The 115092-nt window shown below is 62.1% G+C and carries 107 protein-coding genes and 1 tRNA gene (2 of these 108 cut by a window edge); 46 read left to right on the top strand and 62 right to left on the bottom strand.

The window, feature by feature from the left end:
- Together IZV00_RS13975 and IZV00_RS13970 are read left to right on the top strand one after the other, a co-directional pair.
- Positions 1–750 carry the 3' portion of a glycosyltransferase family 4 protein gene (locus tag IZV00_RS13975; protein WP_196225179.1) on the top strand. The gene continues 558 nt to the left of window position 1, outside the view, so 750 of the gene's 1308 nt are visible here — the last part of the coding sequence; its start codon lies off the left edge, out of view; the stop codon is at positions 748–750.
- Entirely contained in the window at positions 744–2153 is a 1410-nt protein-coding gene (locus IZV00_RS13970) for a pectate lyase (protein WP_196225178.1), read from the top strand. Before IZV00_RS13975 ends, IZV00_RS13970 begins: the two co-directional genes overlap by 7 nt.
- Positions 2154–2165: 12 nt before the next feature.
- On the opposite strand, the gene IZV00_RS13965 is transcribed toward IZV00_RS13970, so the two are convergent.
- From IZV00_RS13965 to IZV00_RS13950, 4 genes are all read right to left on the bottom strand, one after another.
- Positions 2166–3398, bottom strand: coding sequence for an outer membrane beta-barrel protein (locus IZV00_RS13965; protein WP_196225177.1), 1233 nt, complete (start codon positions 3396–3398; stop codon positions 2166–2168).
- Entirely contained in the window at positions 3389–3955 is a 567-nt protein-coding gene (locus IZV00_RS13960; RefSeq protein WP_196225176.1) for a polysaccharide biosynthesis/export family protein, read from the bottom strand. Before IZV00_RS13960 ends, IZV00_RS13965 begins: the two co-directional genes overlap by 10 nt.
- A gap of 87 nt (positions 3956–4042) precedes the next feature.
- A complete protein-coding gene (locus tag IZV00_RS13955) occupies positions 4043–5290 on the bottom strand; it encodes a DegT/DnrJ/EryC1/StrS family aminotransferase (RefSeq protein ID WP_196225175.1) in 1248 nt (415 codons plus the stop codon).
- 52 nt (positions 5291–5342) lie between these two features.
- The gene (locus IZV00_RS13950; protein ID WP_230463232.1) at positions 5343–7445 is read right to left on the bottom strand and encodes a polysaccharide biosynthesis protein; all 2103 of its coding nucleotides are present in this window, start codon (positions 7443–7445) and stop codon (positions 5343–5345) included.
- A gap of 620 nt (positions 7446–8065) precedes the next feature.
- On the opposite strand from IZV00_RS13950, the gene IZV00_RS13945 reads away from it, so the two are divergent.
- Together IZV00_RS13945 and IZV00_RS13940 are read left to right on the top strand one after the other, a co-directional pair.
- Complete coding sequence (locus tag IZV00_RS13945; protein WP_196225174.1) at positions 8066–8821, top strand: LuxR C-terminal-related transcriptional regulator; 756 nt, start codon at positions 8066–8068, stop codon at positions 8819–8821.
- 196 nt (positions 8822–9017) lie between these two features.
- Complete coding sequence (locus IZV00_RS13940; protein ID WP_196225173.1) at positions 9018–10358, top strand: O-antigen ligase family protein; 1341 nt, start codon at positions 9018–9020, stop codon at positions 10356–10358.
- A gap of 450 nt (positions 10359–10808) precedes the next feature.
- On the opposite strand, the gene IZV00_RS13935 is transcribed toward IZV00_RS13940, so the two are convergent.
- Positions 10809–13109 (bottom strand): GumC family protein, encoded by a 2301-nt coding sequence (locus IZV00_RS13935; protein ID WP_196225172.1) that lies wholly within the window; start codon positions 13107–13109, stop codon positions 10809–10811.
- A gap of 323 nt (positions 13110–13432) precedes the next feature.
- Between IZV00_RS13935 and IZV00_RS13930 the strand changes: the two genes are divergently transcribed.
- The 6 genes from IZV00_RS13930 to IZV00_RS13905 are packed head-to-tail and all read left to right on the top strand — an operon-like array spanning position 13433 to position 18361.
- Entirely contained in the window at positions 13433–14302 is an 870-nt protein-coding gene (locus IZV00_RS13930; protein WP_196225171.1) for a cytochrome c oxidase subunit II, read from the top strand.
- The gene (locus tag IZV00_RS13925; RefSeq protein ID WP_196225170.1) at positions 14302–16020 is read left to right on the top strand and encodes a cytochrome c oxidase subunit I; all 1719 of its coding nucleotides are present in this window, start codon (positions 14302–14304) and stop codon (positions 16018–16020) included. The genes IZV00_RS13930 and IZV00_RS13925 overlap by 1 nt, the downstream gene beginning before the upstream one ends.
- On the top strand, positions 16017–16616 hold the full coding sequence (locus IZV00_RS13920) for a cytochrome c oxidase subunit 3 (RefSeq protein ID WP_196225169.1): 600 nt from the start codon (positions 16017–16019) through the stop codon (positions 16614–16616). Before IZV00_RS13925 ends, IZV00_RS13920 begins: the two co-directional genes overlap by 4 nt.
- Before the next feature lie 11 nt (positions 16617–16627).
- Entirely contained in the window at positions 16628–17323 is a 696-nt protein-coding gene (locus IZV00_RS13915; RefSeq protein ID WP_196225168.1) for a heme-copper oxidase subunit III family protein, read from the top strand.
- 5 nt (positions 17324–17328) lie between these two features.
- Entirely contained in the window at positions 17329–17682 is a 354-nt protein-coding gene (locus IZV00_RS13910) for a cytochrome C oxidase subunit IV family protein (protein ID WP_196225167.1), read from the top strand.
- A gap of 4 nt (positions 17683–17686) precedes the next feature.
- Positions 17687–18361 (top strand): c-type cytochrome, encoded by a 675-nt coding sequence (locus tag IZV00_RS13905; RefSeq protein ID WP_196225166.1) that lies wholly within the window; start codon positions 17687–17689, stop codon positions 18359–18361.
- A gap of 51 nt (positions 18362–18412) precedes the next feature.
- Here IZV00_RS13905 and IZV00_RS13900 read toward each other — a convergent pair whose 3' ends face one another.
- Entirely contained in the window at positions 18413–19213 is an 801-nt protein-coding gene (locus tag IZV00_RS13900) for a DUF2189 domain-containing protein (RefSeq protein ID WP_196225165.1), read from the bottom strand.
- 313 nt (positions 19214–19526) lie between these two features.
- On the opposite strand from IZV00_RS13900, the gene katG reads away from it, so the two are divergent.
- Positions 19527–21776 carry a catalase/peroxidase HPI gene (gene katG, locus IZV00_RS13895; RefSeq protein ID WP_196225164.1) on the top strand — a complete coding sequence of 750 codons (2250 nt, stop codon included), beginning with the start codon at positions 19527–19529 and terminating at the stop codon, positions 21774–21776.
- A 57-nt stretch (positions 21777–21833) separates the two neighbouring features.
- Here katG and IZV00_RS13890 read toward each other — a convergent pair whose 3' ends face one another.
- Complete coding sequence (locus tag IZV00_RS13890; RefSeq protein ID WP_196225163.1) at positions 21834–22451, bottom strand: hypothetical protein; 618 nt, start codon at positions 22449–22451, stop codon at positions 21834–21836.
- Positions 22452–22620: 169 nt separating this feature from the next.
- Between IZV00_RS13890 and IZV00_RS13885 the strand changes: the two genes are divergently transcribed.
- The 8 genes from IZV00_RS13885 to IZV00_RS13850 all read left to right on the top strand — a co-directional run bounded on the left by IZV00_RS13885 (position 22621) and on the right by IZV00_RS13850 (position 29052).
- Positions 22621–23439 (top strand): alpha/beta fold hydrolase, encoded by an 819-nt coding sequence (locus IZV00_RS13885; RefSeq protein ID WP_196225162.1) that lies wholly within the window; start codon positions 22621–22623, stop codon positions 23437–23439.
- 15 nt (positions 23440–23454) lie between these two features.
- On the top strand, positions 23455–23745 hold the full coding sequence (locus IZV00_RS13880; protein WP_196225161.1) for a hypothetical protein: 291 nt from the start codon (positions 23455–23457) through the stop codon (positions 23743–23745).
- Positions 23742–24326 (top strand): alpha-ketoglutarate-dependent dioxygenase AlkB, encoded by a 585-nt coding sequence (locus IZV00_RS13875; RefSeq protein WP_196225160.1) that lies wholly within the window; start codon positions 23742–23744, stop codon positions 24324–24326. The genes IZV00_RS13880 and IZV00_RS13875 overlap by 4 nt, the downstream gene beginning before the upstream one ends.
- A 260-nt stretch (positions 24327–24586) precedes the next feature.
- On the top strand, positions 24587–25375 hold the full coding sequence (gene xth, locus IZV00_RS13870; RefSeq protein ID WP_196225159.1) for an exodeoxyribonuclease III: 789 nt from the start codon (positions 24587–24589) through the stop codon (positions 25373–25375).
- The gene (locus IZV00_RS13865) at positions 25372–26409 is read left to right on the top strand and encodes an ATP-dependent DNA ligase (RefSeq protein WP_196225158.1); all 1038 of its coding nucleotides are present in this window, start codon (positions 25372–25374) and stop codon (positions 26407–26409) included. Before xth ends, IZV00_RS13865 begins: the two co-directional genes overlap by 4 nt.
- 135 nt (positions 26410–26544) lie before the next feature.
- Positions 26545–27441 carry an iron-containing redox enzyme family protein gene (locus IZV00_RS13860; protein WP_196225157.1) on the top strand — a complete coding sequence of 299 codons (897 nt, stop codon included), beginning with the start codon at positions 26545–26547 and terminating at the stop codon, positions 27439–27441.
- Positions 27441–27752: a hypothetical protein gene (locus IZV00_RS13855; RefSeq protein ID WP_196225156.1), complete on the top strand. Its 312-nt coding sequence runs from the start codon at positions 27441–27443 to the stop codon at positions 27750–27752. The genes IZV00_RS13860 and IZV00_RS13855 overlap by 1 nt, the downstream gene beginning before the upstream one ends.
- Before the next feature lie 79 nt (positions 27753–27831).
- Positions 27832–29052 (top strand): MBL fold metallo-hydrolase, encoded by a 1221-nt coding sequence (locus IZV00_RS13850; protein ID WP_196225155.1) that lies wholly within the window; start codon positions 27832–27834, stop codon positions 29050–29052.
- Between the two features lies 1 nt (position 29053).
- On the opposite strand, the gene IZV00_RS13845 is transcribed toward IZV00_RS13850, so the two are convergent.
- The 5 genes from IZV00_RS13845 to IZV00_RS13825 form a co-directional block, all read right to left on the bottom strand.
- Entirely contained in the window at positions 29054–29527 is a 474-nt protein-coding gene (locus IZV00_RS13845; RefSeq protein ID WP_196225154.1) for a hypothetical protein, read from the bottom strand.
- 130 nt (positions 29528–29657) lie between these two features.
- Positions 29658–30158 carry a DUF3617 domain-containing protein gene (locus tag IZV00_RS13840; protein WP_196225153.1) on the bottom strand — a complete coding sequence of 167 codons (501 nt, stop codon included), beginning with the start codon at positions 30156–30158 and terminating at the stop codon, positions 29658–29660.
- A gap of 78 nt (positions 30159–30236) precedes the next feature.
- Entirely contained in the window at positions 30237–30515 is a 279-nt protein-coding gene (locus tag IZV00_RS13835; RefSeq protein ID WP_196226678.1) for an HNH endonuclease, read from the bottom strand.
- A 4-nt stretch (positions 30516–30519) separates the two neighbouring features.
- On the bottom strand, positions 30520–31056 hold the full coding sequence (locus IZV00_RS13830) for a DUF3617 domain-containing protein (protein WP_196225152.1): 537 nt from the start codon (positions 31054–31056) through the stop codon (positions 30520–30522).
- 88 nt (positions 31057–31144) lie between these two features.
- Positions 31145–31966, bottom strand: coding sequence for an acid phosphatase (locus tag IZV00_RS13825; RefSeq protein WP_230463231.1), 822 nt, complete (start codon positions 31964–31966; stop codon positions 31145–31147).
- A gap of 76 nt (positions 31967–32042) precedes the next feature.
- Between IZV00_RS13825 and uvrB the strand changes: the two genes are divergently transcribed.
- The 5 genes from uvrB (at position 32043) to IZV00_RS13800 (ending at position 36389) form a co-directional block, all read left to right on the top strand.
- Entirely contained in the window at positions 32043–34226 is a 2184-nt protein-coding gene (gene uvrB, locus IZV00_RS13820; protein WP_196225151.1) for an excinuclease ABC subunit UvrB, read from the top strand.
- 47 nt (positions 34227–34273) lie between these two features.
- On the top strand, positions 34274–34759 hold the full coding sequence (locus IZV00_RS13815) for a disulfide bond formation protein B (RefSeq protein ID WP_196225150.1): 486 nt from the start codon (positions 34274–34276) through the stop codon (positions 34757–34759).
- The gene (locus IZV00_RS13810; RefSeq protein ID WP_196225149.1) at positions 34756–35310 is read left to right on the top strand and encodes a demethoxyubiquinone hydroxylase family protein; all 555 of its coding nucleotides are present in this window, start codon (positions 34756–34758) and stop codon (positions 35308–35310) included. Before IZV00_RS13815 ends, IZV00_RS13810 begins: the two co-directional genes overlap by 4 nt.
- Positions 35311–35323: 13 nt before the next feature.
- Positions 35324–35905, top strand: coding sequence for a hypothetical protein (locus tag IZV00_RS13805; RefSeq protein ID WP_196225148.1), 582 nt, complete (start codon positions 35324–35326; stop codon positions 35903–35905).
- Positions 35906–36023: 118 nt separating this feature from the next.
- Positions 36024–36389, top strand: coding sequence for a hypothetical protein (locus tag IZV00_RS13800; RefSeq protein ID WP_196226676.1), 366 nt, complete (start codon positions 36024–36026; stop codon positions 36387–36389).
- A gap of 46 nt (positions 36390–36435) precedes the next feature.
- On the opposite strand, the gene pip is transcribed toward IZV00_RS13800, so the two are convergent.
- Complete coding sequence (gene pip / locus IZV00_RS13795) at positions 36436–37377, bottom strand: prolyl aminopeptidase (protein WP_196225147.1); 942 nt, start codon at positions 37375–37377, stop codon at positions 36436–36438.
- Positions 37378–37573: 196 nt separating this feature from the next.
- Between pip and IZV00_RS13790 the strand changes: the two genes are divergently transcribed.
- Together IZV00_RS13790 and IZV00_RS13785 are read left to right on the top strand one after the other, a co-directional pair.
- The gene (locus tag IZV00_RS13790; RefSeq protein ID WP_443020051.1) at positions 37574–40072 is read left to right on the top strand and encodes a TonB-dependent receptor; all 2499 of its coding nucleotides are present in this window, start codon (positions 37574–37576) and stop codon (positions 40070–40072) included.
- Positions 40073–40137: 65 nt separating this feature from the next.
- Entirely contained in the window at positions 40138–40557 is a 420-nt protein-coding gene (locus IZV00_RS13785; RefSeq protein ID WP_196225145.1) for a response regulator, read from the top strand.
- Between the two features lie 92 nt (positions 40558–40649).
- Here IZV00_RS13785 and IZV00_RS13780 read toward each other — a convergent pair whose 3' ends face one another.
- The 3 genes from IZV00_RS13780 to IZV00_RS13770 form a co-directional block, all read right to left on the bottom strand.
- Positions 40650–43259, bottom strand: coding sequence for an EAL domain-containing protein (locus IZV00_RS13780; RefSeq protein ID WP_196226675.1), 2610 nt, complete (start codon positions 43257–43259; stop codon positions 40650–40652).
- A gap of 181 nt (positions 43260–43440) precedes the next feature.
- A complete protein-coding gene (dnaN, locus tag IZV00_RS13775; RefSeq protein WP_196225144.1) occupies positions 43441–44553 on the bottom strand; it encodes a DNA polymerase III subunit beta in 1113 nt (370 codons plus the stop codon).
- Positions 44550–44723, bottom strand: a complete 174-nt coding sequence (locus IZV00_RS13770) for a hypothetical protein (RefSeq protein WP_196225143.1) — start codon at positions 44721–44723, stop codon at positions 44550–44552. Before IZV00_RS13770 ends, dnaN begins: the two co-directional genes overlap by 4 nt.
- Between IZV00_RS13770 and IZV00_RS13765 the strand changes: the two genes are divergently transcribed.
- The gene (locus IZV00_RS13765; RefSeq protein WP_196225142.1) at positions 44722–45192 is read left to right on the top strand and encodes a hypothetical protein; all 471 of its coding nucleotides are present in this window, start codon (positions 44722–44724) and stop codon (positions 45190–45192) included. The genes IZV00_RS13770 and IZV00_RS13765 overlap by 2 nt on opposite strands.
- Before the next feature lie 47 nt (positions 45193–45239).
- Positions 45240–46499 carry a 23S rRNA (adenine(2503)-C(2))-methyltransferase RlmN gene (rlmN, locus tag IZV00_RS13760; protein ID WP_196225141.1) on the top strand — a complete coding sequence of 420 codons (1260 nt, stop codon included), beginning with the start codon at positions 45240–45242 and terminating at the stop codon, positions 46497–46499.
- A gap of 9 nt (positions 46500–46508) precedes the next feature.
- On the opposite strand, the gene IZV00_RS13755 is transcribed toward rlmN, so the two are convergent.
- The 3 genes from IZV00_RS13755 to IZV00_RS13745 are packed head-to-tail and all read right to left on the bottom strand — an operon-like array spanning position 46509 to position 48676.
- Entirely contained in the window at positions 46509–46976 is a 468-nt protein-coding gene (locus tag IZV00_RS13755) for an MgtC/SapB family protein (protein ID WP_230463230.1), read from the bottom strand.
- Between the two features lie 45 nt (positions 46977–47021).
- Entirely contained in the window at positions 47022–47912 is an 891-nt protein-coding gene (locus IZV00_RS13750; protein WP_196225139.1) for an NAD(P)H-hydrate dehydratase, read from the bottom strand.
- The gene (locus tag IZV00_RS13745; protein ID WP_196225138.1) at positions 47909–48676 is read right to left on the bottom strand and encodes a histidine phosphatase family protein; all 768 of its coding nucleotides are present in this window, start codon (positions 48674–48676) and stop codon (positions 47909–47911) included. The genes IZV00_RS13750 and IZV00_RS13745 overlap by 4 nt, the downstream gene beginning before the upstream one ends.
- A 709-nt stretch (positions 48677–49385) precedes the next feature.
- Between IZV00_RS13745 and IZV00_RS13740 the strand changes: the two genes are divergently transcribed.
- The 7 genes from IZV00_RS13740 to IZV00_RS13710 all read left to right on the top strand — a co-directional run bounded on the left by IZV00_RS13740 (position 49386) and on the right by IZV00_RS13710 (position 55958).
- Positions 49386–50045, top strand: a complete 660-nt coding sequence (locus IZV00_RS13740; RefSeq protein ID WP_196225137.1) for an isochorismatase family protein — start codon at positions 49386–49388, stop codon at positions 50043–50045.
- Between the two features lie 79 nt (positions 50046–50124).
- Positions 50125–50979, top strand: a complete 855-nt coding sequence (locus tag IZV00_RS13735) for an alpha/beta fold hydrolase (RefSeq protein ID WP_196225136.1) — start codon at positions 50125–50127, stop codon at positions 50977–50979.
- 23 nt (positions 50980–51002) lie between these two features.
- A complete protein-coding gene (locus IZV00_RS13730) occupies positions 51003–51251 on the top strand; it encodes a XapX domain-containing protein (RefSeq protein ID WP_196225135.1) in 249 nt (82 codons plus the stop codon).
- Entirely contained in the window at positions 51248–53176 is a 1929-nt protein-coding gene (locus tag IZV00_RS13725; protein WP_196225134.1) for an amidohydrolase, read from the top strand. The genes IZV00_RS13730 and IZV00_RS13725 overlap by 4 nt, the downstream gene beginning before the upstream one ends.
- A 138-nt stretch (positions 53177–53314) precedes the next feature.
- On the top strand, positions 53315–53806 hold the full coding sequence (locus IZV00_RS13720) for a DoxX family protein (RefSeq protein ID WP_230463229.1): 492 nt from the start codon (positions 53315–53317) through the stop codon (positions 53804–53806).
- The gene (locus IZV00_RS13715) at positions 53799–55160 is read left to right on the top strand and encodes an alginate export family protein (protein ID WP_196225133.1); all 1362 of its coding nucleotides are present in this window, start codon (positions 53799–53801) and stop codon (positions 55158–55160) included. The genes IZV00_RS13720 and IZV00_RS13715 overlap by 8 nt, the downstream gene beginning before the upstream one ends.
- Positions 55161–55262: 102 nt before the next feature.
- On the top strand, positions 55263–55958 hold the full coding sequence (locus tag IZV00_RS13710; protein WP_196225132.1) for a YoaK family protein: 696 nt from the start codon (positions 55263–55265) through the stop codon (positions 55956–55958).
- Here the strand turns inward: IZV00_RS13710 and IZV00_RS13705 are convergent.
- The gene (locus IZV00_RS13705; RefSeq protein ID WP_230463228.1) at positions 55955–56566 is read right to left on the bottom strand and encodes a TMEM175 family protein; all 612 of its coding nucleotides are present in this window, start codon (positions 56564–56566) and stop codon (positions 55955–55957) included. The two genes, IZV00_RS13710 and IZV00_RS13705, sit on opposite strands and share 4 nt — an antisense overlap.
- Entirely contained in the window at positions 56559–57488 is a 930-nt protein-coding gene (locus IZV00_RS13700; RefSeq protein ID WP_196225131.1) for a LysR family transcriptional regulator, read from the bottom strand. The genes IZV00_RS13705 and IZV00_RS13700 overlap by 8 nt, the downstream gene beginning before the upstream one ends.
- A 111-nt stretch (positions 57489–57599) precedes the next feature.
- Here IZV00_RS13700 and IZV00_RS13695 point away from each other — a divergent pair, with 111 nt between their 5' ends.
- The gene (locus IZV00_RS13695; protein WP_196225130.1) at positions 57600–58298 is read left to right on the top strand and encodes a pirin family protein; all 699 of its coding nucleotides are present in this window, start codon (positions 57600–57602) and stop codon (positions 58296–58298) included.
- Between the two features lie 490 nt (positions 58299–58788).
- Here IZV00_RS13695 and IZV00_RS13690 read toward each other — a convergent pair whose 3' ends face one another.
- The 3 genes from IZV00_RS13690 to IZV00_RS13680 are packed head-to-tail and all read right to left on the bottom strand — an operon-like array spanning position 58789 to position 64568.
- Positions 58789–60192: an efflux transporter outer membrane subunit gene (locus IZV00_RS13690; protein ID WP_196225129.1), complete on the bottom strand. Its 1404-nt coding sequence runs from the start codon at positions 60190–60192 to the stop codon at positions 58789–58791.
- Positions 60185–63391 (bottom strand): multidrug efflux RND transporter permease subunit, encoded by a 3207-nt coding sequence (locus IZV00_RS13685; RefSeq protein ID WP_196225128.1) that lies wholly within the window; start codon positions 63389–63391, stop codon positions 60185–60187. Before IZV00_RS13685 ends, IZV00_RS13690 begins: the two co-directional genes overlap by 8 nt.
- 16 nt (positions 63392–63407) lie before the next feature.
- On the bottom strand, positions 63408–64568 hold the full coding sequence (locus tag IZV00_RS13680; RefSeq protein ID WP_196225127.1) for an efflux RND transporter periplasmic adaptor subunit: 1161 nt from the start codon (positions 64566–64568) through the stop codon (positions 63408–63410).
- A gap of 158 nt (positions 64569–64726) precedes the next feature.
- Between IZV00_RS13680 and IZV00_RS13675 the strand changes: the two genes are divergently transcribed.
- Positions 64727–65284 carry a TetR/AcrR family transcriptional regulator gene (locus IZV00_RS13675; protein ID WP_196225126.1) on the top strand — a complete coding sequence of 186 codons (558 nt, stop codon included), beginning with the start codon at positions 64727–64729 and terminating at the stop codon, positions 65282–65284.
- Between the two features lie 194 nt (positions 65285–65478).
- Entirely contained in the window at positions 65479–65811 is a 333-nt protein-coding gene (locus tag IZV00_RS13670; protein ID WP_196225125.1) for a hypothetical protein, read from the top strand.
- Between the two features lie 52 nt (positions 65812–65863).
- Here IZV00_RS13670 and IZV00_RS13665 read toward each other — a convergent pair whose 3' ends face one another.
- The 5 genes from IZV00_RS13665 to recJ form a co-directional block, all read right to left on the bottom strand.
- Positions 65864–66313: a hypothetical protein gene (locus IZV00_RS13665; protein ID WP_230463227.1), complete on the bottom strand. Its 450-nt coding sequence runs from the start codon at positions 66311–66313 to the stop codon at positions 65864–65866.
- Positions 66314–66451: 138 nt separating this feature from the next.
- Positions 66452–67003, bottom strand: a complete 552-nt coding sequence (locus tag IZV00_RS13660; protein WP_196225123.1) for a hypothetical protein — start codon at positions 67001–67003, stop codon at positions 66452–66454.
- A gap of 2 nt (positions 67004–67005) precedes the next feature.
- A complete protein-coding gene (locus IZV00_RS13655) occupies positions 67006–67839 on the bottom strand; it encodes a hypothetical protein (RefSeq protein WP_196225122.1) in 834 nt (277 codons plus the stop codon).
- Positions 67840–68032: 193 nt separating this feature from the next.
- Positions 68033–68107, bottom strand: a tRNA-Glu gene (locus tag IZV00_RS13650).
- A 101-nt stretch (positions 68108–68208) separates the two neighbouring features.
- The gene (recJ, locus tag IZV00_RS13645) at positions 68209–69975 is read right to left on the bottom strand and encodes a single-stranded-DNA-specific exonuclease RecJ (protein ID WP_196225121.1); all 1767 of its coding nucleotides are present in this window, start codon (positions 69973–69975) and stop codon (positions 68209–68211) included.
- Positions 69976–70104: 129 nt separating this feature from the next.
- Here recJ and IZV00_RS13640 point away from each other — a divergent pair, with 129 nt between their 5' ends.
- Positions 70105–72207, top strand: coding sequence for an autotransporter assembly complex protein TamA (locus IZV00_RS13640; protein WP_196225120.1), 2103 nt, complete (start codon positions 70105–70107; stop codon positions 72205–72207).
- The gene (locus IZV00_RS13635; protein ID WP_196225119.1) at positions 72207–76421 is read left to right on the top strand and encodes a translocation/assembly module TamB domain-containing protein; all 4215 of its coding nucleotides are present in this window, start codon (positions 72207–72209) and stop codon (positions 76419–76421) included. Before IZV00_RS13640 ends, IZV00_RS13635 begins: the two co-directional genes overlap by 1 nt.
- Here the strand turns inward: IZV00_RS13635 and IZV00_RS13630 are convergent.
- The 4 genes from IZV00_RS13630 to IZV00_RS13615 all read right to left on the bottom strand — a co-directional run bounded on the left by IZV00_RS13630 (position 76415) and on the right by IZV00_RS13615 (position 82958).
- Positions 76415–76876, bottom strand: a complete 462-nt coding sequence (locus IZV00_RS13630; RefSeq protein WP_196225118.1) for a GFA family protein — start codon at positions 76874–76876, stop codon at positions 76415–76417. The two genes, IZV00_RS13635 and IZV00_RS13630, sit on opposite strands and share 7 nt — an antisense overlap.
- Before the next feature lie 181 nt (positions 76877–77057).
- Positions 77058–80654 (bottom strand): error-prone DNA polymerase, encoded by a 3597-nt coding sequence (locus tag IZV00_RS13625; protein ID WP_196225117.1) that lies wholly within the window; start codon positions 80652–80654, stop codon positions 77058–77060.
- Positions 80651–82246, bottom strand: coding sequence for a Y-family DNA polymerase (locus IZV00_RS13620; protein ID WP_196226672.1), 1596 nt, complete (start codon positions 82244–82246; stop codon positions 80651–80653). Before IZV00_RS13620 ends, IZV00_RS13625 begins: the two co-directional genes overlap by 4 nt.
- Entirely contained in the window at positions 82143–82958 is an 816-nt protein-coding gene (locus tag IZV00_RS13615) for an ImuA family protein (protein ID WP_196225116.1), read from the bottom strand. Before IZV00_RS13615 ends, IZV00_RS13620 begins: the two co-directional genes overlap by 104 nt.
- A 159-nt stretch (positions 82959–83117) precedes the next feature.
- Between IZV00_RS13615 and IZV00_RS13610 the strand changes: the two genes are divergently transcribed.
- A complete protein-coding gene (locus IZV00_RS13610) occupies positions 83118–84488 on the top strand; it encodes a sulfotransferase domain-containing protein (protein ID WP_196225115.1) in 1371 nt (456 codons plus the stop codon).
- A 318-nt stretch (positions 84489–84806) separates the two neighbouring features.
- On the opposite strand, the gene recA is transcribed toward IZV00_RS13610, so the two are convergent.
- The 6 genes from recA to dapA all read right to left on the bottom strand — a co-directional run bounded on the left by recA (position 84807) and on the right by dapA (position 90902).
- A complete protein-coding gene (gene recA, locus IZV00_RS13605) occupies positions 84807–85880 on the bottom strand; it encodes a recombinase RecA (protein WP_196225114.1) in 1074 nt (357 codons plus the stop codon).
- A 102-nt stretch (positions 85881–85982) separates the two neighbouring features.
- Positions 85983–86339, bottom strand: coding sequence for a response regulator (locus IZV00_RS13600; protein WP_196225113.1), 357 nt, complete (start codon positions 86337–86339; stop codon positions 85983–85985).
- 80 nt (positions 86340–86419) lie between these two features.
- The gene (locus IZV00_RS13595) at positions 86420–88843 is read right to left on the bottom strand and encodes a hybrid sensor histidine kinase/response regulator (protein WP_196225112.1); all 2424 of its coding nucleotides are present in this window, start codon (positions 88841–88843) and stop codon (positions 86420–86422) included.
- 44 nt (positions 88844–88887) lie between these two features.
- A complete protein-coding gene (locus IZV00_RS13590) occupies positions 88888–89496 on the bottom strand; it encodes a DUF2062 domain-containing protein (protein WP_230463224.1) in 609 nt (202 codons plus the stop codon).
- On the bottom strand, positions 89496–89978 hold the full coding sequence (smpB, locus tag IZV00_RS13585; protein WP_196225111.1) for an SsrA-binding protein SmpB: 483 nt from the start codon (positions 89976–89978) through the stop codon (positions 89496–89498). Before smpB ends, IZV00_RS13590 begins: the two co-directional genes overlap by 1 nt.
- Before the next feature lie 45 nt (positions 89979–90023).
- Positions 90024–90902, bottom strand: a complete 879-nt coding sequence (gene dapA, locus IZV00_RS13580; protein WP_196225110.1) for a 4-hydroxy-tetrahydrodipicolinate synthase — start codon at positions 90900–90902, stop codon at positions 90024–90026.
- A 154-nt stretch (positions 90903–91056) separates the two neighbouring features.
- Here dapA and IZV00_RS13575 point away from each other — a divergent pair, with 154 nt between their 5' ends.
- The gene (locus tag IZV00_RS13575; protein ID WP_196225109.1) at positions 91057–93096 is read left to right on the top strand and encodes a lytic transglycosylase domain-containing protein; all 2040 of its coding nucleotides are present in this window, start codon (positions 91057–91059) and stop codon (positions 93094–93096) included.
- Between the two features lie 283 nt (positions 93097–93379).
- Complete coding sequence (greB, locus tag IZV00_RS13570) at positions 93380–93865, top strand: transcription elongation factor GreB (protein WP_196225108.1); 486 nt, start codon at positions 93380–93382, stop codon at positions 93863–93865.
- A gap of 183 nt (positions 93866–94048) precedes the next feature.
- Here greB and IZV00_RS13565 read toward each other — a convergent pair whose 3' ends face one another.
- From IZV00_RS13565 to aspS, 5 genes are all read right to left on the bottom strand, one after another.
- Complete coding sequence (locus IZV00_RS13565; RefSeq protein WP_196225107.1) at positions 94049–95398, bottom strand: S41 family peptidase; 1350 nt, start codon at positions 95396–95398, stop codon at positions 94049–94051.
- 92 nt (positions 95399–95490) lie between these two features.
- Entirely contained in the window at positions 95491–95676 is a 186-nt protein-coding gene (locus IZV00_RS13560; RefSeq protein ID WP_196225106.1) for a hypothetical protein, read from the bottom strand.
- A 79-nt stretch (positions 95677–95755) separates the two neighbouring features.
- Entirely contained in the window at positions 95756–97060 is a 1305-nt protein-coding gene (locus IZV00_RS13555) for a methyl-accepting chemotaxis protein (protein WP_230463223.1), read from the bottom strand.
- A 100-nt stretch (positions 97061–97160) separates the two neighbouring features.
- Positions 97161–97943 carry a polyphosphate kinase 2 family protein gene (locus IZV00_RS13550; protein WP_196225104.1) on the bottom strand — a complete coding sequence of 261 codons (783 nt, stop codon included), beginning with the start codon at positions 97941–97943 and terminating at the stop codon, positions 97161–97163.
- Positions 97944–98177: 234 nt separating this feature from the next.
- The gene (aspS, locus tag IZV00_RS13545; protein WP_196225103.1) at positions 98178–99962 is read right to left on the bottom strand and encodes an aspartate--tRNA ligase; all 1785 of its coding nucleotides are present in this window, start codon (positions 99960–99962) and stop codon (positions 98178–98180) included.
- Between the two features lie 127 nt (positions 99963–100089).
- On the opposite strand from aspS, the gene rnd reads away from it, so the two are divergent.
- Together rnd and IZV00_RS13535 are read left to right on the top strand one after the other, a co-directional pair.
- On the top strand, positions 100090–101256 hold the full coding sequence (gene rnd / locus IZV00_RS13540) for a ribonuclease D (RefSeq protein WP_196226670.1): 1167 nt from the start codon (positions 100090–100092) through the stop codon (positions 101254–101256).
- An 11-nt stretch (positions 101257–101267) separates the two neighbouring features.
- Positions 101268–101564 (top strand): I78 family peptidase inhibitor, encoded by a 297-nt coding sequence (locus IZV00_RS13535; RefSeq protein ID WP_196226669.1) that lies wholly within the window; start codon positions 101268–101270, stop codon positions 101562–101564.
- A gap of 389 nt (positions 101565–101953) precedes the next feature.
- Here IZV00_RS13535 and IZV00_RS13530 read toward each other — a convergent pair whose 3' ends face one another.
- The 3 genes from IZV00_RS13530 to lepA form a co-directional block, all read right to left on the bottom strand.
- Positions 101954–102637, bottom strand: coding sequence for a hypothetical protein (locus IZV00_RS13530; RefSeq protein WP_196226668.1), 684 nt, complete (start codon positions 102635–102637; stop codon positions 101954–101956).
- A gap of 166 nt (positions 102638–102803) precedes the next feature.
- Positions 102804–103193 (bottom strand): PH domain-containing protein, encoded by a 390-nt coding sequence (locus IZV00_RS13525; protein WP_230463222.1) that lies wholly within the window; start codon positions 103191–103193, stop codon positions 102804–102806.
- 134 nt (positions 103194–103327) lie between these two features.
- Positions 103328–105133: a translation elongation factor 4 gene (lepA, locus tag IZV00_RS13520; RefSeq protein ID WP_196225102.1), complete on the bottom strand. Its 1806-nt coding sequence runs from the start codon at positions 105131–105133 to the stop codon at positions 103328–103330.
- Positions 105134–105297: 164 nt separating this feature from the next.
- Here lepA and IZV00_RS13515 point away from each other — a divergent pair, with 164 nt between their 5' ends.
- On the top strand, positions 105298–106110 hold the full coding sequence (locus tag IZV00_RS13515; RefSeq protein WP_196225101.1) for a CsgG/HfaB family protein: 813 nt from the start codon (positions 105298–105300) through the stop codon (positions 106108–106110).
- A gap of 91 nt (positions 106111–106201) precedes the next feature.
- Here IZV00_RS13515 and IZV00_RS13510 read toward each other — a convergent pair whose 3' ends face one another.
- The 15 genes from IZV00_RS13510 to rpsQ form a co-directional block, all read right to left on the bottom strand.
- Complete coding sequence (locus tag IZV00_RS13510; protein WP_196226666.1) at positions 106202–107206, bottom strand: acyltransferase family protein; 1005 nt, start codon at positions 107204–107206, stop codon at positions 106202–106204.
- 538 nt (positions 107207–107744) lie between these two features.
- The gene (locus IZV00_RS21360) at positions 107745–107876 is read right to left on the bottom strand and encodes a hypothetical protein (protein ID WP_268934767.1); all 132 of its coding nucleotides are present in this window, start codon (positions 107874–107876) and stop codon (positions 107745–107747) included.
- Positions 107877–107913: 37 nt separating this feature from the next.
- Positions 107914–108570: an adenylate kinase gene (locus IZV00_RS13500; protein WP_196225100.1), complete on the bottom strand. Its 657-nt coding sequence runs from the start codon at positions 108568–108570 to the stop codon at positions 107914–107916.
- A 44-nt stretch (positions 108571–108614) separates the two neighbouring features.
- Positions 108615–109979, bottom strand: coding sequence for a preprotein translocase subunit SecY (secY, locus tag IZV00_RS13495; protein ID WP_196225099.1), 1365 nt, complete (start codon positions 109977–109979; stop codon positions 108615–108617).
- A gap of 312 nt (positions 109980–110291) precedes the next feature.
- Entirely contained in the window at positions 110292–110828 is a 537-nt protein-coding gene (gene rplO / locus IZV00_RS13490) for a 50S ribosomal protein L15 (RefSeq protein ID WP_196225098.1), read from the bottom strand.
- A 150-nt stretch (positions 110829–110978) separates the two neighbouring features.
- Positions 110979–111158: a 50S ribosomal protein L30 gene (rpmD, locus tag IZV00_RS13485; protein ID WP_196225097.1), complete on the bottom strand. Its 180-nt coding sequence runs from the start codon at positions 111156–111158 to the stop codon at positions 110979–110981.
- Between the two features lie 5 nt (positions 111159–111163).
- Positions 111164–111886 (bottom strand): 30S ribosomal protein S5, encoded by a 723-nt coding sequence (gene rpsE, locus IZV00_RS13480; RefSeq protein WP_196225096.1) that lies wholly within the window; start codon positions 111884–111886, stop codon positions 111164–111166.
- Positions 111887–111888: 2 nt separating this feature from the next.
- Positions 111889–112254, bottom strand: coding sequence for a 50S ribosomal protein L18 (gene rplR / locus IZV00_RS13475; RefSeq protein WP_196225095.1), 366 nt, complete (start codon positions 112252–112254; stop codon positions 111889–111891).
- A 1-nt stretch (position 112255) separates the two neighbouring features.
- A complete protein-coding gene (gene rplF / locus IZV00_RS13470; protein ID WP_196225094.1) occupies positions 112256–112789 on the bottom strand; it encodes a 50S ribosomal protein L6 in 534 nt (177 codons plus the stop codon).
- Positions 112789–113184 (bottom strand): 30S ribosomal protein S8, encoded by a 396-nt coding sequence (gene rpsH, locus IZV00_RS13465; RefSeq protein ID WP_021239751.1) that lies wholly within the window; start codon positions 113182–113184, stop codon positions 112789–112791. Before rpsH ends, rplF begins: the two co-directional genes overlap by 1 nt.
- Before the next feature lie 12 nt (positions 113185–113196).
- On the bottom strand, positions 113197–113502 hold the full coding sequence (gene rpsN, locus IZV00_RS13460) for a 30S ribosomal protein S14 (RefSeq protein ID WP_007707881.1): 306 nt from the start codon (positions 113500–113502) through the stop codon (positions 113197–113199).
- A gap of 50 nt (positions 113503–113552) precedes the next feature.
- On the bottom strand, positions 113553–114125 hold the full coding sequence (gene rplE / locus IZV00_RS13455) for a 50S ribosomal protein L5 (RefSeq protein ID WP_196225093.1): 573 nt from the start codon (positions 114123–114125) through the stop codon (positions 113553–113555).
- Positions 114125–114436, bottom strand: a complete 312-nt coding sequence (rplX, locus tag IZV00_RS13450) for a 50S ribosomal protein L24 (protein ID WP_196225092.1) — start codon at positions 114434–114436, stop codon at positions 114125–114127. Before rplX ends, rplE begins: the two co-directional genes overlap by 1 nt.
- Entirely contained in the window at positions 114436–114804 is a 369-nt protein-coding gene (gene rplN, locus IZV00_RS13445) for a 50S ribosomal protein L14 (RefSeq protein ID WP_007686569.1), read from the bottom strand. The genes rplX and rplN overlap by 1 nt, the downstream gene beginning before the upstream one ends.
- Positions 114805–114968: 164 nt before the next feature.
- Positions 114969–115092: the end of a 30S ribosomal protein S17 gene (rpsQ, locus tag IZV00_RS13440; protein WP_006960320.1), read on the bottom strand. The gene runs 140 nt beyond the window's last position; 124 of the gene's 264 nt are visible here — the last part of the coding sequence; its start codon lies off the right edge, out of view — the gene reads right to left on this strand; its stop codon occupies positions 114969–114971.

The raw sequence follows: 115092 nt of genomic DNA, 5'->3' as shown, positions 1-115092 counted from the left end.
GATCGCATCGTCGGCGTATCAGCCTATGCCTTGTCCGAGGTGCGCCGTCGGAAGCGCGCGGCGCGCAAGACTTCCGTCATCTACAGCCCCTTCGACGCGGACGCCGAGCCGATCGACCGGGCGCAGGCGCATCTGGCGCTGACATCGGAGCTGGGCGTCGATCCCGACACCCGCCTTCTTGGCTTTTTCGGCCATTTCATCGACCGCAAAAGGCCGCTGATGTTTGTAGAAATGCTGGCACATATTGCCCGGGCGCGGCCCGATCTTCCGGTGATGGGATTGATGTTCGGATTGCCGCTGACGGACGGGATAGAGGAACAGATCAACGAAAAAGCCAAGGCGCTGGGCGTTAGCGATCGCCTGCGCCTCATGGGCTTTCGCTATCCCTCCGCCGCGTTGATGGCGGGCTGTGACATTCATGTGGTGACGGCCGTCAACGAGCCTTTTGGCCGATCGCTGATCGAAGCCATGCTGCTCGGCACGCCCGTGATTGCTGCCGCATCGGGCGGTAATATCGAAGCGATCGACCATGGCGTGACGGGCATGTTGGTCGAACCCGATGATCCCGCCGCCATGGGGCGAGCCATCGTCGAGTTGCTCGATTGTCCCGATCGACTGACGGCGATCGCCGCGCAGGCGCAGATCCTGGCGAACCGCCGCTACGGCGTGGAACAGCATGCGTCGCAAGTGTCCGCAATCTATCAGTCGCTCCTCGGGACGGGGCCGCGCCGGAACCGGAGGCGATGGTGAGTTCGAATGCGGTGGCCGCCCTGGGTGTCGGGATCGCCGCGCTACTGGTGGCTCCGTTTGTCACGCCTTCCGATATCGTGCGGCAATTGACGGGCACCGGCAATTCCGACGGAACGTCAGTATTGCCCGAAGTACCCGGTGCCGAAGCATTTCCCGGAGCCGAAGGCTTTGGCCGACGGACCCGTGGCGGACGTGGCGGCGTGATCATGCCTGTCACCACGCTGGCGGACCACGGCCCCGGTTCCCTGCGCGCATGCATAGACGCCAAAAAGCCGCGCGTGTGCATCTTCCGCGTCGCTGGCGTCATCCGTTTCACAACGGATCGGCCAGTGATACGCCACCCCTATATCACCATCGCCGGTCAAACCGCGCCCGGCGGCGGAATATTGATCACTCATGCGGGAGGTGAAGGCGGCAACACTCCGATCGTTGCCAAGAATACGCATGACGTGATCGTTCGCCATATCCGCGTACGAACCGATCTCAACGGCAATGCCGCCGCCAGCAACGGGTCATTTCTCTTTGAGAACAGCCACGACGTTATTTTCGATCATGTCAGCGGTGCCTGGGCATTGGGTCAGATCATCAGCGGCTTTGGCGTGAACGACAATATCACAATGTCCAACTCCATCTTTACAGAGGGCATTTCCCGACGGAGCAAATGCGCGATGCTGGCTTTCGACCCGCGGGAGCCGCAGAAGGTCAGCTTCATCCGTAATCTGTGCGCTCATAATGGAAGCAGAAGTCCGGACGTGAATTTCACGCCCAAGTCATGCGTAGAGATCGTCAACAATGTTCTTTATAATGCCAGGTCCCAATTCACCCGCGTGCAGGAAATCTATGGCGGAACGCCCGTCAACATCGTCGGCAATTATTACAAAAACGGCCCAGACGGCACGGACAAGATTGCGGCAATAGATCGTGATGCGGGCGCCAGCACAGGCCAATCGGAAATTTTCATGTCCGCCAACAGGCTGGATCAGGTCAAGGTCATCACGAACCGTGCCGGAGCTGCTGCGCGTGTGGGGCGGCCCGTCTGCCCCCTCAGCATGAAGGTCGCCTCACCCGAAAAGGCCTATATCCAGGTACTGAGCGGCGCTGGAGCATTTCCGCGAGATGCGCTTGACCTGCGCACTGTCAGCGACGTGCGCAACAGAACAGGGAATATCCTGCGTGATGCAAGAATGCGAGCCGGACCACGCCCCCTGCCCCGGATCGCGCCCGGAACGCCCTATGTCGATCTGGATGAGGACGGGATGGCCGACAGCTGGGAGCGGGCCAATGGCATGAACGTCCGGCGCAACGACGCCTGGCAGGACCGCGACCATGACAATTGGCTAAATCTCGACGAATTTCTGGATTTCGCCCATCGCGAAGTCATGGCCGGGCGGCAGATACGCTGATCCTCTATCCGATCAATATTGCAGGCGGATTTCCGCGCCGACGATCGTGCGATCGAAATCGTCGAACGCTCTGGTGCTGTCGCGATTGGCGATGCGTCCTGTGAGCGCGAAGGAAATATTGCGGTTCACCAGATATTCGACTTCGGCCACACCGGCGATCGTCCGTTCGTGCTGGCCCGAACCGATGAAACTGCTGCGGCGGTACAGCACGGACGCCTGCCAGCGCAGATTGTGGTAAATCTCGTTCTGCACGCCCAGACGGAACCTCGTGTCGGTGCGCGACTGCGCGCCGGTGCGGACGGTAGCGACATCGCCCCGGAATCCATCGAGCGTGACCGCCCATCTGGGCGAAGGCGTGTAGGTCAGCCCGGCCGAAACCGACAGGCCGGTCCTGCTGTTAAATCGTGCGTCGTCGGGGTTGAAGCGGAACACGCCGACTGACGCTTCGCCACGGATCAGGCCGCCGGGTTCAAATGCCACCCCCGCCCGCGCGCCATAGGTTCTGGAATCGCGGTCGACGCCCGACGCGTCCACCGGCAACCGGAACTTGCGCCTCGTGACAAAGCCTTCTCCAAAGACATCCATTATGCCGCTGACCCGGTATCCCAGCCGGGCGGAGCCGGAATATTGGTCGAAATCGCGTTCGGCATCGACGGCGGCCAGGGCGTTGTTCTTGAGCCAGGTGCCCTTCACGCCGACATTGAAGCGGGCGCCCTGATGCGTGTAGCCAAGGTCACTCTGCCACTGGTCATATCTGCGCGGCGGCGTGCCGACGCCCGTGCGGGATTCAGGTTCGCCGCGATCCTCGACCAGCCGCATCCAGCCCGCGCTAGCGGTGATATTATCGGCGCCCGACAGGTGATATACGCCGCCGATACTGGTATTCATGCCCTCGGAATTTTCAGTGTCATTCTTGAAATAGCGCCGGATTACCCCCCGCGCCTGCGCCGCCAGTTCGAATTTGTTATCGCTCATCCGCAGGTTGAGCCACGGCGAGATGGTCAGGCGCTCATCGTCGATTTCATTCGAGGACAGGGCGTAGATGTTGGAATCATATTCAAGCCGGGCATCCGCGCCAAGATAGGCCGATATCCTGCCCAACTGCACCGCTCTCGCCTCATATTCCTCCGGCGTTTCCAGCAGCGGCGTGGCTCGATCCAGCTGCTGTGCGGCAGCTGGAAAGGCCATGCCCGTCAACATGACGCATGAGCAGAAGGGGATGAGGCGCTTTGCTGTCAAAACCATTTCTCCACGACTTTGATGGTGTCACCCGGCTGGATCGGCGTATTTTCGGAAGCCTTGGCGGTGGACGCCTGACCATTCACCTGACGGATGATGGCAACCGTGTTGCGATTGGCGCGGAATGTGTACCCGCCTGCCACCGATACAGCGGTGACGACGGTCATGCCGGGGCGATAGGGATATTCGCCGGGGCTACGCACTTCGCCAAGGATGTAGATGGGCCGCAGCTTCACCGGCTGAACACTGACGGCAGGCGATACCATCAGCCGTTTTTCCACCAGCAGGGCGGCGATGCGCTGTTCCAGTTCGGGGATGGTCGATCCTCTGACCGGAATCCCGCCCATCAGCGGCAACGTCAGTTCGCCGCGATCATTGACGACGAAGGCCGTGCCATTGTCGATTTCGGTAAAGCCGGGAACGATGATGCGGAGTTCATCACCCGGGCCGAGCCGATATTGATCGGCGTTGGCGGTGGAAACGGCAGGCAGACCGGACACAGAGCCGGTACAGGCCGAAAGCGCGAGCATCAGGGAAATGCCGATAGAGTGAACTAGCCGCATGACCACCTCCCATTTCCTGGCCACTTCTGGCCATTTTTGTTACAGTTTCAGAACAGAAATAAATCAATGTCAATTGCTGCTGGATAGTTATTTGTTCGCAAAGGATAAACTCTGGTCGCCTTCACGAGCATCTTCGAGCGCCTCCAGCAGCGCATCGATGATGATTTGCATATCTTTATCGCCCAGCAGATGATCGACCGGCAGCATCAGGCTGCGTTCGCCTATTTCGGCGGCGACAGGCAGGGGATGGAGATTGGGGTGAGCACTGTTCCGGACGGCCAGTTCCCGGGACATGTCCGGGCATGATCCTGTCCCGGCTGGTATGTCATTACGGGCAAGCGCGGCGATGACGGCAGGCCGTTCGACCGCCGCATCCAGCATGAGGTAGAATTTGTAGAAGGCGTGATCCACCCCCTGCGGCACCTGTGGCACATGGATCAGCGGATGGCCCCTTAATCCTTCGCGCAGAATGGCGGCATTGGCGCGCCGCCGCGCCAGCCAGGACGGCAGCTTGCGTAGCTGCGCCCGCCCGATCGCGGCCTGCATTTCCGTCAGCCGCCAGTTGGTGCCGAAACTTTCATGCAGGTAGCGGAAGGCGTTGCCTGCCGAAGGCGCCGAGAGCATCGCGGGGTTCTTGCCATGGTCCTTATAGGCCCAGGCGCGTTCCCAATGCGCTTCGTCCCTCAGCAGCAACATGCCCCCTTCCCCGCCCGTCGACATGATCTTGTCAGTGCAGAAGGAGAAGGCGGCGGCGTGGCCGAAGGACCCGACCTTCTTTCCATCGATGGCAGCACCATGCGCTTGCGCGCAGTCCTCCACCAGCCATAGGCCATGCCGATCCGCGATGGTGGACAGCGCGTCCATGTCACAGGGCCAGCCAGCCAGATGGACGCACAGGATCGCCCGCGTCCCTCCGTTGATCAGCGGAATGACGGCGGCGGGATCGATCGTGTGGCTGTTGGCGTCGATGTCCGCGAATATCGGCATCGCACCGACTGCGGCGACGGCAGAGGCGCTGGCGAAGAAGCTGCGTGCCGGAACGATCACCTCATCGCCCGGCCCGACGCCCAGCGCACGAAACGCCAGTTCCAGCGCCAGCGTGCCGTTGGCGAGCGAGATCGCATGGGGCATGCCGCAATACAGCGCGAACTCGCGTTCGAAGGCGCGGCACTCGTCACCATGCACCAGCGAGTTGACGCGGCCGCTCTCCAGTACCCGGACCACGGCATCGATCTCGTCCGGCTCATATTGGGGCCAGCGCCGGTCTGGCGGCGGGAAAGACGGGATGGCGACGGCCGCAGCACCTAGTTCGCGCGTCTGGGCTATGCGATTCATATCCTCATCCCCAGGGTCATGGGCATCGGCCGCCGCAAACGATGGCACCCGGTCATTCATTCGCAGCCTTGCCGACAAGGTCGATCTCCCGGGTCAATTCTCGCAGCGTTTTTGCCCAGTTCGATTGGGCGGGCGCGCGCAGCAATTCCTTCATCAGGTCGCGCACCCCATCCTCGTCATGGGTATGGATGAGGTTTGCCAGTTCGGTGAAGGCGTTCACCAGCTTTTCGAGCGGGACAGGGCAAGGGCTTGCTTCGATCACGCCGGGGATGGTGGAGCGAAGCTGTTCCTCGGTGGTGTCGAACAATTCCTCGTAAAGCTTCTCGCCGGGACGAAGGCCGACGAACTTGATCGGCACGTCGATGTCCGGGCGCAGGCCCGCGAGACGGATCATTCGCCGGGCGATGTCGACGATCTTGACCGGCTCGCCCATGTCGAGGACGAAGATGGTGCCCCGATCAATGTTGGTTTCCATCGCGCGGGCGCTGCTTTGCAGGATGAGCTGCACCGCTTCGCCCACGGTCATGAAATAGCGTTTGATGTCCGGGTGCGTGATGGTGAGCGGCTTTCCGGCGGCCATCTGCTGCTGGAGCAGGGGCACGAGCGATCCGCTAGAACCCAGCACATTGCCGAACCGCACGGTCATGAAGCGCGGGCTGTCGGGGTCGCACTGGCCGATCAGGTCAAGCGCCTGGCAGTAGAGTTCGCCAAGGCGCTTGGTGGCGCCCATGACGCCCACCGGGTTGACCGCCTTGTCGGTCGAAACCTGGATCATCGCGAGCGAGCCATAAGCACAGACGGCATCCGCGACATTTCGCGTGCCAAGCACATTGGTATGCGCGCCCTCGCACGGATTGGCCTCGACAATGGGCACATGCTTGAGCGCGGCGGCATGGAAAACGACCTCAGGCTGATGCCGCTGGAAGACGTCATTGAGCGCGGCGCGGTCGCGGATCGAACAGAGTTCGGGTCGGCAGATGACATCCGGGAACTTGTCCCGCGCCTGCATCTCGATGGTGTAGAGATTGAACTCGCAATGATCGAGGAGGACGATCTCCGCCGGGCGGAAGGTGGCGATCTGGCGCACCAGTTCGCCGCCGATCGTGCCGCCCGCGCCCGTCACCAATATCCGGCGGCCGCGGATCAGCCGATCGACTATGCTTCGCTGGAGGGAGACTTCGGGTCGGCCGAGCAGGTCGGCCAGCTCGAATTGCTTGATTTCCAGGCGCGCCGTTCCGTCCTTCGCCTTTTGCAGATCATTGGCGTGCGCTACCGTCAGGTCGCACTGATCGGCCAGCTTCACCAGATGGGAGAAGGACCGGCGCGGCATCGTCCTGTCACCGCGTATGACGAGACTTTCGGGCTTCAGCCCCCGCGTCGCCAACATCTCCACGATCTGCGGCAGTTTGTCGGGCGAACCCAGCACGGGTACACCGGCGACCTGCAACCGCGTCTCACGTCCGTCAAAGGTCAGCGCGCCGACGACATTGAACCGATTGGTCCGTTCGGCGCGGAGCATGTCCATGAGGGACCGTATCCAGTCCAGCTCACCCAGCAGCAATATATTGTGACCGCCGCCGGGAGGGACGATATGCGCCAAGGCGAATTCGCGCAGGCCCCGGCGCACCGTTCGCACGCCGATCATCGCCACCAGCAGCAATGCCGAATGCAGCAGCGCGAAACCGACCGCCTCGACCGGCACCGCCCGTATCTTTGCCGATATGATCAGGCACATACTCCATGCCGCCGTCGCTCCGCCCGCGACACCCGTAGAAAGCGCGATGCAGTCGCCGAAGGAGAGGAAGCGCCAGCTTCGCCAGTAAAGCCCCGTCAGGCAGAGAGCGAACACTGCCACCAGGGTGAAGAAGATCATGAGGCTGGGACGGTCATAGAAGGCCGCCGAAACGCTCCCCGGTATGGCCATCACGACCAGAAGCAGGGTGGTCAGGATCAACGACGCGTCGATCAGCATCAGCGCCGCGAAACGGGCCGGGCCGGGAAAGCCGGTCGGCCGCGTCAGCAGATCGTGCAGCAGTATCGCCCAGCCAGGCCCACCAGCGGAAACCTCCGCCCGCGGGTCTGCGAGATCGTCGAGAAGCGGGTCAGATCCAGCGGGCGGTGCGCTCGCATCCATAGCAAAACCCTTGCGGTTCAAGAAAAGGACCTTCGACGAGCAAACCCCGCATGCTGTCAAAGAGGGCCTGTCGCAGCATGCGGAGCGCGATCGTCAAGACCACGAGTAAAACGGTAACAACTTGGCCCCCGGCCGCAATGAACCAGACAGCTATCATCCCTTGTGGCAGGAATCGGTGCGGGCGTTGGCCGAACGAGCAGAATATCCGCAAGCCTTCGCCCCGAATGATTTGCGGGAGGAAGCTGGATTAAGTCTTTTGGCTAATTGACATGTGCGGCGGGCCGTCCCTGCCCCCGGCATCGACTGATCGGCTGAATCCAAGCCGCTGCCAGAAGATCATTTCCACAATAGGTTACGCGCGAATCGCACATGCTGTTCAGCACATGTCATCAGGCCACCCTAAAGGAGAGCGCTTCCTTGCTATTTGGGATGGTTCAGACAAATTCATGAATAGACAAGCGGTTAGCAAAATCGCGTCAACGCCCGATCTTCACGTAAGTTAAGTTTTCCCAAAATGTTGCACCTATTGTTCAACGCTGCATTTATGATACTCTCCGGCTCGATAAGACAGGGGTCGCCTTCAGCAAGTGCTTTGCATTCAATCCATCACGGTCTGTCTGTGATGTTGAGGGAGGCGGACGATGACTATGGATTCAGATGTTGTGCTTGTGGGCGGAAGCTCCATCGTCAGAGAGGGGCTCCGGCGGCTTCTTTCGTCACAACAGCGTCAGATACTCTATACCGGGGCCAGACTGGACGAGCCTTGCCCCGCCAACGTCGCCGATTCCGACTGCCTTTTGCTGCTGATTGAAGATCAGGACATGGAATGGAACGGCGCGGCGCTTGCCCAAGTGCGCGAATATTATCCCAGCGCGCGGATCGCGATACTCGCCAACAAGTTCGATTTCGACGCAATGCTGGATGCTTTTCGATCGGGCGCCGAAGGTTATCTGATCAATGACCTGTCATGCGAACGATTAGGCGGGTATCTCGACCTGATCGCGTTGGGGGAAAAAATCTTTCCTTCTCAACTGGCCCAGAAGCTGATCGATCAATCCGCCGTCTGCGAGGAAACGCCCAACGCTGTGTCGATCGACTGCGCCAATCTGTCGGCACGGGAAATGGAGATATTACGGCGCCTGATCGCAGGGTTGCCTAACAAGGTCATCTCTCGTGAGCTTTCGATCAGCGAAGCCACCGTCAAGGTTCATGTGAAAGCGGTCCTGCGCAAGCTGCGGGTGTCCAATCGCACCCAGGCGGCAATTTGGGCAGCAGGACAGGGACTGCATGGTCAGGCAGCTGACAGCGCAACGCCCTCATCGCCCAAGGCAAGCCCCGCCGCTTTCCCGCCGAGGGGCGCCACGCGCGGCACCGCCGATTGTTCGGCAAGCGTGTGACGACCGCCGGAGGACAAAGGCAGCATTTTCACGGGCGGCGATAACCATCCGTTTTCATTGCCCGACCCCCTACCCAATCGGATATCGTGCCCTGCCCTTTTGAACGCCGGGCAGGCATTATGTGCAATGGACTAAGTCAGGCCAGATTTGCATCCTAGTTGCGGAACAAGGCAGAAAAATAGCCGGAGCGCGAGGCGTGCAAACCAGTCAGTATCAGGCAAGCCATTATCCATTGCCCGGCGGCCGTCGTGCCAGCCCCGCCCAGGAACGAACGCAATTCTGGACGGACGAACTCCACAGATGGGAATTCGTCCTGCTGCAAGGCGCGGTGTTTTTCGCGCCTTATAATGCCTTCCGCCATCCAAGCCTTTATATAACCATAAGCGACGTGATGTTCGCAGGCGCCTTCTTCCTGCGTGTGGCGACAGGTAGGGTGGCGTCGCCCTTCGCCAGTCTGACCTGGCTCTGGGTGCTGGGGCTGCTGATGCTCAGTGGCGGCCTTTTCATAGGGAGCGTTTTCAAAGGCGATATGACCCGATGCCTGGTGTTGGTCACGCAATATTCCTTCGCCTATCTGCTCGTGCCGCTCGTCTTGCTGCGTCGGCCGGAGGAAGAAGTGGTCCGCCTCATAAAATGCGGGATCTGGGGCATGGTGGTCATGTGCGCGCTGGGGGCGATGGTCTACTCGGCCGGCTATTACAGCACCGACAGGGAACAGATGGCCCTCGTCACGGGCAACAAGCGGCTACAGGGTTTTGCGGGCAACCCCAATGGCATGGGCGTGCTGACGGTCATGGCGATGACGCTCGTCTGGCTGATGCTCCTGTCCAAACAGATGCGGCCGATGACTGCGCTGCCCTGCCTCGCCATTCTCATCACGGGCGTGATCCTGACCAGTTCCAACACCGGGCTTTACAGCATGATCGCCGCCGCGCTGATTTTCTTCGGCGGCAGACGGAATTTCAAAACCCTGATCATCGTCGCATCGCTGGGCGCTGCCGTACTCGCGTTCGGGCAGAGTTATCTTCCCGCGACATTCCAGACCAGGGTCCTTTCCGCCCTGAACTCGGGCGATCTTTCGACCGCGGGCACGTTCGAGTCCCGGCAGGAACTGAACAGGGAAGCGCTGGAGATGGCCGACAAGAATCTCATCATCGGCCTTGGCGCGGATCAGTATCGGCAGGAAAGCCGCTATGGCCTTCCTGTCCATAACCTTTATCTGCTGCTGTTGAATGAAGGTGGCGGCCTGTCTTTGCTCGGCTATCTGGTGCTGATGACCGTTCCGATATTGGCGGGCATCGTGGGATATCGAGCCCGATATGGGAAGCTGGTGCTGCTGACGATCGTCACGACGCTCGTAACCTTCGCCAACGCGGTGATGGGCATGCCGCACGTCTATGGGCGATGCTGGTTCCTGTTCGTCTTCCTGGCCGTCAGTCCCGCACTGATCGGGCCGGGCGTGATCAGCCCTCGCTTCTTGCCTTCGCCCTCACAACGCAGAGGCATGCGCGGCCATCTTCCCCCGCTGGAAAGCTGAAGCCTTGTTGTAGGCGGCATCTGGTTGATCGCCCGCGTCCATAGGCATGATCTTCGATAACCAAGAGCTTGCTCACGCCGACGGGATCGAACAGCCGGTGATGCAGCGCGGGCTTCCTTCGAGTGGTGCTGAGGACAGTTTCAGTGCGAACTGAGATGGGATGCGTTGCCAACTGGCGCATGACATTCTGGTTCAGCGGCGCTGTGCGAAAGCGGTGGGAAGAATGCCTTTTCCGTCCCTTGCTCGCGGTCGCTCTCGGACCTTCATCCCGCACGCGCGAGGTTCACGTAGAGAGCCGCATCCGGCCAATCGTGGATGCCGCGACAGAGACACTGGGGAGGTAATGTATTCTGCTTGGATGAACACTAGTCCTGCCTTGTCTACCGCACCGCAGGCCGCCAAGCCAATCCGCGAAAGGCTGCACGAAGGGATCACGCAGCCGTCAGGCCGTCAAGCCATATGGTCCGCGCGATCGCGCCAGCGCGACGGGGCCATCCGTTCATACCAGCGGCGGCGGGTCGGCATCTCGCCACTGAAATATTCCGCTGAATTCATGTAGAACTGGACCGGATCGCCATAACCGCGACGAGCGTGTTCCGCATAATCCACTCGATTGATGACCACCCCGTCCACCGGCTTTTGGAGCACCTGCAACGCCGCGCGCACCTGTTCGATCGTGGTGCGGCCCCAGCGCACGACCAGCAGCGTATGATCGGCCGCGTCCATCAGCATGCGCGAATCCCGCGTGGCGAGCGTTGGAGGCGCATTGATGATCAGCAGATCATAATGCTCCCGCAGATGGTCCAGCAGGTCGTTGACCTTCCCCAGCCGCATGATCGCGGCCGGATTGCGCGCGGGTTCACGCGCGCTGAGGACAACGGGTTCATAGGTGGTGATTCCGGACGGCTGCTCCGCGCCTGGCCTTTGCGTCAGGGCGAGCGTTGGAAGCATATGTCGCGCATCGACCGCTCCGCTGAGATAATCAATGAGGTCCGGCTTCCCCCCCGCATCATCGGAAGGACGCAGCACGTCACTGGGACGACGCAGATCGAGGTCGATCACGATCGCACGGCGGCCCATGGCGACGGCTGCAGCCAACAGGGTAAGGGTGACGGTCGATTTGCCGTCTCCGGTGATGGGTGAGGTGATCAGAAGAGTCTGCGCCCTTCCCGGCTGGGCCAGTTCGGCGACCTCGCTTCCCAGCCCACGCGCCACCTCGGCAAAGAGCGACTGCGGGTCCTGAAGCACCGGATTCGCCTTTGCCGACTTCAGGGCGTCGCCATCCAGTTCAGGCAGCAGGGCAAAGGTGCGCAGGCCGAATTGATGATATATCTGCTCGGCATTCCAGAGGCGATTGTCCGTCAGCTCGATGCCGAACACCACCAGCAGTCCCAGGATCAGCGATCCGACGAACGCGGCGAAGGTTGCGGACTTGGGCCGGGGCGAAATCGGGTCCTGCGGGACGGCGGCGGGCGACATCAGGCGCGAATGGATGCCGGATGCCGCGAGGCTGGCCTTCACCTGCTGCGCACGCGTGCTCATGGCGGTGAAAGCACTGCGCGCGGCTTCCGCATTGCGTTCGAGCGAGTTCAGCTCGACCGTCGCGGCGGTGTTCGCGAATGCCTTGCCAGTGATCGAACGGAGCGTTCCTTCCAGCTGGCCTGCGCGCGATGCGGCAGAGGCCGCCTCGCTCCTCGCGATGCCTGCTTCACGGGCGGCGGAGTTCTGCGCCTGCGTGGTTGCTGCGGCGATGACCCTGGCCTGTTCCTGCTGCATGTTGCCGGTGGTTTCCGCGATCTGCGCTTCTACTCCGCGCATCTTGGGATGTTCGGGCCCATACATCATGGCCAGTTCGCTGCGCGTGCGGTTCAGGTCGTCCAGTTGCCGCCTTTGCTGGTCAAGCAGAGGGGACGTCGCGCCAGCCGTCGTGATGTTGCTCACCGCGCTCGCGATGCCAGCTGCTCGCGCGCTTTGCGCGGCGCGCATGGCGGCGGCGGAGGCGGCTTCGGTAGCGATCCGGTTGATCTGTTGATAATCCTCCGACCCGCCAGCGCCGGTAAGCATCTGATGCTGGCGGCGAAAATCGGCGACCGCCTGTTCCGCCTGATGCGCCTCGGTCGCAAGCCGCGTCCGCTCGTCGTCCAGCTGGCTGACGATTTTGCTCTGCCGGTCGTCCCACATGACGGATCGGTAGGCGGCAAGGCTGGCGGGATATTGATTGGCGATTTCCGACGCCAGGTCAGCCGACTCGGATCGCACGGTGATGTCGATGAAGTCGGAATCCTTGGAGCTTGAAATCGATGTGCTGGATATCAGCCTGCTAGCAAGGCGGGACAGGCGGCCGTTATCGACGACGGCGTTGGCGGGAAGCGGCGTTTCGACGAAGCGCGGATCGGACGCGAGCTTCAAATCCTGCACCACGCGTTCGGCAAGGGAACGGGACCGGTAGATGCCCGCTTCGTTGGCGACGCGCTGCTGGTTACGCGCGGCCATGTCGGGCGATCCGCTGTCGTCATTCAGTTCGACCTGCACCGTCGCCGTCGCCTGATAGATGGGCGTCGAGGTCAACTGAACCACCAGCACGATAAGGACCGCGAAGAACACGATCGCGCCGAGCAACAGTTCGTGCCGCCGGATGATCTTGATGACCTGGCGGGCCGACAGGCTGGAGGGCCGGGAGCCCCCATCCATCGGCCGGTCAGACATTGCCTCGAGCAGGGGCGCGTTCAGCGTTCCCGATTGCGATAGCATGAATAGATCCTCCACAGCGGCATTCTGACCTCATTGGCCGCCGACCCTCCCGCTTTTGCCAGGTCCGATCAAACAATCTTCGGTCGCAGAGCGCAGGAATAATGATTAACCCCTTCGGGCATCGCGTGACGCAAGAGGCGCAGCCCTGCCCCCTTCCGCGCACCGCGCGCGGCAGTCTTCAGTCCGGAAAAGCGGCATCACGGCTAACCACTTTCACCCGGTGCGATTTTTCTATAGATTACCAATACGGTTATTTCCGGGGCGACTCGATAAAAGCCGGGTCAATGGCTGTGAGGCGCGCCTGCATTGATGGGAGAGAGCCTGTGCCGATTGCGATCGCCATCGCCATGCTGGTGTTTGGTTCGGTCGCATTTCACCTGTTCAGCCCATGGTGGCGAACGCCGATCGCTTCAAATTGGGGCTCCATCGATTCCGCGCTGGACGTAACGCTCTGGATTTGCGCGGCCGCCTTCATCATCCTCAATCTGTTCCTGGCCTGGGTGCTGGTCCGCTACCGGCACCGCACCGGGCACAAGGCGCATTATGAACCGGAAAACGCCTCATTGGAGAAAGGGCTGACGCTCTGGACGGCGATCGGCATCGCCGGGATGCTGGCTCCGGGTCTGGCCGCATGGGGCCGCTATGTTTCCGTGCCGCAGGACGCCACGGTCATCGAGGCGGTGGGGCAGCAGTGGCAATGGTCCTTCCGCTATCCCGGCCCCGATGGGGTGCTGGGTGCCGCAGCAGTCAAATATGTGACGCCTGACAACGCGCTCGGCCTCGATCCGCTGGACCCGTTCGGACGCGACGATCTGTTGGTCGAGGCGGGCGACCTGCATCTGCCTTTGGGCAAGCCGGTCAAGATGGTGCTGCGTTCCAAGGATGTGCTGCACGACTTTTATGTGCCGGAGTTCCGGGCAAAGATGGATCTGGTGCCCGGCATCGTCACCTATTTCTGGATGACCCCGACCAAGGTCGGCACGTTCGACATCCTCTGTGCCGAACTGTGCGGCACGGGCCATCATGAGATGCGCGGGCGCGTCGTGGTGGAGTCGCCCAAGGCGTTCACCGCCTGGCAAGCGCAGCAGACGAGCTTTGGGCAAATCCTGGCCGAAACGCCGCCCGCCGCCATGTCCATCCTGCTGATCAAGGCGAATGCCTGCAGCGTCCCCGCGTCCTGGAGCAAGAGTTGATGGCTACCACCCTGGCTGACGACCTGCGGCCGCTGCATCATCCCCACAGTTGGGTCACCAGATATGTCTGGAGCCAGGATCACAAGGTCATTGCCATCCAATATAGCCTGACCGCCATCTCGATCGGACTGGTTGCGCTGGTGCTGTCCGCGCTCATGCGGCTGCAACTCGGCTTTCCCGGCGCCTTCCCCGCGATCCAGCCGGACAATTACCTCCAGTTCGTGTCGATGCACGGCATGATAATGGTTGTCTATCTGCTGACGGCGCTTCTGCTGGGGGGCTTTGGCAATTATCTCATCCCGCTGATGATCGGCGCGCGGGACATGGTGTTCCCGTTCGTCAATATGCTGAGCTACTGGCTCTACCTGCTGTCGGTCATCGTGTTGGTTGCGGGCTTTTTCGTTCCGGGCGGCCCCACGGGCGCGGGATGGACGCTCTATCCCCCGCAGGCGATCAGCGCGGGAACACCCGGGCACCAATGGGGCATCGCCACCATGCTGGTGAGCCTCGCCATCTTCGTCGCCGCTTTCACCATGGGCGGGCTCAACTATGTGACGACAGTGCTGCAAGCGCGCACGAAGGGCATGACGTTGATGCGGATGCCGCTATCGGTCTGGGGCATCTTCACCGCGTCGATCATGGGTCTGCTCGCTTTCCCAGCGCTGTTCGTCGCGGCGATCATGATGTTGTTCGATCATTTCGCGGGCACCAGCTTCTTCATGCCGACCATGCAGTCGATGGGAGCGATCACCCCGACCGAGGGAGGAAGCCCCCTCCTCTTCCAGCATCTCTTCTGGTTCTTCGGCCATCCCGAAGTCTATATCGTCGCCCTGCCCGCCTTTGGCATCGTATCGGACCTGATCAGCGTCCACGCCCGGCGCAACATCTTCGGCTATCGCATGATGGTGTGGGCGATCGTCATCATCGGCGCCTTGAGCTTTCTCGTTTGGGCGCACCATATGTATGTAAGCGGGATGAACCCGTATTTCGGGTTCTTCTTTGCAACATCGACGCTGATCATCGCGATCCCTACCGCGATCAAAGTCTATAACTGGCTGCTGACCCTGTGGCGCGGCGACATTCATCTGCGGGTGCCGATGCTGTTCGCCATCGCCTTCATCTTCACCTTCATTCATGGCGGATTGTCGGGACTGTTCCTGGGCAATGTCAGCGTCGACGTGCCGTTGTCCGATACCTTCTTCGTCGTCGCGCACTTCCACATGGTCATGGGCGTGTCGCCGGTACTGGTGATCTTCGGCGCGATCTATCACTGGTATCCCAAGATCTTTGGGCGAATGTGGAACGAGACCTTGGGCAAGCTCCACTTCTGGATCACTTTCCTGGGTGTCTACGCGATTTTCCTGCCGATGCATTATCTGGGCATATTGGGCGTGCCGCGTCGTTATTATGCTCTGGGCGAAACCGGGTTCATCCCGCCGTCGGTGCACCTAGCCAATGAATGGATCAGCATTGCGGCGCTGATCGTCTTTGCGGCGCAGGGACTGTTCTTCTTCAACATGATCTGGAGCCGGTTTTGGGGACCGCGCGCGGACCCGAACCCGTGGGGCGCGGCGAGCCTGGAATGGCAGACGCCGCAGACGCCGCCAGCGCATGGCAATTGGGGACCGACGCTGCCCACCGTGTATCGCTGGCCCTATGACTATAGTGTGCCCGGCGCACCGCGCGACTTCATTCCCCAGACGGAACCGCGCTCATGACGATCCTTTCGCGCCTTGCGGAAAGAAGCTGGGAACCGGCGAGCGATCGTGACCCGGCGTCTCCATCCGGGAGCCGCCCGTCCGCCGGGAGCGTGGGGCTCCGCGTCTATTTCGCCGTCGCAATGGTCATGTTCTCACTGCTCGGCGCGGCCTATTTCATGCGTATGGGGCTGCACGCCGCCATGGGGCATGCGGACGACTGGGTCGCCATGCCCGATCCGCCGCTGCTCTGGATCAACAGCGGGATATTGGTGGCAAGCAGTATCGCGTGGGAGTTGGCGCGCCGATCCGACGCGGCTGGACGGGCGGCAAGCGCTTCCCTCGTGGGTGCTGCGCTCGGCCTGGCATTCCTCTTCGGTCAATGGCTGCTGTGGCGGCACTATCTTGCGCAAGGCTATTATCTGTCATCCAATCCGGCCAACGCCTTCTTCTATCTGCTGACGGCGCTTCACGGTCTTCACATCGTCGGAGGCCTGGTAGCCGCCGCCTGGGTGCTGGCGGAGCGAAACCCCGGCCATATCCGCCTTTGCGCAGTCTACTGGCATTTCCTGCTCTTCATCTGGATTTTGATTGCCGCCCTGCTCGTATCGACATGAGGTCCATCACCATGGCTCACACGGTGCCCGACGGAAGAGACAAGGAGATTATCACTCCCGCCCTGCGGGAGATTGTCGCCGACTGGTCGGGCGATCAGGAAGTCTTTCGCCACACCCATTGGGGCAAGGCGATGATGTGGATTTTCCTGCTGTCGGACACATTCATATTTTCCTGTTTCCTGACAGGTTACATGACGATGCGGGCCTCGGCCGTGGAGCCATGGCCCAATACAGCGGAAGTCTTCGCGCTCAATATAGGCGGGCAAGACATTCCGCTGGTCCTGATCGCGATCATGACCTTTGCGCTTATCAGTTCCAGCGGCACCATGGCGATGGCGGTCAATTTCGGCTACCGGCGCGACCGGCGAAAGACAGCTATCCTTATGCTGGTGACGGCGCTGTTCGGCCTGACTTTCCTGTCCATGCAGGCGTTCGAATGGAGCAAGCTGATCTTCGAGGAAGGCGTGCGCCCCTGGAGCAATCCGATGGGCGCACCGCAATTTGGCGCAAGCTTCTTCATGATCACCGGCTTTCACGGTCTGCATGTGACCTGCGGCGTCATCCTGCTGCTGATCATCGCCTCCAAGGTGGCGCGCGGGCATTATGACAGAACGGGCGACTATAGCCCGGTGGAGATCGCCGGACTTTATTGGCATTTCGTCGACCTCGTCTGGGTCTTTATCTTCGCCTTCTTCTACCTGTGGTGATGTCCATGAAGCATGAGATAGCCAGCAGCGACAGCTCCATCGTCCATGACGGGCAGCATCATCCGATCAGCCTCTACCTGAAGGTCTGGGGCTATCTCTTCGTGCTAAGCGCCATGTCCTACATGGTCGATTATATGCATGTGCAGGGGATCGTGCGCTGGATGCTCATCATTCTGTTCATGCTGCTCAAGGCCGGGCTGATCCTGTCCATCTTCATGCATCTCGCCTGGGAAAGGCTGTCGCTGATCTACGCGATCCTCGTGCCGCCGCTGCTGCTGCTGGTGCTGGTACGGATCATGACGATCGAGGCGGATTATGCGTACTGGACGCGCGCGATCTTCATGGGTGGGGGAGGATGAAGCCATGAACCGGATGCGCTGGCTGGTGACGGGGCTGTGCGTCGTGGGGGCCACGGGCGCGCTGTGGAGCTTCAACTGGTTTGCCGGGCGGCTTTATCCAGATGCCGATGCAGGCTCGCTTGCCTACAAGCCCGCCGACGACATGCCGCCGCGCGTGGACATGGCGTCGGTGCAGCGGGACTGGCCGTCCAGCCTTGGCGACCCAGGCGAAGGCAACCGGCTGATCGCCTATCATCGGGATATGCGGGGCAAAGCACCTGCGCCATCGTCCGGCGCTGGCGCGGCTCCTGCGGCGGCGCCAGTCGATCTTGGCACATTGCTCGCCAGCGCGGACGCGAATGCTGGCAAGGCGAAGACGCAGCTCTGCGCCAGTTGCCACGACTTTGGCCAGGGAGGACCGAACCGCATCGGGCCTAATCTGTGGGGCGTGGTAGGGCGACCGGTCGGTAGCCATGCAGGTTTTGCCTATTCCCCTGCGATGAAAGCGCATGGGGGCAGTTGGACCTACGACCAGCTATTCGCGTTCCTCGCCTCGCCGATGCGGAATGTGCCGGGAACGAAGATGAGCTTTGCAGGGCTTCGCCGTCCGGAAGATCGGGCGGCTGTCATCAAATATCTGGCGACGTTGGGAGGCGGAGCGCCACCCCTGCCGAAACCGGCCGCGCAAGCCGGTCAATGACCTGCCCGACACCCGCTCCCGAAAAATGGAGCAGGTGTCGTCAGCGCAACCTCAGCGCACGACCGCGCGCGTGTAAAGATGCCAGGTCGAATATCCCAGCAGCGGCAGCACGACGGCAAGCCCGACGAGCCCCGGCAACGCGCCAAGGATCAACAGCCCGACCACGATCAGCCCCCAGGCCGCTACGGTCACGGGACTGGTGCGGGCCACCCGAACCGATGTCCGCAGCGCGTTGCCCCAACTGACCTTTTTATCGATGATCATCGGGAAGGACACCACGCTGACCGCCAGCGTGATGATGGCGAAACACAGGCCGACAAGATTGCCGACGATGATCATCTGCCAACCTTCGGCGGTTCCGAACACCGCGTTCACAAAGGCCCCAAAGGATGAAACGACTTCAGGTCCAAACCGGCCCACGGTCGCATTATAGATAAACCAGGCGGCGGCCAGCCATCCTAGGAACAGCAAGGCCGTAATGCTGGTCAGATCGAACAGCGACGGCGCCGACGGCCCCCGGACCACGTCCAGGAAATGGCGCCAGCGGGAATCCAGTCCATGTTCCCGGCGCCGTGCGAGTTCATAAAAGCCGCTGGCCAAGGCAGGACTGAACAGGACGGAACCCGCGAGCAGCGGAAACAGCAGCGGCAGGATCGACACGCGGCTGGCGACCAAAATGGCGAACAGCACGACCACAGGATAGATCAGCCCAATGAACACCAGATCGCCGCGCTTGGCCTGAAAATCTTCCCAGCCCTGCCGCAACGAGATACGCAGATCATCAAAGCCGATCTTGCGGATTTCATAATCGTCCCGATTGGAAGCCAGATCAGCTGGATGCGTAATCGCCATGGTCGCTCTCCCTTCACGAAGTCACCATGACGGACGCTCAACCTTCATCCTCAGTCGGGACAGGTGACGGGGGCGGCTTGTTAGCCTGCGCAGCGCATCGTCTCGGCATGAGGGACGCCTCATGGCCAACAGCGGCAGATTACACCAAAGCGTAATGGAGCGGAACCAAAAAGCAGCTTATCCTTGCCGTGGGAGCCGTGCTGACGACCCTTCAATAATCGCTTTTATCGATCATCATGACCGATCTTAATCGCTTCCTTAGCTGGCAGGCCAAGTTTAGCCTGCCCCTCTGAATTCAAAAGGAGCCAAAATCATGGACGCGAAAACTGGTGAAAGCCCGCTGGGCTGCCCAATGAAGGAACCAGCTGCGCTGCGGTCACTGCTGGGGCGCACCAACCGCGACTGGTGGCCGAATCAATTATCCCTCGAAATCCTTCATCAAGATGGCGCGCACGCCAATCCGATGGGTGAGTCCTTCGACTATGCGAAGGAGTTCGCGTCGCTCGACCTGGAAGCGGTCAAGAAGGACCTCCACGCGCTGATGACCGACAGCCAGCCATGGTGGCCCGCTGATTATGGGCATTACGGCCCCTTCTTCATCCGCATGGCCTGGCATAGCGCTGGCACCTATCGCACCGGCGACGGACGCGGCGGTGCTTCGTCGGGCGGACAGCGTTTCGCGCCGCTCAACAGCTGGCCGGACAATGCCAATCTCGACAAGGCGCGCCGCCTGCTGTGGCCGATCAAGCAGAAATATGGCCGCAAGCTGTCTTGGGCCGACCTGATGATCCTGACCGGCAACGTCGCCATTGAATCGATGGGCGGTCCCGTCTTCGGCTTCGGCGGCGGACGTGAAGATGTGTGGGAACCGGAGAAGGATATCTACTGGGGCACGGAAGAACAGTGGGTCGGTCATCCCGACAACCAGACCCGCATCCAGCCCGACAAGGAAATGGCGCTGGAAAACCCTCTCGCGGCGATCCAGATGGGCCTGATCTACGTTAATCCGGAAGGACCGGGCGGCAATCCCGATCCGTTGCTGTCCGCGCGGGACATTCGCGAAACCTTTGCGCGCATGGGCATGAATGACGAAGAGACGCTGGCGCTGACCGCTGGCGGCCACACCTTCGGCAAGGCGCATGGCGCAGGCGATGCTTCGAAGATCGGCGCGGAGCCCGAAGGCGCGGACATCGCGCAGCAGGGCCTTGGCTGGCAGAGCGGTCATGAAAGCGGCGTCGGCGATCACACGATCACCAGCGGCATCGAGGGGGCGTGGACGCCAACCCCGATCCAGTGGGACATGAGCTTCTTCCACATGCTGCTCGATTATGACTATGAGCTGGTGAAGAGTCCGGCGGGCGCGCATCAGTGGCAGCCCATCAACCAGAAGCCGGAGGACATGGCGCCGGGCGCGCATAGCCCCGACAGGCGGCTGCCGACGATGATGACCACGGCGGACATGGCGTTCAAGATGGACCCCGAATATCGCAAGATCGCCGATCGCTTCCGCAATGACCCGGACGCGTTCGCCGACGCCTTCGCACGCGCCTGGTTCAAGCTGTGCCATCGCGATATGGGACCCAAGAGCCGCTACCTCGGGAGCGATGTTCCTGCGGAGGATTTGATCTGGCAGGACCCGATCCCAGCGGCGGACTATGCCCTGATCGAGCAGGCAGACGTGGCCGCGCTCAAGCAGGAGATCGCGTCGTCCGGGCTGACCGTATCGGAACTGGTGCAGACCGCATGGGCTTCGGCATCCACTTTCCGGGGATCGGACAAGCGTGGCGGCGCCAATGGCGGACGCATCCGCCTTGCCCCGCAAAAGGATTGGGAGGTCAACCAGCCTGATCAGCTGGCCCGCGTGCTGGGTGTGATGGAGGGTGTCAAGGCCAAGTTCGAGGGCGCAGCTTCCGGCGGCAAGAAGGTCAGCATCGCCGACCTCATCATTCTGGGCGGCTCTGTCGGCATCGAAAAGGCGGCGAAGGATGCGGGGTATGATGTGACCGTGCCCTTCACGCCGGGCCGCACCGACGCGTCGCAGGAGCAGACCGATGTCGAAGGCTTTGCCGTGCTGGAGCCGAAGGTGGACGGGTTCCGCAATTATCTGCCGGTCAGCTATCGCGTACCCGTGGAGGAACTACTGATCGACCGCGCCAACCTGCTGCGGCTCAGCGCGCCTCAGATGACGGTGCTGGTGGGCGGCCTGCGGGTGCTGGGCGTCAATCATGGCGGATCGAAGCATGGCGTATTCACTGATCGACCGGGCCAGCTGACCAACGACTTCTTCGTTAACCTGCTCGACATGGGTACGGCGTGGAAGGCGGAAAGCGATAAGGGCGATGTGTTCGTCGGCAGCTGCCGCGATTCCGGCGAGCAGAAGTGGACGGGCACGCGCGTCGATCTGATCTTTGGATCGAACTCGCAGCTTCGCGCTTTGTCGGAAGTCTATGCGTCGGCCGATGCAGGGCGCAAGTTCGTCGATGACTTCATCGCCGCATGGGTCAAGGTGATGGACGCTGACAGGTTCGACCTTCAACGATCGGCACTGACCGCCACCGCCTGAACACAAAGGCCGCCGCAGCTTTCATGAGGAAGCTGCGGCGGCCAATTTCGTCTAACCTCAATGAAGGTCCCGGCGGCCATAATCCGTGTCGCCAAAGCGGCTGGGCCGCGTCATGTGGGACATGCCGTCAGGTTCGCCAGGTTCGTGCACCAGTTCTTCAAAAAGCGCGCGATAATGGATCATCGCCTGACGCAGATCCTCGGTATCGGCCTCTCCGCGTGCGTGACGTATGGCGATGTCATGGGCCGAGCGATAATTCTGCACGACTTCCGGGTGATAAACGGACAAGTCGGCTGAACGCCTGTCGAAATCGACGATGGGATAGCCGCGCGCCTCCATCACCTCGGTAAGCAGCACGTCAGCGCGTGACACCGCACCTTGAGGATCATCAACGAACTGGTTCTGGACCTTCATCCAGCCATCGGTGAACATGTCGGTTTGCTGCGGGGAAAGGCGGCGCAGCGAAAAGCTGGCCACGCGCTTTTCCCGTTCCTGCAATTCTGCTTCCGCCTTACGGGAGCTGCCCGCCTCCTCGACAGTGCGGTCATATTCAGACCCGAATTTCGATCGCAGATTGGCATGCTGCCGGTTGCGCATGATCAGCACGGCTAACCCGGCCAGCAGAACAAGGACCACCAGCCCAAGGCCGATTTCCAGCGGAGTGAGCGTCACCATGACATCTCCTTGGCCTGTTTTTAAGGCCGCTTATGACGCCCGCCGCCAGATGTTGTTAACCGGAGTGAATGGGCTTTGTTCCCGCAAGACGAAGACGAGGAAATGGAAGGGAAGGGAACGATGCGCCGCGCCACCGGTTGCCCTCACTCCCCTATCAGGAGTGGCTCCCATGCATATCGAAACCCGCGAAGGTCATGTCATCCATGTGAAGGACATGGGGTCGGGCCACCCGGTAATCCTGATCCACGGCTGGCCCCTGACCGGCGACATGTGGGAATATCAGACGCTTGCACTGCTGGAGTCGGGCTATCGCGTAATCACCTATGATCGTCGCGGTTTCGGGCAATCGGGTCATCCCGCCGATGGCTATAATTATGACGTTTTCGCGGACGATCTCGCCGCCGTCATTGATAGGGTGGGCGCGCCCAAAGTCTCCCTCGTCGGATTTTCCATGGGAGGCGGCGAAATCGCGCGATACCTGTCGCGCCATGGTTCGGCAAAGGTGGACAGGGTAACGCTTATCAGCTCTGTCGTGCCGTATCTTCTGAAGGATGATAGTAATCCCGACGGTGTCGATGAATCGGCACTGGACCAGATGCAGGCGCAGGTGCGCGAAGACCGTTTCGCTTTCCTGCAAACCTTCGCCAAAACCTTCTACGGCATCGGCCTTGTTTCCAAACCTGTCAGCAGCGCCTTGCTCGACTGGACGTTCATGCTGGCAATCATGGCCAGCCCCAAGGCTACGATCGATTGCATCCACGCCTTTGGCCGAACCGATTTCCGGCCCGACCTGGGCGCGTTCACCGTCCCGACGCTCATCATCCATGGGACGAGCGACAAGACGGTGCCGATCGATCCGACCGGGCGAGCAGCGGCCGCCGCGATCCCGGGGGCGCAGCTAATCGAATATGATGGCGAACCGCATGGCCTGTTCGCTACCGCGCCGGATCGGTTGAACGCCGATCTGCTGAGCTTCCTCGCGCAATAACTACAGCGTCCCGTCATGCAGAAAACGAATCCGTTCAGCCTTTTCATGGACAGCTGGCGATTGGGGCTGGAAGCCTGGACGGTGATCGGCCTCCGGATACCCAGGCTGCTGGCAGGCAGCCCGGCCGCAGCGCGGGAAGCGCATCTCATGATCGCGGAAAAGATCGAAGCGATAGGCGTGCTGCAATGGAGGGCGATGACCGGCGATCTGGGCACCAGCCCCGATGCCGCGATGCGCGGTTCGGTCGCCCATTATCGCAAAGCCGTTGGCCGCAATCGGCGACGTCTCGCACGGCAGAGAAAATGACGCAGCCGGGCCTGTTCGACGCGCCGCTGATCCCCGGACTGGATTATCGCGAGGATATGCTGACCCGCGATGAGGAAGCGATGCTCATCATGAAGATGGACGCGCTGCCCCTGTCGCCATTTCGTTTTCAAGGATGGATCGGAAAGCGGCTGACACTATCGCTCGGGTGGACTTATGATTTTGACAATGGCCGCTTTGGCCCAAGCGACCCTATTCCGTCATGGCTTCAACCAATCAAGGCGCGCGCCGCCGGGTTTGCCGACGTGGCAGATGCCGACCTGGTGCAGGCATTGTTGATCCGATACGATCCCGGCGCTGGCATAGGCTGGCACAGGGACCGGCCGGTCTTCGAACATGTTATCGGGATTTCATTGGGCAGTCCCACGACATTGCGCTTTCGCAGACGCACGGCGAAGGGATTCGACCGCCTGTCCGTTCCTGTTACCGCTCGATCCATCTATCATCTGTCCGGCGAAGCACGGCATGAATGGGAGCATAGCATCGCGGGCATGGACGTACCCCGCTGGTCGATCACCTTTCGCTCGCTGACCGCCAAGGGCGCTGAAATGGCACGCGCCTAACCCTTGTTCTCCCCAAACACACACCCATATCCCGATCATCGTCAACAACGGAAAGGAGGTGGTCTGATGTCTCATTGTCATATGCCGATCACGGCAAATACGAAGAGCCTGACCTCCGCCGCGGGGGTCCGCCTCTTCTGAGCGCGTCCAATCGGCTGACAATGGAAAGGCCGTCCGGAACCAGCCGGGCGGCCTTTTGATTTGTGCGGGCTTCTGCAATCCCTCGAACCAATCGGGACGCGAAACGTCTTGTGAAAGACATGAGGATCGCGACCTATAATGTGAATGGCGTGAACGGGCGCCTCCCGGTGCTGCTGCGGTGGCTGGAGCAAGCTGAGCCCGACATTATATGCTTGCAGGAGTTGAAAGCACCGCAGGAGAATTTTCCTGAGCACGCCATCCGGGACGCGGGATATGATGCAGTCTGGCACGGGCAGAGCCGGTGGAATGGCGTCGCGATCCTGAGCCGGGTTGGCGCCATCCATGAAACCCGGCGCGGATTGCCCGGCGATCCTAATGATGTGCAGAGCCGCTATATCGAAGCGGCGGTGAACGGGGTCCTCATAGCCTGCCTGTACCTTCCCAATGGCAACCCCCGTCCCGGCCCCAAGTTCGACTTCAAGCTCCGCTGGTTCGAACGGCTGCACGCGCATATGGCCTCGCTCATCGACGTGGACGCGCCGGTGATCGTCGCGGGCGACTATAATGTGATGCCGACCGACCTTGACGTGTATGCGCCCGACCGGTGGCGCGACGATGCCCTGTTCGCGCCGGAGGTTCGCGCCGCCTACCAGCGCCTCCTCGATCAGGGATGGAGAGACGCAATACGGCAGCTACACCCCGATGAGGTGATCTATAGCTTCTGGAAATATTGGCGTGGCGCCTTTGAGCGCAATGCCGGTCTGCGGATCGATCATGCGCTGCTGAACCCGGTTGCCGCCGCAAGGCTGGTCAGCGCGGAGGTCGATACCCGGCCTCGCGCCTGGGAAAAGACCAGCGATCATGCGCCGGTCGTCATCACGCTCGACTTGGGTGGAGCCGAGCCATGACGCAGGCCGACCCCAAGGGATTGGCCTTGCCGCTGCCGATGGAGGCGCGGCTCGTGTCCGAACTGCCCACCCCGCCGGGATGGCTATATGAGCCCAAATGGGATGGCTTTCGTGCGGTCGTGGGCCGCGATGGAGCGCGAGCCGACATCCGATCCAAATCCGGCAAGTCATTGGCGCGTTTCTTTCCGGAGATCATCGATGCACTGCTCGCGACGACCGAGCGCCGCTATGTGCTGGACGGCGAGTTGATCCTGCCGCTGAACGGCGTGCCGTCCTTCGATGCGTTGCAGCAGCGGCTGCACCCGGCGGAGAGCAGGATAGCGCGCCTGTCCCGCGAAACCCCGGCGCAGCTTATGCTGTTCGACTGTCTCGCCCTGGGCAAGAGCGACCTCATGGACGCGCCGTTGCGGGAACGGCGAAAGGCGCTGAAGCGCTTTCACGCGAAGAATGGGACCGAGATGCTGCTTCTGTCCCCTGCCAGTGAGCGGATCGAGGATGCCGACGGCTGGCTGGAAGGCAGCGGCGGCGCGCTCGACGGGATCATCGCCAAGCAACTGGACCTTCCCTATCGATCCGGCGAACGCGCGATGATGAAGATGAAAAATTATCGCAGCGCGGACTGTGTGGTTGGTGGTTTCCGCCGCACGGCTGATGGGCGCGGCGCCGCATCCTTGCTGCTGGGCCTCTATGATGAGGGGGGCAAGCTAAACCATGTGGGCTTCACCTCCGGGTTTAAAGCGGATGAGCGTCCCCTCCTGCTACAACGCCTTGAGCCGATAGCGGGAGGCTCGGGCTTCACCGGCAAGGCACCGGGTGGGCCAAGCCGCTGGAACAAGGGCGAGGAAAGCGTCTGGGAGCCTCTAGCTCCGGAACTGGTTGTGGAAGTGATCTACGATCAGGTGACCGGCGGGCGCTTTCGCCATGGCACAAGGTTTCTGCGCTGGCGGCCGGACAAGGCGCCGCGCCAATGCACATGTGATCAGTTGCAGATGGAACTGCGCCCGGCCGAGATCGATCAATTGCTTGGCGGTTGAGGGAACTGCCAAAATCCCGGTCGACCCGCATTTATCGACGTAAACACCCTCATACTGATCCCTGTTAGGCATTTTGAAGGGAACGCCACGCTCTCCCCCGAATTGAACAGGGGTACAATCAGGAGAGTATTTTCCGTGGCTACCCGTTTCGTCGCACCCGAGTGCGCATCGCAATTTCTTCAACAAAGTTTTCAGGAACGCCTCAGTCATTGGAACCGGCAACGTCTCGCGCCATCCTATCCGGAGGATTGGGAAAGCCGGTTCCGTCAGGATGAAGCCATGCTGCGGCTAGAGCACGGTTTCATGGAGGAGTTACGCGCCCTAGTCCGCGACCGCGCGGCGCAGGCTCCAACCGATCCCAAAGGCTTCATCCAATGGTTCGAGGCGTTGGAGCAGACTGGCCCCGGCCAGCATGACGCGCTGTTTCCCTGGCTCGCTGACCATGCGTCGCGGGACGAAATCCGCTGGTTCCTGACGCAGGAAGCCGCCGGTGAAGCTGGCTTTGACGATCTCGTCGCCCTGACGCAGGTAAAGCTGCCCGATTCCGCCAAGCTGGAACTTGCGCGCAACTATTGGGACGAAATGGGGCGCGGTCAGGAAAAGGGCATGCATGGCCCCATGCTGGCGCAGTTGGTCACAACGTTGGAACTGAAGCCGACGATCGAGACCACTGTCTGGGAAAGCCTGGCGCTGGCTAACGCGATGACTGCGATGGCGACGCAGCGCTGCTATGCCTGGCACAGCGTCGGCGCGTTGGGCGCGATCGAACTGACCGCGCCGGGCCGATCGGCGCACACCGCGCGCGCCTTGCGACGAATTGGGCTAAGCCAGTCGGAGCGACGATATTTTGATCTGCATGCGGTGCTGGACGTCAAGCATAGTCGCGACTGGAACGAGCTGGCGATCAAGCCGCTGGTGGCGGAGGACCCTCGCCGCGCCGTCGCAATCGCGGAAGGCGCGTTGATGCGCCTTAGCTGTGGCGAGCGCTGCTTCAACCGCTACCGTAGCCATTTCGGGCTGGAGCAAGGGTGATGGCACGATCCAACGGCCGCATCCTGATTGTTGAGGATGACCCGCTGCTGGCTGGCATGATGGTCGATTTTCTGCTGGCGGAGGATTATGAAGTGGACGGCCCCTACGCCAGCGTCCGCGACGGCATGGCCGCGCTAGCCACGCACATGCCCGATGGCGCAGTGGTTGATCTGCATCATCCCAGCCGGAGCGTAAGCCTGTTGAAGGACGATCTTGAGACCTATGCCATCCCTTTGCTGGAAGGAGAGGATAGCGAGGTGCAGGATCTTCAAAGACGCTTGCTGCCTTGGCTTCGGCATATGCGGCATTGAGAGGGCGAGGGATAAGCAACTCTTGTCCCGCGCTATATCGCGGCTATGACCCTGCATCGTGATCGAAGCAGGAGACGGCATGGGCCGCATCATCGGAAAAGTCTTTCGCGGAGCGGGCATCGGGCTGCTGTTTCTCGTAATTGCCTTGTGCCTTGCGATCACGATCATCCCGCCCTTTCTCGACCGCATCTATTATGACGGGCCGGTCAGCGGCCATTATGACGGCGAGCACTTCTTCAATCCCGATGGCGAGATCGAGTTTTCCGGTCCTCCGGGGACGAACCGCCGGGGCTTTCTCCTCCGCTGGCTGACGGGTCAGGACGAACGTCCCGAATGGCCGCTGACGGTCACAGTAAAGCCGACGCGCCCGCCAGCCTTCGCCGCGCCGCGCGGCATGGTGGCGACATGGGTCGGCCATGCCACGGTGCTGGTGCAGGCGGCGGGGATCAATATCCTTACCGACCCCACCTGGTCCGACTATGCGAGCCCCTTCCCACCGCTAGGACCAAAGCGGGTCGCGCAGCCGGGCATCCGGATGGATGATCTGCCCAAGATCGACCTCATCATCGTCAGCCACAATCATTACGACCATATGGACATCCCCACGCTCAAGAAGCTGTGGGAACGAGATCGGCCCAAGATCATCGTCAGTCTGGGCAATGATCGCATCCTGAAGGACAATGGCATTCCGGCGATCGCGCTGGATTGGGGCCAGTCCGTGACGGGGGCTGCCCTCAAAAATTTGGGGACGCAAACAGTCATCCAGTGCGAAAATTACGAACATTGCCCCGACTATCGCGTCCATGTGCTGCGCAATCATCATTGGAGCAGTCGGTGGGGCACTGACCGCAACCGCGCATTATGGTCGAGTTTCCTCATCGAAACGCGCGCGGGCAACATCTTCTTCGCGGGCGACACGGGGGCTGGCGACATGGCATGGCCCACCGAAGCGGCGCGGTTCGGCCCGATCCGCCTCGCGATGATCCCGATCGGTGCTTTCCGCTTCTGGCCGGGGCAGATGGAGGCGGACTCGCATATCGGGCCGCAGCGCGCTGTCGAGGTGTTCGAAAAGCTCAAGGCATCGACCGCCATTCCCATCCACTGGGGCACATTCCGGCTGTCTTATGAAAAATGGGACACACCGCCCCGCATGCTGGAGCTTTTCCTGAAATGCGAAGGCATAAAGCGGCAGCGCTTTGCGCCGTTGCGGATCGGCCAGTCCATCCAGGTGCCTGCCTATTCCGCCGTGCCGCATAGTCCAAAACGATGCGACCAACGCGCCATCCGGGCATTGCAATAGGTCAGGCGGGAGGCCCTGCTTCCAGCATCGCGCGCCAATTGTCCGTCGTCATCGCCGTCAGATATTCGGCCTGCATCTCGGCCGTCAGCATCTCCATCATCTGCCGCCCTTCGATCCACAATTCGATCACGCCGAACACGCCGCCACGCTTGCGATATTTGGCGGGCCAGCCTTCCCGCTGCGCGATTGCCATGATCTCTTCGCGGGACAGGGGCGTGGCCAGCGCGGCATGTGTCGCGGTGTAACGCGTTTCGCCAGTCCGCTCCCCGAAGCTATCGGCATCACCTTCCTCCTCGCGCAAGACGGTGTCGATCGGATAGACCTCTATGGCGGTGCCCCGGTCATCGCCAGCCATGGCGATCCAGCTGCCCGGCGTCACGGGCGGGAAATACAGCGCCTCGCCGCGCCACATTTCAGCGATAACCTCCGCAACATGCTTTGGATCATGCGCGGCAATCGAAAGATGAAAGAGCATGTCTCGACTCTCCGACATTCTGATGGATGCCGGGCGCGACAATGGCACAGAATCCCGCCGCCAGCACTGGAGATTCCGGACAGGAGTCCCTCCGCTGACAGGCAGCAGAGGGTTTCTTAAAACACGCTGCTCAAGCCTTGCTGCACTCTCCGGTGCGTTTACCAGTCACGTCATGGGTGGTGCGCAATACCGGGCTGCCCCCGGCCGTCTTCGTCATGGTGCTGCCCAGCGTCAGCGTGTCGGCGGTGTAATTGCCCTCCAGCACGATTTCCGATGTCGCTCCGCCGGACTTGCAGGACAAAGTCGCGATCAACCGCCCCTTGCGCAGCAGCTTGTCCTTATAAGTGCAGTCCTTGCCCTCATCCCCTGCCAGAGCATCGGCATCGGGTGTCCCCTTGGCATCGACGGCGATGCACAGCTTTTCCTCATCAACCTGCTTCAGCGCGACCTGATATTGTTCGGGCGTGACAGTCGGCGTGTTGTAGCCCGTGGTCTTGCGGGTGATCGTCCATTCGCCCCCCTTCATCACGATCGGCGCTTCGACCGCTTCGGGTGCAGGCGCCTCATTGCCGCATCCGGCCAAGCCAAGCGTCATCGTCAGCGGCAACGCCGCCAATATCGTCTTTCGCATATCCTCTTCCCCTGTTCTCTTACGGAACAGGCGGAGGCTCGCTTGGCGCGCGGAGAAGCGCAAGAGAAAAAAGCGACGCTAGCGTTTCCTGTAGGTCGGCGCGTGGAAGTCGGGCGGCTTGGCCGCGACCCAGCCGAGAAAGCGGGCGATACCGGGATGCGTGCGAAGGGCGGCGGGATCGCCCCGCGTTCGGGCAAGCTCCACATTGCTGAGCTGCGCGTGGATGGCGCGATGGCAGATTGGATGGACGGGCACCCTTTCGCGCCCGCCCCGGCTTTTCGGCACCGGATGATGCCATTCAACCCGTTTGCTTAAAGGACGCGCGCAGAGCCAGCAAAAGCCCTCCGCGCCCTCCATCATATCAGGATGCGACGCATTCCGCGGCGATCCATTTGCCCGTGGTCTTCGCCTTCATGCTCATGTTCATGCCATTGGGCGCACCGCTCATCTTCATGTCCATGTGCATTTCATAGCTTTCCGGCGCGTAGTCGCCGGACATGACGGCATTCATCGTGCCATTTTCCGACTTGCAGGCGATCTCACCCTTCACCGACCCGCCGCTGACGTCGAAGCCCTTGTACGTGCAATCCTTGTTTTCCTGACCCGAGAACATCTTGCCGCTGGGGTTCGCCGCTTCTTCGGGAGAGACGCAATATTTGATCGAGGTGCGGCTCATCATGTTCTTCATTTGCTCTTTCATCTGATCGCCACCGCCGGGCATGTTCGGCATGTCGATATCCTCGAGCGTATAGGCGCCTTCCCACTGGCCGGGCTTCAGCTGCACCTTTTCGACTTGCGCTTTCACTTCCTCGCGCGTTTGCGGTTCGCCGGAAAGCTTGTCGCCGCAGCTGGCGAGCAACAGCGTGGCAGGAATAAAGACGGCCAAGGCTTTAAGCATGATCTTCCCCCGTTAATGCCGGAATGACCCGGCCTGTCTAACCATCAGCATATCAGGACAGGCATAGAATGAAAAATGATCCTGCGGGCTATTGGGCCAGTGCCGCAGCTTCCTGCGCGCAATCGAGGGCGGTTTCCGAAGGTTTGCCGCGCAACGCGGCGACTTCCTTGCGCGCGGCGGCAAGATCGGCGGCAAATGCGGGGTCGGCATTGAGGCGCATCACGCTCGCTGAGGCGATGACGCGCCCTTCCTCGATATCGCTCAGCCAATGCACATTGCAGATGCGGCGGCTGTCCCCCATTGCCCGCCCGCGCGCCACCAGCTTCGCGGCCCTGTCAGGCATGACTTCGGCGAGGATGAGGCCGAAGCCATAGCCGATCGCGCTATGGCCGGACGGATAGGAGCCATCGCGGCGCAAAACCTTGTCCCAATCCGGCGTGCACATCGGCTGACCATTCTCCATGAACGGACGGGGCCGCATGTACCGCTTCTTCACCTCGCCGGTAGAGCCGCCAAGATCGCCCATCGCCCGGGACAAAAGGCGGACAAGCGCAGGCGTATGCGCCTGATCAATCGTCAACCCAGCCGAGCAGGAAAAAGCGGCAGCGGCGTGGGCCGGGCGCAGGTCCGCGTCCGCCTTGGCAAGATCCCATCGCGCGCTGCCGCGCAAGGCCAGCGCGGCTGCCGCCCCTTCCTTGTCGCGCGCTTCGGCCGCCGATCCTGCCGCGGGAGGCGGCGGCGAAAGCAGAAGCCCGTCAGGCAGCGCGCCGCCGCCCAGATAGCTGGCGGTGCGCGCTTTTGGTCCCTGCATGACCGATGGCGGCGTCTGCGCCGATCCAGCCCCGCCGGTCGTCGTCGCGCATGCCTGCAACATGGCCAGCGTGGTGAACAGGAAAATGGCCTTGCGCATCGGGTCCTCCGCTATCGTCATGTGGGATGCCTGCCCCACATTGCTGTGGTGCGGGACCATGCCCATATTGGCCCACATGTCCATTCAGATTCGCACCACGCTGGACGAGCCCGAGACCGGCGAAGGCTTCGTTCCCCACCGACCCGCCCGCCCGGAAAAGAGCGAGGGCGGCAGGCCGTTCAAGCTGGTTTCCGATTATGAACCCTCGGGCGACCAGCCCACCGCCATCGCCGAACTGGTGGAACAGGCAAAGGCAGGTGAGAAGGATCAGGTGCTGCTGGGCGTCACCGGCTCTGGCAAGACCTTCACCATGGCCAAGGTGATCGAGGCGATGCAGCGGCCCGCGCTCATCCTTGCTCCCAACAAGATTCTCGCCGCGCAGCTTTACGGGGAGTTCAAGAGCTTCTTCCCGGAGAACGCGGTCGAATATTTCGTCAGCTATTATGACTATTATCAGCCCGAAGCCTATGTGGCGCGATCCGACACCTATATCGAAAAGGAGTCGAGCGTTAACGAGGCGATCGACCGGATGCGCCACTCCGCCACCCGCGCGCTGCTGGAGCGCGACGATGTGATCATCGTCGCGTCCGTGTCCTGCCTCTATGGCATCGGATCGGTCGAAACTTATTCGGCCATGACCTTCTCGATGAAGAAGGGCGGGATCGAGGATCAGCGGGAGATCATACGCAAGCTGGTCGCGCTCCAGTACAAGCGCAACGATGCCGCCTTCGCGCGCGGCAATTTCCGGGTGAAAGGGGATAATCTGGAGATTTTCCCGTCCCACTATGAGGACACCGCCTGGCGCGTCAGCTTCTTTGGCAATGAGATCGAGGAGATTGTCGAATTCGATCCGCTGACGGGCAAGAAGATCGCGAACCTCGACTATGTGAAGGTCTTCCCCAACAGCCACCATGTCACGCCGGGACCGACGCTCAAGCAGGCAATGGAGGCGATCCGTTTCGAGCTGACCGAGCGGCTGAAAGAGCTACAGGCAGAGGGCAAGCTGCTGGAAGCGCAGCGGCTGGAGCAGCGCACGAACTTCGATCTGGAGATGATTGCGGCGACGGGTTCATGCGCCGGAATCGAGAATTACTCCCGCTTCCTGACCGGCCGCCTGCCCGGCGAGCCGCCGCCCACCCTGTTCGAATATCTCCCCGAAAACGCCCTGCTGTTCGTGGACGAAAGCCACCAGACCGTGCCGCAAATTGGCGCGATGGCGCGGGGCGACCATCGGCGCAAGATCACGCTCGCCGAATATGGCTTCCGCCTGCCGAGCTGCATCGACAACCGGCCGCTGCGCTTCAACGAGTGGGACGCGATGCGGCCGCAGACGGTCAGCGTGTCCGCGACGCCGGGGCCGTGGGAAATGGAGCAGACCGGCGGCGTTTTTTCCGAACAGGTCATCCGCCCCACCGGCCTCATCGACCCGCCGGTCGAGATCAAGCCGGTGGAGGATCAGGTGGACGACCTGATCAACGAATGCCGCAAGGTCGCGGCGCAGGGCTATCGCACCCTCGTCACCACGCTCACCAAGCGCATGGCGGAGGATTTGACCGAGTTCATGCATGAGGCGGGGATCAAGGTCCGCTACATGCACAGCGACGTGGAGACGCTGGAGCGCATCGAGCTTATCCGCGACCTGCGGCTGGGCGTCTACGACGTGCTGATCGGCATCAACCTGCTACGCGAAGGGCTGGATATTCCGGAATGTGGCCTGGTCGCGATCCTCGACGCGGACAAGGAAGGCTTCCTGCGATCGGAAACATCGCTGATCCAGACCATCGGCCGCGCCGCGCGCAACGTGGAAGGACGGGTCATCCTCTATGCCGATCGCATCACCGGCAGCATGGAGCGCGCGCTCAACGAGACCAGCCGCCGCCGCGAGAAACAGCAGGCCTATAATCTGGAACATGGCATCACGCCGACCACGATCAAGCGTAACATCGGCGACATCATCGCCCATGTCGCGAGCAAGGATCAGGTCACGGTCGATACTGGGCTGGACGACCGCCCGCACCTCGTCGGCCATAACCTCCGCGCCTATATCGAGGATCTGGAAAAGAAGATGCGCGCAGCCGCAGCCGACCTCGAATTCGAGGAGGCAGGCCGCATCCGCGACGAAATCCGCAAGCTGGAAGCGGAGGAGCTGGGCCTGCCCGCCAACGAACAGGTCGCGGCGCCGCGTGGGCGGGCGACCGAAGGCAAGCCGGGCACGCGCAAGCTGCGGTACGGCAAGACCCAGCGTAAGTTCGGCCGCTGACGCAAGTTCAGCATGACGAAAGGTTCGGGGCCGTTTAAGCGGGCATCATGAAGAACTTGCCTCTCGCCCGCGCTATCGCCCTCGTCACGCCGCTTTTGCTGCTGGGCGGCGCCTACGCTTCGCAATATATAGGCGGTCTGCATCCGTGCGAGATGTGCTGGTGGCAACGCTATCCGCATATGGCGGCGATCCCGCTCGCGCTGATCGCCTATGCCGTGAAAAAACGGCCTTGCGTCAGTGCGCTGTTCGCGGGGCTAGCCGGACTGGCGATCGGGATCAGCGGCGGAATAGGACTGTTCCACGCGGGCGTCGAATATGGCTGGTGGCAGGGGCTGACCGCCTGCTCCACCTCTCCTACGGCGGGCAACCCGGCCGACATATTGAACCAGATCATGGCGACCCCGATCACCCGCTGCGACGTCGCGCCCTGGACACTCTTAGGCATTTCGCTCGCGGGCTTCAACGGGCTCTTGTCCGGAGCCAGCGCGCTCGCCATCTTGGCCTTGCTGATCAAGTCGAGGAAAGAGGCATGAACGCGCCCAGGGACTTCCCCCGCCCCGGTCGGAAAGTGACGGCCGATGATCGCGCGGCGATGCTGCGCGTGGATCAGGCGGGCGAGTTCGGCGCGACGCGCATCTATGCCGGGCAGCTTGCCGTCCTTGGCGATCGCCACCCCGACGCGCGCGTCATCGCGGGCATGGCGGCGCAGGAAGAACGGCATCGCAAGATATTCGACGCGATGATCACGCGGCGCGGCGTGCGGCCGACGGCATTGCAGCCGATCTGGAACGTCGCGGGCTTTGCGCTGGGAGCGGTGACCGCCGCGATCGGCCCACGCGCCGCCATGGCCTGCACCGCCGCTATCGAGACGGAGATCGACCGCCATTATGGCGAGCAGTTGGCGGAACTGGCGAATGATGATCCGGAACTTGCCGCCACCATCGCGGATTTTCAGGCGGAAGAAGTCGAACATCGCGAAACCGCGATCGCCCGTGGAGCGGAGCAGGCGCCTGCCTATCCACTGCTTTCGGGCGTCATTCGTTTAGGATGCCGGGCTGCAATCGCGCTGTCGAAGCGGATCTGAGGAGATAAGGACGATGATGAAGACCGCGACAGCCGCCATGCTGCTGATGGCTGCGAGCACCCCGCCCGCCATGGCGCAGCAGCAGAGCGGACCCGTGCAGGAGCAGGCCCCCACCGCCGCTGCCGGTACGACGGGATCTGAGCGCGTCAATCTGGTCATCGTCTATGGCGATGACGCCTGCCCGCAAAGCGCTGGCACCGACATCGTCGTATGCGCGCGCAAGGGTGAGGAAGAACGCTTCCGCATCCCTGAACCGCTGCGTGGCGATCCCAACAAGCCGAGCAATCAGGCATGGGGCGAGCGCGTGCGGTCGATGGAATATGTCGGCCGTACCGGCACGGAAAGCTGTTCGGCCACTGGCCCCGGCGGCTTCACTGGTTGCTTCAACCAACTCGCCCGGCTTGCCAAGGCGGAACGGCAGGCGGCGGACAATGCCAGCTGGAAGGATTTGGTAGCCGCAGAGCGGGCGCGGCGGCTTTCCACAATCGACGCGGATAGCAAGGCAATCGAAGCGCGAGCCGTAGCGGAGGAAAAGGCGCAGGCCAGCCAGCCGCAGCAGGCCGCTCCGCAGCCGACTGCACCGACGCAGCCGTGACGGTTGCTCCGGACGCTTGGCGTCTGGGTAAGGCTGGCGGAATTGGGCACTCCGCCGGTGGGACAGGGGCGAAAAGAGGATATCACCTGTGCGCTTCCCGGTTCATACCTTCCTCGCCATGGCGGCGCTTGTTCCCATAGCCTTACTCGCCCCAGCCAAGGCCGAGCCGCCACAGCGCGTGTTCAACCTGGTCGTCTATGGGAACGACCCCTGTCCCAAGGGCGTCGGCGACGAGATCGTCGTTTGCGCGCGCAAGCCTGAGTCCGAACGCTACCGCATCCCGAAGAAATTGCGCGAAAAGCCCGCCCCGTCCGGTGGGCCGGGTTGGGGTAGCCAAGTGGCGACGATGGAAGAAGTACAGCGCCAGAATCTACCCGGCAGCTGCTCTGCGATCGGGAGCAACGGCTTTACCGGCTGCACCGCCAAGATGCTGGAACAATGGTTTGCCGAACGGCGGATGCAGGAGTCCAAGGGAGAGCCTTGAGCTTTTGATGCTCGACGGTCGTCCATCCCCCTTCACCATCTGAATTTCAGATTACGAAACGATCCGTGGCGCGGATCAGGGCGTCGAGGATGCCGGGTTCATTATAGGCGTGCCCAGCGCCCTCGATCATCTCAAACCGCGCTTCAGGCCATGCCTTGTGCAGCGCCCAGGCGGTCTCGGCGGGACAGGCCATGTCGTAGCGACCCTGAACGATCACGCCGGGAATGTCGCGGAGCTGGCCCGCATCACGGATGAGCTGGCCTTCCTCCAGCCAGCCGCGATGCACGAAATAATGATTTTCGATCCGCGCGAAGGCGAGCGCAAACGCATCATCCTCATGCGTGGCTGACAGGGCAGCGTCGGGCAGCAGACGGATGGTTTCGCCTTCCCAAACGCTCCACGCCTTGGCCGCCGCGACCTGCGCCAAGCGATCTTCGCCCGTCAGGATGCGGTGATAGGCATGAAGCAAGTCGCCTCGATCCTTCTCCGCTATGGGAGCAAGGAAACGTTCCCACTTATCTGGATAGATGCGGCTGGCACCTTCCTGATAATACCAGTCGACCTCCTGCTGGCGCAGCGTGAAGATGCCGCGCAGAATCAATTCGCTGACATGGGCGGGATGGCTCTGTGCATAAGCAAGCGCCAGCGCCGATCCCCAGCTGCCACCGAAGACAAGCCATTGGTCAACGCCCATCAATTCCCGCAACCGCTCGATGTCCGCTACAAGATGCCAGGTCGTATTCGCTTCCAGCGAGGCATGCGGCGTCGAACGGCCGCAACCGCGCTGGTCGAACAGTAAAATGTCGTAGCGATCCGGATCGAACAGGCGGCGGTGATCAGGCGAGATGCCGCCGCCCGGCCCGCCGTGGAGAAAGACCACTGGCTTTGCCCCCGGCGTGCCGACGCGCTCCCAATAGACGGAATGGCCGTCACCCACATCGAGATGGCCGACAGCATAGGGATCGATTGCAGGGTATAGGGTGCGCATGAAGGAAGCCTAAGCGAGCCAATGGGCAAAGGGAACAAGCGACAAGATCAGCCTATCCACGGATTGGGTGACGGTATCCGCAGTGCGTGAGGGCGTCTGCTACAATTTGCGACAAATTCGCCTTGGCCTTGCCAAGATTTTGAGACAGTTCGCCCCTAGTGACGGACCATCAAAGGTTCGCTTTTCCAAAAGGGGTATGTTCGTGCGCCGACCGGCTTCGCTGATGCTGTTTTTCATGATGGGCGCATCGCCCGCTGCGCTGATGGCGCAGACTTCAGCTCAGGAACCGCCTGCGCAAATGGAGGAAGGCGACGAGATCATCGTCACCGGCCAGCCGCAGCGGGGCGCGGTGCTGGGCAATATCAAGCCTGAGCAGCAGCTTTCCTCCGCCGACATCCGCGCTCTGGGCGTCACCTCCATTTCGGAAATGATCACCGAATTGTCGGTACAGACGAACGGGACCCCGGTCGTGCTGCTGAACGGCAAGCGCATATCCAGCTTTTCCGAAATCCAGGACATCCCGTCCGAGGCTGTGGCGCGCGTCGACATCCTGCCGGAACAGGTCGCCCTATCCTATGGCTATGCACCAACGCAAAAGGCGGCGAACATCGTCCTGCGCCAGCGTTTCCGGGCGGAGCTGGCCGATCTACGGGCAGCCACGACGACCGATGGCGGACGGGAAAGCGGGTCGGCCGAAGCGGGCCTGCTGCGCATCCGGGGCGACAATCGCTTTACGCTGAACATCAAATATAATGCCGCTGCTTCACTGCTGGAAAGCGAACGCGGGATCGATCGGACGGCGAGCAGTCCGGCGTTGATCGACATCACCCGTTTCCGCACGTTGAGTCCGGCGACCGAGAGCGTGTCCGCGAACGCCACCTATGCGCGTGCGCTCGGCGGCGTGTCGATGACCGTCAACGGCCGGGTCGAGCTGTCGGACAATAACTCGCTTCAGGGGTTGTCTGCCGCCGCACTTGCCGCGCCGATCGGCAACGGGCCGCTCTATGCCGAATTTCTGCGAGACAACCGGCTCGATCAGCAGATTCGCGGAACGACCGGCCATCTCGGCCTGACCTTCAACGGGCTGCTCGGCAAGGGGTGGCAATGGTCCTTCACTGGCAATGGCGACCTGTCGGACACCCGCACGCGAACGGACCGATCGGCGTCGATCGACCGGGCGAACGCGCGGTCGCAGGCGGTGACGGGCGACCTGCTGCTGTCAGGCCCTGTGTTCGAGTTGCCTGCGGGCGCCGTCACAAGCTCCGTCCGGGTGGGGGCGTCGGCCAATGACTTTGAGGGCTGGTCGATCCGCAACGGGTTCGAGCAGGACATCGACTATGACCGGCAGATCGCCAGCGGGCAGGTCACTCTCGACTTGCCAATCACCAGCAAGGCGAGAGGCGTCCTTGGCGCCGTTGGCGATATCGGCATCAATGTTAATTCGGCAGCGCAGGAGCTTTCGGACTTCGGCACGCTCTCCACGCTTGGTTATGGCCTGCGGTGGCGGCCGATCCCTGCGGTGCAACTGCTGGTGTCCGCGAACCAGGACCGGGCCGCGCCGACCGGCAATCAACTCAGCGATCCCGAAGTCAGGACGGAGAATGTACCCGTCTTTGATTATCAAAGCGGCCAGACCGTCTTCGTCACGCGGGTGACGGGGGGCAACGCCCAATTGAAGGAAAGCGTGCGCGACCAGTTCCGGCTGAGCGCAACGGTGAAGCCTTTCGACAAGCCCAACCTGACCCTGACCGCGACCTACCTCAACAGCCGGACAAGCAATCCGATCGCGGCATTCCCCGAGCCGACCCCCGCAATCGAGGACGCTTTTGATGGCCGCTTCACCCGCGTCTATGGCTTGCTGACCGAAATTGATGCACGTCCGATCAATTATCTGCGCTCGCAAAGCGAACAGCTGCGTTGGGGCTTCGACCTCTCCTTCCCGCTAAAGTCGCGCATCCAGAAGTTGGCAGAGGCTTGGCGCGCCGCCGGTGCAAAGCCGGAAGATCGCCCCAAGGAGTTGCAGGACATGCGCGCACTGTTCGGCAATCGCGGCGGACGGGGCGGAGAGCGGGGCGCGCAGGCAAGTCAGGATGGCACGCCGCCTCACGGACAGGAAGGCGGCGATCGAGCGCACGGCGAGGGCAGCTTTGGTGGCCCTGCCGGTGGCGGTCGGCCGGGGGGAGGCTTTGGCGGCAGACGTGGAGGCGGCGGCGGGCGCCTCAGCTTCAGCCTCTATCACACATGGCATTTTACCGAGAGCATCCTGATCGCGCCGGGCGTGCCGGAACTCGATCTGTTGAATGGCGACGCGACAGGATCATCGGGCGGCCAGCCGCGGCATGAGGTGGAGGCGCGCGTCGGCTATACCAACAATGGCCTCGGCGCGCGGCTCAGCGTCGATTGGGAAAGCGGCACCCATGTCGATGGTGCTCTTGGCGGGACGTCGCGGCTCGATTTCGGCAGTCTGGCAACGGCGAACCTGCGGCTGTTCGCCAATCTGGGGCAGATGCCTTCACTTGTGAAGAACCATCCCTTCTTGCGCGGATCGCGGGTGTCGATAGGGATCGACAATATCTTCAACACGCGCCGCGACGTGACGGACGCGACCGGGGGAACGCCGCTGCGCTACCAGCAGGGCTATCTCGATCCGCTGGGCCGCACGATCAGCATTTCCTTCCGCAAGCTGTTCTTCTGACTCTTGCCTAAATGACTCCGATTTTCGTCCGTTATGACCTTTGAAAACAAGGGTCGGAGGAATGCATGGCAAAGCCGATACGGATCGTGGTGGTCGATGACTCGCTGACCATTCGCGCCATGATCGAAACGCTGCTGGAACGCGATTGCCGGTTCGATGTCGTGGGCATCGCCCGCAATGGCGAAGAAGCGATCGACCTCATCCGCATGGAAAAGCCCGACGTGGTGACAATGGACGTCGCCATGCCGGGCCGGGATGGGCTCAGCATCCTTGACGAGATCATGGACATGGATCCCTGCCCCGTCATCATGCTGTCCAGCCTGATGCGCGACGGAGCGCCGATCATGGCCGAAGCGCTGGACCGGGGTGCCGCAGCCTGCTTCAACAAGGCGATGATCGCTCGGGAAGCCGGACGTTTCATCGCACTGGTCAAGGACGTGGCACGTGGCCTTGTTAAGGCCGAACAGGTAGCGATCGCCGCCTGAAACTTCCGCCACGTACAACAAAAGGAGCTGTCACCCGACAGCTCCTTTTTTATGTGCTTGCGGGCGTCGCCGCCCGAACCGGATCAGTCAGGTCAGGATGCCAATGAGCGAGGCAAGGCGCAGGCAGCGGCGATATCGATGGCGCTGGTAAATTCAACGCCCATCCGATCCTCGCGCGACCAGCGAACCACAGCGCTCACATTCTGGCTGTCACTGAACTCGATCGACAACTGGGTGCCTTGGGGCACATGCCACAGCCCCTCGATCATTGCGCCAGTCGAGGAGATGTTGCGGATGCGCCCGGTATAGGCGTGACCATCGGCCTGCACCGCGATCGTCCGCAGCATCGTCTTGCGCTCCGGGCGGCTGGACTGGAAACCCTCCACCAGCGCCACCGTGCCATGTGCGCGATGCCGGGCCAGCACATCGCTGGCAACAAGCGGGCGGCCATAGACATAACCCTGTATATGGCTGCATCCCAGATCGCGGATCAGCGCCAGTTCGTCCTGCGTCTCCGCGCCTTCCGCCGTGGTGTCCATGCCAAGCGCCTCGGCCAGGCTGACGATCGCCTTGATGATCGCGCTGTTGCGGCTGCCCGTCATCACCGCGCCGCGCACAAAGCTCTGGTCGATCTTGATCTTGTCGAAGGGCGCTTTTTTCAAATAGCCAAGCGAGGAGTAGCCTGTGCCGAAATCGTCGAGCGCCAGACGAACGCCAATCCCTTTAAGCCGGGCGAACATCGAATCCGTTCCGTCATTGTCATTCAGGAACACGCTTTCGGTGATCTCCAACTCCAACCGCTGGGGCGCGAGTTGGGAAGCAGCGAGCGCACTCATAACCGTGGCGGGCAATCCGGGATTGGCGAACTGGATCGGCGAGACATTGACGGCGACGCGAATATCTTCGTCCCACTCCGAAGCGTCGCGGCAGGCGGTGCGAAGAACCCAGTCACCCATCGAGCCGATAAGCCCTGTCTCCTCGGCGATGGGCACGAAAATGGATGGCGAAATCTCGCCACGTACGGGATGGGTCCAGCGAAGCAGTGCTTCATAGCCAGTGACCCGCTCCGTCCTTGAAGACACGACCGGCTGATAGACAAGGTGCAGCCCGTCCGAAGCCAGCGCGTGGCGAAGATCCTCCTCCAACTGCCGACGCCCCTCTGCATCGGCGTGCATTTCGGACGAATAGAAGCGATGAACGCCGCGCCCGTCGCCCTTTGCAGCATAGAGCGCCAGATCGGCGTTGCGGATCAGCGCATCGGCCGTGTCTCCGTCATGCGGGCAACAGGAAATCCCGATGGACACGCCGATGACGACCGCCTTCCCCTCAATCATATAGGGTTGCGACAGCGTATTGATGATCATCGTCGAGAGTTGGGACAGCAGCGCACGATCATGCCTGCCGGGCAGCAGAACCTTGAATTCGTCACCGCCCTGCCGCCCCACAAGGCCGCGATCGCCCGCGACACGTTGAAGACGCTGGCTCACCTGCCGCAGCAGCGCGTCCCCGGCGGGGTGGCCGAGCGTATCGTTGACGGTCTTGAAGCGATCCAGGTCCAGCATCAGCAGCGCGCAATCGCCCGACTTTCCAGGCGCACCGGCCACGGCATCTTCCAGCGACCGCAGCATCTGCACGCGATTGGCAAGCCCGGTAAGCGAATCGAACTGGGCGAGGCGCTTTACCTCCGCCTGGCTCCGGCGCATTTCGGTAAGATCGGTGCCACTCCCGCGAAAGCCGTGAAATTGGCCGAATTCGTTGAACACCGGCTGGCCGGATATCGACCACCAGCGCTCGTCGCGGGTCGCCGCAGCTCGAACATGAATGTCCGAAAAGCCCGTGCGCGTCGATAAATGGAAGCCGAGCGTGCGCTCGCCCCCGCCATTTTGATGATCGCCTGGGGAAACAATGTCGGTGATCAACTGGCCGACAAGTTCATCCTCCGCAATATCCAGTGTCCGGGTGAGCGTTTCGGAAAGATAGGTAAGGCAGCCCTGGCGGTCGGTTTCCCAGAACCAGCCCTGCCCCGACTGCTCATATTCCTGCAACAGGCGGTCGGATCGTTGGGCGCGAAGGTCCTGTTGATGTTGGGCGATTGCCCGTTCGAAATCAGACCTTGCCTGGCGCACTGCGGCAATCATCATGACCGCGATGCAACTCACCAACAAACCCAGTTGCGCAAAGCCCGCTTCCTGAAACGCCGAAACGATCAATGTGCCCAGAAAATAACTGACGCCCAGCAACCGCCGGTCGCCAAATATCGATACGGCGATCAACGCCATCGCGACTTCCGCCGCTAGAGATATCGACAATGGCCCCGCAAATTGCGCCGGACCCAGCAGCATGCTGAAACTCATGCTCGACAGCAGCGCCATCGGCAACATCAACCATTTCTGCACATGCGGCCGTAGACTCTGGAATCGTTCGGCACGTGGAGCGGCGATCAGCATGCCATCTATCAGCAACATCGCCAGGAATGTGATGAAGTGGAGAATATTGCCAAAGGTGAACAGCGGCACATGGAGCAGCGTGATGGTGCACAGCTTGCCCAGCAGCACCAGCGGCCAGAGGCGGGCGATATGGGCGAACGCTCCGGATATCCAGAAGGCTGACGCCTGCATCCCACCCTCGGCCAGACCCAGCGCGACCGCCAGATCGGCAGGTCGATATGATGTATCGCTTAGCTTGGTGCGCGACGGGGCCATATGCCGTGCGTAACGCACAGATGTTGAAAGAAACTTACCCGACCGGCTGGCAAGGTATGACGGGAGAGGGAACGCCCCTCTCGCGACGCGAATAGTGCCTCAGCGTCCGCTCAACAGAGTCCAAAACCAACGGAGCAGGATGAGGCAAGCGGTCCCGCACGACCGCTTACCCCGTTCCCGACTAAACGCGCATCGGCATCAGGACATAGAGCGCAGGGCTGCGATCATTTTCCCGAATGAGCGTCGGCGCTGCCGCGTCGGCGAGGTGTAGTTCGACCGTCTCGCTGTCGATCTGGCCCAGAATGTCGAGCAGATAACGGGCGTTGAAGCCAATATCGAAACCCTCGCCCTGAAACGCACCCGGCACTTCTTCGGCCGCCGTGCCGTTTTCGGGGCTGGTCACTGACAAGGTGATCTTGTCGCGATCGAGCGTCATCTTGACCGCGCGGGTCTTTTCCGTCGCGATCGTAGCGACGCGGTCCACGCCTTCCTCGAAGCTGCGCGGGTCGATCTTGAGCAGCTTGTCGTTCGCGGTGGGGATCACGCGGCTGTAATCGGGGAAAGTGCCGTCGATCAGCTTGCTTGTCAGGATCGCGCTGCCAAGCCCAAAGCGGATCTTGCTCGCCGAGAGGGTGATCTGCACCGAACCTTCGACCTCGTCGAGCAGCTTGCGCAGTTCACCGATGCACTTGCGGGGTATGATGATGCCCGGCATGCCATCGGCGCCATCGGGACGCGGCACGGTGACGCGAGCGAGGCGGTGGCCATCGGTGGCCGCTGCTTTCAGAACCGGCTGGCCATCATCCGACACATGGAAATAAATGCCGTTCAGATAATAGCGCGTCTCTTCGGTCGAGATGGCGAAGCGCGTCTTGTCGATGATCTGCTTCAGCGTCTCTGCGGGCAGTTCGAAGCTGGTCGGCAGGTCGCCTTCCGCGATCACCGGGAAGTCATCGCGCGGCAGGGTCGACAGATTGAAGCGAGCGCGGCCCGCTTGGATCAGCATCTTGCCTTCCGCCGCTTGCAGCGACACCTGCGACCCTTCGGGCAGCTTGCGGGCGATGTCGAACAGCGTGTGGGCCGAAATGGTCGTCGCGCCGGGCTGTTCCACATGCGCGGACACGCTTTCGACAATCTGGAGGTCGAGGTCGGTCGCCATCAGCTTGATCGCGCCATCGGCAGACGCTTCGATCAGCACGTTGGACAGGATCGGAATCGTATTGCGCCGCTCGACCACCGACTGGACGTGGCTGAGGCTCTTGAGGAGCGTGGCGCGTTCGATGGTGGCCTTCATGTCCCTGTTTGTCCGTTTCTTTTCTGCGCAAAGCCCGGATGCGGTCGAATCCGGGCGACAATGATGGATGATCCTTCATAACCACTGTTGCGGCGGCGGCAAGCACCTGCTGATCGTTTCGTGACGGCAAGGGTTGCAAAAGAGGACATGATGGGCTTTGCCAGCGTCATGAAGCGCGCCTGGTTCCTGCTCCTGCTGATCGCAACGCCAGCATTCGCACGTGATTCTCTGGGGATGTTCGAGGCTTGGGGGGCGTTCCGTGACCCGGCGGCACCGCGCTGCTATGCCATCTCCAAACCCGTGAGCCGCGCTGGCAATGGTTTCGCCGCGGTGGGGAATTGGCCTCGCCAGCGCGTGCGCGGACAGGTGCATTTCCGATTGAGCCGGGTGCGGGCGGATGGTTCTCCCGTTATCCTGAATGTTGGGGAGAGACGCTTCACGCTGGTCGCGGGGCAGGCTGATGCGTGGGCGCCCGACCCGCGCGCGGACGCGGCCATCATTGCGGCCATGCGATCAGCAGGCAGCATGAGCGTGCAGACGCAGGGCGCAAACGGGCGCGGTTTCGCGGACACCTACACGTTGCGCGGCGCGGCGACAGCGATCGACGCGGCGGCTTTGGGCTGCGCGCGGCTGCGCTGACAGAGGCTCCCTTTATAAATCCGCAAAAATCCGCTATGGGCGCTGCCATGCTTTCATCCGCCAGCCCCTTGATGCCGATTCCCGGCGCTATTGACCCTGTGCCCGTGCCGCGCGCTGTCACCCCTCGCGAAGATGGGCGCACCGACCTGATGGGTCTGTCGCGCCCGCAGATCAAAAGCGCGCTGGAGGAAGCAGGCCTCGACGCCAAGCAGGCCAAGCTGCGGTCGAAGCAGCTGTTCCACTGGCTCTATCATCGCGGTGAAACCGATTTCGGCGCCATGACCGACCTTGCCAAGCCGATGCGCGGCTGGATGGCGGAGCGCTTCATCGTGGGGCGTCCCGAGGTCGTCGAAGCGCAGGTGTCGAACGATGGCACCCGCAAATGGCTGCTCCGGTCGGACGATGGGCAGGACTATGAGATGGTGTTCATCCCGGACGCCGATCGCGGAACGCTCTGCGTATCGAGCCAGGTGGGCTGCACGCTCAACTGCCGTTTCTGCCACACGGGCACGATGCGCCTCGTGCGCAACCTGACGCCGGGCGAAATTGTCGGGCAGGTCATGCTGGCCCGCGATGCGCTGGGCGAATGGCCCAAGGGCAGCATGGCGTCCGCCAATGATGACGAAGCGGACGATAGCTCTCAATATAGCCCCGACGGCCGCATGCTGACCAACATCGTGATGATGGGCATGGGCGAGCCGCTTTATAATTTCGATAATGTGCGCGACGCGCTGAAGGTCGTCATGGACGGCGACGGCCTCGCTCTGTCAAAGCGGCGTATCACCCTCTCCACCTCCGGCGTGGTGCCGATGATGGCTCGCGCCGGGGAAGAGATTGGCGTCAACCTCGCCGTGTCGCTCCATGGCGTGACCAAGGATGTGCGTGACGAACTGGTGCCGCTTAACAAGAAATTCGGGATAGAACAGCTGCTGCAAGCCTGCGCCGACTATCCAAACGCGAATAATGCGCGCCGCATCACGTTCGAATATGTGATGATCAAGGACAAGAATGACAGCGACGAGGACGCGCGCGAACTGGTTCGCCTGCTGCGTCACTACAAGCTGCCTGCCAAGGTCAACCTGATCCCCTTCAACCCCTGGCCGGGCACCGACTATGAATGTTCGACGCCCGAACGGATCAAGCGCTTTTCGGAGATCGTGTTCGAAGGCGGCATCTCCGCCCCGGTGCGAACGCCGCGCGGACGGGACATCATGGCCGCCTGCGGGCAGCTCAAGTCCGCGAGCGAGAAGAAGAGCCGGGCGGAACTGGACCGGCTGGCGGCGGAAAAGCAGGCTGCGCTGGGGTAACCCACCCTCTCAACGCGGCGCGCCGGGCTCGCTGATCTTTTCTTCCACGTCCCGTTCATTCTCCTCGGGCTTGAGCGGCGCCATGACCCAGAAAGTCAGCAGCGTGAAGCCGGTGAGAACCACCGCTACATCATAGGTGCCAAGCCCCGCTGCAACGCCAATCGCCCCCGTGATCCACAGGCTCGCGGCGGTCGCGGTGCCCTTGACGGCATGTCTCTGCTGCAGGATCGCGCCGCCACCCAGAAATCCGATGCCCGCGATCACGCCTTCCAGCACACGGGCAAGCGCCGCCGGGTCCTGCGCCATCATCCCTTCCACCGTCTGCACAAAGCCACAGCTGGCGACAGCGACCAGCGGAAAGGTGCGCAAACCAGCGCTGCGTTCCGCCCGCTCCCGGTTCCAGCCGATAGGCAAAGCCAGGCAATAGGCGATGACGATAGGGACCAGATGCGGCAGCACTGAAAAATTGTCGCTCATCCATCCGAAACGCATGAAGATGAATTCGGATGCGCAACGATGCAGTTAGCTGTTGCCAGGCTCTTCCAGTAGGCCGGGAATCAGCGGCAGCAATTCGCGCGCCAGAAATCCGACAGGCCCCATGGTGCGGGCGAGTTCGCGCCCTGCCCGGCCGTGCAGCCAGCTGCCCCAGGCGGCCGCCCGCAACGGGTCCGCACCGCGCGCCGCCAAACCGCCGACGATCCCGGCCAGCACATCGCCCGAACCGCCGGTAGCCAGGCCGACGCAACCGCCCTCATGCAACAGGCAGGCGCCATCCGGAGCCGCGACTACGCTGCGGTCGCCCTTCAGGATGACCACCGCCTGAAATTCCGCCGCCACTTGTAGCGCGATCTTCGCGGGAGCCGCCGACACGGCCTCGACGTTTTGCCCGGTCAGGATAGCCATCTCGCCATGATGAGGCGTCAGGATGATATGCCCCTCATGCCCGGCGACGGTCGATCGCAACTCGCGCGCAGAGGTCAGCGCCGCCGCGTCGAGGACGATGGTGACCGGCGGATCGGTGACGGCCAATATGGCAGCGACCAGTTCACCCGTCTGGGAACTCACGCTCATCCCCGGCCCCAGAACCAGCGCGTCACAGCGGGCGAGCTGCGGCGCCAGACGCTCAGCCGCTCCGGCGGCGATCTCACCATTCTCCTCCGCAGGCAGCGCCGTCATCGCGGCTTCGGGAACCAGCACGCCCAGCGACATGGCGGCAGAGCGCACCGTCGCCATCTGCAATTTTCCAGCACCCGCGCGCAATGCCGCCTCGCCCGTCAACCGCAGCGCGCCCGGCACGAATTCCGCGCCGCCAACAACCAACACACGACCCCGCCCATTCTTGTCGGTGTCATGGTCGGGGATCGGCAGGGGGTGCGCGCGCAACCATTCACTATCGAGAGCCTTTGGCGTCATCCCCGTGCTCCGGCGATGGCATCGGGTTCGCGTGTAACGGGGGTCTCCTCTTCCTCCATCGGCGCGGTCACATTGTAACGGCGCAGCACCAGCCCGCCATTGCGCCCATGGGAAGGGTCATAAACATAATCGCTGATCGCGCAGTTCGCCACATCGCCAGCCCGGTCGATCGCCAGTATCTCCGCTTCATTCAACCCTTCGATGATATAGCGAAGGCACAGCACCACGACCTGATGCGTGAAGATCATCACGCGTCGTCCGGCATAATGCAGCGATATGGTGTCCATCACCGACCGGAGCCGCAGGATGACATCGCACCAGCTCTCTCCGCCCGGCGGCCGGTGATAGAATTTTCCGAGCATCTGGCGGAATTCATACTGGTCGGTCTCCAGATTGCGGATGCCCGTCGTCGTCAGCCCGTCCAAAATGCCGAATTCCTTTTCCCGCAGCCGTTCATCGAAGCAGATCGGTTCCTCGGCGGCGGCTCCGCCAACCTCGCGGAAAATCTGCGCAGTCTGAAATGCGCGCAGATAGGGGGACGACAACAGAACCTCCGGCCTTTGATCTTCGGCCTCGCTGCCGAACCAATGGCCTAGTGCCTGCGCCTGTTCACGGCCCAATCCACTTAACGGAACGTCCGCATCCCGCACGGACAAGGCTATGCGATCGGACTGTGCTTCAGTTGCGGCGTCGCGCGCCACATTTCCGGCGCTCTGGCCATGACGTACGATGATGAGCTGGCTAGGCCAATGAAGTGACGCCACGAGTCCCGCTGCCTTCCATGCCGGTTGCTAAGGCATGAAGAACGACCGCGCTGCCGCTTTGATCCCGGCGGAACGCGGCTCATGATGAAGGCTGCGCTTGGAAAATGGTGACCCCTACGGGAGAGGGGATTTGAAGATATTCTTTATTTCATCGCATGTTACGGGGGTCGTCAATGAGCCCTTTGAAGATCTTACGGACGAGCTAAATGGACCACAATGTTTCCCATGCAAGCGGCCGTTGCTCTACCGGGCGGGCCAGGCATAGTAAGCCGTCCTCTGCTTCCACATGAACAGATGGCGGTTTTCAGCGCGCGAGGATCCTCTCTGAACGTCGCCTTTGTTGGCGGACCCGGCGCTGGTCCGACTGGCATCCGAGCAGGCAGGTATCGACCAGCTCACGCCTTTCAGCAGCTGCGAGTTGGAACGTCCGCTAACGCCGCAGCCAGCCGTTTAGGTCGGGAAGAGGCCCGAGCCTTTGTGAGCTTACTCACCTCGCGCTGCCGACCTCATGACAAATTAAGCGCCAGCGCGGCAACCTACAGAGTCACCGATTAGAACTCAGTCCCGAAGATGACTGCACCGGATCATCGTTCGATTTAATCGAACGAAGGGCCAAATTTTATCTGACTGCGCGGGAGAAAAATATCCCGCTAGGGCTCCAATCACACCGGAACTAACCGAGTGTCCGAATTTCAGACTGGAGACCGATATGACCATTAAAGCCACCCCGACCCCCGGCAAATCCCTCATCGCGGCCAACGATCATACCCTGGTCATGATCGACTTCCAGTCGCAGATGGCCTTCGCCACCAAGTCGATCTCCACCGAACTGCTACGCAACAATGCCGCGTTGGTCGCCAATGCCGCCGCCGGTTTCAAGGTATCGACCATTCTGACCACCGTCGCCGCCGACAGCTTCTCCGGCCCGATGTTCAGCGAGATCACCGACGCCTTCCCCGGCCAGCCCCTGCTCGACCGCACGTCGATGAATACCTGGGAAGATGCCGCCGTTATCGACGAGGTGAACCGCATCGGCAAGGAGCGCCTTGTTTTCGCCGGCCTGTGGACGAGCGTCTGCATCGTCGGGCCAGTCGCCTCGGCCATCGATCAAGGCTTCGACGTCTATGTCATCACCGATGCCTGCGGCGACATTTCGGAAGAAGCCCATGAACGCGCTGTTGAGCGCATGACCCAGCTGGGCGCCAAGCCGATGACCTCGCTCCAGTATCTTCTCGAACTGCAGCGCGACTGGGCCCGGACCGAGACCTACGACATGACGACCGGCTTCGCGAAGAAGTGGGGCGGCGCCTATGGCCTGGGAATCACCTACGCCAAGACCATGTTCAATGCATCCGAAGGCGCGCACTAAGCTCTAGCATATCCGGCGGCCGGGCCTCCTTCCCCCACCGGTCGCCGACCCTTCCCCTTCTCAGTTCGAGGAACCCGCCATGACCAGCCCCGCCATTTCCAGCTCCGTCACTACCGCCGACGGCACACAGATCTTCTACAAGGACTGGGGCAGCAAGGACGCCCAGCCCATCATGTTCCATCACGGCTGGCCGCTTTCGTCCGACGACTGGGACGCGCAGATGCTGTTCTTCCTGTCGAAGGGCTATCGCGTCGTAGCCCATGATCGCCGTGGACACGGTCGCTCGGCTCAGGTCGATTTCGGGCATGACATGGATCATTATGCCGCCGATGCGGCCGCAGTCGCCAAGCATCTGGATCTGCGTAACGCTATCCACATCGGCCATTCCACCGGCGGCGGCGAAGTGGCGGCCTATGTCGCTCGCTTCGGCATCCCGCAAGGGCGTGTCGCCAAGGCCGTGCTGGTGAGCGCGGTGCCGCCGATCATGCTGAAGACGGATCGCTATCCCGGCGGCCTTCCCATGGATGTATTTGACGGCCTGCGCGCCAGCCTCGCCGCCAACCGCTCGCAATTCTTCCAGGATGTCGCCGCCGGGCCTTTCTATGGCTTCAACCGTGAGGGCGCGGAAGTGAAGCCCGCCGTCATCGACACTTGGTGGCGGCAGGGCATGATGGGCAGCGCGCTCGCCCATTATGAAGGCATAAAGGCCTTTTCCGAAACCGACCAGACCGACGACCTCAAAGCAATCACCGTGCCAACGCTGGTGCTGCACGGCGATGACGACCAGGTCGTGCCGTACAAGAATGCGGGCGTGCTACAGGCCGAACTGCTGCCGGACGCTGCGCTGAAGATTTATGAGAATTTCTCGCATGGCATGCTGACGGTCAACGCCGACGTCTTGAACGCCGACATTCTGGCCTTCATTCAGGCTTGATAACCAGGAGCGGGAAAACGGAGATGAAAGCCTATATTCTTTCCCTCGGCGCCGGCCTCATCGTCGGTATCATTTACAGCCTGATGGGCGTTCGCTCTCCCGCACCGCCGGTGATCGCTCTGGTCGGACTGGCGGGGATCCTGCTCGGTGAGCAGATCATCCCGGTCGCGCAACGCCTGAGCAGCCTGCCGGAACTGTCGCGTTTTGTGCGCCAGGATTGCATGAACCACGTTCTTGGCAAGCTGCCGACCAACGAAAAGCGCGACGGATGATGAACCGCCGCCAGCTGCTTGGCAGCGTTGCCGCCACTACCACCCTTCTCGCCACCTCCGAAAGTTTCGCCATGACCCACACCGACCTGATCCTGACCAACGCAAAGATAACCACCCTCGACCGCGAAAATCCGCAGGCGCAGGCGGTGGCGATCCGCGACGGCAAGTTTCTCGCCGTCGGCTCCGAGCAGGAAGTGCGCGCAGTCGCAGCGCCCGATGCCCGCGTCATCGACGCCGGTGGCCGCCGCCTGATCCCGGGCCTCATCGACAGCCATATTCACGTCATTCGCGGCGGCCTGAACTATAATATGGAACTGCGCTGGGAAGGCGTGCCGACGCTCGCCGACGCCATGGCGATGCTGAAGAAGCAGGCCGAAAACACGCCGCCGCCGCAATGGGTCCGCGTGGTCGGCGGTTTCACCGAGCATCAGTTTACCGAGAAGCGCCTGCCGACACTGGCGGAGATAAATGCCGCCGCGCCAGATACGCCTGTCTTCATCCTCCACCTTTATGACCGTGCGCTCCTCAACGCCGCTGCGCTGCGCGCCGTCGGATACACAAAGGATACGCCCAATCCGCCGGGAGGCGAGATCGTTCGCGATGCGGCGGGCAACCCCACAGGCCTGCTGCTGGCCCAGCCCAACGCGACCATCCTCTATGCGACGCTGGCAAAGGGTCCGAAGCTGCCGCAGGATTATCAGCTCAACTCCACCAAACATTTCATGCGGGAGCTGAATTCGCTGGGCGTTACCAGTGTGATCGACGCAGGCGGCGGGTCGCAGAATTACCCCGACGACTATGAAGTCATCGACAAGCTGCACAAGGACGGCGAGCTGACACTGCGCATCGCCTACAATCTGTTTACGCAGAAGCCGAAAGAAGAGCTGAAGGATTTCGCCAGCTGGTCAACGCAGATCAAGCCGGGCGATGGCGACGACAGCTATCGCCACAATGGCGCCGGGGAGATGCTGGTCTATTCGGCAGCGGACTTCGAAGATTTTCGTGTCGCCCGCCCCGATATGCCGCCGGAGATGGAAGGCGATCTCGAACCCGTCATCCGCTTGCTCGCCGAGCGCCGCTGGCCCTGGCGTCTCCATGCAACTTATGATCAGACCATCTCCCGCGCGCTGGACGTTTTCGAGAAGGTGAACCGCGATATCCCGCTCAAGGGGCTCAACTGGTTCTTCGACCATGCCGAAACGATCAGCGAACGCAATATCGACCGGATCGCCGCACTGGGCGGCGGGATCGCGGTTCAGCATCGCATGGCCTTTCAGGGCGAATATTTCGTCGAGCGTTATGGCGCAAAGGCCGCGGAGACAACGCCGCCGATCAAACGTATGATGGATGCAGGCGTACCTGTGGGCGCGGGCACCGATGCCACCCGCGTCGCCAGCTACAATCCCTGGGTGTCGCTCAGCTGGCTCGTGACGTCAAAGACGGTGGGCGGGCTGACGCTTTATCCCACCCGTAACCGGCTCGATCGTGAGACTGCGCTCCGGCTGTGGACCGAGAAGAACAGCTGGTTCTCCAACGAGGTCGGCAAAAAGGGACAGATCAAGGTTGGACAACTGGCCGATCTAGCGCTGCTTTCGGACGATTATTTCAGCGTGCCGGAGAGCGAGATTGCGCATCTGCACTCGGTCCTGACCGTGCTGGGCGGGAAGATCGTCTACGGTGAAGGCAGTTTCGGCCCGCTCGCCCCCGAAGCGCCAAAAGCGATGCCAGACTGGTCCCCGGTCGCGACCTTCGGCGGCCACTGGCGGCGAGATGAAGCGGCAAAGAAGCTGGCTTCGGCCTGCGGATGCGCCTCCGCCTGTAACGTTCATGGCCACGATCATGCCGCAGCGCTCGGCGGCAGTATGCCGACCGCCGACGTCCAGAGCTTCTGGGGCGTCATGGGATGTGGCTGCTGGGCCGTCTGATAGGGGCAGCGCTCCTTTCCCACGAGGACCGCTGTTTCCACATTCCATAATATCGAACAACACCTCCTATTTTATTCGGATCGTTCGGATGTGCTTGGCTGAGTAGATAGGGCTCACCAAGCTACCGGAGAAATAGAAATGAACCGCACCGTTCAAAGGAGGGCGACCGCTCCGGTCGCCACCAATCCCATCGCTGCGCCCGCTCGAACCACCAACGCACCCCGCTTCGTCACCGTGATCCTCGACTGGCGTCCCACATGGTTCCTGGCCCGCCTCGCACTGGTAGGTGCTTACCTGCTGGGCGGCATCGTCAAGCTCACCGACTGGCCCTCAGCCGTCGCGGAGCAGGCGCATTTTGGCATGACGCCGCGCGCCTTCTGGGCGGCACTCACCATCGGCATAGAACTTGTCGGACCGATGCTGATCCTCAGCGGCCGACTGGTCTGGCTGGGCGCGGGCATGCTGGGGGTGTTCACCCTGCTCGCCGCGTTTACCGCGAACGCCTTCTGGGCGATGCCGACGGGGCAGGAGCGCTTCATGGCGACCAATGCCTTTTTCGAACATATCGGCCTGATCGGCGGCTTCGTGCTCGTTGCACTCGTCGCCCGGGGGTGGCGGCCCCATGCTTAGGATCCTCATCGCGGCCGGGTTGCTGGCCGGGGGTCTCGCGGCACCGGCCAGCGCCCAGCACAAGGAAGCGTGGGAGGCACCCACGCTCAGCATCACGCGCTATGACGAGGACTGGTCCGACCTTGCCGATGCGAAGAAACGCGCAGAGCACTGGACCGGTCCACTCAAGTACATCCCGCTCGGCGACGACAACTGGCTGTCGACCGGCATCGAACTGCGCGCGCGGAGCGAGAGTTATCGAAACAATCTGTGGGGCGGAGCGGACGCACCCGGTGACAGCTATCTGTGGCTGCGCGCGCTCCCCTATGCCGATCTCCACGTTGGCAAGGCACGGGCGTTCGTACAGCCGATCCTGGCCTATGCGGTCGGCGTCTCACCCTCCGCCAGTCCCATCGACCAGACGCGGGCCGATCTGCTTCAGGGATTTGGCGAGGTCGATCTCGGCCCTGTCACCGTGCGCTTCGGCCGCCAGATGCTCTCGCTCGGCACGGAGCGGCTGATCGGCACGCGCTACGGTCCCAATGTCCCGCTGGCCTTCGATGGCGCGAGGGTCGATGTTGCGATTGGAACACCCAAGCTCAGCCTGATCGCGGCACGGCCCGTTCAGCCCGGGCCAGACAGCTTCGATGACGCAAGGTCGGGCGACAAGGCGCTGTGGGGCGCCTATGTTGCGCTGCCGGAACTGGACATCTATTATCTCGGCTATCGCAACCGGCTCGCCCGTTTCGATGAAGTGAAGGGGCGCGAGGTTCGACACAGCCTTGGGCTGCGATCGCACGGCGTCCGTGGCGACTGGCACTGGAATGTCGAGGGTGTGGCGCAATTCGGTCATTTCGAGGGGCAGAGGATCGCCGCCTGGACACTCGGCACGGAAGTCGGCCGAAGCTTTCCCGCTCTCCCCCTTGCTCCGGACGCGACGCTGCGCGTCAACATCGTCAGCGGTGACGGTAAAGCGGGTGACGGCAAGATCGGCACTTTCAACGCCCTTTTCCCCAAGGGCAAATATTTCGGCGAACTCTCGCCGGTCGGTCCGACCAACATCATCAGCGTCAATCCCCGCGTCAGCGGTTCACTCGGCGATGGCGTCTCCTTCGGTCTCGCAGCCATGGCCTATTGGCGCTACAGCATCGCAGACGGTGTCTACAACATACCCGGCACCCTGATACGCGGAGCGGGCGACAGCCATGCGCGCTTCATCGGCAAGGAAGCCGAAGCGACCATCGACTGGCAAGCGACGCCTGAGTGGGAATTGTCTGCATCGTTGTCCGCTTTCGCCCCGGGCGCCTTCATTCATGAGACTGGTCCAGCAAAGACGGTCGCCATGCTGGGAGTGGAAAGCAACTTTCGCTTCTGACACAGTGTTCCGGTTAATCGAATGAAACTATCGATATTATTCGGCTGCATCGATGGAATGGTGGCGATTAAAGAAATGGCCATCGCACCCACGGAGACCGTCATGACCACCGACAAACCCGCCGCATCGCCGCTTGCCTGGCTCCTACTGCTCCTCTCCGTGACGACAGGCCTTGTTGACGCCACCTCGGTGCTCGGTCTCGGAAAAGTCTTCACGGCGAACATGACCGGTAATGTCGTCTTTCTCGGCTTCGCCGCCAGCGGCGCGCCGGGCTTCAAGATCGCACCCTATATCGTCGCCATCGCATCGTTCATGGTCGGCGCGTTGATTGCCGGACAGGTTGGCAAGCGGCATGCAGGCTCACCTCTTGGGCGCTGGCTGATCATCGCCGCGTCGGTCGAGGCAGTCCTCCTCTGGATCGCGGCTGGCGTGGCCGTGGGGTTCGACATCGCGACGCAGACGCCGGGTTTCAGCGTCTATATGATTATTGCGCTTACAGGCCTCGCCATGGGCTTTCGCAACGCGACCATCCGACAGCTCAAGGTGACCGACCTCACTACGACCGTCCTGACGCTCACCATCGCCGGACTTGCCGCCGATTCCAGCCTCGCCGGCGGCGCAAACCCCAATTGGGCGCGGCGCATCGGCAGCGTTGCCGCCATTTTCCTTGGTGCAGCCATCGGCGCATATCTCGTCACCCATGGCGGGCTGGTCGTGCCCCTCATCCTGGCCGGCGGGCTGATCTTCGCAGGCACCCTGGCCTGCACCCTTCACCCCGTCGCATCCAAGCCGCTTTAGTCTTTCAGCGCGCGCTCGATCCTGCGATCGGGCGCGAGCCAGAACAGCAAAACGACGATGTACAGAATGATCGCCACCGGCCGCGCGAAGAAGGCAGCCGGTACGGCGACGGCATAGATGGCAAGGCTGATCTTGCCCTTCCAGTCACGACCAATCGCCTTGGCCACGGCCGACTGACGGCCGTTGCAGGCGATGATGAACCGCTCCGTCAGTTCATAGCCGATCGCCGCCATGCCCAGCACGACGCCATAGGACGCCGTGGCCATCGGCGAGAAGCCGCTCGCATCCAGCCATCGGATGACGAAGGGGACGAGCGACAGCCAGAACAGCAAGAACAGGTTCGCCCACAACACACGTCCGTCGATCCGCCCGGTCGCCTGCATCAGATGGTGGTGATTGTTCCAGTACAGTCCGACATTGATGAAGGACAGGACATAGGCGAGCAGGATCGGCAGGCTGTCCGACAGCGCTTCGAACGTCCCTTCCTCCGGCACCTTCAATTCGAGCACCATGATCGTGATGATGATCGCGACAACCCCATCGGTGAAGGCCTCCAGCCGCCCCGACCGCATGCCCCGGCCCGGTCGATCTTTGGCAGGATCAGACATCGCCCATGCCCTCCAGCTCCTTGTCGTCCGAGCCAAGCGCGACGAACTGGTCGAGCAGCCATGAGGCGGCGGGTCCGGGCGGCGAATCGCGGCGCCAGACGCCGGCGAACCGATAGGTTCCGCCAAGGTGATCCGGCATGACTAGCCGCACCAGAGTGCCATCGACCAGGTCAGGCTCGATCATCGGCAGCGGCATATTGCCCCACCCGATCCCTTCCCGCAGCAGGGCATGCTTCGCGCCCAGATCCGCCAGGCGCCAGGTCTTGGGACTCATCACTGAATAATCCTGCCCCTCGGTGAAGCGAGAGCGGTCCGTCAGCACCAGCTGGGTATGCTCGCGCCCGGCACCGGGCGGAATGCGCTCCATGCGGCCGAGCGGATGATCGGGCGCCGCCACGGGCACCATCGGCACCGAACCTGCGGCGATGCACTCGACCCCTTCCACGCCGGCCGCCAGCGGTCCTGAAATTCCGATCGCGGCCGTGCGGTCGAGCACCATGGCCGTGATCGCCCCAAGAGCCTCGACATGCAGGCGAAGCTGGACGGTGGGGAACTCCGCCGCGAAGCCGCGCAGGATCTTGCCCAGCCGTTCGGACGGCACCATGACATCGACAGCCAGGTCCACCTCCGCTTCCAGCCCGTCGAGCAGGCCCTTTACCTTCGCGCGCAGCCCGTCGAAACCGTGCGATATGCTGCGCACCTCCGCGAGCAATGCGCGCCCTTCGACCGTGAGCTGGGGTTTGCGCGTACTCTCCCGGTCGAACAGCGTCAGCCCGAGCTGCGCCTCCAGATTGGCGATGCCATAGCTGATCACCGAAACCGCACGATTGAGCTTGCGCGCAGCGGCGGCGAAACTGCCTACGTCGACGATGGTGAGGAAGATGCGGAGCTGGTCGAACGTCGGGGTGCCGGGCGTATTCATCGTTCCACTTTCTCGAATAAATCGGCCGGTTTTATCTATCTGCATAGAAGTTATCGCAAGCTGTAAAAGGTCTCCAACGACAGCCTGATGCTGTCCCCAAGGAGACATCACATGATCGAGATTCGCCCCTTCGCAGCGCTCGGCGGCGCCAACCATGGCTGGCTGGACGCCAAGCATCACTTCTCGTTCGGCGGGTATCACGATCCGGCCCGCATGAACTGGGGCAATGTGCGCGTCTGGAACGACGACACGATCGCACCGCACACCGGCTTCCCACCCCATCCGCACCGCGACATGGAGATCATCACCTATGTCCGCGAAGGCGCCATCACGCATGAGGACAGCCTCGGCAACAAAGGCCGGACGGAAGCTGGTGACGTTCAGGTCATGAGCGCCGGATCGGGCGTCCGCCATTCCGAATATAATCTGGAGGATGTCACGACGAAAATCTTCCAGATCTGGCTCGTACCTACCCGCAACGGCGATGCACCGAGCTGGGGCGCTCGTCCCTTCCCGAAGGCTGATCGCGCCGGCCATTTCATCACGCTGGCTTCCGGGTACGAGAATGACAATGACGCGCTGCCAATCCGAACCGATGCCCGCATCGTCGCCGCGACACTGAAGGCTGGCGAAAGCGCCGAATATCCCATCGGCAAGGACCGGAAGGCCTATCTCGTTCCCGCTACCGGCGCGATCACAATCGACGACGTGCGAGTTAATGCTCGCGACGGCGCCGCGATCCAGGACGTCGATGTGATCCGCGTCCTCGCGGTCGAGGATAGCGAGATCGTCATGGTCGATGCTGCCTGATTACCTGGCCGGGGGGCAAAGGGGTGCCCCGGCATGGCCGACGTCCCACGCGCTCTGGATGGATCCACGAATGGCCGATATCGGCGCAACCGGACGTTCCCCGTCGCGACGCCCAGCGACAGCTTCGTCCCAAAAAGCCCGGTGAAGTGGCCCCTCACCGGAAGCGAGGAACCAGCAGTTCAAATTTCGGTACTTTCGGCAAGCGCAATACATAGAATTCCGCAAACGCTGGTTTTCTGACAAGCCAATGACGGGTTTCGGACGAACCGTCCGGCGCCTCTCGACCAGATCAGGACATTTCGTAGCCCAACCTTGAACGGCTGCTCTCGTCCAAACCAGTCACTCGTGACTGCAGATAGCGTAAAGGATCGCCTCTAGAATCGGTGCCTGAGCAGCGGGCGCGCACGGGCTTCCATGAGATGCATCTTAGGAGGACGAGCCACCCTCGACGCAATCTCCGTCCGATCATCGGAGGCTGGACCATGAATCCTCAGCCATCGCCGCCGCCGAGCGCAGTGTAGAGCGACACGCCATTTTGTAGCTCTGTAGCGCGCAGCCTGATGAGTTGTTGCTCGGCGGAGAACAGGTTGCGCTCGGCGTCGAGCACTTCGAGATAGATGGCGATGCCGTTGTCGTAGCGCAATATCGCCGTCTCGGCGAGGCGCCGCTGGGCGGCGACCGCTCGCTCCTGTGCTGTGATCTGCTCGCGATAGCGCTGTCGCCCCACCAGAGCGTCGGACACTTCGCGAAACGCATTCTGGACGGTGCGCTGGTAGGTCGCCACCAGCTCATCTCGCCGGGCCTTCGCCGCGTCGAGTTGTCTCTCGCGCCTGCCCCAGTCGAAGATGGGGAGCGCGGCCGATCCGCCGAATGACCAATTCTGGTTGCTGCTATCGAAGAGACCTTCAAGCTTGGGCGAAACGAACCCGAATGCTCCGGTCAGCGATATAGTCGGGAAAAAGGCTGCACGGGCGGCTCCGATATCGGCATTCGCGGCTAGCAACTGATGTTCCGCTTGCAAGATGTCCGGACGGCTCCGCAACAAGGTAGAGGGCAGACCCGCATCAAGCGCCGTGAACTGTCCCGCGTCGGCAATCGGGCGGCCATCGGGAGTCGGCGCGTTTGTCGGCCCGCCGATCAGGACAAGCAGTTGGTTGCGCTGCTGCTCGGTTGTCCGGCGGAGATCGGCGAGTTCCGTCTGCGCCTGCGTCAGCAAAGCGGTAGACTGGTCGTAATCGACCGAGGAGGTGACGCCTGCATCCATCCGCAGCTTGGCTATGGCAAGGCCCTGGCGCCGGCTCGCGACCGTGCGCTCGGCCAGCGCGATCCCCTCCTCGCCCGCGCGGATGCTGTAATAGATCGCCGCGACATCGCCGATCAGCGACAGGCGGAAAGCACGCCGCGCTTCGACTGTCGCAAGATAGCTGCTACGGGCGGACTCGCTAAGATTGCGGACCCGACCCCAGAAATCCAGTTCGAACGCGCTAGCCGCGACGCGCACGGAATATTGGTTGTAGGTGATCGCGCCGTTGCCCATGCTTTCGCCCAAGCCAAGGGACCCCAACGGTGCCTGCGTCCGGGTGGCGCCCGCGCTACTGTCGATCTGCGGCAGGCGTCCGGCCTGCTGGATCCTGAACTGCGCTCTGGCTTGCTCGATGCGGGCGGTTGCGGCCGCCAGATCCCGGTTATTCGAAAGCGCGGCGGCGATATAGACCTTGAGCTGTGGATCGCCGAAGAAGCGCTGCCAGCCGACCGCCGTTGCGGCTTCTCCTCCGCTCGAAGTGGCTGCGGGGAAGGTCGCCGGAACGGGCGGAACTGGCTGAACGTACTTCGGCGCCATGTTGCAGCCACCGAGCAAGGCAACAGCGAAGAGGATGTGGGCGGGATTACGCATGGGCGGTCTCCCCGTCGTGACCGGCTCTTTCTCGCGCCTCCTCCTGCGCATCGGCTGCCTCATGGTCGCGCTTGCGTACAAGCCATAGTCGCATCGCGATGTAGAAGACCGGCGTGAAGAAGATGCCGAACAGCGTCGCGGTGATCATGCCGCCGGCGACGCCGGTGCCGACCGCCTGACGGCTTGCCGCCCCGGCACCGCTGGCGATGACGAGGGGCACCATGCCCAGGATGAAGGCGAGGCTGGTCATCAGGATCGGTCGCAGACGCAGGCGCGCCGCGTTGATCGTTGCCTCGAGCGGGGCGACGCCTTCGGTCTCCTGTTCGACAGCAAACTCGACGATCAGGATCGCGTTCTTGGCGGCCAGGCCGATGATGGTAATCAGGCCTACGTTGAAGTAGACGTCAGCCGAAAGCCCACGCAGCATCGTGAAGATGACTGCACCCAGCACGCCGAAGGGCACCACCAGCAGCACCGCCACCGGGATCGGCCAGCTTTCGTAAAGCGCCGCGAGCAGCAGGAACACGACGACCACGGAAAGACCGAGCAAAAGACCGATCTGGCCGCCTGCCTGCTTCTCTTCATAGGCAGTCCCGGTCCATTCGTAGGACAGGTTGCCGTTCAGCACCTTGTCGGCGATGCGCTCCATCTCCACAAGGGCCGCGCCGCTGGATTGCCCCGGCGCCGCCTGGCCCGACAGAGTGATCGACGGATAGCCATTATAGCGTTCGAGCTGCTGCGGACCTGCCGTCCATTTGACCCGTGTGAAGGCAGAAAAGGGCACCATCAGACCCTGATCATTGCGAACCCGCAAGGCCGACACATCCTCCGCGCGCATCCGCTGCCCGGCATCGGCCTGGAGATAGACGCGCAAGACATTGCCGTCATGAACGAAGTCGTTTGCATAAGCCGAGCCGAAGGCAACGCCGAGCGTCTGGTTAACGTCGGCTATGCGAAGCCCGAGGCTGCGCGCCTTGATGCGGTCGATGTCGACATGGAGCTGCGGCGATGGCGGCAGCCCTTCCTGCCGGACCATCGCGAAGACCTTGCTCTTGCCGGCTTGTGCGAGGATCTGCTGCGCGGCTTGCTGAAGCGCCATGCCGCCTTCGCCGCTGCGATCCTCCAGCTTCATGGTGAAGCCTGTCGCATTGCCCAGCGCCTGGATTGGCGGTGGGTCGAGGGCGAAAACCATGGCGCCGGTTATGGTCGAAAAGGCGGCATTGGCCCGCTGCACGAGCGTGCTCGCACTTTCATCGGCGCCCTTGCGTTCATCCCACGGCTTGAGATCGACGAAAGAGAGCGCAGCCGACTGGCCCTGGCCAAAGAAGCTGAACCCGACGATCGAGACCACGTTGCGCACCTGCGGCTGCTTTCTGAGGAACGCTTCCGCCCGCTCCACCGCCTCCTGTGTGCGCTGAATCGTCGCGCCCGGCGGAGCGGTGTAGCTGGCAAAGATATAGCCCTGATCCTCCGTCGGCAAAAAGCCGCCCGGCAGGCGCGTGAACGCCACGACCGTAACGGCGCACATCACGGCGAAGACCGCCAGCCAGCGCCCCGGTGCGCGTATCATCGTGCCGACGCCTGCAGTGTAGCGATCAGTGATCCGGCCAAACCGATCATTGAACCATGCGAAGAAGCGGTGCGCCCACCCCGCAAGGCCCGCTTGGGGAGTGTGCGACCGGCTGCTGTCATCGCCATGCTCTGCCTTGAGCAGGGTAGCGCAAAGCGCCGGTGTCAAGGTCAGGGCCAGCAGGGCCGAGAAGAGAATTGAAATCGCGAGTGTCACTGAGAACTGGCGATAGATGCCGCCGGTGGAGCCGGGAAAGAAGGCCATGGGGATGAACACCGCAACCAGCACCAGCGTGATGCCGACGATCGCGCCGGTGATCTGGCCCATCGCCTTTACCGTGGCGCGCCGGGGATTGAGCCCTTCTTCGCGCATGATGCGCTCGACATTCTCGACCACCACGATGGCGTCGTCGACAAGGATGCCGATCGCCACAACCATGGCGAACAGCGAAAGCACATTGATCGAATAGCCGAACAGGTAGAGGCCAAGGCAAGACCCAGCAAGCGCGACCGGCACCACCAACGCCGGGATCAGCGTGGCGCGCCAGTTCTGCAAAAACAGGAACATCACGAGGAAAACCAGCACCATCGCTTCTACCAGAGTGTGAATGACGCTGTCGACTGAGGCGGTGATGAAGGGCGTGGTGTCGTAAGGAACAGTCCAGCTCAAACCCGGCGGGAAAATCTTCTCCAACTCGGTCAAGCGGGCCTTTATGGCCTCTGCCGTGCCCAACGCGTTTGCGCCACTAGCCAGCTGAATTGCCATGCCCGCCGTTTCCCTGCCGTTAAGCGTCAGGCGGAAGCCGTAATTGTCCTTGCCTAACTCGACGCGCGCGACATCCCCGAGCCGGATCGTCGAACCGTCCGGATTGGACCTGACGATGATCTGGCGAAATTGTTCGGGGGTCGAAAAGCGGTTCTGAGTGATGATCTTGGCGTTGATTTCGGCCCCCCCTGCAAGAGGCTGTTCACCAAGCCCTCCCCCGGCGGTCTGGCTATTCTGCTCTTGAACGGCTGCAAGGGCGTCGGCCGCCGAAATACCGTAGCCAGCAAGCTTCTCTTCGTCGAGCCAGACGCGCATCGCATAGGGGGAACCGAACAACTGCACATCGCCAACGCCAGGTACACGGCGCAATTCATCCATGATCTTGCTCGAGGCGAAGTTGCCCATATCGAGCGCGCTCATCGCGCCATCCTCGGCTTGGAAGGCGACGAGCATCAGGAAGCCGGAACTGGACTTGGTCACGCTGATGCCGAGCTGCCTGACCTCGGTCGGCAGGCGTGGTTCGACGCGGCTCAGACGATCCTGCACCTGCGTCCGGGCGACGTCCAGATCGGTCCCGGGCTTGAACGTAACGGTAACCTGCGCCGTGCCGTTCGACCGGCTCGTTGAGGACATGTAGAGGAAGTTTTCAACGCCGTTCATCTCCTTCTCGATGATCGATGTCACCGTCCGGTCGAGCGTGGCTGCGTCGGCGCCGTTGTAGGTGATCTGGAGATTGAGCGCGGGCGGCGCGACCTGAGGATATTGCTCGACCGGCAGAAGCCGCAGGCCGATAATGCCGAAAAGGGCGACGAAGATTGCGACAACCCAGGCAAAGACCGGATGATAGACGAAGAAGCGTTTCATGGGGGTCTCCTGTCGGTCAGCGCTTGCCGAGAGCGGCGCGGGTCGCGCCCGCTTTGCGCGGCGTGACCTTTTGGCCAGGCTGCACCTTCATCCAGCCGTCGACGATGATCATGTCGCCGCTTCTGAGACCCGACAGAACCACCCACTTGCCGCCGCTCCGCCCACCCAGTTCGATCGTACGCTTGGCAACGAGATTGTCGCGTCCGACGATCAGAACCGATGCTTCCTCATTACTGATCTGAACGGCTCGCTCGGGGATTGCGATGCCGTCGCGGCGCGATCCGGCGATGATGCGCGCACGCACGAATTGACCGGGCAACAGCAGCCGATCCGGATTGGGAAAGCGGGCGCGCAGCGTCTGGCTGCCCGTGGAGGGATCGACGGTCTGATCCGCGAAATCGAGATGTCCAGGCAGGCCATATTGCGTGCCGTTCTCCAGTACGAGGCGTACCTCAATAGCGCCCAGGTCAGGGAGGCGAAGCGCGCCAGCCTTGGCAAGCTGCTGCACATCGAGCAATTTGGAACTGGACTGGGTGAAGGTCGCGTATATCGGCGACAGCTGGTTCACCTGCGTCAGCAAGGTCGCGGATGAAGCGCTTACCAGAGCGCCTTCGGTCACCTGCGCCTTGCCCACCCGGCCTGCGATCGGCGCTCGCACCCTGGTGTATCCCAGCTCGAGGCGCGCCCGGTCCAGCGCGGCGCGCGCATCGCTGACGCTGGCGTCGGCTTGCCGCGCATCTGAAAGCGCTGCATCATATTCCTGCGCGCTGACCGCCTTGCGGCTCACGAGCGGTTCGTAGCGAGCGACGATAGCGCGGGCATTGGCGCGTGCGGCCGTCGCCCGATTAAGCGCGGCCTGCGCTTGCGCGAGCTGCGCCTCCTTGTCGCGCGGATCGATCTGAAACAGCGGCGCTCCTGCGGGTACGTCCGATCCTTCCTGATAAAGTCGGCGCTCCACGATGCCGTCGACCCGGGCGCGCACCTCGGCCGTTCGCACCGCCTCAATCCGACCGGGCAGTTCGGTGATGTTGGGAACATCGCCCGTCGTGACCGCCACCACGTCAACCACAGGAGCGGGTGCCGCCTGCTCCTCCTGATGCCCGCAGGACGCGAGAAGGAACAGCGTGGCCACGCCGCCGCATGCTCGGCGGCGCAGGAGGATCGGGAAGGTCGGCATGGGGAAACTCCTCGGCAGGTTAGGCCATGGTTGCTCTGGACCTGGCGGGCATTCCTCTCCAGAGATCCCGTGCGAAGCCATTCTTCCGTGGCGGCGCAAAAGGGTGTAACCGGACATTGATGTCCGGTTATTATGGGAAAGCATGAGGCCCGTCAAGCATGAGGAAAGACGCACAGGAGAGACGAGCCAAGCTGATTGCCGTCGCCGCCGACATGTTCGAGCAGCAGGGCTATGATGTGCCCTTGGAGGCAATCGCGGAAAACGCCGGTATAGGGCGCGGTACGCTTTATCGTAACTTCCGGGACCGCTCTATGCTGGTGCTTGAGGTCGTACGCAGTCGGCTCGACGCGTTGATCGCTCAGGCCGCACTCATCACTGACGATCACGACGCCTTCCGTTTCTTCTTGGTCCGCATCGGGCTGCTGTCGGCCATACATGCCTCCGGACTGCGAGGTCTGGAGAGAGATCCGTCGCTAAAGCAGGAATGGCAAGAGTTCGAAATCCGCGCTCGGCAACTCATGGCCCTGCCTCTCGAGCGGGCGCAGGATGCAGGCATCGTTCGCGACGATCTTTCGGTCGACGATATCGGTCGGATTGCCCAGATGCTTCAGGCGGTCGCGGTGGATCTGCCTGCCGAAGAGAGAGATAGCGTCTTGTCCCGCGCAGTCCAGTTGCTGATGGAGGGAATCTCTGAGGGCGGAAGTTCGGCAAGATAGTGAGCGACGTGCATTCCAGCGCGCTTACCCCTCAGATTGTCGTGTCCCAAAGCCTGGCGATCATCAGGCTAGATCGGAACTCGTGGACTTGTAACAGTTTTGTGGCGGTCACTTGAGAGTTTGGAGCTCGATCAAGGAGACCGACGAGATGATGAAGCATAGCGAAGAGTTCAAGCAGGAAGACCGATGTCGACGTGGCGGTGCCCGTCCATCCCTGGTGGCGCGAGGAAATCGGCAAGGTCGAGAAGAAGGCCGTCGCCCTGCTCTACGATCGGTCAGGCCGCCCCTTCTCCGGCGAGGATCGGATTCAGGAGCGCATTCGTCGCCTGATGCATGACCTCGGCCATGTCGATGACGAGAACCAGCTGCTCTACACCTTCCACGGCCTGCGCAAGAACGCCTGCTGCTACCTGCTGGAAACGGGCCTCAGCGACACAGACGTTGGCGCCATCCTGGGCATGACGCCAGAGACCGTCCGCCACTACGGCAAGCGCGCGCGCGTACATGATCGCCGTCGGCGCATCTGAAAAGATGAGCAGCGTCACGCCGTTGAAGATGGGACGTTAATCACAACCGTTGCTAGGGTTTGAGGCCCGGCCGATAGTTGGGCATTGCTTTCGCAGTTCCAAATGCATTTAGAAGCGCGCGGCGTATCGCCCGCTGATCGCTCTTGTTCGTCCTAGCGCGGGTGGGTGTAAACACCGACGCATGAGCAGGCTTATCCGCCTCTCCGGTATCATAGATCCTGCACATCGGCCCGGAAGGATTATCGAGGCGCAGTGCCCTTATGGACTCTGCTGACGCGTGCATCACCGCGACGATGGACCGCGACTGCGGCGACTCCTTACCCCAGCCCGTATTCTTGATCTGATCGATGGCAAGCTGGATCTCTTTATCGGTCGCAAGCTCTTCGCGAAACAAGGACAAATCCAAACTGTACGCATCCGTAAAAGCCGCCGGACTGACCACGCCTTTGTCGATGTGGATGGGGTCGACGATCAGTTTCGTAAGGATCTCGTCATCCGCCACAGGACCATGGGAGTGTTCGCTAATGGAACACTCCTCGCACTCACCTTCCGGGAATGAGGCATGAATTGCATCTTGAAGGTCCTTACCTGTGGCCCCCGAGCCAAAGACCGCACGGCAAGCGTCCTGCATATGAACGTACTACCGGTTTTTGAAAGGATTGGCCGCGATCAGGGCGCCAAAGATGCTCGGCGGAATACCCCGCTCGGGCATATCGACTTCATTGTCCTCCGGATCTCGGTCCCCGACCTGCAAAAGATAGCCGATCCTCCCGTCCTCATACAGCTCGACGTCGGCGTAGACCTTGTCGTTCTTCCAATAGAGGGTGGCGTTGCCATCACTACCCACGCTGGCCATCGGGATCGGGAACGGTAGATATTTGAGGCTCTGTAAGAAATGGATCGCCGCGCCTAGAGATTCTGGGTTCGGAGCCTCAGCTTCGCGTCCGTCCCAGCCCTTCTTACGACTTTTGAAATTGACCAGGCGCCGAATTTGGCGATCTGCCTCGTGCGGAGATTCAGCCTCAATGTGGCTCCGGTCCGCTAGCGCAAAAGAGATCCGCGCACCCTGCAACTCCGATATAGAAGAACAGGTCGAGGAAAAACTTTGCTGGAGCGCTTGACGCAAAGCGGCCGAAATGATCGCTTGTGAAGCAGGCGGTTGCTGATCGATAATCTGGTCAGTCGTTTTCATAATCAGTCCAGGGCACCAATTGCACGAAGATAGTCATCCTGGAGCACATTATTCAAGATTTTCCGCTGGCGCTCGTGCGATATCGAAAGCGAGCGACGGGCATATTCTACGCCTTCCTCAGGTGACGAGAACGTCAGCGGCTCCTGCTGAGGGATGTCATACATGTCCCCTACAAGCACAGTGATCGCTGCGGCGCGGCGCTCCACCTGCTCTGACGGGATGACCATATCCAAAACATTCACGTTTACATTAACGAGCTCGCGATTGTTTGGCCGATCGCGCGCGACAAACATTCCGAAATGCGAATGCCAAGGATCTTTCGATCCTTTGTGAGAAATATTTACCCACTGGGTATCGTCACGGAACAGAGCGTTTGTGCTCACATCATTGTCAGCGGCCCAGAACTTATCCTCGTACTGCAACAATACCGCTGCGAGCACAGGGAATGTTTGCATATAAAGCTGCAACGCCGGGAAAAGAGTCCTCTCGGCAAAGGCCATGAGGTCTGCCCACCGATCATATTCACGAACAGTGAGCGTTATTGCCTGAGCTTCGCATCGCAGCTCCGCCTGGACCTTTCCGTCTGGCGCGAAACGCTGAAATAACCAGCCCCCCGTCACCGGCGGAGGGGGCGCAGCTACCCCCTGCGGCCCGAAGAAAAACGTTGCCCCCGTCATTGCATGCTTCGAAGGAAGATCAGCAGCAGACGCGATTGCGAACAGTTCCTCGCGCAAGCGATCCATGCTTTCTGGATCGAGCGGCTGAAACAAGCGGACGACCATCGCGCACGCTTCGATGGCGTGCTGGTCGGCTATAGGCGTAAATTCGAGTGACATTTGATCTCGCAGGCTCTCCGTCGTGAGCAGGACCACATCTGCAACGAAAGCGCAATCCCGAAAGGCGGACACTCTCCATCATCGCCCTTAAGAATTCACCAAGAGCCATGGACTGATGAAGTGGGGGAACATTTCCCCCACCTGCTGGGGGAACTGATCTCGGCGGAGATGAAAAAACCCAGCAAATGCTGGGTGGTGACCCCTACGGGAATCGAACCCGTGTTTCAGCCGTGAAAGGGCCGCGTCCTAACCGCTAGACGAAGGGGCCACATGCAGAACTGCCTGGGCGGCGCTGCGAAGCGAGGGCGGCTTTAGGGGGGGAGCTTGCGGCGGTCAACCCCCTTTGGGGCAGGAAAACGACCACTTCTTTCAATCGGCCCAGGCTGCATCTTCCAGATGCAGTTCAGCAGCGGGTCGGCTGCCCCAATCGTCGATCTTTGCACGGCCCGCGACCCACAGGCGGCGGTCGCGCGGTGCGCCGAGAATGGCTTGCCCCAACTCGCTCTCCGCCTGGCGGAAGGCGATGGTCTTGATGGAGCGACCATCGTCCCCCGCCATGACGGCGCGCAGATGACCATTGCCGACGACATCGGCCTTGATGACGCGCATCGGTCCTGCCGCGATGAGCGGAGAGGGCCAGCCAGCGCCATAGGGGCCGCCTGCCTCGATCGCGGCCACGAAGTCCGGGTTGACGCCCGCCGGGGCAAGCACGGCGTCGATCAACAATGCGCGGTCATCGCGGGCACGGGCGACGGCAGGAGCGAGCCTTTCGTCCAGAAAATCAGCCAGCGCATCCAGCTTGTCAGCCGCGACGGTCAGCCCTGCCGCCATGGCGTGACCGCCACCAGCAACCAGCAAACCGCTATCCTTGGCCGCCAGCACGGCCGCGCCAAGATCAACGCCGGAGATCGAACGGCCGGAGCCCTTGCCCGTACCCGCCTCGTCAATCGCCACGACGATCGCGGGACGCCCCGCCTTCTCCTTGATGCGTCCGGCGACGATGCCGATCACGCCGGGATGCCAGCCAGCTCCAGCGATCAGCGCCACGGCCCGGTTGCCCTGCGCCGCGAGCAGTTCCTCTGCCTCGACCTGTACCGCCGCCTCGATCACGCGACGTTCCTCGTTGAACTGGTCCAACTCGGCAGCGATGCTCGCGGCCTCGATCGGATCTTCCGTCGTCAGCAGGCGCACGCCCAGATCAGCCTTGCCTACCCGCCCGCCAGCGTTGATGCGGGGACCAAGCGCAAATCCCAGATCATGGCATAATGGCGCACGGCTAAGGCGGCTCGCGTCGATCAGCGCGGAGATGCCGATGTTGCGGCGCTTTGCCATGACCTTAAGGCCCTGTGCGACAAAGGCGCGGTTAAGCCCCTTGAGTTGCGCCACGTCCGCCACGGTGCCCAGCGCCACGATGTCGAGCAATTCCATCAGGGCAGGCTCGGCCCGTTGCGCGAACCATCCCCGCTTGCGTAACACGCGGATAAGCGCGGCGCCCAAGAGAAATGCAACCCCCACCGCCGCCAGATGGCCATGAGCGGCCGCCTCCTCAACCTCGTCAAGCCGATTGGGGTTCACCAGCGCAAAAGCCTCGGGAAGCGCGGCGGCGCATTTATGGTGATCGACCACCACGACATCGACGCCCACAGCCTTCGCCATTGCAAGCGCCTCGAACGCCTGGGCGCCGCAATCGACGGTGACGATCAGCGTTGCCCCTTCCCCGGCCAGCCGCACCAATGCCTCGCCCGAGGGACCATAGCCTTCCATCAGCCGATCCGGGATGTAGGGCCGGGCGGACAGGCCAAGGTCACGCAGCAGACGGATCAGCAAGGCCGCGCTGGTTGCGCCGTCCACATCATAGTCGCCGAAGATACGGACGTGCTCGCCGCGCTGCACCGCATCCGCCAGCCGTTCGGCAGCGCTGTCCATGTCGCGGAACAAGCTGGGATCGGGCATGAAGTGGCGGATGGTCGGGTTGCGATGCGCCTCCACGGCTTCGCGCGGACAGCCACGGGCCAGCAACAACTGTGTGACCAGGTCGTCGGGCAGATAGCCGGGCTCCCGCGCATCCGCGCCTGCGCCCCGCCAGCGCCACGGTTGTCCAAGGATAGAGCGGGATACATTCAGCGCTATGGTCATTTCTGATCCCTAAACCGGGCCGACGCCCGAGGGAAGCGGTTCACGGCCCACGACGGAACCGAAACAAGCCTTTGCGCGTATTCGTCTTCCCCGCGTGCACGGCGGACGGAAAGGGGCGGCTGAATTTACATGGGTTTCAGGCAGGCGAAACGCGCCCGGCGTGCCTTGGGCGTTCTGATGATCGCTGCGTCACCCCTGTCGCTGCAAGCCCAGACATCTGCTGGTACGGTTGCTGCCGGGCAAGAGCCGCCAATCCTGCCCGACGACGAGTTTGAAGCGCGATTACCCAAGGCTGGCGAGAGTAACCCCGCCAACCCTGCCAGTCCGCTACCCTCGGTAGACAGCTGGATCGATCAGCAAATGCCGCAGGCCAGCGCGCCCGCCGAACTGCCGCCCGCCACCGAACCCCCAGCGGAAGCGGAACTGGTACAGCCCTTGGCCCCGCTCGACAGCGTAACCGTGCCGACTGAGGTGGCAAACGACAGCCCGCACGAAAAGACGCCCGAGATCCACTATGCCGTTGAGATCGACGGTTTCGGCAAAACCGGCCTTGAGGACGAATTCCGGGGCGAGTCAGCATTGGTCGATGGCAAGGGGCGCGCCGATACCGCCGCCATGGTGCAGGCGCGCGCGCATGAGGATGAAGCTCTCGCCGTGCGGCTGCTTTATTCGGAGGGCTATTATGACGCGACCGCGCTCGCCTCGCTCGACCAGAGCGGCAACGGCACGCTGAAGGCTGTGCTGTCCGTCACGCCAGGCAAGCGGTACAAGATCGGCGACATCGTCATCAACGCCGGGCCAACGGTGCCGCCAGGCCTTGTCCGCGACAGCCTGCCGCTCAACACCGGCGACTATATCGTGGCCGCTGACGTGGAAAGCGCGGAGGCCAATGTCGGGGTGAAGCTGCCCGAAAATGGCTATCCCTTCGCCAAGGTCGGGGAACGGGACATATTGCTCGACCCCGCGACGATCACCGGCGACTATACCCTGCCTGTCGATGTCGGCCCGCGCGGATCGTTCCGTGGGATCACAACCTCGGGCCGCAAGCAGGCCTTTGGCGCTGACCATATGAAGGTCATCAGTCGCTTCAAACCCGGCGAGCTTTACGACAGCCGCAAGGTGGATGACCTGCGCCGCGCCCTCGTCGCGACGGGCCTCTTCTCCAGCGTCGCGGTCGATCCGGTGCGCACCAACGAACCCGGCCCCGATGGCACCGAATATGTCGACCTGCATGTCGATCAGGAGGCGGGTCCGCCCCGCACGCTGGCGGGCGAGCTTGGCTATGGCACGGGGCAAGGCTTCCGCGCCGAAGGCACATGGACGCACCGCAATCTCTTCCCGCCAGAAGGCGCGCTGATCGCGAAGGTGATCGCGGGCACGCAGGAACAGGGCGTTGCCGGCACCTTCCGCCGCTCCAACGCCGGCAAGCGGGACAAGACCTTCCAGACGGGCGTCCTGCTCAACCACCAAAATTACGATGCCTATGAAGCCTTTACCGCGGGCCTCAACATCAGCTGGGCGCGGCAGTCCACGCCGATTTTCCAGAAACGCTGGACCTACACCTACGGCGCGGAAGTCCTGCTGTCGAACGAGCAGACGACCATCGATCTGGCAACGGCGGAAAAGCGGCGGCTGACCTATTTCATCGGCGCGCTGCCGGTGCAGCTTGGCTACGACCGATCGGACGACCTGCTCAATCCCACCAAAGGCTTCCGCGCCAATCTGCGCCTGTCACCTGAAGCGTCCCTGCAAGGCAATCTGTCACCCTATGTGCGCGGCACCTTTGATCTCAGCGGCTATTATCCCGTTTCCGATGCGCTGGTGATCGCGGCTCGGACGCGGCTTGGCACGATCAGCGGCGCATCGCGTGACCAGATCGCGCCTTCCCGCCGGGTCTATGCGGGCGGCGGCGGGTCGGTGCGCGGCTTTGGCTATCAGGAACTGGGGCCAAAGGACGTCAATGACGATCCCGTAGGCGGCCGATCCGTCAATGAGTTCGCCGTCGAGGGCCGTTACCGTTTCGGCAATTACGGCGTGGTCGCCTTCGTTGACGCGGGGCAAGTCTATGAAAGCGCCATCCCGAAATTCTCCGACATTCGCTATGGCGTAGGCTTGGGCGGCCGCTTCTATACCGACTTCGGTCCCTTCCGGGCAGACATAGCCATGCCGATCAACCGGCAGCCGGGCGAGTCCAAATTCACCCTCTATATCGGCATTGGGCAGGCTTTCTGATGGCCGAAGACACGCCTCCTTCCGCTCCGGAAAGCCAGACCGTGGTCATCCGGGAAGGACGGCCGCTCTGGCAGAAGATCGTGCTGGGCGTCGTGGGCCTGATCGTCGGCCTCGTCGTGCTTGTCGCGGGGTTGCTGCTGTTCCTCAACACGCAGCCAGGCAAAAAATTCCTGATCCGCCAGATCGCGGCGCTCAAGCTCGAATCTGGCATGGCGATCGAAGTCGGCCGCATCGAGGGATCGGTCTATAGCGACATGGTCATCCACGACCTCGTCCTGCGAGATCCCAAGGGGCCTTTCGCCGTATCTCCCCGCGTCCATGTCGTGTGGAGTCCCTTCCGCTACCTCAACAACCATATCTCCGTCCGGCTGCTGGAAAGCCCGCTGGTCGTGCTAGCCCGCAGCCCGCAGTTCAACGTCACGAAAAGCGATCCCAATGCGCCGATCCTCCCCGACCTCGACATCGACGTCGATCGGCTGAAGATCGCTAAATTCGTGCTGGCTCGGCCCGTGATCGGCCAGAAGCGCGAAATCGCCATCGATGGCGTCACCCACATCGCCGACGGCCGCGCGCAGCTTAGCGCCAACGCCGTCGTCGATAGCGGCGACCGGCTTCAGGCCTGGCTCGACGCAGTCCCCGAACAGAATCGCCTCGCCATGAAAGGCACGCTGACCGCGCCCAAAGGCGGCGTGATCGCAAAGATGAGCGGGCTTACCGATGGCCTAACCGCAACGCTCGACGGACGCGGCACATGGCAGGCGTGGAACGGCCGGATCGTCGCAACCTCGCCAAAGGGGCAGCTCGCAAACATCGCCCTTGCCGCACGTGACGGCAACTTCACGGCCAAGGGTCCAGTGCGCCCGGGCCTCGTCTTTGCCGGAACCGTGGACCCGCTGACCGCACCAGCCCTCGATGTCGATCTCTTCGCCGGGCTCAATGAGCGGCGCGTGAACCTGAAGGGTACGTTGCGCTCCACTGCCCTCGCCGCCACGGCGAATGGCCTCATCGACCTCGGCAAAAGCCAGTTCAGCGGCCTCAAGATCGACGCCGCGCTGCTGACGCCCGGCGCAATCATGGAAAAGGTGCGCGGCAACGATGTGCGCGCTTCGATCATCCTCGACGGGCCGATGGCCACACCCTTCATCGACTATGACCTGAGCGCCGCGATGCTCGCCTTCGACCAGACCGGGATCGAGGGCCTGAAAGCCAGCGGCCGCGCAGTGATCGACGCTGACCGCATCCGCATCCCCGTCAACGCGACCGCGCAGCGCGTCACCGGTCTCAATGCCGCAGCGGGTGGGCTGCTCCAGAATCTGCGCGTCAAGGGCGACTTCGCCTATTCAGCCGGCAAGCTGATCAGCGACAACCTCAAGATCGACAGCGACCGGGTGGATGCCACCGCCATTGTCCTCGCCGACCTCGACAAGGCCATCTACCGGGGCGCGCTCAAGGGGCGGGTGAATGATTACAAGATCGACGGCGTCGGCATCGTCAACCTCAACACCGATGTGAAGCTGGTGCCCGGACCCAAGGGCGGCTGGGGCCTTTCGGGCAAGTTCGGCGTCCGCACGTCACGTTGGGAAAACGCCTCGGTGCGCGATTTCCTGGGCGGCAATGCCATCGCGTCGGGCCGTATCGGCATGACGCCGGAAGGCAAGTTCACGCTGATGGACCTCAAGGGTGCCGCGCCCAATTTCCGCATCCATTCCGGATCAGGCAGCTACGACACCAATGGCGCGATCACCTTCGACGCCGCCGCCACGTCGAACCAATATGGCCCGCTCGCGCTCAGCGTGCGCGGTACGATGGAGCGGCCCCAGGCAGTCCTGCGCGCGGCTCGCCCCAATGTCGGCGTGCAGCTCTCCAATGTCGTCGCCAAGCTGAATGGCGAGGCTGGCGGCTACCGGCTGGAGGCGACCGGCGGCTCTGCCTATGGCCCCTTCTTCGCCAATGTGCTGATCCGTACGGCCAAGGGTCCGCTCACCATCGACATCACCCGCGCACGCTTCGCGGGCATCGACATGAACGGCCGCCTCCAACAGACCGCCGCCGGACCTTTCGCCGGACAGTTGGCCATGAACGGGTCCGGCATCACCGGCGCGGCGCGGCTCTCCGCCATCGGCAAAGCACAGGGCATCGCGGTGAACGCCACGGCCAGCAACGCCCGCCTGCCCGGCGAAGCCGACGTGGTGATCGGCCGCGCCCTCGTGACGGCGGACATCGTGCTCACCGACCAGCCACGCATCACCGCCGATGTCCAGATGGCGAACGCCGCCTATGGCGACTATGTCGTGCGAAAGAGCCGCGCCCGGATCAATTATCAGGGCGGCCGGGGCCGCGCGCAGTTGGTCGCCGACGGATCGACCGGCGTGCCCTTCTCCATCGCCGTCAATGCGGCGCTGCGCCCGAACCTCTACGCCGTCGCGCTGGAAGGCAAGGCGAGCAACATTCCCTTCCGCTTCGCCCAGCCCGCGATCATCCGCATCGAACCCCAAGGCTACCGACTGGAGCCAGCAACGCTCGTCATGCCTCAAGGTCGGGTCGATCTCGCCGGACGCTTCGGCAACCAGACCGCCCTCCAGGCACGGTTCAAGGATTTCGACCTCGCCATTATGAACATCTCCAGCCCCGGCCTCGGCATCAGTGGCAAGGCGACCGGCGCGATCGATTTCAACCAGAGCGGCAATTCCTTCCCCACCGCCACCACACGCGTCGCGATCAATAATTTCCGCCGCTCCAGCCTGTCAGCCGTCTCCGATCCGGTCTCCATGGCGATCGAAGGCCGTCTTTCGGGGCGCGGCGGCGACCTGCGCGGTCTCATCCGACGCGGCAACGCGCCATTAGGGCGCTTCATCGCCACGCTCGCGCCTTCCGGCCCCGGATCAAGCTGGACAGAGCAGCTTCAATCCGCACCCCTTGGCGGCGGCATACGCTATGCCGGGCCTGCCGACGTGCTGTTCTCCTTCGCCGGTCTCGCTGATCAGCAACTGACCGGCCCCATCGCCCTCGCAGCAGATTTCAGCGGCCGCCTCACCGCCCCGCGCCTCAACGGCCTCGTCCGCGCCAACGCGCTGACATATGAAAATGAAACGTTCGGCACGCGCCTGACGCAGATGCGTCTTGATGGCCGCTTTACCAACGATCGGCTGGAGATACGCGACTTTTCGGGCCGAGCTGGCGACGGCACGGTGCAGGCCAACGGCTCCGTCGGGCTCGCGGCCGAAAGCGGCTATCCCATGAACATCGCGATCAAGCTGGACCGCGCCCGCATCGCCCGCAGCCAGGCCATCACCAGCGTCGTCACCGGCACGATCAACGTGAGCAACAGCGCGGCAGACGGCGGACTGATCAAGGGCGACCTGTCGCTTCCCGAAACCCGATACCGTATCGCCTGGCAGGGCGGTGCCGACATCCGCCAGCTTCAGGGCGTCCGGCGCAAGGGCGAGGGCACCGACCTGCTCGACCAGCGCGTCGCGTCGCGGCAGGCAGCGGCCAAGCCCGCCGACTGGAAGCTCGACGTCCGGGTGCGCGCCGACAATGAAATCTATCTGACCGGCATGGGCCTTGATTCCGAATGGAAGACCAACATGCGCATTACCGGCACAACAAAGGCCCCGCGCGTCGTCGGCAAGATCGAGGTGATACGCGGCCGCTACAGCTTCTCAGGCCATCAGTTCGACCTTGAACAGGGCATCATCACCTTCAACGGGCCGATGATGAACCCGGTGCTGGCAATCCGCGCCGAAACCCGGATCAACACGGTGGCGGCAGGCATCGCGGTCGGCGGCACGGCGCAGAAGCCGGACATCAGCTTCATCTCGACGCCCACCCTGCCGCAGGACGAGATTTTGGCCCGCATCCTGTTCGGCGACAATGTCGCGAACCTGTCTGCCACCCAGGCGATCCAGCTTGCCGCTGCGCTCAACGGCCTGCGCGGCGGTGGTGGCGGGCTCAATCCGATGGGCAAGTTGCAGAATGCGTCTGGCGTCGACCGCATCGGCATCGTCAGCGGCGACAAGGAAACCGGGCGCGGCGCATCGCTGGCAGTGGGTCAGCACATCTCCAACAATATTTATGTGGAGGTGATCACCGATCCCAAGGGCTTCACCGCCACCCAGCTGGAAATCTCCCTGTCAAAGACGCTCAGCCTGCTGTCGAAGACCGGCACCAACGCCGGATCATCGGCAAACCTGCGCTATTCGAAGGATTATTGAAGCCGCTCGGCGCGGTAGCGGGCGATCAGCCCCTCATATTCGTCCATGCCGGGGAAGCGTTCGAAGCTGACCACCGCGCCGGTATGCGCCCAGGGCAGCTTTTCTGCCGTCTGCGTTTCCATCCATGGCGCGAACCAGCTCGCATCGTCCAGCATGGTTGCTCGCACATTGACGAAGCCCATGTCGGCGACAGGCTTGGTGAAGACCCAGCTCTTGCACCAGTCGCAATGATGATGGTGCACGTCTTCGCCATGCAGCCCACCAATCACCGTGGCGCCCGCAATCAGTTCAAAGCCGCCCGAAGGCATGATGATCGTGGTGGAAAAAGCGCTGCCCGTCATCTTCTGGCAGCCGGTACAATGACAAGCCGCCTCACCCCAAGGCGCTTCGCTCAACCGGAAACGCACACGCCCGCACCGGCAACCGCCTTCGATGGGGAGATCGGGAATGGACATGGGATTCTCCTGTTAAAGCGGACACATTAATCCTCCCCAGCGGAAGATGGGGAGGGGGACCAGCCGCAGGCTGGTGGAGGGGAAGCCGCGCAGGTCGTGCCATTTCCCCTCCACCACCGCTGCCCGGCGGTCCCCCTCCCCACGCTTACGCGCAGGGAGGATTTTGATCTTATCCTCGCCCTCAATGAAAGTCCCGAGACCTGGGCAATATCCGCACATTGCGCGGATGGCTGGACGTCCGGGGATGCTGAGGATGCACAAACTCATCCGCCCGCGACAAAGCGATCTGCGGCTTATGCGTATCCGACAGACGCGACAGCTCGGCGGTGCGATCATGCACCCGGCTCGCCATCAGGTGGACGACGCCCTCCTTGCTCCGCTGCACCTCGCCTTCGACCAGCATCAGCCGCGACGCCATCACCGGCCGCCGCTGCATTTCAAACAGTCGCGCCCACAGCAGGATGTTGGCGATCCCCGTTTCATCCTCGATCGTGATGAAGACGGCATTGCCCTTGCCCGGCCGCTGCCGCACCAGCACCACGCCCGCCGTCCGCACCTTCGTCCCGTTCTTCGCGGCCGATGTCTGCGCGCAGCTCAGCACCCCCTCGGCGGCAAAGACCGGGCGCAGGAACTCCATCGGATGGCCTTTGAGCGACAGGCGTGTCATCTGATAATCGGCCGCGACTTGTTCGGCGAGCGGCATGGCGGGCAACATCGCGTCCGGCTCCTGCCCCAATTCTCCCGCCGCCTTCTGGTCCCGCTTCCGGGCAGCAGCGAACAGCGGCAATTCATTGGACGGCGTCCGCCGCGCCTCCCACAGCGCCTCCCGCCGATCCTGCCCCAACGACCGGCACGCGTCCGCATCCGCCAGCAAGCGCAGCGCCCGCGCGGGCAACCCAGCCCGCCGCGCCAGATCCTCAAGGCTGGTGAACAGCCCACCTTCCCGCGCCTCCACCATCTGCGCCGCCCAAGCTTCGCGAAAACCATCGATCTGGCGAAAGCCCAGCCGCAGCGCCAACGCCCGCCCCTCCCCCTCACCCCGCCGCATGTCCCGCGACCGCAGCAGCGGTTCGAGCGCATTGTCCCACCCGCTCATATTCACATCCACATCATGCACCGCGACGCCATGCTCCCGCGCATCCCGCACGATCTGCGCGGGCGCATAGAACCCCATCGGCTGAGAATTCAGCAGCGCACAGGCAAAGACGGCAGGCTGGTGGCATTTGATCCAGGCCGACACATAGACCAGCCGGGCAAAGGACAGGGCATGACTTTCAGGAAAGCCATAGCTGCCAAACCCTTCGATCTGGCTATAGCAACGCTCGGCAAAGTCACGCTCATAGCCCCGCCGCACCATACCGCCGATCATCTTCTCCTTGAACTTGTCCATGCCCCCCACTTGCCGGAAAGTCGCCATCGACCGCCGCAGCTGGTTAGCCTCCGATGGCGTAAATTCCGCCGCGACAATGGCGAGCTTCATCGCCTGTTCCTGGAACAGGGGGACACCGTAGGTATCCTTCAGCAACTCCCGCAACTCATTGGGATTATGTGGATAGCCGGGGGAAGGAAATTCCGGCTTTTCAAGGCCCGCCCGCCGCCGCAAATAGGGATGCACCATGTCGCCTTCGATCGGCCCAGGCCGAACGATCGCAACCTGCACTGTCAGGTCGTACAGGTTCTCCGGCTTCAAGCGCGGCAGCATGTTAATCTGCGCCCGGCTTTCCACCTGAAACACACCGATGCTGTCCCCCTTTTGCAGCATGGCGTAAACAGCAGAGTCTTCGGAATCGAGATCGACGGTCAGGTCATGATCGCCCAGGCCATGACGCCGCATCAATTCATAAGCCCTGCGAATGCAGCTCAACATGCCGAGCGCGAGCACATCGACCTTCATCAGGCCCAGCGCATCGATGTCGTCCTTGTCCCATTCGATGAAGCTACGATCCGGCATCGCAGCATTGTGAATGGGCACCGTTTCATCCAGCCGGTTCTGAGTCAGCACAAAGCCGCCGACATGCTGGGACAGATGCCGGGCAAAAGGCGCTCGGATCAGTTGCTGAACCAGCGATCGCAACCGCAGTATCTCCGCATTGTCGAGGGAAAAGCCCGCATCGATGAAACGCCCATCGCCCAAATCGCTTGAGTAGCTGCCCCAGACGGTACTGGACAGGCGCGCCGCGATATCTTCGCTAAGGCCCAGTACCTTCGTCACTTCGCGCAGGGCGCTGCGAGACCGGTAATGGATGACGGTCGCGGCGATCCCCGCCCGCTCGCGCCCGTAGCGGCGGTAGATATATTGCATCACCTCCTCACGCCGCTCATGTTCGAAATCGACGTCGATGTCGGGCGGTTCGTTGCGCTCTTCTGACACGAAACGGGAAAAGAGCAGGTCGTGCTTCATCGGATCGACGGACGTGACGCCCAACAGGAAGCAGACAATCGAGTTGGCGGCGGACCCCCGGCCCTGGCAGAGAATGGGGGGCTTCTGCGCGCGGGCGAAGCACACAAGGTCGTGGACGGTCAGGAAGTAATAAGCATAGCGCTGCATTCGGATAAGGCGCAGCTCCTGTCCTATCAGCGCCCTTACCTTGGGAGGCAATCTGCGCCCGTAACGGCGCTTTGCCCGGCGACGCACCAAATCCTCCAGCCAGCCATCGGGTGACCAGCCGGACGGCACCGGCTCATGAGGATATTCATATTTTAGGTCAGTGAGGACGAAATCGATCTGATCAACGAAGCGGATCGTTTCAGCCAGCGCTTGCGGATAGGCAGCATAAAGGCGGGCCATTTCCTGCGGAGATTTGAGATGCCGCTCAGCATGTGCTTCCAGCCGTCGCCCCGCTTGCTTGAGCGTCACGCCATCCCGAATGCAGCTGAGCACGTCTTGCAAGGGCCGCGATGTCGCTTCGGCATATAGCACATCATTGGTCGCGATGACTGGCACACCCACCTCACGGGCAGTCTGCTGAATAGCGGTGGCATGTCGGCGGTCGCGCCCATGATAGCGCAGGGTCAGGCCAAGCCACACACATCCCGGCGCCTTGTCATGCAACAGGCGCAATGCATCCTGCCATGTGGGCGGAGACGCAGGCGGCACCAGTTTCAGGTGAGAGATGGACACCACCTCATCCCCGGACGGATAGGCCGGGGGAGCCTTGTGTACCTCTTGGGGCCGAGCCGTGGATAGCGGCAGGACAATCAACAGAAGGTCGTCAAGATGGCTAAGCAAATCACCGAAGGTAAGAATGCAATCTCCCTTCACCGCTTCCATATTGCCTTTGGTCAACAGACGGGTAAGCCGTCCCCACCCAAAGCGGCTTTTGGGATAGGCCAGAATGTCAGGCGTACCATCGACAAAGACCAGGCGAGCGCCCACCACCAAGCGCAGATCGGTATGACAGGCAGCCTCTTCCTGGGCGGTCAGTTCGACTGATTCGCCCCTCTCCTTCTTTTCTTTGATTATGGCGGCGCGGGCCTTGTCCGGCGCGTCGCGAAGGGCAACATAAGCGCGCACCACGCCAGCCACGCTGTTCCTGTCAGCAATGCCGATGGCGCGTAGCCCCAGATGATTGGCTTGTGCAACAATATCTGAAGGGTGTGAGGCGCCGTGCAGGAAGCTGTAATTGGACATGACGCCCAATTCGGCGAAGGCAGGCCCCTCCCTCGACACTGGCGGTCTTACAGCCTGTCGTATCTTCTCCCTTGCCTCAACCTCGTCCAACTCCCGCCGGTCGGGCGACCTGGGCTTGGACGGGTCAGGTCCCTTTCCGCGTTTCATGCGAACAGGCCGTGGATGTACCAGCCGGGATGCCGCGCCTCCGTGCCGTAAAGGCCATGGCGGAAGATCCAGTAGCGGCGACCGCGCGCATCCTCGATCCGGTAATAGTCGCGCGTCATGCCCGCACCTTCGCCCGCTAGTGCGCCGTCCTTCGCCTTCCACCATTCGGGCGCGATCCGCTCTGGCCCTTCATAGCGAGTCACTTCATGCGCGCTACGCCGCCAGCGGAAATGATGGGGCGGACCGTCGGGGACCTCCGCCACTACCTCGATCGGCTGGGGCGGGTCGAACAGATGGATGGGGCGCATCGGCGGGTCGCCGGACTCTTCCTGACGCGGCCAACTGGACGGGGTGCGGCTTTCGATCGCGGGCAAGGCAAGCTGCGCCTGCTCGGGAATATGGCTGTCGCGCGGTTCCAACCGCTGGATGCGGTTGCGGCCAGCGCGGACGGACAGCCGATCGATCAGCGCCGCGACCGCTTCCTCGCGTCGCGCCTCTCCCCCTTCCAGCGCCAGTTGGGTCGCGGCCATCGGCTCGGTCTGCGGCACGGTAAGGCGCAGCATGTCGAAGCCGAAGCCGGGATCCAGCGGATCGGACAGGCTGTCGATCCGCTCCCGCACCAGCCGCATGATCGCAGGCGCATCCCGCACCGGCAGGCCGGTTTCCACCCGCAGCGGAAAGGCGAGGCCATCGGCGCGGAAGAACAGCAATTCGAACCGCCGCCCGCCCTCGCCCCGCTCAGTCAGCCGCTCGCCCGCTTCGCCCGCCATCTCCTCAACCCGCTGCAAGGCATAGGCGGTGCTGCCCACAGGCTCGGCGAAACGACGCTCGATCCGCAGGACGGGACGCGGACGGCGGGGGCTAAGCGGGCGATGCCCCAGACCCAGCAGGCGATGCAGCGCGTCCACCGCCTCCTCGCCAAAGCGCGCGGCTAGCGCAGCGGCGGGGCGGGCGGCAAGATCGCCGATGGTGCGCAGCCCCGCGCGTCGCAACGCCACCCCGCTCTCCTGCTCCAGCTCCAGCGCCTCGACCGGCAGGCGACGCAGCGCAGCCTCCTCATCTGGCGCTGGCCCGGCGGAAAAACGGCACAGCGCATGCGCGCCCTCAGGCGTGCCCGCTACTGCATGACGCACTTCCATGCCGTGCCGCTCAAACCGCTCCACCGCCTCGCGCGCCAGGGCCTCCTCCCCGTTCCACAGATGCGCGCAGCCGGTGATGTCCAGCATCAGCCCATGCGGCGGATCGATCGCGGCCGCCGGCGTATAGCGCGCGCACCCATCGCACAGCCGCTCCAGCCAATCCTGATCGGCATGATGATCCGCTTCGAAGCTGACCAGATCCGGCTCCTGCGCCCGCGCATCGGCCAGCGTCATGCCTGCGCTCAGGCCCAGCGCCAGCGCATCGGCATCCGGCGTCACAAGGCGCATGGCCCCGCGCACAGCCTCCACGATGACGACCGGCCCGGCGCCGCCCTGTGCCTGCCACAGATCAGGCCGCGCGATGCGCAGGCGGTCGACCGGCAGGAAGGGGAACCACAGCGCCAGGTAGCGCCGCCTCTTCAGCGCGTTCTCCGCCTGCCCGTCCATGCTCATGGCGTTCATCGCACTCTTCTCCAAAATCTCCCCGTTCGGCATTCCACACCATCCGCCATGTCATGCCGTCTGCCCCCGAACGGCGGCGCAACAGGTGGAGCGAAAAGGCGCTCATGCCCGGCGCATTGCCCGGCAACGGCACGGATGGCGCAGCCTCCACCCGCCACCGCGTCTCCGCCGCGCTCGGCACCGGATCGCCGCCGATCCGCAGGACGAAGGCGGTAACACCAGACGTCTCCGCCGCCAGCGCCAGGCGGCGGCTGGCAGTCAGGTCCATGAGCGGCGCGCGCCCGCGCAGTTCGATGACCAGCGCGCCCAGCGCCGGGCATCGCAACGCATCGACCGCCGCGCGCAGCAGCAGGGCCTCATCCTTCATCACGCCGACCAGCAAATGGGCTGGATCTATTCCAAGCGCGGCAAGACCCGGGCCATAAGGTTGTCCCGCCGCTCCATCTGGAAGGCGCAACCAGAACAGAGGAGCCTCACGCGCCGCAAGATGGGCAAGGATCAGGGAAAGACCGGCAGTGGCGCCTTCATCTTCAGCATTCCCGAACAATTCATGCACCCGCCCCCTGGCAAGGCCACCCTGCAATGCCTGATCAAAAGCCGCATGTCCGGTCGTGATACGCGCACCTGCTTTGACGGCCGGAATCCCTTCCAGTGATGCAATGTGCCGCCTGAGGGCTGCAAGCCTGTTCACCGAATCCACCATAGAATGTTCTCTATATGTTCTTTTCGACGATAGCGCACCCCCTGTCAATCAACTTGGCTGGCATCAGAAAAAAGGGAGGATGGTTTCAGCTTCTTACACACATTGGCCATCATCCGGAAAAGTTTCACACCCGGCATTCTGCCAAGCTAATCTGTGTCGATGGACACGTCCCACATCGCCTCACTGGCTCACGCGCCCTTCCTTTTGGCGCGCCGCATTGCTTCGGCTCGCAGCCTGCGTCTTGTTTCCAGCGCCGCGACCGCGCTCCTTGCCTCCTACCCGAAGTCGGGCAGGACCTGGCTCAGGTTTATCCTGGCGCAATATTTCCTCGCGTCGCGTGCATATCCGCCCATTACGACCCAGAGCATGTTCACCTTTGCTCCCAATTTCGACCTGGATCCGGTGCGCGGCATACCGGCCTTTGTCCGCAGGTCGGAGGAGGCTTCTTTCCCCCTCATCCCTTCCACCCATCTGCGCTTCAAGCCGACCCTGCCCGGTCGGCTGCCCATCATATTCCTGATCCGCGATCCGCGGGCCGTACTTATTTCCGACTATCACCATGTGACCCGGCATAAGATGTCGTTTCAAGGCAGCGTTGATGATTTTCTCATGGATGAGAATAGAGGCCTGCCCCACTATATCAAATATATGAACAGCTGGGCCAATGGCCTCGAACGGCATGATCATCACATCATATATTATGAGGATCTACTGCTTCAAACGGAGGCAGAAGTCGAAAAGATGCTCAATTTCCTGGATGAGCCAGTCAACACCCAGGCTCTTCGATATGCGGTGGAAAACTCATCCTTCGAAAAGCTCAAGGCATTGGAACTCGCCCAGGGCATTCCCGGCCATGAATATGACAGATCGGATTCAGATGCCCTGCGGATCAGAAAGGGACAATCCGACAGCTTCCGCCAGGAACTGACGATCGAGCAACAAAAATTCATCGAGGATAGCTGCACGTCTCAGTTGAACCCCCGCATGTTGGCCAAGCTGGATCGATACGGCTTTTCGGACCCGCCTTCGTCATCCACCGTGAAATCGATTGGGATATCGCAATCCGTGGCGCCCGAAAAACAGGTCCATGATCCTGTAACCAAGCGCCGCCTTCCCTCTCTTGGCGTACAGCTTTTGAGCGAGGCGATGGTCATAATCGGCCTCGCCGCCATGCTCATCGCCCCGACCATTCTGGCGATAGAGGTAGGCGAATGGTTTTTCCGGCGGGAATGGGATGGGCATTCCCTGGAAGACGGCCTCGCCTTGTTCGGGATCGACCGGGTCGGGCCTGTAGAAACACCGACCGAACAAATACTCGACGTCTTTCTCGCGCTGCCCCTCACCATCGCCTTGTTCATGAACGGCCTCCTCATATTCCTGGCTGCCGTACATTTTGGAGATTGGGGTCTTCAGGGCGTACGGCTCAAGAAAAAGCTCGCCGTCGAGCAGAGCAAAAGGCGCCAGCGGAGCCACGCCAAAAATCCGCCCTCTGACCTCAAACCGGCAGGAATGGTGAGCCCCAGCCGCTGATCAATGTTCATTTAGAGCATCGTGCCTTTTATCTGGATCACTCAACCCCGTTCGGGCTGAGCTTGTCGAAGCCCTTCCCTTTCTAAAAAGAAGAAAAGCCCTTCGACAAGCTCAGGGCGAACGGTAACAGAGGAAGATTCTGATTTAAGGCACTATGCTCTAGCCCTGTTGAGCAAGCCTCGCCCTCTGCCCTCTTATCACGGTAAAAGGCCCGCCCCGCGAAAATGCGCGGGCGGGCCTTTTCAGTGCGTGAAACGAAAGGCGGGCAGAGCCGCGCGGCTGTCCTGCGGCTGATCCGGCCGCAGGCGTTAGCCGTGCTTATTCGCCATCATCCTCCGCTTCGGGTCCGGTCATCATCCCTTCGGCGACCTCTTCGGTCTTGCCCCGGATCACCTTTTCCAGGCGCTCCGCCATTTCGGGATTTTCCTTGAGGAAGGTCTTGGCATTTTCACGACCCTGGCCGATGCGGACGGAGTCGTAGGAGAACCAGGCGCCCGACTTTTCGACCACGCCCGCCTTGACGCCAAGGTCGAGTATCTCGCCGATCTTCGAAATCCCTTCGCCATACATGATGTCGAATTCCACCTGTTTGAAGGGCGGGGCCACCTTGTTCTTCACCACCTTCACGCGGGTCGCGTTGCCGACGATATCGTCGCGATCCTTGATCTGGCCGGTGCGGCGGATGTCGAGGCGAACCGACGCATAGAATTTCAGCGCGTTGCCGCCCGTCGTCGTTTCCGGATTGCCGTACATGACGCCGATCTTCATGCGGACCTGGTTGATGAAGATGACAAGGCACTTGGAACGCGAGATCGAACCCGTAAGCTTACGCAAAGCCTGGCTCATCAGGCGCGCCTGAAGGCCGACATGGCTATCGCCCATTTCGCCTTCGATTTCAGCGCGCGGCACCAGCGCGGCGACCGAGTCCACCACCAACACGTCAATGGCGTTTGAGCGCACCAGCGTATCGACAATCTCCAGCGCCTGTTCGCCGGTATCAGGCTGCGAAACAATCAGTTCGTCGATGTCGACGCCCAGCTTTTTGGCATAGACCGGGTCGAGCGCATGTTCCGCGTCGACAAAGGCCGCAATGCCGCCGGTCTTCTGCGCCTCTGCAATGGCATGCAGCGCCAGCGTGGTCTTGCCCGAGCTTTCAGGGCCATAGATTTCGATGATGCGGCCGCGCGGCAGGCCGCCGATACCCAGCGCGATGTCGAGCCCCAGCGATCCCGTCGAAATCGCCTCGATCTCGATCTTCTCGCGGCTGCCCAGCTTCATGGCCGAACCTTTACCGAAGGCGCGGTCAATCTGGGAAAGGGCAGCTTCCAATGCTTTCTGTCTGTCCATTGTCCCTGTCTTCTTGGAATCGATGAGTGAGAGCATTGCTGTCATCGGCCTATCCCCTGTCAAGCGGAAGCGCCGATTAAGTGGCGCCTTGGCCACCATGTATCCCCTTTGTTCTCAAAGAACAAGAGGGGAACGGAAATTTCCTATTTAGGCGGAAAGAACCTTCGTCAGCGCCCGCTCAACGGCGCCAATCGTATAAGGTTTTGCCAAAGTGGGCCGATCCGAATGCCCTGACGGCACATCATCAGCCATGCCCCCTGTCGCGAAAATAAAGGGGATACCGCTTTGCGCCAGCAGGTCCGCGACCGGCCAGCTTTTCTCACCCTGCAGATTGCAGTCCACCAACGCGGCGTCGAAGCCGCCCTTGCGCGCATGGTCGCACGCCTCGTCCACCGACACGGCAATGGCATGCAGGCGATATCCCAATGTTTCGAGATAATCTTCCAGCATCATGCCGATCATCGCTTCATCCTCAACCACCAGGATGGTCTTGCCGTCCGACATGTGCGATCCCCTATTTCGTTACGCTCGCTATCTTATCATCGGCGCGCGGACCAGCATAAACGCCTGATCGTTCAAGAAGTTCATTCCACCGCTGTACCCATTGCCAAGGCGTCCCGCGCCGCCTCGGCGAGCTGACTGACGGAAAATGGTTTGGGCAGGAAGGCGACATTGGCAAGGTCGATCGACTTGCGCAGCTGCTCCTCGGCATAGCCCGACATGAACAGCACGGGAAGGTCGGGATGCGTGTCCCGTGCCCGCGCGACCATGGACGGGCCGTCCATATTGGGCATGACCACGTCGGAGATCAGCAGGTCGATCTTCTCACCGCTCGCCAGTACCTCCAGCCCCTGCTCGCCATCATTGGCGGTCAGCACCTTGTAGCCCTGACGCGAAAGGGCGCGTTCGGCGACGGCGCGGACCATATCCTCGTCCTCGACCACCAGCACCGTGCCCGTGCCCCATGTCTCGCTGCGTTTGATAGGCAGCTTGGCGGGAATTGCCTGCTCCATGTCCGCGCCCTGATAGACGGGCAGGTAGATGACGAAACTCGCCCCCCGGCCAATTTCAGATTCGGCGAAGATATAGCCGCCCGACTGCTTGACGATGCCATAGACGGTGGAGAGGCCAAGCCCCGTGCCCTTGCCCAATTCCTTGGTCGTGAAGAAGGGCTCGAAAATCTTCGAAAGAATGTCGGGCGGGATGCCAAGGCCGGTGTCGGACACGCGCAACGCGGTATAATCGGCGGCGGGCAATATCTCCTGCCGCATTTCGCGCACCTTGCCGGCCGGAACCGCATAGGTCTGGATATTGAGGATGCCGCCTTCCGGCATCGCGTCGCGCGCATTGACCGCCAGGTTCACGATCACCTGCTCCAGCTGGCCCGGATCAGCACGCACCGCGCCCAGGTTGCGGCCATGGCTGACCTCCAGCTTCACGCTCTCACCCAGCAGGCGCTTTAGCAGGTTGGAGACGTCGGCAACGATGTCGGGCAGTTGCAGCACCTGCGGACGCAATGTCTGCTGCCGTGAAAAGGCGAGCAGCTGGCGCGTCAGCCCAGCCGCACGATTGCTGTTCGACTTGATCTGCTGAATATCGTCATAATCGCTGTCGCCCGGCGTATGGCGCATCAGCATCAGGTCGCAATGGCCGATGATCGCGGTCAGGATATTGTTGAAGTCATGCGCGACGCCACCAGCCAACTGGCCGATCGCCTGCATCTTGGTCGCCTGCGCCACCTGCCGCTTAAGCTTGCTTTCCTCGCTATTGTCCTTGAGGCTGAGCAGCACCGCTGCCTCGCCCAGGCCCCGGACGCCGGCCAGACTGAGTGCCGTCGGTTCCTCCGGCTCGTTGCGCAACCTGATGGCGATATCGCCCGACATTTGCGGGCCAACGGCAAAGCGGCGCACCGCATCAGCGACCGCTGCCTGATCCTCCCGCACGACCAGATCGCCGGGATAGCTCGGCCTCTCGCTACGCTTGAGCCCCGCCGCGCGGGAAAAGGCGCTGTTGAGGAACAGGACGCGACCATCGCGATCCGCCATGGCAAGGCCGAAGGGCAGCAGGGACAGCAGCGTTTCGATATAGGAAAGCGCCGATGTGCCGCCCGCGCTGCCCGCTGGCTCATCGATCAGCAGCAGCAGCATGGGACCATCTTGGCCCACTTGGCTACCAGCAGGCTGTGCCGTCCGACGCAATGGCACCTGCAACAACCGCAGCGGTAGCCCGCCCGACTCCTCACGCGCCAGAAATAGCCGCCCCTTGTCATCGACACGCATATGGGCGGCAAAGTCACGGCCGGTGATATTGGCGTCGATCCGGCCAGCGGCACGCAGCAGGAAAGCCCCATTTGCCGCGCGAATACGCCCTTCGCCGCCGATCATCACCGCCATGATCCCGGCCTCGCCCATCTGCCGCCCCGCGTCCCCGGTCAGCAGGCGGTGCACATCGTCGAGCGCGTTGGGCTGGCGAACCGGAGTAAAGCGCCACAGCAGATAATCTTCCGACCGGCCGGTGCGGCACAGATCGACGTCCAACCGGAGAGCGCCCTGCGCCACGCTTTCGACCCGCGCCTCTCCATCGCGCCAGGCCGCGCGGGCGGCAGCGCTCAGGCTTTCCGTCAGGCCCGGCTCGGCGGTGAGATTGGGGGGCGTCGGAAATCCGGGAAACCATTCGCCGAACAGGTCGCTGGCGCAGACAAGCCGCCCTGCCCGGTCGGTCACCGCGATGGCCATGTTGGACGCATCCGCTGCGGCGCGCGCTACCGTCCAGTCCGGCACCGCCTCGCCGTCTGCCGCCTCTTCCGGGAAAATGCGCCGATACCAGCTGAGCAGCGCAGCGATGGCAAGGATCATCGCGCCGAACCCTGTGGCCATAGCCGGGTTGCCGGTCGCATAGATGACGAGAACCGCCGAAAGCAGCGCCGCCAGTATCAGCAGCGGCAGGGACAGCCGCGAAGGGCGATCGCCCGTCCACGCTTCCTCATCCCTTTTGACGCGCGAGGCCATCGGCCGGCCTTCCCCCTGAAAACGCCTGGACTATTCGCCCTGCGTCAGACGCGGGCGACTTCTTCCAATGCGCTGCTTTCGGGTGGCTTGCCAATCCTCAATTTGCGCGCATGCCATTTCCGGCCCATCCGATGGCGCCAGATCCAGTCGGCAAGGAAATATCCGACAACAGCGAACGCGATCGAAATCAGCGCCAGCCCGAACAGCATGGCGGGCGCCGCTTCGGAAAACAGCCAGCCGCACCATTCGCGGATCGATGCGTGCTTATCCACCAGCGCCATGAAGCCCGAAGCGTCCGCGCTGCGCCCGAGGAACCAGTTGCCCACATAGACGGACGCCATCAGGAACAGCGGTGTTGTCGCCGGATTGGAAAGAAACGTCATCGCCGCCGCCAGCGGAATATTGGCCCGGAACGGCAGCGCCAGCATCGCCGCCCCGGCAATCTGCACACCGGGGATCAACAGAAATATCCCGACCAGCAGCCCCAACGCGACTCCACGCGGCACTGACCGGCGGGTAAAGCGCCACAGCGAGGGTTCCAGCACCCGGTGCGCGACCGGCGCGATGAAGCGGTTGTCTTCCAGCGATTCACGGGTCGGCGCATTGGCGTGCCACCATCGGGCAAGACGGCCCATGCTCGCCTTGGGACCCATCAGCGATGGTCCTTCATGATACGCTGCTGATCCCGCTTCCAGTCGCGTTCCTTGATCGTTTCGCGCTTGTCGTGCGTCTTCTTGCCCTTGGCCAGCGCCAGTTCGACCTTGGCCTTGCCACGGCTGTTGAAATAGACGCTCAAGGGGACAAGCGTCATGCCCTTGCGCTCGACCGCGCCGTGCATGCGCGCGATCTCCCGCTCGTGCAGCAACAGCTTGCGGGGCCGCTTGGGCTCATGATTATAGCGATTGCCGTGGCTGAATTCGGGGATGTTGCTGTTGACCAGCCACACCTGATCGCCCTTCACCTCGGCATAGCTCTCCGCGATGTTGCCCTCGCCGAAACGGAGCGACTTCACCTCCGTGCCTTGCAGCGCGATTCCCGCTTCGAACACATCCTCAAGGAAATATTCAAAACGCGCGCGCCGGTTCTCGGCGACGATCTTCTTCTTGTCGAACAATTCGGGACGAGGGCGGGCCATGGGACTCTTAACTAACTCACTTCACCATATAAGGCCGCAGCCCATTTAGACGAGACCCGCAATTTCCAAAGCCCGATCGACAGCGGCGCGGCTCGATTCCGAAGGCCATGTGATCGGCAGGCGCAATTCACCGGGCATGTCGGACCGCACGCGGCTGAGCGCATATTTAACCGGCCCAGGTGAAGAATCGCTGAACAGCGCGTCGTGCAGCGGGTAGAGCCGGTCCTGCAACGCCAGTGCACCAGCCCAGTCACCCGACGCACAAGCCGCCTGGAACTCCGCGCAGAGACGCGGCGCGACATTGGCCGTGACGGAGATGCAACCCTTGCCCCCCATGGCGTTGAATCCCAGCGCGGTTTCGTCATTGCCGGACAGCTGGCAGAAATCATCGCGGCAGGCGAGGCGCTGCGCGGTGACCCGCCCCAGATTCCCGGTGGCGTCCTTTATGCCGACGATCGACTGATATTCTTCCGTCAAGCGATGGATCACCGGCACGCCAATGTCGGTGATCGTGCGGCTCGGTACATTGTAAAGGACGATCGGCAGCTGGCAGCGCTCGGCCAGATAGGCGAAATGCTGATAAACGCCATCCTGGTTGGGCTTGTTATAATAGGGCGCGACCACCAGCGCCGCGTCCGCACCAGAAGCCTGCGCCGCGAACATATGCTCCAGAGCGATTCGCGTGTCGTTGGACCCGCAGCCCGCGATCACCGGCACCCGCCCCGCCGCCTGATCGACGCAAATCGCGACGACACGATTATGCTCCTCGACCGTCATGGTCGCGCTTTCGCCGGTGGTGCCGCATGGCACCAAAGCGCTGCTGCCCTCCTCGATCTGCCAGTCCACCAGAGCGCGAAACGCGGCCTCGTCCACGCTCCCGTCGCGAAATGGGGTGACCAGCGCCGGAATCGACCCGGAAAACATCAACAAACTCCTTCAATTCACCGGCATTCCGGGGCACACTGTCGAGTGTAGGCCTCGGCGCGCTATAGCGCGTCATTCAGGGCCTGATAAGGATGGAATTGCGATGATGTCCAGTAGGCTGTCAGCTCGCCGCCCCGAAACAGCAATGGTCCGCATGCCCTTGATCGCTCTTCTTCTTTTTACCGCGGGCGCCAGCGCCCAGACCCAAGCCCCCGTCGCGTCGCCCTATCCGGCGGGCGCGGTGGTGCAGCAACTGCCCGCCACGACTCAGGCATCGCCTCAGCCATCGCCCTGGAATCAGGTGAGCAGCCGAATCGGCGTCGCGTCCGATCCGTCCATCTCCGCGACGATCAGCCAGTGGCGCGCATTGCAGCAGAGCGACGGCTTGGGCTTCTCCTCCTATGCCAGCTTCATCCTCGCCAATCCCGGTTGGCCTGGGGAGGACCGGATGCGGCGGCTGGCGGAAACCGGCATCAACCCCAACAGCTATGATCCGCGTCAGGTGACGGCCTTCTTCGCCCGCTTCCCCGCGCGCACCGCCACCGGCCATGCACGCAATGCGCTGGCGCTGATGCAGATGGGCCGCATGCCCGAAGCGCGCATCGCCGCACGCAGCGCCTGGGTCGGCGGCACGCTTTCGCCCGATGACGAGGCTCGCTTGCTATCGCTCTTCGGTAGCAGCTGGACGAGCGCGGACCATGATCAGCGCGCCGACGTGCTGCTGTGGGGCGGCGACATCGCCGGAGCGCAACGGATGCTCGCCTATGTGACGCCCACGCGACGCCCGGTCTACGAAGCGCGTATCGCCTTCCGCCAGAAGGCGCCGGACGCCGCCGCCCGGATGCAAGTCGCCGAGCCAGTGGGGATTTCCGACGCTGGCTTCGTCGCGGACAAGGCGACTTGGCTGTTGAACACGGGCAATTGGATCGCCGCACGGCAATATCTCGCCAACCGACCCCAGCTGACCTTCCGCCCGGGCAATGCGGAAAAATGGTATGAGACATTGCTTGGCCAGGCGCGCGCCGCCGCCAATGACAGCCAGTGGAGCTTCGCCTATGGCATCGCCAGCAAGCTCGACGATGCCTATGCGCCCGGCACCGACGTTTCCAGCCGCCCGATTGGCGAGCGCGATGACTATACCAGCCTCGCCTGGCTGGCGGGATCGACCGCCTTCTACAATCTGAACCGCCCATCGGACGCGGCGGCGATGTTCCGCCGCTACGCAACGGCTGCCAAATCCCCCCAGACCCAGTCGAAGGGCTATTATTGGGCAGGCCGCGCAGCACTGGCAGCCGGTGATACGGCCACCGCGACCAGCTATTTCGCCCAGGCGTCGGTGTTCCCGGATCAATTCTACGGCCAACTTGCCCTGGAACGCATCGGAAAGCCGGTGCCCGCGCCTGCCCTTTTCGAACGGGCCGTGGAGATTTCCGCCGCCGATCGCTCCGCCTTCGCCAATCGCTCGGTCGTCCGCGCGGTGAAGGCGCTGGGGCAAATGGGCTATTGGGAGGATCAGAGCAAATTCGCCCGCGCCATCGCCAATAATGCCGACAGTGACAGCGACCATTATCTGGCCGCCGAACTCGCCAAGAGCATCGGCAGGCCCGACATGGGCGTGATGGTCGGCCGCCGCGCCGTGTCCAGCGGCCTCACCGGCTATGGCGAAAGCGCCTTCCCCCGCGTGCCCGTGCCGCCTACGGCCCAATCCAACTGGACGATGGTGCATGCCATCGCGCGGCAGGAAAGTCAGTTCGACCGGCAGATCGTCAGCCACGCTGGCGCGCGCGGCCTGATGCAGCTTATGCCGGGCACCGCGCGGGAACAGGCGGGCAAGCTCGGCCTTGGCTATGACCCCGGCTCGCTCAACGATCCGAGCTACAACATCATGCTCGGCTCATCCTACTTCCAGCGCATGCTCGACTATTATGGCGGCAGCTACCCGCTGGCCGTCGCGGCCTATAATGCCGGTCCCGGCAATGTGAACCGCTGGGTCAACGCCAACGGCGACCCTCGCCTGCCGGGCGCGGACATGTTGCGCTGGATCGAGCAGATCCCGCTTTTCGAAACGCGCAACTATGTACAGCGCGTGCTGGAAAATGCGGTTGTCTATGAAGCGATGAACCCCGAACGCGCCCGCTTCCGGGGTTCCAACACCCCCCTCTCCAAATATCTGGGCAAGCAGACCCCAGGCTGACGTCCGCAGAGGCGCGGAAAAGGGCCGAAGGCCAAAAATCACCTCCGCGCCTCCGCGTGAACCAAAAAATGCAAAACTTTTCTGCGTCCTCTGCGCCTTTGCGCGCATAATCCTAACCAGCAGCGAGTAGATGGCGCGCAGTCATCAGACTGAAGCTGTGGCTGCTTATCTTTTTCTCTTGTTCGCGCAGAGGCGCAGAGTTTTGAGTCCTTCCGAGACGCGGAGGTTTTTTGACCTCCGGCCGGATGTATTATGGCGGGAGAAAAGGCGCTAAAGGAGGCGGATGAACGCCCCTCACCCCAATTACATCAGCCCCGAAGGCTTCGCGAAGCTGCGCGCCGAATATGACCAGTTGCTTGGGCAGGAGCGGCCACGCATCGTGGAGATCGTCAGTTGGGCAGCGGGCAACGGCGACCGCAGCGAGAATGGCGATTATCTCTACGGCCGCAAGCGCATGCGTGAGATCGACGGCCAACTCCGCCGCCTGTCAAAAAAGATGAAGGATGCGAAAGTCATCGATCCCTGTCAACAACCCGACAAGACCCGCGTCTTCTTCGGCGCCACCGTGACGATCGCCGACGAAGACGACAATCACCGCACCGTCACCATCGTCGGCAATGACGAAACCGACGCCAGCGCGGGCCGGATCGGCTGGAGCTCCCCCATCGCGCGCGCTCTGCGCAATGCTGCGGTAGGCGACCTGCGCCGCGTCATGCTCCCCGCCGGGGAGAAGGAATATGAGGTGATGGAAATCCGCTACCCGGAGTGACGTGAAGCTCGTTAAGGGTTCAAGCCATCCCCTCTCCCCTTTAGGGGAGAGGGTGCCGAGCGCAGCGAAGGCGGGAGAGGGGACTGTAAGGGCGACGGTTACTCATCCCCCTCTCCCCGACCCTCTCCCCTAAAGGGGAGAGGGAGGAAAAATACCCTTCACCCAAAAAACCAACCAATCGCCTCACCGAACCATCTTCTTCCCAACCGGCTGCGCCTGCGCGATCACCGCACCCGGCTTCGCCGCCAGCCGCGCGATCGTCTTCAGGGCATAATCCAGCTGGAAATCCTCGATCCCCTTCTTCTTAAGCTCTTCGGCTGACATGGCAAAGCGCGGATCTTCCTTAGTGTCTTCTTCCAGCGCAGCATTGTCCGTCTTGATCTCATTGATCAGGTGGCGGCGCAGGTCGCTTTCGCGGAACTTCGGCCGGTTCTTGTAATCGGGGTCCGACAACTGCGGCACCCGGACGTCAGGCTCGATACCGCCTTCCTGCACAGACCGGCCGGACGGCGTATAATAGCGCGCCGTCGTCAGCTTGAGCGCGGTCGTATTGGTCAGCGGCAACATCGTCTGCACGCTGCCCTTGCCGAAGCTGCGCTCGCCCATCACCAATGCGCGATGCTGATCCTGAAGCGCTCCCGCGACGATCTCGGAGGCCGAGGCAGACCCGGCATCGACCAGCACGATGACCGGCAAGCCCTTCGCATCATCGCCGGGCTTGGCATAATAGCGCTCGACATCGCCCTTGTTGCGGCCGCGCTGTGATACGATCTCACCGCGCTCCAGGAACGCGTCGCTCACGGATACGGCTTCATCCAGCAACCCACCCGGATTGGACCGGAGGTCGAGGATGTAGCCGGTCGGCTTACGGCCCAGGCTCTTGTCGATGCTGCGGATCGCCTGCCGCAAATCGGCGCCCGTATTGGCGGAAAAGCTGACGATGTTGATCACGCCAACGCCGTTCTTCACTTCCCACTTCACCGGCTTCAGTTGAATGATCTCGCGCGTCAGCGTCACTTCGATCGGCTTGTCGCGGCCCGCGCGCACGATGGTCAGCTTGATCGACGTACCCGGCGCGCCGCGCATCTTGTCGACGGCTTCGTCCAGCGTGCCGCCGTAGATCAGCTGCCCGTCAAGATGTGTGATATAGTCGCCCGCCTTGATCCCAGCGCGCCAGGCCGGAGTGTCCTGCGTCGGAGCGATCACCTTGACCGCGCCATCCTCCTGCGTAACCGACAAGCCCAAGCCGCCATAGCTGCCTTCGGTTTGGGTGCGCAGATTCTGGAAGTCTCGCGCATCAAGGAAGCTCGAATGCGGATCAAGGCTGGCAAGCATGCCGTCGATCGCGCCCTTGATCAGCTTCTCGTCATCGACCTTTTCGACATAGTCGCTGCGGACTTTCTGGAAGACGTCCATGAACTCGTCGAGCGCCTTGTAGCTGCTCGCTTCCCCGTCCGCGAGCGCGGCCGTGGTGGCGGGGATGAGCGCGAGCGCGCCAAGGGCAGCGGCGCCCCGGAAGAAATTGGATTTCATTGCTGTCCTGAGTCCTGGCATCAAGCCATCAGTATAGGATGCTTCTCAGGCATACGCAAAGCATCGGTTACGGCGTAGCGCCGGGCGCAGCGCTATTCGTGCGGTCGTAAAGCCTGATTGAGATCCTCCATCACCTGCGCGATGGGCTCGACCACGGTGACGCTGCGGCCTTCGCCAAAGCGGATGCGGGTGCCGTCCGTGACGGACGATACGAAGGTGACCTGCGCGGCATTGATGGCGGTTTCGGTCCGGTCGGCGCCCACGAACATGACGAGCATGGCTTTCCTCTCCTTCTTGTTGGATGGAAAGGTTAGCCGCATTTGCGCATGGCGCCAGCCATTTTTCCTGAAGCCGACGTCAATCCAATCGAATAGCCTCGATAAAAAGGCTGGCCCGCGCATCCAGCCGCTGCGCTTCGCCCGCCAGTTGGCTTGCCGCATGCCGGATGTTGCGCGCGCCATCGACCGCCGCGTCGGCATTCCCGCTGATCTGGCTGGCGCTCAGCCGGACATGATCGCTGGACTCGCCCGCTTCGGCCATGCTGGCAGCGATGCCCCGGCTGAAGGCGCCATGACGCGCCACCGCGTCGAACACGGAAGCCGACAGCCGATCCGCCGTCTCAATCGCGCACCCCATCAACCCATGGCCCTGCGCCACATGACCGACAGTCGCGCGGATATGATCTATCCGGTCGGCAATTTCCGCCGCGGCTTCGCGGGTTTGCCCCGCGAGCAGCTTCACCTCGCGCGCGACAACGGCAAAGCCTTGCCCCGCCTCCCCGGCGCGCGCGGCCTCTATGCCCGCGTTCAGGGCCAGCGTGGCCGTCGCCCGCGCCACCGCGTCGATCAGCGCCGTCACCTCTCCGATGCCATCTGCCTGAACGCGCAATTGTTGGGTCTGTGCTGACCCCAGCCGCGTCTGTTCGACCGCCGCCTTGATCGCGGCGCCAGCCTGACGCACCTCATCCTCGATCGACTGGAACAGCAGGCCAAGGTCGTTGGCCGAACCAGCGATGCCGGAAAGATTGTCAGCGGTCTGCGCGGCGGCCACCGCCATGCCTGCTGCCGCCTGCCCGTTATGGGCCGCCCTTTCCGCCGCGTCGCTCGCCAGCCGGGACAGCATGTCCGCCATCCCCACCAGATCGGCGATCAGCGTCGCAATATCGTCGCGAAAGCTGCCGCTCTCCCGCGTTACGCGCTCCAGCCGCTCCGCCCGCGCGATCGCCACGCGCGCGTCCCGCTCCGCCGCCAGCTTTAGCAGCAACTGCCCGCCGACCATCCCGGCATAACGGCCGCCTTCTATGACGATCAGCCCTTCGCACTTTTGCCCCTGCGCTGCGTAGAGGTCGATCAGCATCTCAATCGTGGCGCTCCGCTCGACCGAGGCGCAGGGCCGGATATGGTCATCAAGCCGCCCGCCAAAGCTCGGGTTACGCAGCAGCGCATGGCCGAACGGGTTGAACAGTATCCGCCGCATGTCCCGCTCGTAGATCGCGCCCTTGGGCCGATCCGCTTCGTCCAGCACGGGCAGCAGCCGCAGCGAAGGGTTCTGCTGAAAATGCTCCACCGCTTCGCTCAACGGCCGTCCAATCTGGATCGCCGGGCTGGTGGAGACGAAGGGCAAGCCCTGCCAGCGAGGCAGCGACGGCGAGGGATCGAGCATCTTGGGCGCATACATGAGCCGCTGGTAGCGCCCGAATGGTAAATGAGCGGTTAGGTTTTGATGACAGATTTATGACAACGCACTGTTTTGTCTTGGTTTTTTACGGCAGTTGATAGCCGAACGCTTCCTTGGCGAGCTTCACCACCTCCGGGTCAGCGTCAGGAAAATCCATCGGCACCAGCTTTTCCAATGACTTGACGACGTATTTCAGCGCGGCGATACGCCCGGCCGCACGGTGATTATTGTCGATCACCTGCCATGGCGCATATTTGCTGTCCGTCTTCTTGAACATGTCGTGCATCGCGTCGAGATAGTCGTCGCGCCGCGCCCGGTTGCGATAATCTTCCTTGCCCGTCTTCCACCGCTTCCACGGCGTGTCGAGCCGCTGAGCCAGCTGCTTGTCCTGCGTTTCCTGGGTAATATGGACGAACAGCTTGATGATGTTCGTCCCCGCGTCCGCCTGCTGCTTTTCGAAGGCGTTGATCTCGTCATAGGCGCGCTTCCATTCACCCTTGGAGCAGAACCCTTCCACCCGTTCGACCAGCACGCGCCCGTACCAGCTGCGGTCGAACACCGCGATGTTGCGGCCCGCGGGCAGCCGGGTCCAGAAACGCCAGAGGAAATGATGGTCGCATTCTTCGGCGGACGGCGCGGCGATCGGCCAGACCCGATAATAGCGCGGGTCCCATTGCGCGGTCATCCGCTTGATGATGCCGCCCTTCCCCGCCGCGTCCCAACCTTCGAACAGGATGACCGACCGCCGGTCATGGATCACATGGGCAACCTGAATCTTCGCCAGCCGCTCCTGCAGCTTTTCCAACTCCGCCTCATAGTCGCCTTTGAGAGGCTTGCCTTTCTCATAATCGGCAAGGTCAATCGCCATGCGCGTCATCCTTCCTGTTCAGATCAGGAAAGCAACGCCTGAAGCGACGAAAAGTCAAATCCGCCCCAAGAGCCGGAAGACTTAATGATTCACGCGGGGGCGCGGAGACGCCGAGGAAAATCCAAACTCTCCGCGCCTCCGCGTCTCCGCGTGAACAAAAATGTGCGCGGAGTCCGCAAAGATCGCCGAGTGCATAACTCTGCGCCCTCTGCGCCTCTGCGCGAAATTAAAGAATCAAGCCTTGGCCTGCGGCTCCACCACGCGAACATGCAATTCACGCAGTTGCTTGAACTCCGCCGCGCTCGGCGCGCCCATGAGCAGGTCTTCGGCGCGCTGGTTCATCGGGAACAGCGTCACTTCGCGCAAATTCTGCGCCCCGCACAGCAGCATGACGATGCGATCGACACCAGCGGCCATGCCGCCATGCGGCGGCGCGCCATATTGGAACGCGCGATAGAGGCCGCCAAAGCGCTCCTCCACATCCTGCTGGCTAAGGCCGACCTTCTCAAAAGCCTTCACCATCAGCTCAGGCGACTGGTTACGGATGGACCCCGAAGCAATCTCATAGCCGTTGCAGACCATGTCATACTGATACGCCTTGATCGTTAGCGGGTCCTGATGCTCCAGCGCGTCCATCCCGCCCTGCGGCATGGAGAATGGGTTGTGCGCAAAGTCGACCGACTTCGATTCCTCATCATATTCGTAGAAGGGGAAATCGACGATCCAGCACAGTTCGAACCGGTCCTTGTCGATCAGGTCGAGCTGCTCACCCACGCGAATACGGGCAAGGCCCGCGAGCTTGGCCGCTTGGCTTTCCTTGCCCGCTGCAAAGAACACGCCGTCATTGGGGCCAAGGCCCAGCGCCTCGATCAGCTTGGCCGTCCGCTCCTCGCCATGATTCTTGGCGATGGGGCCGCCGGGGACGCCATCCTTGATGTTGATATAGCCAAGGCCCGAATAGCCTTCGCCCCGCGCCCAATTGTTCATGTCGTCGAAGAACTTCCGGCTGCCCGCACCAGCGCCCGGCGCCGGGATCGCGCGAATGACGCTGCCGCTTTCCACCAGCGAAGCAAAGATGCCAAAGCCCGACCCATGGAAATGCTCGGTCACGTCCTGAATCAGGATCGGGTTGCGCAGGTCGGGCTTGTCCGAACCATATTTCAGGATCGCCTCATCATAAGCGATGCGCGGGAAGCTGCCCGCAGGCGTCACCGGCTTGCCCTCGGCGAACTGCTCGAACACCTGCGCGATCACCGGCTCCATCGTGTTCCACACATCTTCCTGCGTCACGAAGCTCATTTCCAGATCAAGCTGGTAGAACTCGCCCGGCAGGCGATCAGCACGCGGGTCTTCATCGCGGAAGCAGGGCGCGATCTGGAAATAACGGTCAAAGCCCGCGACCATCAGCAGCTGCTTATATTGCTGCGGCGCCTGCGGCAGCGCGTAAAATTTCCCCGGATGGATGCGGCTCGGCACCAGAAAGTCGCGCGCGCCTTCCGGGCTGCTCGCGGTCAGGATCGGCGTCGAATATTCGGTAAAGCCCGCCCCTTCCATGCGGCGGCGCATGTCGGAGATGATCTTGGTCCGCTTGACGATATTGCCGTGCAGCGTCTCGCGCCGCAGGTCGAGAAAACGGTAGCGCAGGCGGATATCCTCGGGATATTCCTGCTCGCCAGCGACCGGCAGCGGCAGGTCGGCGGCAGCCGACAGCAGCACCGCGTCAAGCGCCCGGATTTCGATCTCGCCCGTCGGCAGGTTCGGGTTCACGGCTTCAGGCGCGCGTGCAACCACCTTGCCGGTTACCGTCACGACGCTCTCGGCACGCAGCGATTCGATCACCTTGAACACGGGACCGTCCACTTCGGTGACGATCTGCACCATGCCATAATGATCGCGCAAATCGATGAAGACCAGATCGCCATGATCGCGCTTGCGATGCACCCATCCCGACACCCGCACCTCATTGCCGACTTCGGCCGAGGTAAGAGCGCCGCAAGTATGAGTGCGATAGGCGTGCATGGCGATTGTATCTTTCAGCTTCGTTTTACGGAAATGACAAAGTGCCGCAGCCCCGCTATGGGCGGTCTTGTCAAGCATTGACGAGCCCGTGAGCGACGGGCCAGCCCATAATAAGATCGAAGACCATATGCAAATCCATCCGCTGATCACTGACAGCAAGACACTCGCCCAATTTTGCGCCCGTATCGCCAAATCGCCCTACATCGCGGTCGATACCGAGTTTATGCGCGAAAACAGCTATTGGCCCGACCTCTGCCTCGTGCAGGTTGCCGACAGCAACGAAGCCGCCGCGATCGACCCCAAGGCGCCGGGTCTCGACCTTAGCCCCCTGCTCGACCTGATGGTCGACAATGAGGATGTGCTGAAGGTCTTTCATGCAGGCGGACAAGATCTTGAGATCATCTACAATCTGACCGGCCGGACCCCGCATCCGATGTTCGACACGCAGATCGCCGCCATGGCGCTCGGCCTTGGCGAGCAGATCGGCTACGGCAACCTTGTGGACGCATGGCTCGGCGTTCAGCTCGACAAGGGCGCGCGCTTCACCGACTGGGGACGCCGCCCGCTCGACAAGCGGCAGATCGACTATGCGATCGGCGATGTCACCTATCTGATCCAGATCTTCCCGATGATGCTGGAGGAACTGCGCAAGACCGGGCGGGGCGACTGGCTCGACCAGGAAATGGAGCGCGTCTGCGACCCCTCCAACTATGTGAACGAACCGCAGGACGCCTGGAAGCGCGTCCGCATCGCCAGCCGCAAGGCTGATGTGCTAGGCCGCCTCAAGGCGCTCGCCGCGTGGCGCGAGATCGAGGCACAAGACAAGAATCTTCCCCGTGGCCGCATCGTCAAGGATGAGACGCTGGCCGACATCGCCAGCCACCCGCCCCGCTCTCAGGAAGACCTTGGCAAGGTACGCGGCCTGTCCGCCACCTGGAAGACCAACGACATCGGCGCGCGGCTGATGGCGGCGCTCGGCAGCCACACGCCGCTCGACAAGGACGAGATGCCCGAACGCGATCCCAAGCGTCCGGGCCTCGGCAAGGACGGCGCGCTAGTCGCCGATTTGCTGAAGCTCCTCCTCAAGATCCGCTCGCGCGACATCAACGTCGCCGCCCGCCTCTTGGCCCGCAGCGACGATCTGGACGCGCTGGCCGCAGGTGTCCGCGATGACCTGTCGATCCTGGAAGGCTGGCGCTATGAACAATTCGGCCGCGATGCCGTTGACCTTGTCGAAGGACGCCTGGCCTTTGCGGTGAAGGGCGGCCGCCTCAAGATGACACGCACTGAATAGGAATGAGAATGATGCGGGCAGCGGCGCTAATGATCCCCCTCTTGGCTGCGGCCTGCACCACGGCTGACGGACAAGGCCCCGCCACCACGCCAGCGACAGCCCAGGGGCCTTGCCGCAACGACGGCCTCGACCGTTTCGTCGGCCAGACCGCTAGCGCCGACCTCGGAACGCAACTGCTGGAAGCATCCGGCGCCCGCACCCTACGCTGGGGCGCCCCCGGCATGGCCATGACCATGGACTTCCGCCCCGATCGCCTCACCGTCAGCTATGACGAGAAGATGACAATCACCTCCGCAAGGTGTGGTTAGCGCACTCCTGCTCCCCCTCCCGCAGGCGTTCAAACGAGGCAGGTGACTCGTTTGAAGGGGCCGGGGGGTGGGCCAGCGCAACGCCGATATGATTAAAAGAAGCTCACTACGCTCGCCCCACCCTAACCCTCCAAACGAGTCACCTGCCTCGTTTGAACGCTTGCGGGAGGGAACGGCTACCGTCACCCAAACGCCACACCCCCCGCAAAAACCATCCTATTTCCACCACCGCCCCAAAATTCACCCTGTCCTATTCCCCCACAACAACCCTATCCCCGCCCCTCTCTTTGAAACGTCCCACATCACCCCCTCGCGCTCACGCGCGCCTGCCCTCGCGCGCGCATACACTGTGAACTTCGACGGAAATCCGCCATTTTTGGCGCCTCACCTCAACATTCCAGTCCTACAAGCGCGCCGCTGCCGATCCGGTTCACATGCCGCTTGCCGTCGATCTCCAGCCAATCCGGCGTTACTTCCAACCGCCTGCCCCGGATGGTCGTGCGCAAATGTTCCACCGCGATCCGGTTACGCGCCACGATCCGCAAAATGGCGAGCCCCTCGCCCCGCCCCGCCATGACGCTGTAGCGATCGCCACGCAGCAGGAACCGCCAGCTACCATTGGCGGCCAGCCATTCATTGCCCTGGATCACCTGCACCGGGTTGCCGTCCGGATCGCCGAGCCGCAGGCTGATCCGCGTCGCCCCCCGGCTGCGGCGCGGCGGCGCGAACATCAGGATCGGCTCGCCATCCAGCACCAGCGGAATCGGCGTATCGCGCAGCGGCCGCGAGCCCCCGACGATCAAAGTCGGCAACTCCGAAGAAAATGGCATCCGGTCCCGGGCAAAGTGCCGCTGGCGGACCACCGGATTGGTATGAAATCCCTGCACCTGCGCCGTGGTCAGCCGCCCCTCCTCCACCAGAGCGTGGCAAGTCGGGCACAGCAATGTCGCTTGGGGCGAATCGGGCAGGCGAAGATAGCGATAGATGGTCACGCCACATCGGACGCAGGCAAAGCCGCAAGCCTCACGAACGGCCTCACGCTGCGGCTCAGTTAATTCAGGCAGCGAAAGCATCACCGGCAAGGCCATGAAGGACACCCTTTGCAACCGCGCCCCGCGCCATTGCGAAGCAGCGTCACCCAGCGGCATCCTTCCCCGGATACAGGCTTTTCACTGTCCCTTCAGTCAGGACATATGGTCGAAATAAATTGGCGCCAGGTCAAGGGGGCGCGAACGCCCGTCAACGCTGTGGCAGCAAATCCAGATTGCGCGACGCCGCGATGTTCCGGATGCGCCCCGGCCGGGGCATGGACTTGACCGCGATTTCCGCGATGTCGCCCGCGCTGAACAGTTCGACATTGCCGACATCGAAGATGCGCTGGCCGAATGTCTGCGTGATGCGCACGCTGCGAATGCTCGACAGCGCGATCTCGGTCCGCTGCTTGGCCAGCAGCCCGCGCTCCATCAGGACCTCCCGGTCGGACAACGCCAACCGCTCCCCCTTCGTCCGCAGCCACCAGACCCCAATCGCCAGCAGCCCGACGACAGAAATCAGCAGCAGGATGAACAGGAACGGATGCGCGCGAAACATCGCAGGATGCTCGTCATACAGCCAGGCGTCGCTCATCATTCGTCCCATCAAGAAGTGCGCACGGACATGATCATGGATGCCCCGCCCGCGTCAATCCTTGCTCAGCGCGCCCCTCCTGCCCTTCTCCAACGAAAAGAGCAGGCTTCGACCAGCCCAACCCAAACGAATGAGTGTTAGCTCTCATCCCCCATACGCAACGCCGCAATGAAGGCCTCCTGCGGGATCTGCACCGACCCATATTCCCGCATCCGCTTCTTGCCCTCTTTCTGCTTCTCCAGCAGCTTCTTCTTACGCGTGATGTCGCCGCCATAGCATTTCGCGGTCACGTCCTTGCGCATCGCCGCAATCGTCTCCCGCGCAATCACCTTGCCGCCAATCGCCGCCTGGATCGGAATCTTGAACAGATGGCGAGGGATCAGATCCTTCAACCGCTCGCACATGTGCCGCCCCCGCGCCTCGGCCGCGCTCCGGTGAACGATCATCGACAGCGCATCGACCGGCTCGTTGTTGACGAGGATGCTCATCTTGACCAAGTCGCCTTCACGCGTCCCGATCTGATGATAGTCGAAGCTCGCATAGCCGCGCGATATCGACTTCAGGCGATCATAAAAGTCGAACACCACTTCGTTGAGCGGCAGCTCATAAGTCACCTGCGCGCGTCCGCCGACATAGGTCAGGTTCTTCTGAATGCCGCGCCGGTCCTGGCAGAGCTTCAGGATCGAACCCAGATATTCGTCGGGGCAGTAGATCACCGCCTCGATCCACGGCTCCTCGATCATCTCGATATAGTTGGGATCTGGCATGTCGGCGGGGTTGTGCAGATGCTTCACCTCCCCATCCTTCATGTGCATTTCATAGACCACCGACGGCGCGGTGGTGATGAGGTCGAGATCATATTCGCGCGTCAGCCGCTCCTGAATGATCTCCAGATGGAGCAGCCCCAGGAAGCCGCAGCGGAAGCCGAAGCCGAGCGCCGCCGACGTCTCCATCTCGAAGGAGAAGGACGCGTCGTTCAGCCGCAGCTTGGAAATCGAATCGCGCAGCTTTTCAAAATCATTGGCATCGACCGGGAACAGTCCGCAGAAGACCACCGGCTGCACTTCCTTAAAGCCCGGCAGCGGATTGGCCGCGGGGTTCTTGACCGTGGTGATGGTGTCGCCCACGCGGGTCTGGCTGATGTCCTTGATCTGCGCCGTGATGAAGCCGATCTCGCCCGGACCGAGTTCCGGCAGCTGTTCGATCTTGGGCCGCATGCAGCCCACGCGGTCGATCAGATGCTCGGTCTCGCCGATCATGAACTTGATCTGCTGCCCCTTCTTGATCACGCCGTTGACGACGCGGACCAGGATGACGACGCCGAGATAAGGGTCGTACCAGCTGTCGACCAACATGGCTTCCAGCGGCGCGTTGCGGTCGCCCTTGGGCGGCGGGATCTTGGCGACTATGGCTTCGAGAATATCGTCGATGCCGATACCCGACTTCGCGCTCGCCAGCACCGCTTCCGACGCATCAAGGCCAATCACTTCCTCGATCTCCGCTCGCACCTTCTCCGGCTCGGCGGCGGGCAGGTCGATCTTGTTCAGCACCGGCACGATCTCATGGTCATGCTCGATCGATTGATAGACATTGGCCAGCGTCTGCGCTTCCACGCCCTGCGCCGCGTCCACGACCAGCAGCGCGCCCTCGCACGCGGCGAGGCTCCGGCTCACTTCATAGGCAAAGTCGACATGGCCCGGCGTGTCCATGAGGTTGAGCTCATATGTCTCACCATTCTTCGCGACATAGTCGAGGCGCACGGTCTGCGCCTTGATGGTGATGCCCCGTTCCTTCTCGATATCCATATTATCGAGGACCTGGGCCGACATCTCCCGGTCGGTCAGCCCCCCGGTGCGCTGGATCAGCCGGTCGGCCAGCGTCGATTTGCCATGGTCGATATGCGCGATGATCGAGAAATTACGGATGTGCGAAAGGTTGGTCATGGACCGCGCCGATAGCAGCCATTTGCGGGCCTGTCAGCAGAGCTTGCAACCAGCCTGCCCATCAGTAGGAAAAGCCTGCGAGCTATGGTAATTGACGCGAGCCTTAAACGGGTCGTACCATAATAAAAATTCCATAATTAACCGCTCGAAAGGGATTTGGGGCAATGTTGAAGACGGTTTCCGCGCTCGTCGCGACAGCATCGATGCTTGCTACGCCGATGTCTGCGATGGCGCAGACGAATATGAGTTCTTCTGGCAAGACCTATAAGGATGGCACCACCAAAGGCGCCTCCTCGGGCCGCAGAGCGCAAGAGCGCGCTCAGCAGGAGATTCCCCGCTGCACTCGCCGCCTTGGCACTGTCGCGATCGTCGAACCCGACAACCAGTGGTGGCGCGAGTTGAACCTGGGCAGCCCGGAAGCGATCCTCAAGGTGTTCATCCAGCAGTCCGGCTGCTTCGGCATCGTCAACCGCGGCCGCGCCATGCAGAGCCGGGCGATGGAACGCGCCATGGCGGACTCGGGCGAATTGCAGGCTGGATCGAACTTGGGCCGGGGCCAGGTCAAGACAGCCGACTATTATCTGGAGCCTGATATCGTCTCGTCCAACCGCAACTCTGGCGGGGGCGGCTTTGGCGCTGCACTTGGTGGCCTGATGGGCGGCACGTTCGGCGCACTTGCCGGCGGCCTCAACATCAAGAAGAAGGAAGCGAACGTCACGCTTTCCATCGTTAACGCCCGCACGACCGAAGAAGAGGCGCTGACCGAAGGCTATGCGCGCAAGACCGACATCGGCTTCGGCGGCGGCGGCGGTGCCGGTTGGTGGGGCGGCTTTGCTGCCGCCGGTGGGAGCGGCTACCAAAATACCGAGATCGGCCAGGTGATCGTGCTCGCCTATCTGGACGCCTACACCAAGCTGGTCACGCAGATGGGCGGGTTGCCTGCCAACGCGGCAGCAGCAGCCCCCCGCGCGCAGTAAAATCTTACGCAGGGGCTTGGCACCAATGCCATGCCCCTGTTCTTCTCCTTCCGCTCACCACCACTGTCAGTGCGACGGAATGACATCGTCATTAAATAGGCCGGGACGAGGCTTCAGCGTGCGCCAGCCTATTTCCACGCCGCCGTCGCCACCACGATATTATCGCCTCGCCTGCGGGTCGCTCCACCAGCCTGTTGATGCCCGTGCCCAAAGTTAGTGCGACAAGAAACGCGGAGAAGAAGGCGAGCCACGGGCTATACCCCTGCTCCGCCATTTTCAGCATCACGACGAAACCCACATGCTGATGGATGAGGTAGAAGGAATAGCTGATCCCGCCTATCCAGAGCAGTGGACGTGACGCGATCCACTGCAGATGCCCTCTGATTAGCGCTGCAAAGCCTGCAAGCAGAATACAAGCCATCAGCGCGACGTCCCAGCTTTCCATCGAGGCGACCGACAGCAGTGCAAGGGCGGCATAGGGAGATTGTTGCCGCCAGCTCCGCTGACCAGACCAGACACGGTAAGACAACATCCCGATGATGAAGAAGGGGAGATAGCGCAGTACCAAAAGCATGACGATGCGTTCGGGCATGTCGGGCCATAACCCATAAATCGCGCGAACCGCGAGCCACAATGCCAGCATCGGTTCGAGCCTTTTCAATCCAGCCCATTTCCAGATCGATATCATACAGAAGTAAAAGGCGATTTCGACGGTCAATGTCCAATAAGCGCCGTCTACTTCAGGGAGAAACGCGAACCCCTGCAACATCGTGAAGTTAGCCAGGACCGCGCTGGGACCTACCAGCAATTGAGACGCCTTTGCCGCATATTCGATCGACAAGGTCAGCAACATCGCGACGATATAAGCTGGATAAAGCCGGGCGATCCGGTTTACCGCGAAATCGGCGACGCTACCGATCCGATCCAGCGTGAAGAATATGGCGAAGCCCGAGATCGTGAAAAACAGCAGGACGCGATAATTGCCTCCGGGAAAGCTGAATGGCACGTGCGCCGCTTGGGGAAAAAGCTCGTGGAAGCGCGTGGAATAATGAAAAACCAGCACACACAGCGCACCGATGCCTCTCAAAGCATCCAATTCCGCCAAGCGGTTCCGAGTAGGCAATGCAGTCACTCGAATGCATTAGCAATGAAACAGCAATCAATCGGTTAAGATATTAGGGTCGGACATATATTGTTGGCTCGCACGGTTGCGTCCGGCTTGGAAGGTCAGTCGCCCTGCTCGGCTGTGCGCTTCAGCCGTGCCAATTGCTCGGCCAGAACCTTGTTCACAATGGGCGCAATCTGGGCTGGACGCATTCGCATATAGCCTCCCGCGACATAACTGATGGTCGCACGAACATCCTCGCCAGCCGGATAAAGGGCGATGTCGAGCGTACCAGTGACCGCCTCGGCTTGCAGAGGTCACAAGGCTCCGGAAAGCCTTAAATGCTTTTATGGCAAGGCAAAAATCATGCGAGCATGTTCGACACTGCCTGCCGACCCGCGTGGCCGGGAAGCTGCTCACAGAAACAGCCTCCCGCTTTTGTATCCAGGCTAAGGTTGGCGGCATCGCTACTGTAGGTGTGTTCGCTGCTCCACCAGCGCGCCGGTGAAGCGATCAACGAATATGTCGTTTACACGTCGCCCACGATTTCGACGCTGCTGACTACCTCGAAGCCGAAATCGTTCGCCGACTTAACTTCCGCTTGGGCGGCGGTTCCGCCAGCGAGCGCAGTGGCCAGGATGGCCCGAATAGAGTTCCGCATGCCTTTCTCCCGCCTCTGAAAGACGGGAGAAATTACCTCAGCTTTTGGCGTGATCCAATATGCCCGCGATTGCCGCAGTCACGTCGTCCATGTCAGCCATGCCGTCCACACGGGACACGATCCCTCGCGCCTCATAGATTGGAAGAATGGGGGCGGTCTTAGCACGATATTCCGCCATCCGGGTGCGAACCGTTTCTTCATTATCGTCGGGACGGCGCTTGAACTCATGTCCATGGCATCTGTCGCACTCATCAGCGACCTTGGGCTGCTTGAAGCTATCGTGATAGCCCTCACCACAGGTCGCGCAGGTGAAGCGGCCCGTGATGCGCTCGACCAGAGCGTCCTCATCGACGTCGAGTTCGATAACATGGTCCAATGTACGGCCGCGATCGGCAAGAATGACGTCGAGCGAATGGGCCTGAGCTTCGGTGCGCGGATAGCCGTCGAAGATCACGCCAGTGCTATCGGCCAACCCATCCAATGCTTCGCCGATGATGCCGGAAACGATTTCATCCGAAACCAGTTCACCCGCCTCCATCACCGCCTTGGCCTTGAGGCCAATCGGCGTCTGCGCCTTTACCGCCGCCCGCAGCATGTCACCCGTCGACAGCTGAACCATGCCACGAGTTTCGACCAGGCGGCTCGCCTGCGTGCCCTTCCCTGCTCCTGGAGGACCCAGCAGAATGATATTCATTTTGCGCATACTCCCCTGTTCTTGCGCCGCGCCTCGATGCGCTTTTAGCGAAGACGTCCCTTCAGCTTCGCCTTTTTGATCAGATCGCCATATTGGTGAGCCAGCAAATGGCTCTGGATCTGCGTCACGGTATCCACCGTGACATTGACCACGATCAGCAGACTCGTCCCGCCCAGATAGAAGGGAATACCCGCCCGGGCGATGGCAAATTCCGGCACCAGGCATATGATGGCCAGATAGGCAGCACCAATCACCGTGATCCGGGTCAGCACATAGTCCAGATAATTTTCGGTGTTCTTGCCGGGACGGATGCCCGGTATAAACCCGCCATTCCGCTTGAGATTATCCGCCGTCTCCTCAGGATTAAACACAACCGCGGTGTAGAAGAAGCAGAAGAATACGATCCCCAGGCCGTAAAGGCCCATGTAAACCGGGCTGCCGTGCGACAGATATTGGTTCAGCGTCAGTACGAAATCCCCAAGCCTGCTCTCACCGGCAATGGTTCTACCCGCGAACTGGGAAATGGTCAGTGGCATCAGCAGAAGCGAACTGGCGAAGATCGGCGGGATAACGCCGGCGGTATTTACCTTGAGCGGCAGATGGCTGCGATCCGCCTGCATCAATCCCTGACGAGTTTGGCGCTTGGGATACTGAATCAGCACGCGGCGCTGCGCGCGCTCCATGAAACAGATCAGCAGGATCAAGCCGACCGCCAATGCGATGACCATCACGATCAGCAGGCCCGAGATCGATCCCTCGCTGCCCGATTTGAAAAGATTGCTTAGGGTGACCGGAAGCTGAGCAACGATGCCAGCCATGATTATGAGGCTGACGCCGTTGCCGATACCGCGCGACGTGATCTGTTCACCCAGCCACATCAGGAACATCGTGCCCCCGATCAGCGACACGACCGCTGCGATCCGGAACAGAAAACCGGGATCGACCACTGCTTGCACGCCCGATTGTGCGCCGAAGCTTTCGAGGCCGACCGCGATGAAATACCCCTGCACCGCAGTCAGGCCAACCGTGCCGTAACGCGTATACTGGTTGAGCTTTTTGCGACCGCTCTCACCTTCCTTCTTGATCGCGGCGAGCTGCGGCGAAAGGCTGGCGGCGAGCTGCACCACGATCGAGGCCGTGATGTAAGGCATGACGCCGAGCGCAATCAGACTCATGCGCGAGAGCGACCCACCGGAGAAAGTGTTGAAAATGTCCAGGACACCGCCATTGGTCTGCTTGTAAAGCTGAGACAGCGCGGTCGGATCGACGCCCGGTAGCGGCACGAAGCTCAGGAAGCGAAACACGATCAATGCGCCCAGTGTGAACCATAGGCGCTTCTTGAGGTCGGTCGCCTGGCTGAACTTTGCCAGGCTGAGATTGGATGCGAGCTGGTCGGCTCTCGATGCCATCTTGGCTGCCCTTCAAAACATCTTGGCCAAGGTCACGCCCCAGCCTGAATCGCTAATCCCTTAGCGGGGTCATGGGGCGCTGTCGAACCGGGATTTGCGGATGATGCGACAAAGTGCGCCTTCAGCCCCCCTTCCTTGCGTTCCCCATTTCGTTTCGAACGGAGTCGAGAAACGGGTGATGTCCTGACGGTGCCGAGACAGTGCGCGACACGATCTGACGAAAGGAAGGCTGCCGGAACATTGCCCGAAACACATAGCCCCGCTCGCCCATATCGGGCAGCGGGGCCATGCTTGCAAGCCTTGGCGGCCTGATTACGCCTTGGCCGCGGCCTTCTTGGCAGCCAGGGCCGTGCCCTTCTTGGCCTTCGCCTTATCGGCAGCGGGAACGACTTCGATCACCTGGACCTTGCCGCCAGCCTTCTCGACCGCCTCGACAGCACCCTTCGAGGCACCGGCGACCAGCAGGTTGACCTTGGCGGTCAGTTCGCCCTTGGCAAGCAAACGGACGCCGTCCTTGCCGCCGCGAGCCAGCGCAGCAGCCTTCAGCGCCGCATGGTCGATGGTCGCATTGGCATCAAGCTTGCCAGCATCAATCGCCTTCTGCACCGCGCCCAAGTTCACGATCGCGTAATCCTTGGCGAAGATGTTGTTGAAGCCGCGCTTCGGCAGACGCATGTGGAGCGGCATCTGGCCGCCTTCGAAGCCGTTGATCGCAACGCCCGAGCGCGCCTTCGCACCCTTCTGGCCGCGACCGGCGGTCTTGCCCTTGCCCGAGCCGATACCACGGCCAACGCGCATCCGGCCCTTACGGGCACCGGCATTGTCATTGAGTTCGTTAAGCTTCGTCATTTCGTGCACTCGCTTTCGCTATGTTCGCGCAGTCCCACTCAATCCCTGATCGGCGGAACAACTAAAGAGGGCGCGCCATTAGCGCCCTTTTTTAAAAAACGAAAGAGGGGTTTCCCCCTCTCCCGCTTCATTCCGTTGTGATCGGAAGGCTCAGCCCTCGACCACCGCGACCATATGGGGAAGCTTGGCAATGGCACCGCGGACTTCCGCTGTGTCTTCCAGTTCAACCACGCGGTGCATCTTGCCAAGGCCGAGGCCGATCAGAATCTTCTTCTGGTCGGCAGGACGGCGGATCGGTGAGCCGATCTGCTTGATCTTGATCTTCGCCATATCCGTTACTCCACGATCGCTTCGGCATCAGCCTGCGCGACTTCGGCCGAGGCACCACCACGACGAAGCAGGTCAGCAACCTTCTTGCCACGACGCTGCGCCACCGACTTCGGGCTGGTCTGTTCGCCCAGCGCCGAGAAGGTCGCACGAATCATGTTGTACGGGTTCGACGTGCCGTTCGACTTCGTCACGACGTCCGCGACGCCGAGGCTTTCGAACACGGCGCGCATCGGACCACCGGCGATGATGCCCGTACCGGCCGGAGCCGAACGAACCGTCACCTTGCCCGCACCGAAATGGCCGAGGCCATCATGGTGCAGCGTGCGGCCTTCCTTCAGCGGAACGCGAACCATCGCCTTCTTGGCCGATGCGGTCGCCTTGCTGATGGCTTCAGGCACTTCGCGGGCCTTGCCATGACCAAAGCCCGCGCGGCCCTTGCCGTCACCTACGACAACTAGCGCCGCGAAGCCGAAGCGCTTACCGCCCTTCACGGTCTTCGAGACGCGGTTGATGTGAACCAGCTTCTCGATCAGTTCTTCGCCCTGTTCCTCGTCACGGTTGCCGCGACGGTCGTCGCGACGACCACGGCCACCGCGCTCGCCACGGTTGCGATCACCGCCACGGCCACGGCCGCGACCCGGACCACGGCCCTCGGTCGGTGCATTCTCGCCGCCTTCAACGGCAGCAGGTGCGCCCGGCTGGGCCTGGATTTCGTTTTCGTCAGCCATGATCAGAACTCCAGCCCGCCTTCACGGGCGGCATCGGCCAGCGCCTTGACGCGGCCATGGAACAGGAAGCCACCACGGTCGAACACGACCTTGGTGACGCCGACGGCGGCCGCAGCAGCAGCGACGCGCTTGCCAACTTCGGCAGCGGCTTCGGAAGAGGCGCCGGTCTTGCCCAGCGCCTTGGACCCGACTTCCTTGTCCAAAGTCGACGCTGCGGCCAGGGTCTTGCCCTGCGCATCGTCGATGATCTGGGCGTAGATGTGACGGCCCGAACGGTGGACGCTGAGGCGGGGCTTGTGGCCCGAAACCGCCTTGAGCGCGGTGCGGACGCGGCGACGACGCCGCGCGAAGAGGGAAAGCTTTGCCATCTTACTTCTTCTTCCCTTCCTTGCGGAAGATGAACTCGCCAGCGTACTTGATACCCTTGCCCTTATAGGGTTCGGGCTTGCGCCAGCGGCGGATCTCGGCTGCAACCTGACCCACCTTCTGCTTGTCAATGCCGCTAATCTCGACCGTGGTGTTATCCGGGGTCTTGATTTCGATACCTTCCGGGATCGCGAAATCGACGTCGTGCGAATAGCCGAGCTGCAGCTTCAGGGTCTTGCCCTGCGCATTGGCGCGGTAGCCGACACCGGTGATGAGCAGCTTCTTGGAGAAGCCCTCGGTCACGCCGGTGATGAGGTTCGCGATCAGCGTGCGCTGCAGACCCCAGAAAGCGCGGGCGCGCTTGCTGTCATTGGCAGGCTTCACCGCGATCACGCCGTCTTCGACGCTGTAGGTGACTTCATCGGCCAACGGGATCGCCAGCGTGCCCTTGGGACCCTTCACCGACAGCTGACCGTCGGCGATGGCCGCGGTCACGCCCGAAGGGACGGCGACCGGCTTTTTACCAGTGCGGCTCATCAGAACACCTCCGCCAGCACTTCGCCGCCGACATTCTGCTCACGCGCTTCAGCGTCGGACAGAACGCCGCGAGGCGTCGAGACAATGGTGATGCCCAGGCCATTGCGGACCACCGGCAGTTCCTTGGAACCCGAATAGACGCGGCGGCCAGGCTTGGACACGCGGGCAACATGCTTGATCGCGGGCTGGCCCTCGAAATATTTCAGCTCGATGCGCAGGCCCGGGTGCTTGCCGAGAGCTTCTTCGGAATAACCACGGATATAGCCTTCGCGCTGCAGCACGTCGAGCACGCGGGCGCGCAGCTTCGAAGCGGGGGACACAACGCTGTCCTTCTTCGCCTGCTGCCCGTTGCGGATGCGGGTGAGCATATCACCCAGGGGATCGGTCAATGCCATCTCAAATGATCCTTACCAGCTCGACTTGGTGACGCCGGGGATCAGGCCTTTGTTAGCCAGATCACGCAGCTGCACGCGGCAGAGGCGGAATTTGCGGTAATAAGCGCGGGGACGCCCCGTCAGTTCGCAGCGGTTCCGAACGCGCGTCGGGTTGCCGTTGCGGGGGATCTCCGCCATCTTCAGACGCGCGATCAGACGATCGCTGTCGTCGGCCGCGGTATCATTCGCGATCGCCTTGAGCTTCGCATAGCGGCCGGCATATTTCTTGACCAGCTTCTTGCGGCGCTCATTCTTGTTGATCGAACTCAGTTTCGCCATGACTTAAGTTCTCTTTCCTTGGGTGTCTGGAAAGAGAAGCGGGACCTGGATCAGGCCGCCTGCTTCTCTTCGATCGGGAAGGGGAAGCCGAAGAGACGCAGCAGTTCGCGCGCTTCCTCGTCCGTCTTCGCCGTGGTGGTCACGATGATGTCCATGCCGCGCACCTTGTCGATGCGGTCATAGTTGATCTCCGGGAAGATGATCTGCTCCTTGATGCCGAAAGCATAGTTGCCACGGCCGTCAAAGCTCTTCGGATTGAGACCACGGAAGTCGCGCACGCGGGGCAGAGCGATGTTGATCAGACGATCAAGAAACTCGTACATGCGCTCACGACGCAGCGTGACCTTGGCCCCGATCGGCATGCCTTCACGCAGCTTGAACTGCGCGATCGACTTACGGGCCTTGGTGATCACCGGCTTCTGGCCAGCGATCAGTTCCATTTCCTCGGCGGCCGAGGTGACCTTCTTCTTGTCCTGGGTCGCTTCGCCCACGCCCATATTGAGCGTGATCTTCTCGATCTTGGGCACTTCCATGACGTTCTTGTAACCGAACTTTTCGGTCATCGCCTTGGCGATTTCGGCGTCATAGAGCGACTTCGAGCGCGGAATATACTTGTCGCTCATTACAGCACCTCACCGGACTTGACGGCGACGCGGACCTTCTTGCCGTCGCGGTCCTCGAAACGGACGCGGGTCGGCTTGCCATCCTTGTCGGCGACAGCGACATTCGAAATGTGGAGCGGCGCGGGCTTGCGCTCGATGCCACCCTGCGGGTTTGCCTGGTCGGGTTTGCGGTGACGCGCATGCACGTTGATGCCTTCCACCAGGACCTTGTCGTCCTTGGGCAGCACAGCCAAAACAGCGCCCGTACGGCCCTTGTCCTTGCCAGCCAGCACGACGACCTTGTCGCCCTTCTTGATTCTAGCAGCACTCATTACAGCACCTCAGGAGCAAGGCTGATGATCTTCATGTGCTTCTTGGCGCGCAGTTCGCGAACGACCGGGCCAAAGATACGGGTGCCGATCGGCTCCTCGTTCTTGTTGATGAGCACGGCGGCGTTGCCGTCGAAGCGAATCACGCTGCCATCAGCGCGACGCACGTCCTTGGCGGTGCGCACAATGACGGCGCGATGCACGTCACCCTTCTTCACCTTGCCACGAGGCGCAGCTTCCTTGATCGAGACGACGATGATGTCGCCCACGCTCGCGAAGCGACGCTTCGAGCCGCCCAGCACCTTGATGCACTGGACGCGCTTGGCGCCGCTGTTGTCAGCGACGTCAAGATTGGATTGCATCTGGATCATTGATCCGGTTCCTTCTTGTTTGGCCTACCGAGACTGTCCCGGCGGTTCCGAATTCGGGTTTCGACCGGAAGATTCGAAACACGAAGCGCGGGCCTGTAACCTCTCCGAGAAGAAAAGGCCAGCCCCGCGTCCGAAATTTCGACCCTCAAGGCCGGTGACTAACCTCAGGCCGCCGTTTCAGGCGACTTGTGGGTGTCCACGCGCTCAATGACCTTCCAGGTCTTGAGCTTGGAAATCGGCGCGGTCTCTTCGATACGGACCGTTTCGCCTTCCTTGTAAACATTGCCC

This window comes from Sphingobium sp. Cam5-1, assembly GCF_015693305.1.
Taxonomy (GTDB): Bacteria; Pseudomonadota; Alphaproteobacteria; order Sphingomonadales; family Sphingomonadaceae; genus Sphingobium.
Note: the sequence above shows the minus strand (reverse complement) of the source record. Positions and strands in the feature narration are given on the sequence as shown.

Bases quoted from the DNA above. Each gene is read 5' to 3' on its own strand.
- IZV00_RS13875 (WP_196225160.1), top strand. From the start codon at position 23,742: ATGACGCAGCCGGGCCTGTTCGACGCGCCGCTGATCCCCGGACTGGAT.
- pip (WP_196225147.1), bottom strand. From the start codon at position 37,377: ATGCGCACCCTATACCCTGCAATCGATCCCTATGCTGTCGGCCATCTC.
- IZV00_RS13710 (WP_196225132.1), top strand. From the start codon at position 55,263: ATGACCACCGACAAACCCGCCGCATCGCCGCTTGCCTGGCTCCTACTG.
- IZV00_RS13960 (WP_196225176.1), bottom strand. From the start codon at position 3,955: ATGCGGCTAGTTCACTCTATCGGCATTTCCCTGATGCTCGCGCTTTCG.
- aspS (WP_196225103.1), bottom strand. From the start codon at position 99,962: ATGCACGCCTATCGCACTCATACTTGCGGCGCTCTTACCTCGGCCGAA.
- greB (WP_196225108.1), top strand. From the start codon at position 93,380: ATGAACGCCCCTCACCCCAATTACATCAGCCCCGAAGGCTTCGCGAAG.
- rplR (WP_196225095.1), bottom strand. From the start codon at position 112,254: ATGGCAAAGCTTTCCCTCTTCGCGCGGCGTCGTCGCCGCGTCCGCACC.
- IZV00_RS13780 (WP_196226675.1), bottom strand. From the start codon at position 43,259: ATGGCCCCGTCGCGCACCAAGCTAAGCGATACATCATATCGACCTGCC.
- IZV00_RS13530 (WP_196226668.1), bottom strand. From the start codon at position 102,637: ATGCTTTCGCTGCCTGAATTAACTGAGCCGCAGCGTGAGGCCGTTCGT.
- IZV00_RS13955 (WP_196225175.1), bottom strand. From the start codon at position 5,290: ATGAATCGCATAGCCCAGACGCGCGAACTAGGTGCTGCGGCCGTCGCC.
- rplF (WP_196225094.1), bottom strand. From the start codon at position 112,789: ATGAGCCGCACTGGTAAAAAGCCGGTCGCCGTCCCTTCGGGCGTGACC.
- rpsH (WP_021239751.1), bottom strand. From the start codon at position 113,184: ATGGCATTGACCGATCCCCTGGGTGATATGCTCACCCGCATCCGCAAC.
- uvrB (WP_196225151.1), top strand. From the start codon at position 32,043: ATGTCCATTCAGATTCGCACCACGCTGGACGAGCCCGAGACCGGCGAA.
- IZV00_RS13700 (WP_196225131.1), bottom strand. From the start codon at position 57,488: ATGAATACGCCCGGCACCCCGACGTTCGACCAGCTCCGCATCTTCCTC.
- IZV00_RS21360 (WP_268934767.1), bottom strand. From the start codon at position 107,876: ATGCGGAACTCTATTCGGGCCATCCTGGCCACTGCGCTCGCTGGCGGA.
- IZV00_RS13535 (WP_196226669.1), top strand. From the start codon at position 101,268: ATGCGGGCAGCGGCGCTAATGATCCCCCTCTTGGCTGCGGCCTGCACC.
- IZV00_RS13740 (WP_196225137.1), top strand. From the start codon at position 49,386: ATGACCATTAAAGCCACCCCGACCCCCGGCAAATCCCTCATCGCGGCC.
- IZV00_RS13920 (WP_196225169.1), top strand. From the start codon at position 16,017: ATGACGATCCTTTCGCGCCTTGCGGAAAGAAGCTGGGAACCGGCGAGC.
- IZV00_RS13800 (WP_196226676.1), top strand. From the start codon at position 36,024: ATGGCGGCGCTTGTTCCCATAGCCTTACTCGCCCCAGCCAAGGCCGAG.
- recA (WP_196225114.1), bottom strand. From the start codon at position 85,880: ATGACAGCAATGCTCTCACTCATCGATTCCAAGAAGACAGGGACAATG.
- IZV00_RS13695 (WP_196225130.1), top strand. From the start codon at position 57,600: ATGATCGAGATTCGCCCCTTCGCAGCGCTCGGCGGCGCCAACCATGGC.
- rplO (WP_196225098.1), bottom strand. From the start codon at position 110,828: ATGACGAAGCTTAACGAACTCAATGACAATGCCGGTGCCCGTAAGGGC.
- IZV00_RS13525 (WP_230463222.1), bottom strand. From the start codon at position 103,193: ATGATGAGCGACGCCTGGCTGTATGACGAGCATCCTGCGATGTTTCGC.
- katG (WP_196225164.1), top strand. From the start codon at position 19,527: ATGGACGCGAAAACTGGTGAAAGCCCGCTGGGCTGCCCAATGAAGGAA.
- IZV00_RS13965 (WP_196225177.1), bottom strand. From the start codon at position 3,398: ATGGTTTTGACAGCAAAGCGCCTCATCCCCTTCTGCTCATGCGTCATG.
- IZV00_RS13890 (WP_196225163.1), bottom strand. From the start codon at position 22,451: ATGGTGACGCTCACTCCGCTGGAAATCGGCCTTGGGCTGGTGGTCCTT.
- rlmN (WP_196225141.1), top strand. From the start codon at position 45,240: ATGCTTTCATCCGCCAGCCCCTTGATGCCGATTCCCGGCGCTATTGAC.
- IZV00_RS13910 (WP_196225167.1), top strand. From the start codon at position 17,329: ATGAAGCATGAGATAGCCAGCAGCGACAGCTCCATCGTCCATGACGGG.
- dnaN (WP_196225144.1), bottom strand. From the start codon at position 44,553: ATGAAGGCCACCATCGAACGCGCCACGCTCCTCAAGAGCCTCAGCCAC.
- IZV00_RS13565 (WP_196225107.1), bottom strand. From the start codon at position 95,398: ATGAAATCCAATTTCTTCCGGGGCGCCGCTGCCCTTGGCGCGCTCGCG.
- IZV00_RS13730 (WP_196225135.1), top strand. From the start codon at position 51,003: ATGAAAGCCTATATTCTTTCCCTCGGCGCCGGCCTCATCGTCGGTATC.
- IZV00_RS13750 (WP_196225139.1), bottom strand. From the start codon at position 47,912: ATGACGCCAAAGGCTCTCGATAGTGAATGGTTGCGCGCGCACCCCCTG.
- IZV00_RS13675 (WP_196225126.1), top strand. From the start codon at position 64,727: ATGAGGAAAGACGCACAGGAGAGACGAGCCAAGCTGATTGCCGTCGCC.
- IZV00_RS13810 (WP_196225149.1), top strand. From the start codon at position 34,756: ATGAACGCGCCCAGGGACTTCCCCCGCCCCGGTCGGAAAGTGACGGCC.
- IZV00_RS13925 (WP_196225170.1), top strand. From the start codon at position 14,302: ATGGCTACCACCCTGGCTGACGACCTGCGGCCGCTGCATCATCCCCAC.
- IZV00_RS13555 (WP_230463223.1), bottom strand. From the start codon at position 97,060: ATGCTCGATCCCTCGCCGTCGCTGCCTCGCTGGCAGGGCTTGCCCTTC.
- IZV00_RS13620 (WP_196226672.1), bottom strand. From the start codon at position 82,246: ATGAGCATGGACGGGCAGGCGGAGAACGCGCTGAAGAGGCGGCGCTAC.
- recJ (WP_196225121.1), bottom strand. From the start codon at position 69,975: ATGACCATAGCGCTGAATGTATCCCGCTCTATCCTTGGACAACCGTGG.
- rplN (WP_007686569.1), bottom strand. From the start codon at position 114,804: ATGATCCAGATGCAATCCAATCTTGACGTCGCTGACAACAGCGGCGCC.
- rpsN (WP_007707881.1), bottom strand. From the start codon at position 113,502: ATGGCGAAACTGAGTTCGATCAACAAGAATGAGCGCCGCAAGAAGCTG.
- IZV00_RS13550 (WP_196225104.1), bottom strand. From the start codon at position 97,943: ATGGCGATTGACCTTGCCGATTATGAGAAAGGCAAGCCTCTCAAAGGC.
- IZV00_RS13500 (WP_196225100.1), bottom strand. From the start codon at position 108,570: ATGAATATCATTCTGCTGGGTCCTCCAGGAGCAGGGAAGGGCACGCAG.
- IZV00_RS13790 (WP_443020051.1), top strand. From the start codon at position 37,574: ATGTTCGTGCGCCGACCGGCTTCGCTGATGCTGTTTTTCATGATGGGC.
- IZV00_RS13815 (WP_196225150.1), top strand. From the start codon at position 34,274: ATGAAGAACTTGCCTCTCGCCCGCGCTATCGCCCTCGTCACGCCGCTT.
- IZV00_RS13680 (WP_196225127.1), bottom strand. From the start codon at position 64,568: ATGCCGACCTTCCCGATCCTCCTGCGCCGCCGAGCATGCGGCGGCGTG.
- IZV00_RS13855 (WP_196225156.1), top strand. From the start codon at position 27,441: ATGGCACGATCCAACGGCCGCATCCTGATTGTTGAGGATGACCCGCTG.
- IZV00_RS13720 (WP_230463229.1), top strand. From the start codon at position 53,315: ATGAACCGCACCGTTCAAAGGAGGGCGACCGCTCCGGTCGCCACCAAT.
- IZV00_RS13885 (WP_196225162.1), top strand. From the start codon at position 22,621: ATGCATATCGAAACCCGCGAAGGTCATGTCATCCATGTGAAGGACATG.
- IZV00_RS13635 (WP_196225119.1), top strand. From the start codon at position 72,207: ATGGCCGAAGACACGCCTCCTTCCGCTCCGGAAAGCCAGACCGTGGTC.
- IZV00_RS13755 (WP_230463230.1), bottom strand. From the start codon at position 46,976: ATGAGCGACAATTTTTCAGTGCTGCCGCATCTGGTCCCTATCGTCATC.
- IZV00_RS13725 (WP_196225134.1), top strand. From the start codon at position 51,248: ATGATGAACCGCCGCCAGCTGCTTGGCAGCGTTGCCGCCACTACCACC.
- IZV00_RS13685 (WP_196225128.1), bottom strand. From the start codon at position 63,391: ATGAAACGCTTCTTCGTCTATCATCCGGTCTTTGCCTGGGTTGTCGCA.
- IZV00_RS13610 (WP_196225115.1), top strand. From the start codon at position 83,118: ATGGACACGTCCCACATCGCCTCACTGGCTCACGCGCCCTTCCTTTTG.
- IZV00_RS13735 (WP_196225136.1), top strand. From the start codon at position 50,125: ATGACCAGCCCCGCCATTTCCAGCTCCGTCACTACCGCCGACGGCACA.
- smpB (WP_196225111.1), bottom strand. From the start codon at position 89,978: ATGGCCCGCCCTCGTCCCGAATTGTTCGACAAGAAGAAGATCGTCGCC.
- IZV00_RS13900 (WP_196225165.1), bottom strand. From the start codon at position 19,213: ATGGCGATTACGCATCCAGCTGATCTGGCTTCCAATCGGGACGATTAT.
- IZV00_RS13595 (WP_196225112.1), bottom strand. From the start codon at position 88,843: ATGGCCTCGCGCGTCAAAAGGGATGAGGAAGCGTGGACGGGCGATCGC.
- IZV00_RS13630 (WP_196225118.1), bottom strand. From the start codon at position 76,876: ATGTCCATTCCCGATCTCCCCATCGAAGGCGGTTGCCGGTGCGGGCGT.
- xth (WP_196225159.1), top strand. From the start codon at position 24,587: ATGAGGATCGCGACCTATAATGTGAATGGCGTGAACGGGCGCCTCCCG.
- IZV00_RS13590 (WP_230463224.1), bottom strand. From the start codon at position 89,496: ATGGGTCCCAAGGCGAGCATGGGCCGTCTTGCCCGATGGTGGCACGCC.
- rpmD (WP_196225097.1), bottom strand. From the start codon at position 111,158: ATGGCGAAGATCAAGATCAAGCAGATCGGCTCACCGATCCGCCGTCCT.
- dapA (WP_196225110.1), bottom strand. From the start codon at position 90,902: ATGTTTTCCGGGTCGATTCCGGCGCTGGTCACCCCATTTCGCGACGGG.
- rplX (WP_196225092.1), bottom strand. From the start codon at position 114,436: ATGAGTGCTGCTAGAATCAAGAAGGGCGACAAGGTCGTCGTGCTGGCT.
- IZV00_RS13785 (WP_196225145.1), top strand. From the start codon at position 40,138: ATGGCAAAGCCGATACGGATCGTGGTGGTCGATGACTCGCTGACCATT.
- IZV00_RS13705 (WP_230463228.1), bottom strand. From the start codon at position 56,566: ATGTCTGATCCTGCCAAAGATCGACCGGGCCGGGGCATGCGGTCGGGG.
- IZV00_RS13560 (WP_196225106.1), bottom strand. From the start codon at position 95,676: ATGCTCGTCATGTTCGTGGGCGCCGACCGGACCGAAACCGCCATCAAT.
- IZV00_RS13805 (WP_196225148.1), top strand. From the start codon at position 35,324: ATGATGAAGACCGCGACAGCCGCCATGCTGCTGATGGCTGCGAGCACC.
- IZV00_RS13660 (WP_196225123.1), bottom strand. From the start codon at position 67,003: ATGAAAACGACTGACCAGATTATCGATCAGCAACCGCCTGCTTCACAA.
- rnd (WP_196226670.1), top strand. From the start codon at position 100,090: ATGCAAATCCATCCGCTGATCACTGACAGCAAGACACTCGCCCAATTT.
- rplE (WP_196225093.1), bottom strand. From the start codon at position 114,125: ATGAGCGACAAGTATATTCCGCGCTCGAAGTCGCTCTATGACGCCGAA.
- IZV00_RS13655 (WP_196225122.1), bottom strand. From the start codon at position 67,839: ATGTCACTCGAATTTACGCCTATAGCCGACCAGCACGCCATCGAAGCG.
- IZV00_RS13575 (WP_196225109.1), top strand. From the start codon at position 91,057: ATGCCCTTGATCGCTCTTCTTCTTTTTACCGCGGGCGCCAGCGCCCAG.
- IZV00_RS13825 (WP_230463231.1), bottom strand. From the start codon at position 31,966: ATGCGCAAGGCCATTTTCCTGTTCACCACGCTGGCCATGTTGCAGGCA.
- IZV00_RS13850 (WP_196225155.1), top strand. From the start codon at position 27,832: ATGGGCCGCATCATCGGAAAAGTCTTTCGCGGAGCGGGCATCGGGCTG.
- IZV00_RS13515 (WP_196225101.1), top strand. From the start codon at position 105,298: ATGTTGAAGACGGTTTCCGCGCTCGTCGCGACAGCATCGATGCTTGCT.
- lepA (WP_196225102.1), bottom strand. From the start codon at position 105,133: ATGACCAACCTTTCGCACATCCGTAATTTCTCGATCATCGCGCATATC.
- IZV00_RS13765 (WP_196225142.1), top strand. From the start codon at position 44,722: ATGAAGCGCGCCTGGTTCCTGCTCCTGCTGATCGCAACGCCAGCATTC.
- IZV00_RS13770 (WP_196225143.1), bottom strand. From the start codon at position 44,723: ATGACGCTGGCAAAGCCCATCATGTCCTCTTTTGCAACCCTTGCCGTC.
- IZV00_RS13845 (WP_196225154.1), bottom strand. From the start codon at position 29,527: ATGCTCTTTCATCTTTCGATTGCCGCGCATGATCCAAAGCATGTTGCG.
- IZV00_RS13905 (WP_196225166.1), top strand. From the start codon at position 17,687: ATGAACCGGATGCGCTGGCTGGTGACGGGGCTGTGCGTCGTGGGGGCC.
- IZV00_RS13715 (WP_196225133.1), top strand. From the start codon at position 53,799: ATGCTTAGGATCCTCATCGCGGCCGGGTTGCTGGCCGGGGGTCTCGCG.
- IZV00_RS13945 (WP_196225174.1), top strand. From the start codon at position 8,066: ATGACTATGGATTCAGATGTTGTGCTTGTGGGCGGAAGCTCCATCGTC.
- IZV00_RS13865 (WP_196225158.1), top strand. From the start codon at position 25,372: ATGACGCAGGCCGACCCCAAGGGATTGGCCTTGCCGCTGCCGATGGAG.
- IZV00_RS13880 (WP_196225161.1), top strand. From the start codon at position 23,455: ATGCAGAAAACGAATCCGTTCAGCCTTTTCATGGACAGCTGGCGATTG.
- IZV00_RS13840 (WP_196225153.1), bottom strand. From the start codon at position 30,158: ATGCGAAAGACGATATTGGCGGCGTTGCCGCTGACGATGACGCTTGGC.
- IZV00_RS13830 (WP_196225152.1), bottom strand. From the start codon at position 31,056: ATGCTTAAAGCCTTGGCCGTCTTTATTCCTGCCACGCTGTTGCTCGCC.
- IZV00_RS13640 (WP_196225120.1), top strand. From the start codon at position 70,105: ATGGGTTTCAGGCAGGCGAAACGCGCCCGGCGTGCCTTGGGCGTTCTG.
- IZV00_RS13935 (WP_196225172.1), bottom strand. From the start codon at position 13,109: ATGCTATCGCAATCGGGAACGCTGAACGCGCCCCTGCTCGAGGCAATG.
- IZV00_RS13625 (WP_196225117.1), bottom strand. From the start codon at position 80,654: ATGAAACGCGGAAAGGGACCTGACCCGTCCAAGCCCAGGTCGCCCGAC.
- IZV00_RS13600 (WP_196225113.1), bottom strand. From the start codon at position 86,339: ATGTCGGACGGCAAGACCATCCTGGTGGTTGAGGATGAAGCGATGATC.
- rpsE (WP_196225096.1), bottom strand. From the start codon at position 111,886: ATGGCTGACGAAAACGAAATCCAGGCCCAGCCGGGCGCACCTGCTGCC.
- IZV00_RS13915 (WP_196225168.1), top strand. From the start codon at position 16,628: ATGGCTCACACGGTGCCCGACGGAAGAGACAAGGAGATTATCACTCCC.
- IZV00_RS13690 (WP_196225129.1), bottom strand. From the start codon at position 60,192: ATGCGTAATCCCGCCCACATCCTCTTCGCTGTTGCCTTGCTCGGTGGC.
- IZV00_RS13615 (WP_196225116.1), bottom strand. From the start codon at position 82,958: ATGGTGGATTCGGTGAACAGGCTTGCAGCCCTCAGGCGGCACATTGCA.
- IZV00_RS13835 (WP_196226678.1), bottom strand. From the start codon at position 30,515: ATGGAGGGCGCGGAGGGCTTTTGCTGGCTCTGCGCGCGTCCTTTAAGC.
- IZV00_RS13970 (WP_196225178.1), top strand. From the start codon at position 744: ATGGTGAGTTCGAATGCGGTGGCCGCCCTGGGTGTCGGGATCGCCGCG.
- secY (WP_196225099.1), bottom strand. From the start codon at position 109,979: ATGGCATCGAGAGCCGACCAGCTCGCATCCAATCTCAGCCTGGCAAAG.